The sequence below is a fragment of the Nucisporomicrobium flavum genome (assembly GCF_016464385.1).
Classification (GTDB): domain Bacteria; phylum Actinomycetota; class Actinomycetes; order Mycobacteriales; family Micromonosporaceae; genus Actinoplanes; species Actinoplanes flavus_A.
In genome coordinates this window covers 57,672-173,014 of the sequence record NZ_JADMLH010000014.1, presented here as the reverse complement: position 1 = coordinate 173,014, position 115,343 = coordinate 57,672, and the positions used below count along the sequence as shown (strand labels likewise).

The window sequence follows — 115,343 nt, the reverse complement described above, 5'->3', positions numbered from 1 at the left end:
GTGGTGCTGTTCGGCCTGTCGATGGACTACCACGTGTTCGTGGTGAGCCGGATCCGCGAGGCGGTGCTGCGCGGCGTACCGAACCGGGAGGCTGTGGCCGAGGGCATCACCGGCTCGGCGGGCGTGGTCACCAGCGCCGCCATCGTGATGGTCGCGGTCTTCTCGATCTTCGCCACGCTGTCCACGATCGACATGAAGCAGCTGGGTGTGGGGCTGGCCGCCGCGATCCTGCTGGACGCGACGCTGATCCGGGCGGTCGTGCTGCCGTCGCTGATGACGCTGCTCGGCGACGCCAACTGGTGGGCGCCGCGGCTGCTGCGGGGACGCGGACGGCACGCCGCCCACGGCCCGGCCGTCACGCCGAGCACGGAGGAACCCCGCGAGCTGGTGGAGGTCGGCTGAGCCGGAACTGACGGTGCAGGAGGGCCGGGGGTGGACGTGGCGGCGTTCACCCCCGGCCCCGTTCTGCGCCCGCCAACGGCGGAAACTCACGAAATCTTTCAGGAGCGTCGATTACACCGACGGCTTGGCAGCGACCCTACAGCAGGCGCCCGGCTCTGTGGGATGGTTCGACGACGCGATGATGTCGTGCAGCGCCACGCCCTCGGCCCGTTCCACGAGGATCGGGGACCACGCGTCACCGGTGCCGGTCCCGCGCAGCGTGCAGTCGCGGATCGCGGTGTCGCGGTAGCGCAGGACGCTGACCAGGCCGTCCACCTCGCTACGGCCCCAGCCGGCGACCCGCACCGCGTACCGGGGGCCGTGCCAGCTCACACACACGCCGGAGATGTCGATGGCGGAGCTCACGTGCTCCGAGGAGGTGACGAAGCGGTCGGTGTTGTCGCCCGGGAGCAGCCGGAAGCCCATCTCCACGCCGCGCAGGCAGGCGCCCTCGACCCGGACGTCGTGCACCGAGCTGAGGTAGAAACCCTCGATCGCGTCGGTCACCCGCAGGTCGGTGATCGTGAGGCGGTGCGGGTGGTACGTGGGTCCCTCGATCGTGGACACGTCCGCGCCGACCGCGCCCCAGTGCACCGCGACGCCCGTGTAGCCGCCCCGGATCGTCACGTCGTGCACGGTGAGGTCGCGGACCGCGCCCATGATCGCGATGCAGTTGGCGTGCTTCTCCTCCGGGCGCTCGACGTGCACGCGCCGGAGGTCGACACCGGAGATCCACTCGGGGGTCCCCGGGTAGAGGTAGTCGCCGACCGTGATCGCCGTACCGCGGTCGCCCCCGTGCTCACCCGGGTCCGCCGGCGGCGGCCGCAGGCCCAGATCACTCACGGACACGTCGGAGCCGACGATGTGCAGCACCGGGTGCCCGGTCGTACCGGTGGACCCCAGCCAGGTGCCGGGAGGCCCGCCGTTCGCGCCGGCCACCTCCGAGCCGCGTACGGTCCAGCCGCCGGGGACGCGCAAGCCGTCGGCGAGCGCGTGCGTACCGGGTGGGAGCTCCAGCTTCCCCGGCGGGACGGTGTCCAGCACCTCCTGCAGCAGCCGGCGGTTGCGGTCCGGGTCGGCGCCGAGCACCGGTCGGTGGATCATCGGCCCGGCACCAGGACACGGCAGGACAGGCCCCGGTCGCCCGGGTCGAGACCGATCAGAACCGGTCCCTCGGCGGCACCGGTGCGGCGCACGTCCAGGCCACCGGCACCGCGGCCCACGACCTCCAGGCCCACGGGTACGCCGGTCAGCAGATCGATCGCCTGCACGCCGACGCCGGCGTGCGGGCGGGACTTGTGCACCTCGGCCACCACGCGGGTGCCGGCGCGGCGGGCGGCCCGGAGCACCTTGAACCCGGCACGGGCGGGCTTGCGGCGGGTCCACCTGTTCGACGGGGAGCGTGGGAGCGGCGGGGCCGGCGTCACCGGGGACAGCTCCAGGCGGAACCGCTCGGGGCTGCCGGGCGGCAGGACGGCGAGGTCACAACCCGTGTCAGGGTGTGCAGCCGGTGCTGCGGTCGTGGGGGGCTGTGCCCGTACCGAAATCTTGTCGATCCGCACGCCCAGCGCGGAACGCGCGGAATACCGGCCCTCCGCCCACCCGGGTCGCGGGGGTTCGGCGAGCTCGACCATCAGCAGGCCGTCGCCGTCCAGCTCGGCCGCGGTCAGGTCGAACTCGAGCGTGAGCTTCGCGCCGCCGGCGCGCCGCAGGCCCTGGCGGCGGGCCAGCACGGCCGCGCCGCGCAGCCGGCCTTGCGCCCGCAGCAGCACCACCCGGGGCAGCTCGGGTGCGAGCCGCGACGGGCGCACCCGGTCGGACCACCAGCGGGTGCCGACCTCGTCCAGGTGGATCTGCACGGCGACCCGGGTGCCGGCGCCGGGGCTGCTGACCTTGAGCCCGACCGCGCCGTGGTCGCCGGTCACCCGGCCCACGATGCCCTGCCCGCGCACCACCTGGTCGACGATGCCCAGGCCCGGGTCGCGGCCGCTGGTGACCTCGATCGGCAGGCCCTCGATGACGTGCTGCGGCTCGTCGTAGTCGGTCGCGAACCACGCGCCGATCATGCGCCCGCCCCGAGGTCGCGGAAGTCCGTGCGGGTGAGCATCGGCTCCTTGCGGGTCCACATGCGCGCGACCGACGCGAACAGCGGGTCGGCGTCGGCCTCGATGTGCCGGAACGTGGCCCGCATGGTCTTGAGCAGCGTGTCGGCCGGCCAGACCTCCCACTGCGGGACGAGCGGGGTGACCACGTCGGTGCCGCTGCGGTACAGCCACAGCCACAGCCGGGCCCGCCGCACCTGCTCCTCGCTCACCAGGTCGACGCCGTCGCGGATCGCGGCGATGCTCTGCTCGAGGGTCTTCCAGTACGCGTCCTGGTCCTCCACCACCGTGGACAGCCCGCACGAGCTCCACTCCGACCAGCCCGCCTGGATGACCGGGATCCCGTACGCCGGCAGCTCGTTGCTGACGCTGCCGCGCACGGTGACGCCGAGGTCGGTGAGGCTCCACAGCGCGTTCTTGCTGAGCGTGGCGCTGGGCCGGAACGCCATGTGCTTCACGCGCTTGTACTGCGTGGCGACCGAGTCGAAGAAGCCGGTCGAGTCGTAGAGCGCCTGGCTGGGGTGGTCGAGGAAGAGCCACTGCGCGTCGGTGTTCTCCGCGGCGTACGCGGCCGTGTCGGCGAACCAGTCGGCGAGGCTGGGGAACAGCTCGCGGTTGGTGCCGAGCGCGTCCGACACCGCGTGGTTGAAGACCGTGACGACGGGCCGCGCCGGGTCGAAGCCCAGCCGGTCGACGACGTGGGTGCGCAGCCGGGCCCGCTCGGCCGGGTTGTTGAGGTCGACGGAGGCGGTGACGCCGCCACGCCACCAGCTCGGCCGGCCGAGGTTGACCTTGGCCCGCCAGGCCACCAGCTCGGCGTTCGGCCGCAGCTGCTCGTGCCGGGGCCACACCTGCGTCTCGAAGACGTCGCCGATCTGCCGGGTGAGCTCCTCGCGGAACGTGCCGGTGCCGGTGTCGGTCTCCGGGTAGAGCCCGTACGCCTTCAGGCATCCGGTCTGCTGGGTGTGGATGATCGGGACCCCGGCGCGGCGGGCCGACTCGACGGCCAGCCCCCACTGGTCGTAGTCGACGTGGCTGGTGACCAGCGCGACCACGTTGCGCCGCATCAGCTCCTCGTAGAAGTCCGAGAGCCGGGTGGCGTACGCGTGCCGCAGCCGGTAGTCCGGCCGCTCGCGGTAGCCCTCGGGCAGCCGCGGCACCTTGGCCAGCCGGCAGTACGTGGCGTCCGTGTAGGCCACGATGGTCTCGTCCGGCCGGGCCGGCGTGTCCGACTGCCGGACCCGGTCCCACACGTCGATGACCTCGGACGCGGCGAACGCCTCGGACACCTTGCGGACCACGCCGACGTCGAAGCCCTTCCACAGCGTGCGCATCCACGCGTCCTCGACGCCGGTCAGCACCACCATCCGGGCCGGGTGCAGCTTGCGGATGGCGTTGGCGAACGCCAGGTTGCGCAGGTTCACCCGGATGTCCTGGTGGAAGGCCTCCACCACGACCACCGCGTCGTCAGCGGGGTGCGGGAGGTTCTTCTCCCAGTAGACCGCCGCCGACTCCAGGAACCACTGGAGCTCCTTGCTGTTCGCGTTCAGCCACACCGTCTTGTTCCGTGCCTCTCAGATCAGGTCCCAGGACAGCGGCGTGCCCTTGGCCGCGTCCCGCTGGAAGGTGCGCCCGAGCACCAGGCCGATGGCGTCGGGGGCCAGGCCGCCGGTCGGGCGGATGGAGCGGACGTTCTCCTCGGTGACCGGGTCGCCCGCGCGCACGTCGGTCACTACGTACAGGGAGCGGCGGAAGCGCAGCCCCTCCTTCTCCGCCTCGGTGGGTCCGATGGCGGTCGTGCCCAGCGCCTGCCACGCCCGCTCGGACTCGACGACCAGCGCGGCGAGTTCCTGCGGCTCCAGCGAGAAGGCCGAGTCCACGCCGCCGTCGCCGCGGTCCAGCGTGACGTGCTTCTCGATCAGGCACGCGCCGAACGCCACGCTCGCGACCGGTACGCCGATCCCGAGCGTGTGGTCGCTGAGCCCGATCGGCACCCGGAACGCCTCGGCGAGCACCGGGATGCGCCGCAGGTTGGTGTGCTCGGGCGGGGCCGGGTACGACGCGGTGCACGAGAGCACGACGATGTCCCGGCAGCCGGCGCCGCGGGCGGCGTCCACCGCGGCGGCGATCTCCTGCACGCTCGCCATGCCGGTGGAGATGATCAGCGGCTTGCCGGTGCTCGCGCAGAGCCGGATCAGCGGCAGGTCGGTGATCTCCGAGGAGGCGATCTTGTACATCGGGGCGTCGAGCTTCTCGAGCAGCTCCACCGCCGTACGGTCGAACGGGCTGGAGAACGGGGTCAGGCCACGCTCCCGGGCGCGGTCGAAGATCGCCTCGTGCCACTCCCAGGGCGTGTGCGCGCGCTCGTACAGCTGGTAGAGGTACTCGTCCCCCCACAGCTCGTGGCCCTGGGAGATCCGGAAGCGCGGGTGCTTGACGTCCACGGTCATGGTGTCGGCCGTGTAGGTCTGGATCTTGATGGCGTGGGCGCCGGCCTCGGCGGCCGCGTCCACCAGCGCGAGGGCGCGGTCGAGGGAGCCGTTGTGGTTGCCCGACATCTCGGCCACGATGTACGGCCGCCGCCCGGCGCCGATCTCCACGTCGTCGACGATCACTGCTCAGTTCCCCTCTCGGTCCACACCACGGTCTGCGGCGTGCCGTCGATCAGCCGGTCGTAGCGGCGCGTCTCCCGGAAGCCGAAGCGCCGGTGCAGGGCCAGCACCTGCTTGTTGGCCGCCAGCGTCTCGCCGCCCAGCCGGGTCAGGCCCAGCTCGCCGAACGCGTACCGGACCGCGGCCTGCTCCAGGCGCATCCAGGTCGGCAGCAGGGCCGTGCCGAGCCCGGCGACGTCCAGGTAGAAGCTCCAGCTCGGCGGATCCGCACGCAGGTCGAAAATGACGACGCCCTTGTCGTCGAAGATCAGGATGTGCCGCCGCGGATCCGCGAGCGCCGCGTCCCACCACGTCGCGTGCTCCTCCGGCGTGATGACGTGCGTGGTCAGGCTGACCGCACGGACGTCCGGGTGATTACGCCAGGTGAGGACGGTGTCCCGATCGGCATCGACGGCAGCTCGCAGCACCGCGTCACCGTAGGGAGGCTGCTTGAGCCCGTTGTGGCGCCGAGGCGAGGGCCGGGCGAACCGCAGGTGACGGCTCGGGGTCGCGCCTCCCGATCCGGTACGCCTGCCGGAGCACCGCGTACAGCGGGTAGTTGTCCAGGCGCACCAGGCGGTGCTTGACCCCCGCTTCGCCGGGGTGGCCCGGGGGCAGGTGGCGGCGGTAGTGCGCGGCCAGCCGCTTGAAGAAGGCCCGGCGCGAGCTCGGGTGCAGGCGGCCGTCGTTGCCCGCCACGACCAGCAGGTGGTTGACCATCAAGGTGAACACCTGGTGACGCAGCCAAGGCTCGGGGTCGCGGGCGCCCACCCAGGCGAGCATGCGGTCGTACTGGTCGAAGGCCTCGAAGTGGCGCTCACTGCGGGTAGCGGTGATCGCGCCGAGCCGGCCGATGCGGTAGTGGTAGCAGACCCGGTCGAGCACCGCGATGCTCCGCGCACCGATGAGCACCGGGTTGCTGAACGGAACGTCCTCGTACCAGCCGGGCAGGAAGCGCAGGTCCAGCTCGGCCAGCAGCCCGCGGCGCACGATCCGGTTCCAGGCGGTGTGCTGCAGCTTGATCAGGCTGGGCAGCCGGGGGTCCTTGAGCGCGGCACTGCTCGCGTCGGGCTCCAGCCGGCCGTTCTCGTGCACCCGCAGGTGGTCGACGAGCAGCACGTCGGGGCGCTCGGCGCGCAACCGCTCCAGCACCGCCCGCACCGAGCCGGCCGGCAGCCAGTCGTCGCTGTCGACGAACCAGACGTACTCGCCGCTCGCCTCGGCCAGGCCGGCGTTGCGGGCCAGCCCCAGGCCGACGTTGCTGCTCAGGTGCACCACGCGCAGGTCGCCGTGGCGGGCCGCGTACGCGTCCAGCATCTCCCCGCAGCCGTCCGGCGAGGCGTCGTCGACGGCGATGACCTCGACGGCCGCGGACTCCTCAGCGGTCAGCCCGGCGCGGATCGACTCCAGGCACTGGTAGAGGTAGCCCTCGACCCCGTACACCGGGACGACCACGGACAGCAGCACGGCATTCATGCCCATCACGCTCGACGCCCAAGGTGACCAACGGGGGAACCCCGGTTGTCCGGGACACATCCGGGGCGAGGCGACCCGCAATTCCTCACCCCCGCCCTCCGGCGACCGATCTGGTGCACGTGACGACCGATCGCCTGCTGCGCGCCTCAGGAGCCTGCGCGGGTTTCGCGGCGGCCTGGTTCCTGGTGAACCTCGTGCACCCGGCCGGGCCCCGCGTACTGCTCTGGCTGCCCAGCGTCGTCGGCGGGATCATCCTGTTCACCGCGCTGGTGCGTACGGCCCGGACGACGGCCCTGCCGCTGCCCACCCGCCGGTTCTGGCGGCACATCGCCGCCGCCATGGCGTTCATCGGGGTGGGCATCTCGTCGCAGGCGGTCGACGTGCTGGCCGAGGCGCACCCGCGCGGCGACCAGACCGGCCCGGTCATGCTCGTCTCGTGCGGCCTCGGCGTGCTGATCATCATGTACGCCCTGTTCCGCCTCCCGCTGGACCGCCACTCGCCGGGAGAGCTGGTGCGCGTGGTGCTGGATGCGGCCACCGTGATGCTCGCTGCGGCCGTGTTCCTCTGGCACTTCAGCACCCAGCCCGCGCTGCGGCAGAACAACAGCACCGGCGTCTACCTGTCGCTGATGGTGACGATCATCGCCATGCTCGCCGTCTTCGCGGTGGCGAAGTTCGTGCTGTCCAGCCACACGTACATCGCCAACGCGGCGCTGCGGCTGCTGGCCGTCGCGATGTTCGTGGGGTCCGTGGCCCCGATGTTCCGGCCGACGTTCGAGGCCGTCGACGTGAGCCTGTTCCCCGACATGGTCAGCACGCCGCTCATCTACTGGATCGCCGCGGTCGCCGCGGCCCGGCAACGCAGCGCCGGGAACCGCCGGCCGCGCGGCCCGGTCGCGCCCCGGCGCAGGTCGTTCAGCCTGCTGCCGTACGCGGCGGTCGCGGGCGTCGACGGCCTGCTCATCTGGGTCACCTGGACGCACAGCTCGGACACCGGCGTGGTGGTCGGCTCGGCGGTGCTGCTGACCGCTCTGGTCGTCCTGCGCCAGGTCACCGCGTTCCGCGACAACAGCCGGCTGCTGGCCCGCCTCGACCACAGCGCCACCCACGACGGCCTGACCGGGCTGGCGAACCGGGCGCTGTTCCAGACCCGGCTGCACACCGCGCTGACCGCGCCCGGCGACCGGCCGGTGGCCGTGGCGCTGATCGACCTGGACGACTTCAAAGAGGTCAACGACACCCTCGGGCACGAGGTGGGCGACCTGCTGCTGGCCGAGGTGGCGCAGCGGCTGGCCGCCTGCGTGCGGGCCGGCGACACGGTCGCCCGGCTGGGCGGCGACGAGTTCGTCGTGGTCCTCGACGACGCGGACCCCGCCGCCGCCGACCTGGCCGCCGAGCGGATGACGCGGACGCTGCACGAGCCGGTGCACGCCGACGGCCACGAGCTGCCGATCCGGGCCAGCATCGGCATCGCGGACGGGCACAGCGGCGACGACCCGTCCGTGCTGCTGCGCCGCGCCGACGTCGCCATGTACGCCGCCAAGAAGCTGACCGGGACGGCGTACCTGCACTACAACCCGACGATGGCGACCGCGGGCGCGGACCACGCTCACCTCGGCGCCGAGCTGCGCGAGGCCATCGCCGACGACCAGCTCTTCCTGCTCTACCAGCCGATCGTGGCGCTCGACGACGGCCGGATCATGGGCGCGGAGGCGCTGGTCCGCTGGGCCCACCCGCTCCGCGGGGCGCTGGCGCCGGACACGTTCATCCCGGTCGCCGAGCGCACCGGGCTCATCGTGCCGCTGGGCCGGTGGGTCATGCGGACGGCGTTCGCGCAGCTCGCCCGGTGGATGGCCGAGCACGGCGACGCGGCCCCCGGCGTCCTCAACGTCAACGTGTCGGCGCGCGACCTGCGCGAACCCGCCTTCGCCGACGACGTGGCGGCCCTGCTCGCCGAGTACGCCCTGCCCGCCGACCGCATCGTCCTGGAGATCACCGAGACGATGGCGCTGGAGGCCGGCCAGCCCGTCCTCACCCTGCACCGGCTGCGGGCGCTGGGCGTACGCGTCTCCCTCGACGACTTCGGCACCGGCCACTCGACGCTGACCCTGCTGCACGACTGCCCGATCGACGAGATCAAGCTGGACCGCTCGTTCACCCAGTCGCAGATCGACGACCGGGTGCCGGTCTCCGCGGCGGTCATCCACCTCGCCCAGGCGCTGGGGCTGCACGCGGTGGCCGAGGGCGTGGAGACGGCCGACCAGGCGGAACAGCTGCTCGCGCTCGGCTACATCGCGGCGCAGGGCTACCACTTCGCCCGGCCCATGCCACCCGAGATGCTCAGCGAGCTGCTCGCGGCGGGCGGCTCACTCACGCCCGCCCTTTCAGGGTTGCCGGTGGCCGGTCGCGGGTAGGGAGAGGTGCGTAGGCACGCTTCCTCTGGAGGTTCGCATGGGCACCGACGACAAGATCGACAACAAGGCCGAGGAGCTCGGCGGCAAGGTCAAGGAAGGCGTCGGCAAGGCGACCGACGACGAGAAGCTCGAGGCCGAGGGCAAGACCGACCAGAGCGCCTCGAAGCTCAAGCAGGCCGGCGAGAACATCAAGGACGCCTTCAAGAGCTGATCGCGTACGGACGACAGGGCGACCGCCGTAGCGGTCGCCCTTCGCCGTTCCCCGGTCACGCCACGGGCGTCAGCTCCCGCTCGTCGCGCGGCTCGGCCGGCACCGCGGGCGGCGGCTCGTGGGCGATCGACGGCAGCCACCCCAGCCAGCACGGCAGCCACCAGTTCCGCTCGCCCAGCAGCGCCATCACCGCCGGCAGCAGCACCGCCCGGATGATCGTGGCGTCCAGCAGCACCGCGGCGGCCAGGCCCACGCCCAGCTCCTTCGTCGAGACCAGCGGCAGCGTGGCGAACAGGGAGAACACCGCCACCATCACCACGGCCGCACTGGTGATCACGCCGGCGGTGCCGCCGATGCCCCGGGCCACCGCCTCCCGCGTCGGCAGGCCACCGTCGTGACCCTCACGGATGCGGCTGAGCACGAACACGTGGTAGTCCATCGACAGCCCGAACAGGATGATGAACAGGAACAGCGGCATCCAGTTGGTGATGCCGCCGCTCGCGGTGAAGTCGAGCTGCGACTCGAAGTGGCCGTACTGGAAGACCCAGACGAGCATCCCGTACGCCGCGGCGACCGACAGCAGGTTCAGCACCACACCCGTGGCCGCCACCACGACCGAGCGGAACGAGACCAGCAGCAGCAGGAACGCCAGCCCGAGCACGAAGCCGAACACCCACGGCATCGAGGCGTTCAGCCGCTCGTTGAAGTCGACATTGCCGGCCGTGTCACCGGTCACCGCCGCCGTCGCGCCCGCCAGCTTCCCGAACGTCTGCGGCACGACGCTCTCCCGCAGCGTCGTCAACGCCGCTTCCGACGTACGGTCGTTGCCCGTGCCGGCCAGGCCCACCGACACCACCGCGACCGTCCCGGCGGGGTTGACCCGCACCTCGACCGGCTCCCGCAGCCGTCCCGTCGCCGCGGCCGCCCGCTTGAACTCGGCCAGCGTGTCCTCGAACGCCGCTCCGCGCACGGTCGGCGCCTGCACGACCACCTCGGCCGGCGAGGCCTCGGCCGGGAAGGCCGCGCTGATCCGGTTGTACGCCTGCACGATCGGCACCTTGGGCGACAGGTCCTCCAGCCCCTCACCCTTCGTCCGCAGGTCCACCATCGGCGCGGCCAGCGTGGCCAGCGCCGCGACGGCGACGACCGCCGACAGGAGGGGCTTGGCCAGGACGATCCGCAGCACGGCGTTCCACACCCGGCCGTCGGTACGCCGCCGGTAGAGCCCCGGGATCCGCACGGCGTCGACCCGGTCACCCAGCGCCGACAGCAGCGCGGGCAGGACCGTCAGCGAGCCCAGCACCGCGGTCGAGACGACGAGGATGGTGCCCACCGCGAAGCTGATGAACGTCGCGTCGTACGTGAAGAACATGCCTGCCATCGCCACGATCACCGTCAGGCCCGACACCCAGATCGAGCGTCCCGAGGTCTGCGCGGCGACGACGAGCGCCCGGTGCGGATCGGCGCCCTTGCGCCGCTCGTCGCGTTCCCGGCGGATGTAGAACAGGCAGTAGTCGACGCCCACCGCCAGGCCGACCAGCAGCATCACGTGCATCGTCGAGTCCGTCGCGGGCGCCAGCCGGCTCGCCCCCGCGAGCAAGCCGATGGCGGCGACGACGGCGGTGACGGCCAGCCCGACCGGCAGCAGCGCCGCGACGACCGCGCCGAAGGCCACCAGCAGGATGCCGAGCGTGATGGGGATGGACAGCAGCGACAGCCGCGTCAGCCCCTCGTCCAGCGCGTCGCCGATGAGCTTGTCGCCGCTCGCGTCGCCCGCCTCGGCGACGTAGAGGCCGGCGTGCCGCGCCTGCACCCCGGCGACGGCGTCCAGCACCGGCTGCACCCGGTCCTTCGCGGTCTCCGGGTCACCCTTGAGCGTGAACGGCACCAGCGTCGACGCGCCGTCCTCGGAGGTGAGCGCATCGGCGACTTCGGCCACCTCCGGCCGCGCCTTCAGCGTTCGCGCGACGTCCGCGACCGCCGCCTTCCGGTCGGCGCCTTGGATGATCACCATTTCGCCGGCCGGGCGTACGGGGAAGCCGGCCTGCTCGACGATCCGGTCCGCCCGGCCGGACTCGCCGTGCCCCATGTCGGCCTCGCCCGCCTCGCGGGTGCCGAGCTGTCCGCTCAGGACGGTGACGCCGACGACGAAGGCGATCCATCCGAGAATCGCCAGAGTGCGGTGGCGCGCACTCCAGACCGCGGCGCGGGCCGCTATTCCACTGACGTTCTCCCTGTTCCTCATGGAATTCGACGCTATGGATCAGGGCGGAGGGAAACGAACCGGCCACCATCCCGGTCGGTGGTGGGGCTAGCACCACCATCGGACCACCTGCTCCAGCGCTCTAAGCTTCCGGTTCCGGCACCCACGGCGTCCAGGGAGTCCCGATGACGATGGCACGCGAGGGAAACAGCCGGCCGGATCCGGCCGGTGTCACCACGCCCGCCGAGTTCCGGGCCGCGCTGCAGGCGCTCATGAGATCCTCCGATCTCTCCCCCACCGGCATCGCCGCGCGTACCCATCGCATCGGAAATCCGATCAGCCGCACCACGATCTACGACCTGCTCAACGGAAGGGGAACGCCACGGCGGAGCACAGTACTGGCCGTCCTGCACGGGTGCGGTCTGTCCGAGGAAGCCGTCCGACCGTGGCTGGCGGCGTACGACCGGGTGCACGTGCCCACGATCGACCGGGATCCCACGGCGGCGGAGTTGTCCCGGCCCCGGCCCGACATGCTCCCTCGATCGAGTGATCTGTTCGTCGGGCGCCTCGAGGAACTCTCGGCCATCCAGGAGGAACTGACCCGGGCCGGTCGTGGCGGTGCCCGCGTCGTCATCGCCGGACCGCCCGGCGTCGGCAAGACCTCGCTGGCCACGGCGGCCGCGAGGCACGTGGCGCCGCACTTCCCGGACGGCGTGCTGTACGCCCGGCTGAGTTCGTCGAAGGAGACAGCGGTCCCTCTGCTCCAGGAGTTTCTCGTTGCCCTGGGCGACGATCCATCGAGTCTTCCCACGGCCGCCGACGACCTGGCCGCCCGATATCAGTCCGCGTTGCGTGACCGGCGCGTTCTGGTGGTGCTCGATGACGCCGACTCGCCGGACCTCGGACCGCTCGTCCCCTCAGCCGGGCACTCGGCAGCCTTGATCACCACCTCGTCGCCGGAGGCGAGCATCTCGGCCGACCCGGCCGCGATGGTCATCGCACTGGAGGGTCTGGATGTCCTCGACGGGCTGCAACTCCTGCGGGCCGCGGCCGGCCCGGACCTCGTGGACAGCGACGAGCCGAGCGCCAGATTGCTCGTGCAGACACTCGACGGTTCCCCACTGGGACTGAGGCTGGTGGCGAGCCACGCCCGTATCCACGGCAGTTCATCGCTCACCGAGGCACTCGACGACCTCTATTCCGAGCAGGGTGAAGGCAGCGCCACCTCGCAATTGCTGCTGGAACGCGTCTACCGCGACCTGCCCGCCGCGCACAAACGGCTGTTCCGTCTGCTCGGCGCCCTACCCACCGCCACGTTCGAGACCGGGCTGGCGGCAGCGCTGGCCGGCGACGAGGCGAGCGGGGTCGAGCGGCCGCTGCGTGCCCTCGCGGAAGCCGCCTTCATCGACACCGCCGGTCCGGACCACTATCGACTCAGCGACCTCGCCGCCCGGTTCGCCGCCGCCAAGCTGCGGTCCGAGGAGACGGAGTCCGAGCAGCGCTCGGCGTTCGAGCGGGCCGTGCGCTGGCTCGCCGTCCGGACCGCCTTCCGGCCGGATATGCCGATCACCCGGGATTTCTGGACCGCCGACGACACGCTCGGGTACGCACCGTACGCCGATGCGATCGCCGCGTTCGTCCGGCACCGGGGAACCCGGCCGCCGCTGACGATCGGGGTCACCGCGCCCTGGGGCGCCGGGAAGACCTCGCTGATGCGAATGGTGCAGGAGCGGCTGGATCCGCGCGCCGACCGGGAGCGGTGGAAGCCGACCTCGCTGCGGCTCAGCGACGACGCTCGGAAGGCCTTGGCACCGCGGCGTGCCCGCGACACCGATCGGCCCGTCACCAATCGGGAGCTCCTGGAGCGCACCACCGAACCGCCGCTCGACACCGACGACGTCGATGCGCGGCGGCTGGACGTGCAACCCCCGCACGCCGAGCGGCTGCCCGATGCCGAGTGGCGGCCCACCGTCTGGTTCAACCCGTGGATGTACCAGAGCGGCGAGCAGATCTGGGCGGGGCTGGCGTACGAGATCATCACCCAGGTCACCGACCGGCTGGCCCCGGCGGATCGGGAACGGTTCTGGCTGGCCCTGAACCTGCGCCGTGTCGACAGGCAGGCGCTGCGCCGGCGCATCTACCGGCAGCTCGTCGAACGGTTCCTGCCCTGGCTGCTGTGGCTCGGGCTCGCCGTCACCCTCGCCGTGGTCGGGCTGCTCGTGGCGGTCGTCTTTCCCCCGATCGCGCAAGCCGTACGCGTCGGCGCAGCCGCCCTCATGTCCGTGGCGGGGACGACTTTCGGGGTCGCCGCCCTCGTCACCGCCATCCGGTTCCTCGGCGCGAAGGCGTCCGCCTCGTTCGCTCCCCTGCTGCGCGTTCCGAATCCCGTCAAGGCCGCCGCGGACCAGTCGGGCAAGGGCGCCAAGGGAACGTACGACGAGCTCTTCCCGGATCCGGCGTACCGGACGCGGCTGGGGTTCCTCCATCTCGTGCAGACCGATATGCGGCGGGTCCTGGACCTGATCGCCACCCAGCAGCGCCCGCTCGTGGTGTTCGTCGACGACCTGGACCGGTGCTCGCCCGGCGCGGTGGTGCAGGTCATCGAGGCGATCAACCTCTTCCTGGCCGGTGAGTTCCCCAACTGCGTCTTCGTCGTCGCGATGGAGCCGGCGGTCGTGGCGGCCCACGTGGAGGCGGTCTACAAGGACCTCGCGGCCCAGCCGCACGCGAGCCGGCCGACGGCATGGTCGACGCTCGGATGGCGATTCCTGGAGAAGATCGTGCAGCTGCCGCTCAGCCTGCCCCCGCCGGGCGGCAACCGGCAGACGACCAGCTACCTGGACTCGCTGCTGGATCAGCCGCGCGCGGGGGCCGTGGCATCCGAAGCGCCTCGGCCGGCCACCGCGGTGCCGCCGGGCCCTCCGAGCGCGCGGCGTGGCCGTTCCTCCTCCGGCGAGACGGACCCGCCGGCCGCGGCCACGACCGCGGCGCCGAACGAGGCCGGCGACAGCGACAGGGCCACCCGGGTGGGCCTGCTCGAGGCCGCGATCCGGCGGCGCTCGCCGACGACCGAGACGCTGGCCACGGTGGCGTTGCAGGCTCAGGCCGAGGTGGTACCCGGATCCGCCGGCGATCTGCTGCCGGAGACGTCGGAGGCGGCCAACCGGGTTCTGGTCGAGCTCTACAGCGACAGCGAGGCCCGTACGGCGATCCTGGCCGGCGTACCCGGGCTGGCGTCGGACAACCCGCGGGAGATCAAGCGTTTCGTCAACCTGTTCCGCTTCTACACCTTCATCGCCCAGCAGCATCAACTGCAGGGGCTGTCCGCGGTCGACGGGGCGCAGATCGCCAAGCTGTGCGTACTCGCGATCCGGTGGCCGCACCTGCTCGGGCTACTCGGCCGGCGCTCGGCGGACGGCACGGTCACCAACCTCGGCCACCTCGAACGTTCGCTGCGGTCCGCCGCCGGCACGACGGACGCCTGGCGGGAAGCGACGCGCGCGATCGGGCTCACGACCGGCGCCGAGAACTGGACGGAGCCGCTCCGGGCTTTTCTCGCTACGGAGCCCGCCATCGGATCGGTCGCCGACCGGATGCTCTAGCCCTGCTGCAGGTACGCGAGGACGGCCAGCACGCGGCGGTGTTGTTCCTCGTCCGGGGGGAGGTCAAGCTTCGTGAAGATGTTGCGGACGTGCTTCTCGACCGCGCCGTCGGTGACCACGATCTTGCGGGCGATGGCGGTGTTGGAGCGGCCCTCCGCCATCAGTGCGAGGACCTCGCGCTCGCGCGGGGTCAGGTTGCGCAGCGGGTCGTCGCGGCGCCGGCGGACCAGGAGCTGGCCGACCACCTCGGGGTCCAGCACCGTCGCGCCGCCGGCGACCCGGCGGAGCGCGTCGAGGAAGTCCGCGACCTCGGCGACGCGGTCCTTCAGCAGGTAGCCGACCGCGCCGAGGCGGTCGGCCAGGAGGTCGTCGGCGTACTCGACCTCGACGTACTGCGAGAGCACGAGGACCGGGCTGCCGGGCACCCGGCTGCGGGCCTCGACGGCGGCGCGCAGGCCCTCGTCGGTGTGGGTGGGCGGCATCCGGACGTCCACGATGGACACGTCCGGCTTGTGCTCGGCGATCGCCTCGACCAGGGCCGGTCCGTCGCCGACCGCCGCGACGACGGTGCAGCCGTTCTCCTCCACCAGCCGGACCAGGCCCTCGCGCAGCAGCACGGCGTCGTCGGCTATCACCACCCGCATGGCGACGAGCCTAGCGGGCAGGGGCGTCCCTACAGGGGCAGGGCGACCGTGAGGGTCGTACCCGTCGCCGCCGTGCTGTCGAGGTTCATCACGCCGCCCGCCGCCTGGACCCGGTCGGCGAGGCCGGCGAGGCCGTGGCCCTTGGCGAGGCTGGCGCCGCCGACGCCGTCGTCGGCCACGCTGATCATCAGCCCGGTGGGCGAGCGGCGCACGCTCACCTGCACCTCGCTGGCGTGGCTGTGCTTGGCGACGTTGGTCAGCGCCTCGGCGACGACGAAGTACGCGGTCGTCTCCACCGCCGGGTCGAGCCGGGACATCGGCTCGGTGTCCAGGTCCACCGGTACGGTCGAGCGCCCGGCCAGCGCGGTCAGCGCCGCCTGCAGGCCCCGGTCCACCAGGATCGGCGGGGCGATGCCGCGCGACAGCGCCCGCAGCTCGTCCAGCGTCTCGCGGGTCTGCGCCAGCGCCTCGGCGACCGTGGCGCGGGCCGCGTCCGGGTCGGTGGCGAACTGCTGCTCGGCGCGGCCCAGGTCCATCGCGAGCCGGACCAGCCGCTGCTGCGGGCCGTCGTGGATGTCGCGTTCGAGCCGGCGCAGCGCGGTCGCCTCGGCGGAGACGGCGGCGGCCTTCTGGGCCTGGGCGGTGTCGCGGGCGGCCTCGGCCTCGGCGACCTGTTCGCGCAGCTCGTTGACGCCGCTGAGCAGGGCGCGGGCGAAGAGCCCCTCGAGCAGCGCCGCCCCGCGGATGACTGGGTAGAGCGTGCCGAGGAAGAAGAATCCGAGGGCCATGTAGAAGACCACCCGGGTGCCCCAGGCGTCGCCCATGCCCAGCAGCTCCGGCAGGTCGGTGTTGTCGTCGCCGCGCGGGATGGACCAGTCCCACAGCGGGAACGTGATGCCGCCCAGCGCGCCGGCCCACCAGGTCACCGCGAAGGAGAAGGCGACGGTGCTGGGGATGAACCGCAGCACCCCGTGCAGCAGGTCGAGCCACGACTGGCCGTCGGCCAGCGGGGTCAGCGTCCGCCGGACGAAGGACGCGCCCTGGCCGGCCCGCTTGTAGTACGGGTGCGGCAGCCGCCGGCCGATGACCGGGGCGATCCGGGCCCGCTCCACGGTCGCGAAGCCCCGGGCCAGCATGATCGTGGCGACCAGCAGCGGGACGCCGACCCAGATCACGGCGGTGCCGATGCCCACCGCGAACCCGGTCACGAAGAGCACGACGGTGACCAGGCCCAGCGGGAAGCCGAGCAGGATGAACTGGGTGTCGAGAGCGAGCTGCCGCAGGAGCCGCAGGCCGGGCGCCTGGCGCTCCGGTACGGGCAGGATGCTGGTGGTCATGCCGTCGACGCTAGTCACCGCGGGCCCGTCCTCCGATCCCGCTGACCCGCCGACCGGCAGTAGGGTTAACCCGACCATCCGGCCGCCACGGGCCGGGCAGGTGCGCGATGCTGGGCTCGTGAGGGCTGAGCTCGTGAGGGAATGGACCGGCCTGCGCCGCGAGGTGCAGCGGCGGATCGACGGGCTCGTCGGTGCCGGGCGCGAGATCGGCGTCCAGGTCGCGGCGTACCTCGACGGGCGGCCGATCGTGAGCGCGGTGTCCGGGCTCGCCGACGAGGCGACCGGCGCCCCGGTCACCCCGGACACGCCGTTCCCGAGCTACTCGATCGGCAAGGGCCTGACCAGCACCGTGGTGCACGTGCTGGCCGAGCGCGGGGTGCTCGGCTACGACCTGCGGATCGCCGACGTGTGGCCGGAGTACGCCCGGCACGGCAAGCAGGACACCACGCTGCGGCACGTCCTGACGCACGCCGCGGGGGTGCCGCAGATGCCGCCGTACGCGACCGCCGCCGATCTGCTCGACTGGGACGAGATGTGCAGGGCCGTCGCCGGGTCCGCGCCGCTGTGGGAGCCCGGTACGCGGCACGGCCTGCACGAGTGGACGTACGGCTGGCTGATCGGCGAGGTGGTACGCCGCACCGCGCACAAGCCGATCGCCTGGGTGCTCGCCGAGGAGGTGGCCCGCCCGCTGCGCGCCGACCGTGAGCTGTTCTTCGGCGTACCCCCGGAGCAGGTGAACCGGGTCGCCCGGCTGAAGGACCGCAACTGGTCGGCGATGCTCCACACGCTGAGCGAGCACCTGGAGAACTTCGACACGGTCGCACCCCCGGGCGTACGCCCCGACGCCACGCTGGCGAACCGCCGGGACGTCCTGCGCGCCGACATCCCCGCGATCGCGACGGTGAGCGCCCGCGCGGTCGCCCGCATGTACGCGGCCCTCATGGGCGAGGTCGACGGCGTACGGCTGATCTCCGCCGAGCGGCTGAAGCTGATCACGACGACGCGGACCGACGGCCCGGACTGGGCGGTCGGCGGCGACCTGCCCAAGACCCTCGGGTACGTGGCCCAGCCCGGCTGCGACCGCATCGGCTGGAGCGGCGACGGGGGTGGCCTGTCCGGCTGCTATCCGGACGTCGGCCTCGCGGTGGCCGTGACGAAGAACTACCTGTCCGCGGGCGACGGCGACCCCCTCGAGGACATCGCGGCGACGATCCACGCAGCGGTCGCCGAGCGCTGACGGAATCAGGCCTTCCGGCGGCGGGAGGCTGCGGACCGGGGCGGCGCGGCCCGCATCCGGTCGCGGACGCGGCCCAGGATCCGGGTGATCGCGCTGATGTCGGCGCGGCTCAGCGACGACATCAGCAGGCGCTGGACCACCTCGATGTGGCCCGGCATCACGTCGGCCAGGCGGGCCCGGCCGGCCGGGGTCAGCGTCACGACGATGCTGCGCTCGTCGTCCTCGGCCGGCACCCGGGTGACCAGCCCCTCCTTCTCCAGCTGGGCGGCCTGGTAGGTGAGGCCGCTGCGGCTGTAGACCAGCCCGTCGGCCAGGTCGGTCATCCGCAGGTGCCCGGCCGGCGAGTCGGCCAGCCGGGCCAGGATGGAGAACTGCGGGCCGGTGAGCCCGCCGTCGGCCCGGAGCTGCTGCTCGACGGCGTGCTCCAGCATGCTGCCCACTTCCTTGAGCGCGAAGTAGGCGGCGAGCTGTTCGGCGTCCAGGGGCGCGGCATCCGTCACCCGCCCATTCTACGTACTTCGAATTCGAAGCTCCTCAGCGCTTGAGGGTGAAGGTGAAGTCGCCGGTGAGCTTGCCGCTCAACCGGACGGCGGAGACGAGCTTCCCCGCCCGGATCAGCCGCTCGACCTCGGCCCGGGGCAGGCCCAGGCCTTCGGCGATCAGCCGTACCGGCCGGACCGGGATCCGGGCCGCGAAGCGGACCGACACGTCGATCACCTCACGGTCCGGGTGGCCCGGTCCGGTGTCGAGCCGCCAGGCATCGTCCCAGTCGAGGGCGATGCGGTTGCGGCGCTGCACGACCGGGTCCCGAAGCAGCTCGGCGGCCAGGCCGGGGTCGTTGTGGTGCAGGCGGTCCAGCAGCCCGGGCGGCACGGACCGTACGTTCGTCCGCTCGAAGACCGTCAGCTTGGCGGTCTCCCCGCACCCGGTGCAGAGCACCAGGAGCCAGGCGTCGAGCAGCTTGTGGTTGGCGTTGACCCGGAACTTGCCGTTCGCCCGGAAGCGCTCGGACGCGCACGCGTGGCAACGGCGGATGACCAGGGGCAGGCAGGTGGGTACGACCACCCAGTTCTCGGACATGGGGGTACACCGTTTTCAGTGAGAAGTCCGCAGCAAAAGGAAGCGCGGCGCACCTGGGCGACGCGCGACGAATCAGCGCTCGGGAGGTCTCACAGGGTGTACAACGGCACGCCTTCGACTGGACGACTCGGCCGAGCAGGACGCTAACCGCGGACGGCGGCGTCGCTCCACCGATTTACCGCAGCTCGTAGACCGTCACGGGGCCCGAGGCGAGGCGGAGCTCCGCCAGCCGGGCGAGGCGGGGTGAGACCTCGGTCGCGCGGCTGTCGGCGAGGAGCCAGCGGACGCCGTACGCGTCGTGCAATGTCCGTACGTCCACCGGGTCGGCGGTGGCGAAGACCCGCTCGTTCAGCTCGAACAGCACCGGGTCCGGCGGCGGCTGGAGGACGTACTTGAGGCCGTCGACGCCGTTGGCCGCCACCGCCGCGTCGGAGTACGCCCAGCTCTCCACCAGCGTGCGGCGCCCGCCCAGCCCGGCGACCCAGAACGCGCGGGCGTCGCACGGCTTGGCGCGGTTCATCGGCGTGCAGTGCACGTTCGTGGCGACCACGTCGTCGGCGCCGGCGTGCTCGTCCAGCCACAGCGCGGCGGCCATCTCCTCCGCGGTGAGCAGGCGGGACGTCGGCGGTTGCGGCCAGTCCGGCCCGTACGCGTCCCGCCGGACCACACCGCCGGAGCTCACCGCGGCCGCTGCGAGGCTCGCACCGAGCACTGCCGCGCTGAGGGCCGCGATTGCCGGCCGGATCCGGCGGCGCAGCACCAACGACAGCACCGCCCCCGCGACCACGAACCCGAGGGCGCGCAGCACCGGCAGCTCCAGCGGCCAGGTCCAGTCGCGCCACCAGAAGGTCAGCTCCGGCGGGTGCACGTGGGGCGCCCAGATCTGCCAGGCGGCACCGGCCATCAGGCCCGCGGCCGGCACCCACCAGCGGCGAGCCTGGTCGGCGAGCAGCCAGGTGGTGAGCACGACGCCGAACGGGGCCGCGCCGAGGAAGAAGTACAGCTGGCTGGCCGACGGATGCCAGAGCAGCCACGCGGCCGCGGTGCCCGCCACGGTCATCCCGCCGAGCAGCCACGCCGCGGGATCGCGCCGCAGCCCGCGCGCCCCCAGCCCGGCGATGCCCAGCAGGCGGGGCGCCTGCATGAGCAGCCACCACCCCGCGACCCAGGCGACGAACCAGCGCGCGCCGGTGTCCAGGCCGCGGACGCCCGGGGGCAGGAAGCCGTTGGGGGCGACGCCGTCCCACTGGCCGAGGCTGTCGGCGTACGGCTCGATCCAGCGCAGCAGGCTCAGCGGCTGGACGCCGAGGGTGCCCGCTCCCCCACCGGCGAACAGCCGCATGCCGCCGAGCATCGCCGCCGCCACGAGCGCCGTGAACGCCCCGGTCCGCAGGATCCGCCGGGGAGCGGCGAGGCCCGCGACGAGGAGCCCCGCCACCAGGGGCGGGAGCGCGCTGGCCTTCGATCCCGCGCACGCCAATGCGAGCGGGGGCACGAGGAACCACGCCGGGCCCAGGCGGTGGCCGCGCACCAGGTCGGCCGCGATCGCGACGAGCAGGGCGAGCAGCGGCACCACGTACGTCTGCGACGGGCTGTTGAAGGCCAGCGCCGAACCGCCGTACGCCTCGACCGGCCCGCCGAGGGTGAGCGGAACGCCGACCGTGGCGACGGCTCCGGCGAGCGGTCCCGCCCACCACCTGCCGGTCAGCTCGCGGGTCAGCGCGGCGACAACCAGCAGCCCGGTCACCCCGATCGGCACCACCCACAGGCGCAGCAGGACGGTCGCGGGGGCGATGCCGGTGACCATGCTCGCGGAAGCCATGTCGGCGTCGGACAGGTAGTGGTAGCGCAGCGTCTCGCCGGCCAACTGCGGCACCTGGAACGGCATCGAGCGGGTCATCTCGTGCACCAGCGCCAGGTGGTACATGAGATCCGGGTAGTAGACGGTGTCCGCCGGCGGCAGCGGCACCGACGTCCAGGAAGCCCAGGCCCAGAGCAGCACCAGCAGCACACCGCCGCAGGCCATCCAGTGCCAGCGTGCCGGAAGCGGCCGCGGCTCGGCGATCCGCCAGTGCCGCCGCAGCGCGGGTACGGCGAGGAACACGCCGATCACGAGCAGCGGCCAGAATCCCAGCCCCGCCTGCGTGCCGGTGGCCGCGGCGAGTGCCCAGCCCGCCAGCTGGACCAGCAGCCCGGTCGCCGCACCCAGAGCCAGGTCCTCGGGCAGGTTGCCCCGGCTGCCGCGGATCGCCCGGTGCACGAGCATGCCGGGTACGACCACCCCGGCGGTCAGGTACGCCGCGTAGATCCCGACGTCGCCCGGGGGTGTACCGGTCCGGAGCAGCGCGAAGACGGTCGCGGCCGCCACCGCGGCCCACGGGACGATCGTCACCGCGCCGCGGCCGCCGCCGGCTCCGCGGCCGAGTCGAACTCGACGTGGAAGGTGGGCCGGTTCTGCACGGTCCGGTAGATGCGGGCGACGTACTCGCCGAGCAGGCCGAGGCAGATCAGCTGCACCGCCGACAGCAGGAGGACAGCCAGGAAGAGCGAGGTCCAGCCGGGGATGACCGTGCCGTTGGCCCACACCACGACGCCGAAGACCATCAGGCCGAGGCAGCTGACGAAGGCGAGCGCGCCGAGCCAGGTGGCGATCCGCAGCGGCGCCGCCGAGAAGTCCGCCGCGCTGTTCCAGGCCAGCGCGACCATCCTGCGCAGCGGGTACTTGGTCTCGCCCGCAACGCGCCGCTCGCGGACGTACGGCACGGCGGCCGAGGAGAAGCCGAGCGACGGTACGAGCAGCCGGTACACGGGCGTGCGTTCGGGCAGCACCTTGAGGACCTCGACCACCTCTCGGCTGAGCAGCCGGAAGTCGCCGGCCTGCGCGGGCACCTCCGCACCGACGAGCCGCCGCATCAGCCGGTAGTACGCGCCGGCGGTGTGCCGCTTGAACGCCGTGTCGGTGCTGCGGTCGGAGCGCACGCCGTACACGACGTCGACGCCGCGGTCCCGGGCGACGCGCAGCATCTCCGCGATGGCCTCCGGCGGGTCTTGCAGGTCGGCGTCGATGCTCACCACCCAGTCGCCGCGGGAGCGCTGCAGCCCGGCGGTGAGCGCGGCCTGGTGCCCGCTGTTGCGGCGCAGCTTGACGAGGCGCAGCTCCGGCCACGTACGCCCGTGCTCGAAGAGCAGCGCGGCGGTGCGGTCGGCGCTCCCGTCGTCGACGGCGACCACCTCGTACGCGATCCCCAGCCCGTCGAGCACCGGCCGGAGCCGCTCGACGAGCGCGGGGATCACCGCCTCCTCGTTGTACATCGGCACGACGACCGACAGGAGGGTACTCACGTCTCGAGGGTGGTGAGCCGGGTGAACTCGTGCGGCAGGTCGTAGCCGTCCCAGATCGCGCTGAACGTGAGCGCCGCCCCGAACGGCACGATCCGGTCGACGCCGCGCCCGCCCAGCGCACCCGCGAAGGCGCGCAGCTCGGCGGGCTCGAACCCGAAGTGGCTGAACGTCTGGTCCTGCCGGTTCATCGCCGGTACGAGGTCCGCCAGCGCGGCGACCTGGGCGAACGGGAAGGCTCCCGCCCCGATCCAGCGCCGCGGCGCCACGTCGGGGCCGGTCAGCGACACCGCGGTCACCGCGTTGCCGGGGAACGCCAGCGTGGTGGCCGCGCCGCTCGCCGCGAGCCCGTACGCGTTGACGCGCTTCTCCACTGCCATCGCCGCATCGACGCCCCAGCCGCGCTCCACGACCACCTCACCCAGCAGGGACAGGAACTCCTCCTGTACCTGGCGGGCGCCCTGCGGGTCGGCGCCGACGAGGAAGACCGTGCGCGGCGAGGAGCAGGCTGCCTGGTCGAACCAGTACGCGTCGTTGGAGAACCCGACCACCGCGCGCCGGCGGGCGTCCGGGTCGGCCGCGAGCCAGCCCGGAACGGAGAGCGCGGCCCACGACGTACGGTCGGGGAACGTCAGGTCGCGGGCGGAGGGGCGCAGCGGATGCTTGCGGATCGCCTCGACCGCGCTGTCCCCGCCCCAGATCACGCGCAGGTCGCACCATGCGCTGAGGGCGGCGGTGAGCGCGTCGTCCCGGCCGTACGTGACCATGCGCTGGGTCCGGCCGATCACCGGGTCGGCGTCGGCCAGCGTCGCGTTCAGCGTCTCCAGCACGGTTTCCGCGGCACCCGCCGACCGCGACGAGATGCGGACGACGTTGTGGTTGCCCGCCAGCGCGGACAACGCCCACGAGTACACGAAGATCGTGTCCACATTGGCCGGCGGCACGTGGAAGACGTTGCCGCGCGGGAAGACGTACGTGTCGTCGCTGCGCCGCATCCGCCCAGCGACCCGGCTCAGCTCGGCCGGCCGCAGGAAGAAGCCCAGCGAGCCCAGCTCGGGGTGGCGGCGGGCGACGGCCGGCGCGAGCAGCTTGCGGGCGAAGCGCGACAGGAAGTCCACGACCCGCGGATCGCCGACGGCCAACCGGTCCGCCGAAGGCGCGGCCAGCTCCCCCGGCTCGCCGAAACGGAACCTCATGAGACCTCCCGGTAGGTGTCGGAGCAACCGCGGGCCTCGGCGCGCGGGAGACGGCCGAGGACGGAGAAACGCTTGCCCGGCCAGTCGCCGTCGTCGACCCCGTCGAGCACGCCGAGGTCCTCGGTGAGCAGCACGTGCCCGGGGTACGAGGTCGGCAGCGTGCTCACCACCTCGATCAGCCCCGGCTCCCCCACCGGCTGCTCGGCCCACGTCTGCGGGTTGCGGATGATGACGTCGGCGAAGTCGGGGCAGTACAGCGAGCCGCCGGACGGCCCTTCGAGGAAGATGGTGCCGATCTGCTCGACCATGCCGTAGAAGTTGTGCATCCGGCTCAGCCCGGTGTCCTCGCGCAGCCGCCGGCGGAACTCGACCGGCGACACCGCCCGGTCCACCAGCTTCTTCCAGCCGCCCGAGTGGATCAGGATGCCGTTGCTCAGGTCGAGGCCGTGCTCGCTGGCGACCTCGTACAGGTGCAGCCAGACCAGGTAGGTGAAGCCGAAGATGAGGAACGGCTCGCCGCCGTGCTTCTCCAGGAACCCCTTCAGCGCGGGCAGGTCCGGGTTGCCGTCGACGTCGAGCGCCCAGGCGTGGTCGCGGCCGAACGTGGCCATGCCGAGCACCCCGGCGCCGCGGGCGCTGAACGAGCGGCGGTCCTTCAGGATGCCGCGCGAGTCGGCGAGGATCATCGGGAGCCGTCGGGCGCCCAGCACCGTCTGCAGGGTCGCGCCGAGCTGGCGGGTCTGCGTGGCGGCGGCCGCCTTGTCGAGGTAGATGCGGCTGACGTCGCCCGTGGTGCCGCTCGACGTCAGGACCTTGAAGACCTCGTCGTCGGGGACGCTCTTCAGGGTCAGCGTCTTGAAGAGGCGTACGGGCAGCCACGGCAGGTCCGCCACGGTCGCGGCCGACGTGAACCCGGAGGCCGAGAGGATGCGGTCGTACTCGGCGCAGCGTGCGCGGTGGTGCTCGGTGAGCTCGGAGAGCTCCTTGTGCAGCAACGTCTCCCGCTCCCGCTGCGCCAGCGTGAACACACTCATCGAAGCGCCTCCAGTGATCGATAGTCGACCTTGCCCGTGGGCAGGAGCGGGAGCGCGTCTATGCCGCGGACGTCGAGCCCGGAGAAGTGGGTGCCGAGGAAGGTCGCCAGCTCGCCGCGGACCGAGCGGGCCAGGTCGTGGTCGGCACCCTCCACGAACACGTGCAGTTTGTCCTCGCCGGCCACCGCGGCGACCGCGCCGTGCGGGGCCAGGGTCCGCTCGACGTCGTCGAGGTTGACCCGCACGCCGAACACCTTGCCGATGCGCTTGAGCCGGCCGGTGAGGAACAGGAACCCCTCGTCGTCCAGGTGGCCCAGGTCGCCGGTGCGCAGGACGCCGCGGAGGTCGTCGCCCCGGGCCAGGTCAGCGGCGCTCTCGGCGTACCCCATCATGACGTTCGGCCCGGAGAAGACCACCTCACCGTCCACGATGGACAGCCTCCCGCCCGGGATCGGGACGCCGGCGGAGCCGAGCTTGTCGGCGATCCGGTCGGGCGGGAGCACGCTCATCCGAGCGGTCGCCTCGGTCTGGCCGTACATGACGAAGAGCCGGCCGTCGACGGCCGCCATGCGCTGCGCGAAGTCCTCGACCAACGCCGGCCGCAGCCGCCCGCCCGCCTGGGTGAGCGTCCGCAGGCTGGGGTGCGCGGCCGGGTCGAAGCGCAGCCGGCGCAGCATCTCGTACTGGTACGGCACAGCCGCCAGCGACGTGACACCGTGGTCGCCGACGGCCGACCAGAAGTCGCGCTGGAGGATGCCGCCACGCTCGAGCACCACCGTGGCACCGCGCAGCACATGGCTGTTGAGCACCGACAACCCGTACGTGTAGAAGAGCGGCAGCGTCGTCGGCGCGACGTCGTCCGGGGTGATGCCGAGGCTGTCACCGATCGCGGCGGCGTTGGCGAACACGGCCGTACGCGAGAGCCGCACCAGCTTCGGGTTACCGGTCGACCCGCTGGTGGTGAGCAGCAGCGCCAGCTCCGGGTGCGGTTCGACGGCCGGGCTCCGGCGCACCCAGCTGTCCCCGTCGGCCCGGTACCCCTCCGGCGGCGCGGTACGCACGCCGGTGACCTGTACGGGTTCGAAGCGACCCACGAGTCCACGAAGGACGGTGTCGTCGAGGTCGGGATCCAGCAAAGCGATCGGACGGCCGGCGGCGAGCGCGCCGAGATACCGCGCGACGGCACCCAGCTCGGTCGGCGTGAGCGCGAAGACGACGCCGGGCGGCAGCTGCGCCAACGCGGCCGCGGCGGCGTCGACGTCCTCCGGGCGCAGGGTCTCGCCGGTGACCGCGTCGACGACGCGGGCGCCGGGATGGAGCAGGTTCACAGCGTGAGCCCTCCGTCGACCCCGAGCACCTGCCCGGTCACGAACCGGGACTGCTCGGAGAGCAGGAACGCCACCACGTCGGCGACCTCGTCGGCCTCGCCGAGCCGGCCGAGCGCGGTGTCCGCGATGCGCTTCGCGCGGCCCTCGTCGTCGAGGGTGTCCAGCATGTCGGTGGCGATGAAGCCGGGGGCCACCGCGTTCACCCGGATGCCGCGCGGGCCCAGCTCCTTCGCCGCGGAACGGGCCAGGCCGCTGACCGCGGCCTTCGAGGCCGCGTACACCGCCTGACCGGCGATCCCGGTGGTCCCGGTGATCGAGGAGACGAGCACCACCGCGGGGTTGCGGCCACGGCCGAGCAGCCGTACGGCGCCCTGCAACGTGTACGCGGCCCCGACCGCGTTGACGGCGAACAGCCGCTGCACAGTCGCGTCGTCGGTCATGCCGAGCACCCCGGCCGCGTGCGTGCCCGCGTTGACGACGAGAGCGTCGATGCGGCGGAAGTTCTCGAACGCCACCCGCATCAGGACGCGGCTGGTCTCCGGGTCGGCGATGTCGCCGTGCGCCGGGACCGCCCGCACGCCGTACTTGTCGGCGAGCTGCCCCGCGGCCTCCTCGATGACGTCGGCGCGGTAGCCGTGCACGACCAGGTCGTGACCCTGCTCGGCCAGCCGCTGGGCGACCGCCCGGCCGATGCCGCGGGACGCGCCGGTGACGAGCGCAACCCGATCAGGCATCGAAGTCCACTCCGTATTTACCGAGAATTCGCACGGCCTCGCCGAACGAGGACATATTGATGACGTCATCGGTGTCGATCATCACCGAGAATTCATCTTCGATGGCCGCGACGAGCGACATGTGGGCCAGCGAGTCCCATTTGTCATTGTCCTGGTAGTGCAGATCGTCCACGGGTGCGTCCGGCGCCAGGTCCAGCGACGTCCGGAAGGCTTCACGCAGTCTCTGCAGCTCGATCACGGTGTTACTCCAAGGGCTCCACGGGCGAAGGAAACCACCTTGCATCAGCGGTCGCGACGCGGCGACAAAGCGGAGTTGAACTGAGAATGAATTGCGACTGTCCTTTTTTCCGGCCTCTGGAATCGTCGCCCGGCGTGGTTATGCTTTCGCCGTTCATTGCCCGTGCCCACCCCCTCCGGAGCAATTCATGAGTGTGTTGAGTGGATCGTCGATCCTGGTCACCGGTGCCACCGGGTCGTTCGGAAAGGCCTTCCTGGGCCACGCACTGGCGAACCTGGACCCGCAGCGGATCGTCGTCTTCAGCCGCGACGAGCTGAAGCAGTACGAGCTCCGCCAGATGTTCGGCGACGACCCCCGGCTGCGCTTCTTCATCGGCGACATCCGCGACAAGGACCGGCTGGACCGGGCCATGCACGGCGTCGACCACGTCGTCCACGCGGCCGCCCTCAAGCAGGTCGACACCGCCGAGTACAACCCGTCGGAGTTCATCGCGACGAACATCAACGGCTCGCAGAACGTCGTCGACGCCGCCATCAACGCCGGCGTGCAGCGGGTCGTGGCCCTCTCCACCGACAAGGCGTCCAGCCCGATCAACCTGTACGGCGCCACCAAGCTCGTCGCCGACAAGCTGTTCATCGCGGGCAACCACTACGCGGCGACGCACCCGACCCGGTTCTCGGTCGTGCGCTACGGCAACGTGATGGGCAGCCGCGGCTCGGTCGTGCCGTTCTTCCGCAAGCTCAACGCCGAGGGCAAGAGCCTGCCGATCACCGACAAGCGGATGACCCGCTTCTGGATCACCCTCGACCAGGCGGTGAAGTTCGTCGTCGACTCGTTCGACGTGATGCAGGGCGGCGAGTTGTTCGTGCCGCGCATCCCGAGCATGCGCATCCTCGACCTGGTCGAGGCCGTCGCGCCGGACGCGCCCACGCACGAGACCGGCATCCGCCCCGGCGAGAAGCTGCACGAGGAGATGATCGCCGCCGACGACAGCCGCCGGACACTGCGCTTCCCGGACCGCTACGTGGTGCAGCCGGTCGTGGCCAGCTGGGGCTACAAGACGCCCGAGGGCGGCGAGCCGGTCGCCGACGGCTTCAACTACCGCTCGGACAACAACGACCTGTGGCTGGAGGTCGACGAGATGCGCGACCTCATCAAGGAGAAGTGATGCTGCCGTACGGACGGCAGAACGTCACCGACGCCGACGTCGAAGCGGTCACCGCGGCCCTGCGCAGCGACTGGCTGACCACCGGCCCGGGCGTCGACACCTTCGAGCAGGACCTGGCCCGGGTCGCCGGGGCGCCCTGCGCCGCCGTCAGCAACGGGACGGCGGCGCTGCACACGGCGTACGCGGCCGCCGGGATCGGGCGCGGCGACGAGGTCGTCACCACGCCGATGACCTTCTACGCCACCGCGGGCACGGCCTCGATGCTCGGCGCGACCGTGGTCTTCGCCGACGTCGAGGAGGACACGGCCAACCTGGACCCGTTCGCGGTGCAGGCGGCGGTCACCTCCCGGACCCGGGCGATCGCGGCGGTCGACTACGCCGGGCACCCCGCCGAATACGACGACCTGCGCAAGGTCGCCGACAGCGCGGACGCCGTGCTCATCGCCGACGCCGCGCACGCCATCGGGAGCACGTACCGGGGAAGGCCGGTCGGCTCGCTCGCCGACCTGACGACGTTCTCGTTCTTCCCCACCAAGAACCTGACGACCGGTGAGGGCGGCGCGGTCGCCTCCCCCGACCCTTCGCTGCTCCACCGGGCCCGGGTGTTCCGGACCGTCGGGCTGGTCCGGGACCGCGCGGTCATGCGTCACCCCGATGAGGGCGGCTGGCACCAGGAAGTCCACGAGTTCGGCCTCAACTACCGGCTGCCCGATGTGCTGTGCGCGCTGGGCAGCTCGCAGCTGCGCCGATTGGCCGCCTTCAAGACGCGCAGGCAGGAGCTGAGCGCGCGCTACGACGAGCTGCTCGCCGGCGTGCCGGGACTGCGGCTCCCGACGACTCGGGACCACGTCGACCCGATGCGGCATCTCTATCCCGTACGCGTCCTCGACGGCCGTCGGCGCGAGGTGTTCGACCGGCTGCGCGCCGGGGGCATCGGGGTACAGGTCAACTACGTGCCGGCGTACTGGCACCCGGTCTACGAGGACCTCGGATACCAGCGGGGCATGTGCCCCAACGCCGAGGCCTTCTACGCCGAGGAGCTGTCGCTGCCGCTCTTCTACGACCTCACCGACGCCGACCAGGACCGGGTGGTCGAGGCGCTGCGCACCATCCTGGAGAGCTGAGCCCGTGCACCACGCGAACCACTTCTACGGCCACGCGCACGTGATGGCCGCGTACTGCGGGCTCGACGGGGAACCGCCCCGGATCGCCGGGTACCTGCAGCACGGCTGGAACGTGGTGGACGGGCTCGGCGCGGGCACGCCGTACGTGTCGGGCCGGCCCATCTTCGTGTGGTCCGAACAGACCCGGCGGAGGGCGTGGTCGATGGGCCGCCGGTACGCGACGGTGGTCGGCGCGCCCTTCCTCTACCTGCTGCGGATGGAGGGCCCCGGCGACGGCGGCCCGCGCGAGGGCACGATCTGGTACCCGTTCCACGGCTGGGAGGGCCAGCACATCGCCGGCGACCACCAGCGGCTCATCGACGAGATCCTGGAGACCGAGGACGGCCCGGTGACGTTCTGCCTCTACTGGCACGAGTACCGCGACGAGCGGGTCCGCCGCCGGTACGAGCGCGCCGGCCGGGTGATCTGCCACGGCTACCGCGGCTTCCGCTGGCGCGACACCGACCCCGAATTCCTCCGGAGTCAGCTCACCGAGCTGCGCCGGCACCGCCGGGTCGCGTCCAACCGGCTGAGCAGCGCGGTGCTGTACGGCGCCGCCGTCGGCTGCGAGCCCGCGGTCTACGGCGACCCCATGCACCTGGCCGGCGAGGTCCGGGCGACCGCCGAACGTATCCGCCGCCAGTGGCCCGAGCTGCACGGCGTCTCTCCCGACCCCTCCTCCGCCGCCGAATCAGCCCTGGCCGAGCTGGGCAACGACGTTCTCGCCTCCCCCGCGGAGGTCCGCGCCATGTTCGGGTGGGACTCATGAGCCTGCGCCACATCGGTGGGGAGATGGCCGGCTGGTCGGACGCCGCGCCCGCCGGCGGACCCTCGTACGCCCACCTGCTCGACACCCTGCACCCGCTGGTCCCCGAGGGCGCCCGCGTCCTGGTGGCCGGCCCGCACGAGCCCGGGCTGATCACGGCGCTGCCGCCGGACGCCGAGGTGACGTGCCTGGTCCGCGGCGAGTCCGACGCCGCCGCCATGAGTACCCGCGCCCTCGCAGTCCTCTGTGGATCGCTGTCGAAGCTCACCGACGCCGATCACTACGACGTCGTCATCGCCCTCGACGGCGTGGAACGGCTCTGCTCGGTCGAAGGTCCGCAGTACGACTGGGCCGAGGCGCTGCAGGCCCTGCGCCGCGCGCTGCGACCGGGCGGCGCGTTGCTGCTGGCCGTACAGAACGAGCTGGGCGTGCACCGGCTGGTCGACCGCACCGCGGTGACCTTCGCGCACACCGACGCCGACTGGCGCCCGGTCGGCGAGTACGGCACCAAGCCCGGCAGCCCGGCCCGCCTGCGGCAGCACCTCGCCGCGGACGGCCTCAGCGTTGCCTGGCTCGGCACCGCCTGGCCGCTGCCGTCGGCACCCACCCTGATCGTGGACGAGCCGGCCCTGAGGGACGGGCCGGCGGGTGCACTCGCCGCAGCCGCCTCCGCCGCGATCGGTACGGCGTACGCGAGCCGTCCGGTGCTCAGCGACCCGCGCCGCCTCGCCGCGGCGGCGATCCGCGGCGGGATCGGACCCGAGCTCGCGCCGTCCTGGGTGGTGCTCGCGTTCCGCGGCCCGGCCGGCCGGGTCACGATGCCGGACGCGGTGCTGGGCGGCGGGCCGATGCCGGCGGTCCCGCCGGGGCGGCTCCTCGAGGAGCTGCTGATCGGCGCGTGCCTGCGCCACGACCTGCCCGCGCTGCGGCGCCTGCTGTCCGCCTGGGTCACCCGGCAGCCCGCCGCCACCGCGGACAACGTGCTGGTCGACGGCGACACCGTCACCGTGTTCGACCCGGCGCGGCCCGCCGTGGAACCCGCCGCCGCCATCCGCCGCTTCGCCGAGACGCTGCTCGCCGGCGGCTACGACCAGCCCTGGCCGGCCGCGCGCGACACCGCGGCGCTGACGGCCGTCCTGCTCGCGGCGGCAGGCCTCTCCCCGGTCATGGATCCACCGGGGCTCCCCGCCCCCGCGCCCGACTCGCTGCGGGAGCACGAGGAACGTGTACGCCGCCTGGAGGAGCAGCTGGCCGACGCGGACGAGCGGATCCGGTACGCCGAGTCCGAGCTCGTCCGGCGCGACGGCGAGCTGCGCCGGGCCCAGCTTCAGATCGACCTGTTCAGCGGCAACGTCGGATACCGCATCACCAAGCTCGGCGCGCGAGCCGCCCGCGCCGTCCGCCGGAACCTCAAGAAGCGATAGGACCGATATGCGTACCCTCGGCATCGTGCAGGCCCGGATGGGCTCCTCCCGGCTGCCCGGCAAGGTGCTCCGGCGCCTCGGCGGGCGTACCGTGCTGGACCGGGTCGTCCGCGCCGCGCACGACAGCGGGGTGCTCGACGACCTGGTGGTCGCCACCACCACCGAGACCCGCGACGACGCGGTGGTCGCCGAGTGTGAGGCCATCGGCGTCGCGGTGCACCGCGGCCCGGTCGACGACGTGCTCACCCGGTTCCTCGGGGTGCTCGACGAGCGCGCGGACGAATCCGACGCCGTGCTGCGCTTCACCGCCGACTGCCCGCTGCTCGACCCCGAGCTGATCATGCTGGCGGCCAACGTCTTCGCGGCCACCCCGGACCTGGACTACCTGAGCACGTCCATCGCCCGTACGCTGCCCCGCGGGCTCGACGTGGAGATCGTGCGTACCGAGGTGCTGAGGCAGATCGACAAGCTCGCCACCGACCACCACCGCACCCACGTCACCTCGTACGTCTACTCGCACCCGTACGACTACACGGTGCTGGGCCTGACGCTGCAGCCCGACCTGTCGCACCTGCGGCTGACCCTGGACACCGAGGACGACTGGCGGCTCATCGAGGCGGTCGTCGCGCACTTCGGGGACCGGCCGGTGCCCGTACGCACGCTCGCCGACTGGCTCACCGACCGCCCGGAGCTGGCGGGAATCAACTCGCACGTCCGACAGAAGGAACTCGCGCAGGCATGAACGTCGGGATTCGGTGTGATGCGGGGGCTCGTACCGGGGTCGGGCACCTCGTGCGGTGCGTGGCGCTGGCCGAGGAGCTGACCGGGCGTGGGATCGGCGTGCACTTCCTCAGCGACCTGGGCGGCCTCGAGTGGGCGGAACGCCAGCTCACCAGCCGCGGCCTGCCCTGGCATCCCGCACCGTACGACACCGTCGGGCTCGTCGCGGCCGCGGACCGGCTGAGGCTGGACGCCGTGGTCGTCGACTCGTACGTGCTGCCGCCCGCACACTCGGCCGCCCTGCGCGCGTCCAGCCGGGCGGTCCTGGCCATCGTGGACGGCGACCTGCGCGGCCAGGAGGCGGACGTCTACGTCGACCAGAACCTGGACGCCGAACTCCTGACGCCCGGCCTGCCCGGGGGTGCGACCCGCCTGGCGGGCCTGGAGTACGCGCTGCTGCGCCGGGCCGTACGGGACCTCCGACCACCCGCCCCGCCGGTCTCCGCCCCAGCCCACGTACCCCGGGTCGTGGCTTTCTTCGGCGGCACCGACGCCTACCGTGCGGCACCCGTCGCCGCGCGCCTGCTGATCGACACCGGTGTCCCGTTCGCGGCGACGATCGTGGCCGCGACCGACGAGCTGCGCGCCGAACTGCTCGGGCTGCGGCCGGCCGACGGGCAGCGCCTCGACATCATCGCGCCCACCGACGAGCTCCCCCGCCTGCTCTCCGCCGCCGACCTCGTGATCAGCGCGAGCGGCACGTCGACCTGGGAACTGCTCTGCCTCGGCCGCGCGGCCGCGCTCGTCTGGGTGGTCGACAACCAGATCCTCGGGTACGACCGCACGACCGCCCGCGGCCTCGCGGCAGGCCTCGGCCACCTGCCGACGCTGCGGGACTCCCCGCCCGAGGCGATCGACCGGCTGCGCGAGCTGCTCTCAAGCCCCGCCTGCCGAGCCGAGCTGGCCGCCCGGGCCTGGGCCGCGGTCGACGGCCAGGGCTGCTCCCGGGTGGCCGACGCCCTGCTCGACGCGGTCCGCGCCGTCAGACCGGGCCGGTAACTTACCCGGCATGGACCTGCGCCACCTGTCCGACGACGTCGAGAAGGTCTCCGAGCGGTACGCGAAGGTGTTCGGCATCCGCCGCGACGACACCTGGTTCCTGCTCAAGCTTCAGGAGGAGGTCGGCGAGCTGACCCAGGCGTTCCTGATGCGGGCCGGCCAAGCGCGGGACAAGGGCCGCTCACCGGCGGACCTGCACGCCGCCTTCGCCGCGGAAATCGCCGACGTGGTGTGCCACGCGCTGTTGCTCGCACGCCACTTCGAGGTGGACGTGGCAGCCGAGATCGACCGAAAATGGCTCTCCCGCCTGCGCTGAGACCTAGCGATCAGCGTCGCGCGAGGGCACGCCGGCAGTCGGAGACATGCTTGGTCACCCGTGCCGCCAAGCGCCCAGGCAGATCCGACTTGAGCGCGGCGACCGCTTCGTCCCGCGCAGACTCCCGGAAGGCGTCCGGGAGTCGCTCGGCCAGGTCCGCCACCCGGTCCAGTACCCGGTCGGCATCGAGTTCGTTGCGCTCGGCGAAGGCCCGCCAATGACGTGCGCCGATCGCACTCACCCGGTACTCAGATCCGATCTTCATGGCGAGGCGAAGCCGGGGCAGGTACATGTCGTCGTAAGGCAGGCTGCTCGCCAGGTCGTACAACGGCGCTAGCCGCACCTGCCTGCCTTCCAGCAGCAGGGAGTAGTTCTTCGCGTGGGCATCCGTGCCGGCGACGAACCAGTTGAACGCCAGCGCGTCCACGAAACGATCGACCTCGCCCTCAGCGACTACAGACGGTTCGACGACCCTACGCAGGAGGGCGATGATGTGCTCCGGTCCTGGGCCGCCGTCACTCTGGTACTTCGACGTGGGAGCCAGACCGAGCGCCTGGCACATGTCCTCCTGGTGGACGCGCAGGATGGTTCCGTCGGGACCGGGCCAGCGGTCGTACCGGTCGACGACGACAGCACGCTCCCCGTCGAAGGAAAGCACCTGCGATTGCGCCGTGCGCAGGCCGGCGACCTGAGCGGCGACCATGCAGAGATGTTCGTTCAGATCGTGGTCGTCGAGACCGGCGATCGCCGGCTTGATGATGTGCGTCGTGGGCACCGCTCCCGAGGGGTCGCCCCACGATCCGGTACGCGCGTCGCAGTACAACGCCGTCTTGGCCTGCGCCCCCGCGAGGCTGAACTGGCCGCTACCCGGGAGATGCCAGGCAGCGGGGTCACCCCGGAGGGCTCGCAGGCGCGCTGCGACCGCATCGTCGGTCAGCGGAACGACCTCTCCCTTGCGGGCGAGGAGGGCGGGCAATCGCTCGGGCCGCACGAACTGCACTGCTCCGGCGCAGTCCTCACCGACATGGGCCAGCAACGCGTAGGGGTTGGCGGCGGAGACCTGGAAGTCGCGGGCCCATCGCTCCAGCACTCGTTCGTTGTCCGGAAGGAGGCCCTGACAGAAGGCTCGCACGACCGGCCCCTCATGAACCTTGACGCTGGGCGGCATGGAGAAGGAGATCGGCATCGTTCCTGGCAGCGAGATCCACTCGTCGGTGTAGGTCAGCGTGAGGACACCCGCCGCTCCCTGTGCCAGGGTCGCGGCATGGCGGCCGGCCAGCAGGACCAACAGATGATCAGTCACGGCGGTGGTCCAGCCGACTGAGGATGACGTCCAGGTCGATGTCCGACTTCGGCGGCGGGTTGATCTCCAGGATGAGGTCGAGGGCGGCGACGAGCTTGAGGACCAGGCCGACCTCCGCGGTGGCCTTGCCCGCCTCCAGGTCCGACAGCCAGCGGCGGCTCAGGCCGGCGCGTGTGGCCACGGCGGCCTGGCTCAGGCCTGCTCGCCGGCGGACCTCGCGGAGGTGGTTGCCGAGGTCCGAGGGCCGATCGATGCGCATGGGGACCTCCCGATGGGAACGTACGTGCACATCCTAGCTCATGTGCGCGTACGTTCTCATTCGCTTCGTTGTGCACGTACGTTCTCAATGGTCTTGATGTGCGCGTACGCGCACATCCGGCGATACGGCTCAGTGATTTCCGGGGTGGGCCGAACAGAGCTGCGGACTCCCGGAAAGCCGGATCGAGGTGTTGCCGTGACCACCGTTCTCGTTGCCGATGATGATGCCGATCACCGCGAGCTCCTGACGCTCGCGCTCACGCGGTTCGGGCACCGTGTCGTCGCGACCGCGGATGCCGAGGCCGCGCGGCGGGCGCTCAGCGCCGGGGGGATCGAGGCCGCGCTGCTCGATGTGCGGATGCCCGGGGAGTCGGGGATCGACCTGTGCCGCCGGTTGCGGGCCGATCCGGTCACCGCCGGGCTGCCGATCATGCTGGTCAGCGCCGACGTCAACGGGCAGCGGGTGCTGGCCGGGATGGCGGCCGGCGCCGACGATTATCTGACGAAGCCGTACCCGCGGGCCGAGCTGTGCGCGCGGCTGGAGGCGTTGCTGCTGCGCCGCAGCCGGGGCGCCACGCTGCCTTCGACGGCCGCGAACGCCGCGATGCTGGCGGCTCGGGCGGCCGTACCCCTGCCGCCGCAGACCGAGCGCGCCCTGCCGAAAAGCGCCTGAGCGGAGTGCCTGAGCGAAAACGGTGTGCGGCCCCAGCGGGCCGGCTGCTTGAATGCGGCATGCGTCCCGACTTCCGCTCGCCGCCCAAGCTCACCCCCGGTGACCGCGTCGCGGTCGTCTCGCCCTCGTTCGCCGCGCCGGCCCTGTTCCCCGCCGTGCACGAGCAGGGCCTGCGCCGGCTGCGGGAGGAGTTCGGGTTGGAGCCGGTCGAGTTTCCGACGACCCGGCGGCACGCGACGCCGGCCGAGCGGGCCGCCGACCTGATGGACGCGTACGCCGATCCGGGCATCCGTGCCGTCTTCGCCACGATCGGCGGGGACGATCAGATCACCGTGCTGCGGCACCTGGATCCGGGGCCCTTCGCCGCCGATCCGAAGCCGTTCTTCGGCTACTCGGACAACACCAACCTGCTCAACTGGCTGTGGCACCACGGCGTCGCCGGCTACCACGGCATGTCCACGATGGTCCACCTCGGCCGGGGCGCCGGCGTCCAGCCCGTGGTCGCCGAGTCTCTGCGCGCGGCGCTGTTCACCGGGGGCGACCTCGTGGTGCGGCCGGTGGACGAGTTCAGCGACGAGGAGGTTCCCTGGACCGAGCCCGCCGCCCTCACCACCTCGGCGCCGGCGTACCCGAGTCCCGACCGGTTCTGGCACCGCGCCGACCGGGTCGTGAGCGCGCCGACGTGGGGCGGGAACCTCGAGATTCTGCATTGGACGCTCGCGGCGAACCGGTGGGTACGCCCGATCGCCGACTACGCCGGGTGCGTGCTGTTGCTGGAGACGTCGGAGGAGATGCCGTCGGACACCGAGGTGTTCCGGATGCTGCGGGACTTCGGCGAGCGCGGCCTGCTCGAGCAGTTCCCAGCCGTCGTGGTCGGCACGGCGAAGGGTACGTCGCTGGAGAACGCGCGGAGCCGGGAGCAGCGGGCGGACTACCGGGAGAAGCAGCGGACGGCCGTGCTGCGGGCCTTCGAGGCGTACCACCCGGAGGCGATGATCGTCTTCGGGGTGGACTTCGGGCACACCGATCCGCAGTGGGTGCTGCCGTACGGGGGTCGCCTGACGGTGGACGGGCCGGCCCGGACGATCACTGCTCACTACTGACCCGGCCGAGGCCGGCGCAGTCACGGAGGTCGGTGAAGTTGGTGCGGGCGAGGTCGGCGTGCCACCCGGTGAGCGCCTTCGGCTGCCCGGTGCCGGAGACGACCGTGGGCACGAACTCCGACCGCACCACCTGACGGTCCCGTACGGTCAGCCGCAGCACCCCGGCCCGCGCGCTGTACGGCTGGAACAGCCCCGAGCTGTACCAGAGGAAGTTGCCCAGCCCGTACGCGATGTAGGCCTTGCCCGACCGCCCGGCGCCCTGCAGCACGTGGGCGTGCGCGCCCACGATGATGTCCGCACCGGCCTTGACCAGCCCGTCTGCGAAGTCGCGCTGGAGCCGGTTCGGACACCGGTCGCCCTCGGTGCCCCAGTGCGGCAGCACGACGACGAGGTCGCTGTCGGCGCGGGCGGCGCGGACGGCGGCCAGCGCCCGGTCGGTGTCGAAGGCCATGGCGAGCCCCGCCTTGGTGTCCCCCGCCGCCCATTCCGCGGCGAGGTCGTCGACCTGGCTGAACGCGAAGACGGCCAGGCGCACCCCGCGGACCGTACGCCGCCACGGCTTGTACGCCTCGGCGACGTTCTTGCCGGCGCCGATGGTGCCGATCCCGCCCTTGCGCGCGGCGGTCATCGTGTCGGCGAGGCCCTGCCGGCCGTAGTCCAGGCTGTGGTTGTTGGCCAGCGACACCGCGTCGATGCCCGCTGCCTTCAGAGCCGGCACGGCCGCGTCGCGCGCCCGGAAGAGGTACCGCTTCGGTTCGGGCTTGCCGCGGCCCGTGATCGCCGTCTCGAGGTTGACGAACGTCAGGTCGCCCTCGGCCAGCTCGGTGGCGATCGGTCCGAACGCCGTGCCCGGGTTCGCGAGGAGCTTGTCCACCCGCCCCTCGAAGTGCACGTCGCCCGCGAAGGTCAGCGTCACCTCGGGCACCGCGGCGCTCGCGGTCTGCGGCGTGGTGTCGTTGCTGTCGGAGGCGCATGCGGCCGCGGTGAGCAGCAGCAGCGCGCAGATCGCCGAGGTCGGTCGCCGCCTCATCGGGCCACCCCCGCGAGGGCCCGGCCCCGCACCTGCCGGACCACCGCCATCAGGACGAGACCTCCGAGGGCGATGCCGGCCACGAGAGCGAGCGGCTCGGCCAACGCCACCGCGAGCTGCACTGTGGACCCCATGGCCGACAACCGCGCCAGCAGCGCTTTGTCCGCGAGCCCCAGGACCGGAACAAGCAACGAATACATAGGTACGGCCGCAGCACCCACCGCCATCAGGGCACGGAACCGGAGTCGCGCCGCGACCGCCAGCGCGAACGGCAGGGCTGCCAGCCCTGCCACGACCACAGCGAGGTCGGCGGGGAAACGGTCGACGCCGAGCACGCACGCCCCCACGACGGCCACCACGGCACGCGCGACGAGATCCCGCCAGGACGACGGCCGCACCGCGTGCTCGATCTGAGGGGCGAACCGGAGACCGGCGGCCAGGAAAACGAGGAACGAGACCGCGCTGGTCAGCAGCGTGGCCGCGCACAGGACCGCCACGAGCGCGGCTCCGGGCACCCGCTGGACCGCCTTCGCGATCAGCGGGAACAGCGCCAGCGCCCACAGCAGCGACAGCTCCGGCGGCGGTAGCAGCGCGACGCTCAGCAGCTCACGGGAATCGCGCATCGGCGTGCCGACGAGCCCGGGGTCGATGCGGCGCAGCAGCGCCACGGTGCAGGCGAGCCACGCGTAGTGCGCCACCAGCACCGGGACCACCCAGGTCAGCAGGAGGCGCCCCCACGGCAGGACGACGAGCCGCTCCGCCCGGCGCCCGAGCACGACGAGGAACAGCGGCGCGCCCACCACCCCGGCCGCCCCGGCCACGGCCCACCAGGCGAGCGGCACGGGGATCGTGATCGCCCACTCGATCTGCAGGTAGTGGCGGGCCACGACGTACTGGGTGAGCGCGGCGCAGACGCCGAGGCCGGCCGCCGCCGCCAGCGCCCGCGTGGTGTCCGTCGGCTGCGCCGGCTCGGTGGCCGGCCGGGCCTGCGTCACGGGGCGCCTTCGTATCGGCGGGACACCCGGGCGCCGATGCCGGTGAGGATGTCGTTCGGGTTCGTACCCGCCCAGGCGGCCCACTCCGCGGCGGTCGGCTCGCCCCCGTCGCCCGGGCCGAACATCACCGCGTACTCGCCCGCCCGGACGGGGAGGTCACCCACATCGAGCACCACCTGGTCCATGCTGACGCGGCCGGCCACCGGGCAGCGGACCCCGTGCACCAGGAACTCGGCCCGGCCGGCCGCCTGCCGCGGCACCCCGTCGGCGAACCCGAGCGGCACCAGCGCCAGCGTGGTCTCGCGATCGGTGAAGAAGTCGGGGCCGTACGAGACCCCCGTGCCCGCCGGCACCCGCTTGGTGAGCAGCACCTGGGCCCGTACGGTCATCGCCGGCCGCAGCCCGAAACTGCGTCCCGGCACGGGCTCGATGCCGTACAGGCCGATCCCGGCGCGCAGCAGGTCGTGGCGCGCCTCGGGGACCTGCAGGCCCGCGGCGGAGTTGGCCAGGTGCAGGATCGGCGGGTCGATGCCCGCGGTGAGAGCGGTCTGCCGGCCGACCTCGAACTCGTGCAACTGCGTGCGCAGATGCGCGCTCTGCGGGTCCTCCGCGCCGGCGAGGTGCGACCAGAGTCCGCGTACGCGCAGCAGTCCGGCGCTCTCGAACTTGCGCGCCCACGTGAAGAGCTGCATCCACTCCTCGACCGGCGCACCGCCCCGGGACATGCCCGTATCGATCTTGAGGTGGACGGTGGCGACCGTGCCGGTCCGGTCGGCCGCGTCGGCGAGCGCCTCGAGGGCCTCGACCCCGCCGACGGACACGTCGATCCCGGCCCGGAGCACCTCGTCGAACGTCTCGGTGGGCGGGTACAGCCACAGCAGCAACGGCTCGGTGAAGCCCTGGGCCCGCAGGGCCAGCGCCTCCGGCACCGACGCGACGCCCAGCCAGGTGGCGCCGTGGCGCAGCGCCGTACGCGCGACCTCGGCCGCCCCGTGCCCGAAGCCGTCGGCCTTGACCACCGCCATCATCCCGGCGGGGCCGGACGCGGCGGCGAGCACGCCGGCGTTGTGGGCGATGGCGTCCAGATCGACGACGGCCTCGGCCATCGCCGTCATCGCCCGGCCCTCGATCGGGACGTGGAGTTCAGCACCGGCGCATGCTCGAGGAGGTCCGTGCTCGATTGGAAGGTCATTCTCTGATCAATCCGCCACCGTCACGGACTGTGCCCGCATCGCGACGCACTTGCCGGAAAGGGCCATGATGTCCCCACGCGGGGGCAGAAGCCGGACGGCGGAGGCGACACGCGTGCTCGACTGGCGGCAGGACGACACGGTTAAGAGACCGACGGAGACGATCTCGCCCGGGGGGAGAAGCGTACGACGATGCAGACCGGATGCGAAACAACGATCCGCGCAGACGTCCACGGATTCCCGCCGCGCTGGGCGCGAGGCGGGCCGCCGCAGGGCAAGGCTCGGGAGGAGCACGCGGTGACGCGCCTGGAGCAGTACCTGCGCTCGGCCCGCAACCGGGCGTTCGTCGGCCGCGCGGCGGAGATGGCCGCGTTCCGAGCCGCGCTCGCCGGCGGTGAGGTCTTCACGGTTCTCTACCTGCACGGGGCGGGCGGCACCGGCAAGACCACGCTGCTGCGCCGCTACGCGGTCGAGGCGGAACGCGCCAACCGCCAGGTCGTCCGGGTCGACTACGAGCCCGGCGACATGGCGGCCGGCCTGCTGACCGCCGTACCGCCCACCCCGGCCGGCAGCGCCGGACCGGTCCTGCTCGTCGACGGGTTCGAACGCTGGCAGCCGCTCGAGCCGTGGCTGCGCGACGAGTTCCTGCCCGGCCTGCCGGTGGGCAGCGTCGTCGTGCTCGCCGCCCGCACCCCGCCGGCCGTCGAGTGGACCGCCGATCCCGGCTGGAACGCCGTCCTGCGGGTCCAGGAGGTCGGCGCGCTCTCCGCGGGCGAGGCCAAGGTGCTGCTCGACCGCAACGCCGTGCCCCGCCAGCGGCAGCCGCTGCTGCTCGACCTGGCCGGCGGCAACCCGCTCGCGCTGCGCCTGGGCGTCGAGGAGGTCGCGAGCGGCAAGGACGACGACAGCGTCCGGCTGGCCGTCGCGCAGGCCGTGCTCCGGCAGGTCGTCGGCGATCTGCCGTCGGCCGCGCACCGGCACGCCCTGGAGGTGTGCGCGCACGCCGAGACGACGACTGAGAAGCTGCTGCGGGCCACCGTTGCCGACGGCGACACGGTCCAGCTCTTCCGCTGGCTGTGTGAGCTGCCGTACGCCGAGTGCGGCCCGTCCGGCGTCCGTGTGGAGACGTTCGTGCGCAACGCCGTCCGCACCGAGCTGAAGTGGCGTGACCCGATCCGCCACGACGCCGTCCTCGCCCGGCTGGAGCAGGACACCGCGCTCGCCGCCCCGATGCGCGTCGAGTCGCTGCCGCGGCCGGAATTCGACCAGGCCGTCCGCGACGCGCTGCGCTCGTGGCGCCGGCCGGACCTGCTCGCCACGAATCCGCTCGTGCACAGCCGGATGGTGGCCGCGGCCGAGCCCCAGGCCGACCCCGTCGACGCCGTCCGTACGGTCCTCAAGTCCACGCTGGACGATCTCGGCGAGGATCCCCGGCAGCTGAAGTCGCACCGCGCGCTGATCGCCACGTACCTCGGTGGCGCCCCGACGCAGGAGGCCGCGGCCGAACGGCTGGCCCTGCCGTTCAGCACCTACCGGCGGCACCTCAACCGAGGGCTCGAGGTGCTGTGCAGCCTGCTCTGGCGGCGCGAGTCCCACGGTGTCGACCTCACCTGACCTGCGGGAGAACCATCGTCGGCTGCTCGTCCCACACCGGCTCGGGGGACGGTTCGACGGCCGGTCCGGCGACGGGTGCGACCGGCGCGGTTGGCTTGGCCGGCGCTGACGCCCGCTTCCGGGAGGGCAGGTCGAACAGCCAGGTGCCACCCGCCGAGCGGATCCAGCCGTTGAGCGTCAGGCACACCCCGGTGAGCAGCGCCGTGAGCGCCAGCGGCAGGAACAGCGCGAGCAGGATCTGGATCGGCGTGCCCGCCGACGAGAAGGGCCGCAACAGGGCCGCGTGCATGAGGGCCAGCAGCGGCATGTGCATCACGTAGATCGGCAGGGTGTTGCGGCCCAGGTGCGCCAGCAGGTCACCGACCCGGGTGAGCCGTTCCAGCTGGACGGCCGCGGCGATGCCGACGACCACGGCCATCGCGCTGACCACCGGCCACACCCCGAACCACTGCTTCGCCCCGAGCTGGCGCAGCGCCAGCATCACCACGAGGTAGCCGGCGCCGCCGACGAGCAGCATGCGCAGGTTCGCCGTACGGGCCCAGCGCTCGACCCAGGGCTTGAGCCGCAGGCCGGCGAGGAAGAAGAACAGGTTCTGGTAGAGCTGCCCGCGGTTGCCCGGCGCCGCCAGCAGCCCGGCCGACGCCGTGGCGGACAGCAGGAGAGCCGGCACCAGCACGGCCGCCACCGGCAGGTCACGGGTGAGCTTGGCGACGACGAAGTAGACGGCGAGCGCCACCAGGTACCACAGGTTGGTCGGCGTGATGGTCACCTGCTCGAGCACGTCCAAGGCGCTGTGCGCGGCCAGCGTCTCGAAGCTCGGCACCATCGCCAGCACCGTGGTGTGCACGATGAACCAGATCACGTACAGGTAGTAGAACTTCGCGATCCGGCTGCGGGCGGTGACCGCCCAGGAGCGCTGCACCGCGGCCGCGGCGAAGAGGCCGGAGATCGTGAAGAAGACCGGCATGCGCAACGGCAGCAGCTGGTCGCCGAAGGTCCCCCACACGCCCGGGATCGGGGCCGGCAGGTGCCAGTCGATCTGCAGGTAGTGCTTCATGATGACGTGCCACATCACCACGAGCAGGATGCAGACGCCCTTGGCCACGTCGGCCCAGCCGGCCCGCGGCTTGGCGGCGGGAACCGTCGGAGCGTCCGGAGCCGGCTTCTCCTTCACCGCGGTGATCACCTGCGTCGCGTCGTCGTCCCACGCGGGGCCGGCGGAGGAGCCGAGGCCGCCGGGCAGCCACCCGTCGGCCGCCGGGCGCTCCGGCCGGGTCACGACGGCAGCGCCGGCGCGGGCCGGCGGGCACCGGCCAGCGCGGTCTCGATCAACAGGTCCAGCAGCTCCGGGTACGGCGTGCCGGCCGCCTTCCACATCCGCGGGAACTGCGACATCGCGGTGAGGCCGGGCATCGTGTTGACCTCGTTGACGGTGAGCGACCTGCCCGGCTCGACGAAGAAGTCCACCCGGAGCAGCCCGGAGCAGCCGAGCGTGCGGAAGACCCGTACGGCCTCGGCGCTGAGCCACGCGGTCGTGTCCGCGTCGAGGTCGGCCGGGATGACGAACTCGGTGAGCCCCTCGCGGTACTTGGCGTCGTAATCGAAGAAGCCGTGGTCGTCGGCGACCCGGATTTCCAGCGGCGGGCTCGCCAGCAGGCGTCCGTCGGGCAGCTCGAGCACGCCGACGTCGATCTCCCGGCCGGGCACCCCCGCCTCCACCAGCACCTTCGTGTCGCACAGCCGGGCCGCCTCGACGGCCTCCGGCAGCGCCGCCCAGTCGTCGACCCGGGAGACGCCGATGCTGGACCCGCCGCGGGCCGGCTTGACGAACGCGGGCAGCCCCAGGGCGGCCCGGTCCGCCTCGGTCACCTCGTCGGCGTCGCAACGCAGCACCACCCCGTCGGCGACGGCGATGCCCTCGGCGGCGAGGATCTTCTTGGTGAACTCCTTGTCCATGGACGTGGCGCTGGCCAGGACGCCGCTGCCCACGTACGGGATGCCGGCCAGCTCGAGCACGCTCTGCACCGTGCCGTCCTCGCCGTACGGCCCGTGCAGGACCGGCATGACGACGTCGACGTGGCGCAGCGCCTCGAGCGCGCGGAACAGGCTCTCCACGATGGTGGGACGCCAGCCGTCCGGCTCCGGGGTCATCTCGCGGAGCGCGGCCTCGTCGACGGCGGACGTGGCACGGTCCACGCCGACGATCCACTCGCCCTCGACGGTGATGCGCACCGGCACGACCTCGTAGCGGCCGCGGTCCAGGTACTGCACGACGCTCGCCGCCGAGCGGCACGACACGTCGTGTTCGGTGCTACGCCCGCCGAAGAGAACCGCCACTCGGGTCATTGGGGGCACGTCGCATCACTCCACGCTCGAACTACTCCGGCACACTGGGCGTGGATCGTGCGGCAATCTACTGCTCACCCGGAAGGTCAGTTACTGATCAATCGGTCCAGGGCGCGCAGTTCCGCCGCGAAGACGAGGTCCGGTTCGAGGCCCATCGCGGCCAGGTGCCCCTCGATCTCCAGGCTGACGAAGCCGTGCAGACGGCTCCAGAGGGTCAGCGCGTGCAGGGACACCGCCGGGTCGGCCGTACCCGCCCAGGAGCGCAGCTGCCGGGCCAGCGCCGCCTCGGGGGCCGGTCCGGCACCCGCGGCCCGCAGCAGCGGATCCATCGCCGACCGGGCGGCCGCCGTCACCCGCTCGTCCCACGCGTCGAAGCTGGGCAGCGGCCCGGTGAACAACAGCCGGTAGCGGTGCGGCTGGGCGACACCCCAGGACCGGTACGCCGCCGCCAGATCGGCCGGCCGCAGCGGCGCGGCGGTCAGGGCCGCGGTCAGATCGGCGTACGCATCCAGCACCAGCTCGACGAGCAGGGCGTCGCGCCCGGCGAAGTAGCGGTAGAGGGCCGGCCCGGACACGCCCAGCTCCTTGGCGATCGCGTTCAGCGAGAGCGCGTGCGGGCCGCCCTCGGCGAGCTGACGCAGCGCCGCCTCCTTGACCTCTCGGCGCATCTGCTCCCGGAAACGGTCCCGGATCCCCCTCGCAGCCATCCCGTCAAGCTACAAGCAACCGCCGGTCACCCGGGGACCGCGAAGTTCTGCGTCCAGACCAGCACGCCGCGACGGTCGGCGGCGAGACCGACCCCGAGCTGCGTGTACTCGGTGCTGAGGATGTTGGCCTTGTGCCCGCGGCTGTGCATCCAGGCGGTCATGACCTGCCGGGCGTTCTCGTGCCCCCAGGCGATGTTCTCCCCGACGAGCGCGAAGACGTACCCGGTCAGCGCGACCCGGTGCCCGGCCGTGGTGCCCTCCGGCGAGTGGTGGCTGAAGTAGCCGCGCGCCGCCATGTCGGCCGAGTGGGCGCGGGCCGCCTCGGCGAGCAGGGGGTCCGTGGTCAGCCGGGGCAGGCCCGCCTTGCGCCGTTCCTCGTTGACGATGCTCGCCACCTTGCGCTCCAGATCGGCCCGGATCAGGGAGCGCATGGTGCGGGTTGCTCGAACCGGTTCTCCGCGAACCGGATGCCGGTGTACGCCTCGAACTGCGCGACCGTCCGGTGCGGACCGACGCCGTACCGGCCGGGGGCGGGGTGCAGCAGCAGGTTGCGGACGCGGCGGCGGCTCTTGAGCTCGTGGTCGTACCAGGTGCGGCCGGCCGCGGGGTCGTTGTGGTCGTCCCAGTGCCGGACCCGGCCCTGGCCTCCCCACAGGTGCCACATGACCGTACGGGCCGGCGCGGAGACGTCCCATCCCCACGTGAAGGCGCGGACCGCCGTGGTGATCTCCTCGCCGTAGAAGTAGATGTGCGGGTCGTTGGGCACCTCGGTGATGAAGGTCGCCGCGGCGAACATCAGGTGGCCGCAGACGAGCCCGGTGGGCACCGGCCCGGCCCGCTCCCGCCAGTCGGTGATCGGTTCCGCATCGAAGAACGGCATCCCGGTGGGGTCGAAGGCGTCGAACCGCATGCGCAACGGGTCTGCGGGCGCCGGCGGCCGGTCCGGGGAGTACCCGGGGCACCAGCTCGACAGCAACGGCTTGTCGCCGGGGGCCCGGGCGAGCTGGTCGAGCAGGGTCTCGTCCCAGTGCGGCGCGAACCGCTGGTGGCTGTCGGTCTGCAGGTAGTGGTCCTCCCCGCCGTACAGCCGGAGGGTTTCCGCCCGGGCCCAGCCGACGCCCCGGCTGGACCGATGGTCGGTCTCGATCACTGCCACCCTCGGGTCGTCGCGCAGCGGCCCGAGGTCGTCGCCGGCGGCGCGCTGCCAGCAGATGCCGACCCGGATCAGGTCGGGGCGACGGGCCTTCGCGAACAGGTCCAGCACGGTCGGCACCAGCTCGCTGTCCCGGTACGCCGGGATCGCCACGAAGATGGACGGCGCGGTCACCGGCGCAACCCCGGGACGGCGCCGAACCGGGTGGCGGCGGCCGGGCCGATCCGGCTGAACGAACCCGCGCTGCCGACCTGTTCCATGGCCCGGCTGAGCGAGTTCAGCGCGAGGTCGTCGAAGGGCACCCTGCCCCGGTCCGGCTCGTCGGCGGCGAGCTCGCGCAGCAGCAGCCGGCCGCGGACGCCGGGACCGGGCAGCACGGCGTCGAGCACCTTGAAGCTGGTGCCGGGCAGGAACACCACCCGCGACTCGGCGCGGCGGTCGTCCTCCGGCTCGAGCAGCCGGGTACGCCGGGCGGTCATCGACCAGATCAGCACGTCGAGCTCGCCGGGCAGGTTGAGCGGGGGTTCGGTGAGCGCGTGGGTGAACCCCCAGTCGGTGAGCACGCCGCGGTCGCGGATCCGGGCGACCTCCTCGGCCGTCAGGTCGGACACCAGCGAGGTGGCACCCCGGTGTGAGGGCAACCGGCGCAGGCCGGCGGCGACACAGCGGGCGAACGGGACCTGCGGTCCCACGTCGCCTTCGCGCAGGGCCTCGTCGAGACCATCGCCCACTGCGGACAGATAGAGGCGTACGGCCACCGCGTCCACCATCGTGTCCGGGTCGGCCTGGAACCCGGGGTACTCCGACAGCAGCCGGGACACCGAGCTCGCGGCGGCGTCGAACTCGCGGGTGAGCGTGCTGCGCAGCCACGCGCGTTCCTCGGCGAGCCCGGCCGGGGTTGGCAGGCCCTGGGCATCGGGGTCGGGATCGACCTGAAAGGACATCGGGCCATGGGGCCGCACCCGGTCGAGTGCCACCAGGACGCGCTCGGCGGTTTCGGGGGGAAGCAGCGAGGGCTCGCTGTGCTGCTGGGGGCGATGGGCCGTCGGGGCGACGCGCAACGGCAACGCGTTCTCGTCCGCCTCGATGGACGCCGGCGCGGGAGCGGCCTCGTGCCGGGAGCGCACCGGCGCCGTGGTCACGACGGCCGGTGAGACGGGAGCGACCGACTCCTCCCAGAGCGGGACCTCCGCGGTGCGGCCGGCCCCCGGTGGCGGCGGGAGGGAGACCGGCAGGTCGCTCGCCTGGGGAGCGGCGGGAGCGGCGGGAGCGGCTGCCGGCTGAAGGCTGCCGCCGGCACGCCCGCGGGAGCCGGACCCCAGCGTCTTCACCTCGGGCGCAGGCACCGTCAGGCCGGTCACCTCCTCGGCGGGCGGCGCAACAGCAGCGGGCGGCGCGACCGTGGCCAGCGCCTCGTCGAGCGCGAGGTCGGCGGCGCTGAAGCGGTACGTCAGCCCGTCGGTGAGCTCGCCGGTGGCCGGGGCGACCCGCGGCGCGACGGGCACCAGCGCGGAGGCGAGGTGCAGCGTGCAGCGGTCGCGGGTGGGCGGGTCGAGCCGGGCCGCGAGGTCCTCGGCCAGTTCCCGCAGTCGCGCGACGCGGGCAGGCTCGGCGTCGTCCACGATCAGCGCGGGGTGCCGGGGGTCGGCCACGCGGGCGCGGATGCGGTCGGCGTACCGGGGTGCGGTCGCGGCGCGCAGCCACAGTCCGGACTGGACGATCTCGACCACGGCGTCGTCGGCGTACCGGTAGACGCGCGGCCCGGCCGCCTCGCCGAGCATCAGGGGCGCGCGGTAGCTGAGAATCTGCGGCAGCGGCGCCGCGGCGTTGGCGCCGGCCCGGGGCCGATATCCGAGTTCCCGGACGAGCACCTGCCAGCCCAGTGCGCCGTCCTCGGCCACGGTGTGGATGCGCGGACGCTCCGGCTTGCCCACCGGTACGCCCGTGAAGCAGGCGATCGGCCGTTCGAGCAGGTCGGCGAGCGCCTGGCCCAGCACCTCGCCCTCGGGCAGCTGCACGGGTCCGTATTGGACGAAGCGCGCCCGGTCACGACCCTCGTCGCCGATGCCGCGCCAGAACCGGGCGACGTCGTCGAGCGGCAGCGGCGGGGTCCCGGGGCAACCGAGCACCACGGTGAAGGCCTGCGGCTGGCACGGCACGGACGACGCCAGCAGCTGCCAGTGCGCGCGTACGGCGGCCTCGTCCCGGCCGTCGCGGATCCACACACCGGCCGGCAGCGGCTCGACGGCGCCGTGGGCGCTCGTGGGCAGGAACTCGGCGGCGGCCGCGTCCCAGTCCGGCCGGGGATACCGCTTCGCCTCCCAGTGCGGCGGCCGTCCGGGCTGGTACCGCACCCAGCCGCTGCCCTCGGTCGCGTGCACGAACAACGCGCCGGAGGCGCCTCGGATCAGGTGCCCGTACGGCGCCACGACCGGCCGGCCCAGGCGGTCGGACAGCCACTGGCCGGCGAGCACCGAGGTGTCCTGGCGGGCGCCGCACACGACCAGCCGGATGCCGCCGCGGCGCCGCCGGTGCAGGGCGCCGGCGACCGACTCCCAGATGCCGACGGGCAGGTCGTCGTGCAGGTCGAGGACGACGATCTCGTTGTCCGCGTCGTGCGCCACGGCGAGGGCCAGGGACTGCGCCTCGGAGCTGATGCGCTCCCGGGCGTGCAGGACGAGCGCGTTGCCGACGGTGTGCTTGCCGATCGTGACGGTGGGCGCTGAGCTGCGCATCTCGTCAGATCATGCCGGCGCGCAGCGCGTACGCGACCGCGTGCGAGCGGTTACGCAGCTTGAGCCGGTGAGTGACGCCGTAGATGACGTTCTTCACCGTCCGCTCGGAGTAGCACAGCTCGCCGGCGATCTCGTTGGTGTCCAGCCCGTCGGCCATCAGCCGCAGCACGTCGATCTCGCGCGGGGTGAGCCCGGACGCGTTGAGCCCGTTCGGGGTGAGCACGTCGCGCTGCAGCCGCTCGATGTGCTTGAGGAGCTCGCCGACGAGGTTCGGGGGCATGACCCCGCCGCCCTTGGCCGCGGTGAGCACGCTGTGCACGAGCCGCTCGGCGGTGACGGCGACCCGGGGCAGGATCGCGACGACCCGGCACTCGACGGCGGTCAGCAGCTCGCTCTCGGTGATCTCGTTGGTGATGAGCACGACCGGCGAGCCGATCTCGGCGGCCGAGCGGCGGAGCATCGCGACCACGTCGCTGGTGAGCCGGTCGCAGGAGACCACGAGGACCTTGGCCTCGGCGCGCTCGCTGCTGCGCAGCAGCGTCAGCTCCGGCCGGGACTGAAGATAGCTGGCGATGCCGGCCTGGCTGAGCGGGTCCGAAGCCTGCAGGGCAACCCGAACCTGTTCCACTACTACCTCCGCTTTGGTCGTTATGGCGGGGCAAGTGTGGCGGAAGGCACCTTCAGAAAACCTTCATGCCGTCTCCAGGTGTCGTGAAGGTCGTGAAGAGACCACACATCGACGCAGGTCAACACCGATCTATAAGATGGATTGCCCATCGATCTCGGCGCGGTCACCGGGCCGGCGCCCGCGGGCACGCCGCAGGGCCTCGATGTATTTCGGCAGTTCCGTGACCGCCTGTTCGAGCCGCCCGGGCGCCAACTGGTCGGCGAACATCGCGTCGACCACGTCGTTCGCCAGCTCGTCGGGGAGCTCGTCGACACGCTGCGGAGGCGAGTGCTGCCAGATCCGTAGGATCCGCAGCCGCGCCCGGATCAGCGACAGGGTCCGCTCCAGACCGGCGATCGCCTGGTCCGCGCGGACCGGGTCCACGACGAGACGACCCTCGGCGGCAAGCGTCAGGAACAGCTCACCGGCGAAGGGCGCGGACGACTCTGCATCGGGCGGCACCCCGGAAGTCCATCAGCACCGGCGGCCCACCGGAAGGCATCGGGCTCCGCGATGCCCTGGCCGACCGCCTTTCTTGCCCCCGGCGCCGCCTGTTACCCGTCGGTACAGATGGGCGTCGATTGGCGTCGTTGATCGGACGCGGTTAAGAATGACGTGAGACCAGGACGACCCGCGCGGGTATCGAACCTTGCGCGTCAGGGGTAGAAATGTCTTCGCGCGTGAGGGATCGCGGCGACGCATCACGAGGCACCTAACGGGGACGTTGGTCGGCGGCGGGCGGAAGCTTGTAATTTCAACCGTCGAGGTGAGCGGGAGAGATCCCACGACGACGAGGTTGGGAAGCCATGTCGGCAGAGCACGAGGGCATCGACCTCCGGTTGCTCGGCCCGGTGCGGGCGTGGCGGGACGGCACCGAGCTGCCGCTCGGCTCGGCCCGCCGCACGGCGGTCTTCAGCGTGCTCGCGCTGCACGCCGGGCACGCGGTCTCCCGCGAGCAACTGGTCGCCGCGGTCTGGGGTGAGGACCCGCCCGCCAGCGCGACCGGCAACGTCTACACCTATGTGTCCGCCCTGCGCCAGGTCCTGGAGCCGGCCCGCGACCGCTGGGCCGCCGGGCAGATGCTCACCTCCGGCGGCGGGACGTACCGCCTGCACGTACGCCCCCAGGACGTCGACGTCTTCCGGTTCGAGGCGCTGCGGGAGGAGAGCAAGCGCAGCCGCCGGGCCGGCGACCTGCACGGCGAGCTCGCGGCCCTCGAGTCGGCCCTGCGCCTGTGGCACGGCGAGGCGCTCGCCGGCGTGCCGGGGCCCTACGCTGAGGCCCAACGCCTGCGCCTCACCGAGCTACGGCTCGCCACCGCCGAACGGCAGGCCGCGGTACTGAGCGGGCTCGGCCGCCACGACCAGGCAGTCACGGTGCTGCGCGGTCTCGTGGAGCGGTACCCGTTGCAGGAGAACCTCCAGGACATGTTGATGGCCGCGCTGCACGCGAGCGGCCGGCGCACCGAGGCCCTCGGGCTGCAGGCCCAGCGGTCCGGGGCCACCCGGGTGACCGCCGGGGGCGAGGACACGACCGGGGCCGCGCTCCAGCGCACCACCGACCGTGCCGCGCTGATCGGCCGGGACGCCGAGGTGCGGTTCCTGCGCCGGGCCGCCGCCGAGGCCGCGGCCGGGCGGGGCCGCAGCATCCGCATCGAGGGCTCCCCCGGCATGGGCAAGTCGGCGCTGCTCACTGTGGCCCTGCGCGGCGCGACCCCGGTGGGCTGTCGCACGGGCTGGGCCGTGGGAGACGAGCTCGCCCGGCGCATGCCGCTGGGCGTCCTGCTCGAGTGCGTCGAGTCGGCCATGGCCGGCGACACGGCCCGTACGGTCGTCAAGCAGCTGTTCACGATCGCCGCGGACACCCTCGACGGGGTGATCGCCGGCACGGTCGACCGGGCCGTCGCGGTGATCCGGCAGGCCGCCGAGGAGGCGCCGCTGATCCTCGTCGCCGACGACCTGCAGTGGGCCGATCCCGGAACACTGCGGGTGTGGGCCGCGCTGCACGAGTTCACCGCGGAGCTGCCGCTGCTGCTCGTCGCCGCGGCGCGCCCCGGGTTCGGCGAGCTGGACGGCATCCCGGCCGACGAGGTGCTCGACCTCGCGCCGCTGACCACCGAGGCGGCGACGGCCCTGGCCCGGGCTGTCGCCCCCGAGCCTCCGGACGGCGAGACACTGCGGCGGCTGCTCGGCGACGCCGGCGGGAACCCGTACTACCTGCGGCACCTGGCCGCGGCCGAGCCCGGCGACGACCGCGCGGCCATCCCGGCCGACCTCGTCACCGCGATCGGCACGCAACTGGCCTCGTTCACCGAGGAGACCCGGCAGCTGCTGCGCGCGATCGCCTTCCTCGACGCCGCCGACGCGGAGGACGCCACCGAGCAGCCGCAGCAGGACACGACCCGCGGCGAGCCCGCGCGCTGCACGGTGGGCGAGGTCGCCGCGGTGACCGGCCGGCCGGCCGACGAGCTGCTTCGCGCGTTGGAGCCCGCCGTCGCCGCTGGGCTGGTGGCCCGCTCCGGTGACCGGCTGACGTTCCGGCACCCCGTGGTCTGCCGCGTACTGCACGAGGGCACCCCCGCCTCGCTGCGCGTGATGCTGCACCGCTCCTTCGCCGAGCGCATCGCCGACGCCGGCGGTCCGCCCGAGCGGGTGGTGGCGCAGCTGCTCGCCGGGCCCGTACCGCTCGACGGCCCGGTGTCCCGCTGGCTCAGCGAGCACATCGAGCAGCTCGCCGGCCGGGCGCCCCGGATCGCCGTCACGGTGTTGCAGCGGGTGCGCTCGCAGCACGTGGCCGACCCCGGCGAACGGCTCGTGCTGACCGCGTGGCTGGCCCGGCTGCTGCTGCGACAGGGGGTCAACGCCGTGGCGGAGGCCAACTGGGTGGCCGCGCGGACCGCGGACCTCGACCTCGAGGGCGAGATGCGCTGGGTGGCCGCGGTCGCGCACGAGCGGCGCGGCGAGTACGACGCGGCGGCCGAGATCGCGCGCTCGGTGCTCAGCGAACGGCGCATCCCGGTCCGGTGGCTGGACCGGTTCCGTATCCTGATCACCCGGTTGCGGCCGCACCTCTCCGGGAACCCGACCGTGCCGCACATGTCGCGGGCCGCGCTGCTCGGCGACGAGGTTTCTGTTATCCGGTGACACACCGGTGGTCCCCCGAGATTGAGGCGTCCTCGTAGTGAGAAACGGAGGACACGTGGCGACATCGTCCGACGACCGGCTCCGGGTGTCGGTGCTGGGCCCCGTACGGGCCTGGCTCGGCGAACGGGAGATCGATCTGGGCCCGGCGCGGCAGCGTGCACTCTTCGCCGTCCTGGCGGCCGGCGCGGGGCGGTTGATCGGGCGGGACGAGCTGATCGAGGGCGTCTGGGGCGAGAAGCCACCCGCCACCGCCACCGGCAGTGTGTACACGTACATCTCGGGGCTGCGGCGCAGCCTTGCCCGCGGATCGTCGCGGTCCGGTCACGAGCTGCTGACCTCCGGCCCTTCGGGGTACGCGCTGAGCCTGGTCCCGGAGGACGTGGACAGCGAGCGGTTCGTGGCCCTCTGCGCCGAGGCGGCGGAGGTGCAGGCGACCGGCGACCTCGCCGCCACGGTGGCGAAGCTCGACGAGGCGCTGAGGCTGTGGCACGGCGACGCGTACGCCGGCCTCTCGGGCAACCGTCTGGAGCTGGAACGCGCCCACCTCGGTGAGCGCCGCCTGGCCGCGGTCGAGCAGCGCGCCCGGATCCGCATGGAGCTGGGGGACGACGGGCTGGTCGCCGACCTCGCCGGGCTGGTCCGCGACCACCCGCTGCACGAGCCGCTGCACGAGTTGCTGATGCGCGCGCTGCACCGCACCGGCCGTCAGGCCGAGGCGCTCGAGGCCTTCCGCAACGCGCGCCGCACGCTCATCACCGAGCTCGGCGTGGAGCCCGGCCCCGAGCTGCGCGAGCTGCACCGGCTGATCCAGGAGGGCCCCGCCGAGCCCGTCCGGCCGGTGCCGCAGGTGGTGCCCACCCAGGTCGCCCGGGCGCTGCAGGACGGCGTCGCCGGGCGCTCGCTCGTCGGGCGCAGGGCGGAGCTGAGGGAGCTGCGCGAGCTGGTCCGCGACGTCGCCGACGGGCACGGCACCGCCGTCTGGATCGAGGGCGAACCGGGCATCGGCAAGTCCGAGCTGCTCACCGCCGCCTTCGCCGAGGCCGGGGCCGCCGGGTGCCAGCTGGCCTGGGGCGTCGCCGACGAGCTGGACCAGCACGTACCGCTGCAGGTGGTGACGCGGGCGCTCGGCCTGGAGACCACCTCGTCGGATCCGCGGCTGGCGGCGCTGGCCACCGAGCTGCACGGCACCGACTCCGACGACACCGGGCCCGCGGCGGTGGCCGACCGGGTGCTCGCGTACGTCCGGGCCGCCTGCGCGCTCGCGCCGCTCGTGCTGGTGATCGACGACCTGCAGTGGGCCGACGAGTCCAGCGTGCTGTTCTGGGACCGCCTGGTCGCCGCCACCCGGCGGCTCCCGCTGCTGCTGGTGGCCGCCGCCCGGCCGGAGCCCAACGGCCGCGAGCTCGCCCAGCTGCGCCGCGGCGTCCAGGCCCGGCAGGGGCACGTCCTGCTGCTGCAGGCGCTCTCCGCGGAGGCCGTCGAGGAGCTGATCGCCGAGCTGGTCGGGGCCCCGGTCGGGCCCAACCTCGCCATGATCATCCCCCGCTCCGGCGGCAATCCCCTGTGCGCCCGGGAGCTCACCACGGCGCTGTTACGCCGCGGCGTGGTCCGCATCGAGAACGGCCGCGCCGACATCGACGACTCCGTCCGGATCGACGCGCCGCGCTCACTGCTCGCGGTCGTACGCGCGACGCTCGACTTCCTCAGCGACGACACCCAGGAAGTGCTGCGGATGGCCGCGCTGCTGGGCGCGGAGTTCGCGGTCGACGACGTGGTCGCGGTGACCGGCCGGTCACCGTTCGACCTGATGGCCAACCTCGAGGAGGCGCTGGCCGCCAACGTGGTGGTCGACGCCGGCACCGACCTCGCGTTCCGGCACCCGTTCCTGCGCCAGGCCCTGTACGAGAGCATCCCCGCCCAGGTCCGCGCGACCCTGCACCGGCACACCGCGGAGGTGCTGGACCGCGGCGGCAGCCCGGTGACCCGGGTGGCCGAGCAGCTCGCCGCCGAGACGCCGGTGGTGGACGCGTGGGTGGTCTCGTGGCTCGCCGCCCACCACGCCGAGGTGGTCAAGCGGGTGCCGCGGATCGCGCACCAGCTGCTGCGGCGGGTCCTCGCCACCGAGCTGCCCGATGCCGCGCAACGCGAGACGCTGCTGGTCGCCCTGGTCAAGCTGGACTTCCGGTACGACCGTTACCCGATGGACGAGGCCCGCGAGGCGCTCGCCATCGCGACCGACCCCGCGGACCGGGCCGAGATGCGGCAGCTGCTCGCCGCGATGACGTTCCGCCGCGGCGATGAGGACACGGCGATGTCCCTGCTCAGCAACGCGGTGCACGACCCGGCGGTGCCGGAGATCTGGCGTACCCGGCACCGCGTCCTGCTGGCCAACTTCCGTCGCGGCGGCCTCGACGACCTGGACCGGGCCGACCGTACGGCCGCCGCGGTGCACGACGAGGCGGTGGCGGCGGGGCAGCCGTACGAGGCCGCCTTCGCGCTGCAGACCACGTGGCTGACCAACTCGATCCGCCGCGACCACGAACGCGCCCTCGAGTACGTCGACCGCGCGCTCGACATCATGCGCGACCACCCCGACTTCGCGGGCATGTACTTCGACCTGCTCGACAACCGGATGTTCACGCTGCAGAACCTGGACCGGCTGGACGAGGCCGAGCGGACCCTGCGCGAGGCCGCCCTGTTCGCGATCCGGCACCGCCTGCCCGGCAGCCTCCAGGTCGCCTCGGCGGTGCAGTACTACTGGCTGGGCCGCTGGGACGACGCGCTCGCGGAGGTCAGCGCGGTCACCGACGACGCGCCCGGCATCACGTTCCTGGGCACGCGGGAGCCGGGCGCGGTCACCATGCTGCTGCACGGCGTCGCCGCGCTCATCGCCGCGCACCGCGACGACTCCGACCTCGCCGCCGGGCACCTGGACGCGGCCGACACCGGACCCGCGACCGACGCCGAACGGGAGAGCTGCGACTTCCTGCTCGTCGCCCGCGCGCTCGTGGCGGAGCAGCAGCACCGGCCCGCCGAGGCACTGGATTTGCTGGCCCCGCTGCTGGTGCCCGAGTACGCCCCGATGATGCTGCGCCACCAGTGGCTCCCCGACGCGATCCGGCTGGCGCTGGAGCTCGGCCGTACGCCCATCGCCGAGCGCGCGGCCGCCATCTGCGCGGAGGAGGCCGCCAAGGAAGTACGGCCGGCCCGCGCATTCGCCGCCGCCGAACGGTGCCGCGCGCTGGTCGCCAACGATCCCGAACCGGCCCTGGCGGCCGCCGCGCACTACCGGGCCGTGGGCAGGGTGCCGGAGCTGGCGGCGGCCCTGGAGGACGCGGCCGTGCTGCTCGCCGCCAACCGCCGCCCGCACGAGGCGGCCCGGCACGGCGCCGAGGCCGCGGAGCTCTACACGGTCCTGGGCGCCCGCTGGGACCTGCGCCGCACCCGCCGCCGCCTGGACGACTACGGGGTCCTGCTGGAACGCGACGTGGCTAGGAGAGGCTGACCTCGACCTCGCCCATGCGCTGACCGACGAGGTTGCCGGCGTTGGTGCCCGCGGCGCGGATCGCCTCGAGGATCGCCTGCTGCAGCTTGTCCCGGTCCTGCTCCTCGAAGACCCGCTGGTCGACCTTCACCGCGCTGACCCGGCCCATGCCGTTGCACAGCACGGTGATTGTGCCGTCCTCGGAGCGGCCAGTGATGAGGGCGCGCTCCAGCTCGGACCGGGCGGCCGCCATCTGGTCTCGATAGGACAGTGCGGTCTTGACGATGTCCTCGAAGTCGAACTTCGGACCGGTCACGGTTCCTCCTGCGAAGAATGGGGTCAGCCGACGGCGGTGAAAGGGGTCAGCCGACGGCGGCGAGGCCACCGGACTGGCGGGCGGCGGCCCGGCCGGGCTCGGCGCGGTTCAGCAGGCCGTTCAGGTCGGCCAGGGCCAGCGTGCGGGACGCGGCGGTCCGGGTCAGGCCCCACGAGAACAGGTGGGCCGCGCGTACGGTCCGCTCCGGCAGCCCCGCGGCGAGATCGGCCAGCGCGGCACGGACGTCGTCGGGCACCTCGTGGCCGCGGCGCACCAGGTGCCGCACGACGATCTCGGCGAGTTCGGCGGTGCTGTACGCCGGCACCGCCCACTCCTGCCCGAACACCTCGTCGATGCCGGGAACCGTGGCCCGTAGCTCCCGCAACGCCTCGGCCTCGCCGATGAGCACCGTGACCGGGTCGCCCATGCCGGCGCGCATCTGGTCGACCAGCGACTCGACGGCCTCAGCGCCCCGGCCGCTGCCGTCGTCGTTGTGCTCGACGACCAGCACCCCGCCCTCGGCGTCGCGCAGGGCCGCGCGGACCAGGCTGCGGGCCTGACCGGGCCAGTGCGGGGCCAGTTCGTGCCCGGTCGACACCCGGACCAGGTGGCCCACGGGAACCAGGTCCAGTTCGGACAGGCCCGCGGCGTACAGGCGGGCGAACTCGCTGCGGCCGCTGCCGGACGGGCCGCTGATCACCACGTTGCCGTGCTTGCCGTACGCGCGGCGGCGGTTGCGCAGCTCGCACAGCTGCAGCAGGGACGACCCGGCGGCGTCGCGGACCGAGGCCGCGCCGACCAGCTCGCACATGCGGCGCCAGGAGCGCGCCGCGTTGATCGCCGCGGCGGGATTGGTGGCGACGTCGGGCTGGGCGGACTGCTCGACCGGCAGGTCCTCCAGCAGCGCCAGCTCCGGTGCGAGGTCCTCCGCGGTGAGCCGGTTGAGCTCGGTGTCCTTCGCCGGCGGCGTGGTGGCCAGGCGGGACGCCTGATTGTTGATCATCGCCTCGAACAGCTTGCGGGCGACCCGGCCGTTACCGAACGTCGAGTTCTTCGGGATCCGGGTGAAGTACGTGGTGAGCGCGTCCACCGCGTCGTCGGTCAGCTCGTAGTAGTGCTTGCTGCACAGGTTCGAGGCGATCGTGACCAGTTCCTCGACGGAGTAGTTCGGGAACTCGATCGTGCGGGTGAAGCGGGAGGCGAGACCGGGGTTGGACTCGAGGAACCTCTCCATCAGCTCCGAGTAGCCGGCCACGATCACCACGAGCTCGTCGCGGTGGTCCTCCATCATCTTCATCAGCGCGTCGATGGCCTCCTGCCCGAAGTCCGGGCCGGAGCCGCCCGACCCCGCCGACAACGTGTACGCCTCGTCGATGAAGAGCACCCCGCCGAGCGCCTTGGTGACCAGCTCGGTCGTCTTGATCGCGGTGGAGCCGATGTACTGCCCCACGAGGTCGGCGCGGGCCGCCTCGATCATGTGCCCCTTGGAGAGGATGCCCAGCTCGGCGAGGACCGAGCCGTAGAGGCGGGCGACCGTGGTCTTACCCGTACCGGGCGGGCCGGCGAAGACCAGGTGCCGGCTCATCGGCGGCATCGGCAGGCCCATCTGCTGGCGCACCTGGGACATCTTGATGAGGTTGATGAGCGCGGTGACCTCCTGCTTGACGCCGCGCAGGCCGATCAGCGAGTTGAGCTCGCGCAGCGGCGCGCTGAGCTCCGACTCGGCCTCCGGCTCCGGCTGCTCGTCGCGCTCCTCGTGCCGGGCCACCGGCTCCGGCCCGGCCGCGGCCGGCCGGCTGCCCGTGTCGAGCGCCTCAACGGTGAGCTGGGCGTCGGCGGCGCGGCGGACGTCGTCGCCGCCGTTGTCGCGGACGGCGCACCGGCTGATCGTCACCGGCTCCGCGGTGTCGACGCCGAACCCGGCCGTGCCGCTGCCGAGCACCTCGCAGTCGGTGAAGGCGCCGCGGCCACCGCGGTCGAGGCGGACCCCGTCCTGGCGGGCGCCGCGCACCCGGACCTGCACGGCGGTCACCGAGCCGCCCGAGCCGACGAGGATGCCGTCCGCCGACGCCTGAGCGATCTCGCTGTCGCGCACCTGCACGGAGGCGTCCCCGACGCGCAGGCCCGCGCCGCGGAGCACCGCCGACCGCAGATCCAGGGTCGCGCCACCGGAGGCGGCCACGCTCGCGGCGCCCGTACCGTCGAACCGGGCTTCGCGGATCGTGGCCCGGGAGCCGCCGGACACGTCGAGCGCCGGCGCCCCGGCGGCGTCGAGCACCAGATCGGAGCCGTCCACTGTGGCTTCGTCGCGCACGATGAGCCCGTTGCCCTGGCTCACCTCGGCGCGCAGCCGGCTCATCGTCAGCTCCGCCTTGGCGGCCGCGACGGCCAGCGACTCGGTGGTGCCGCGTACGGTCAGCCCGGCGAACCGGGGAGCCGCCTCGCCCTCGGCGTTGACGCCGATCTTCGAGTCGGTGATCGTGCAGTCGGTGAAGACCGGCGCCGCCTTGGCGGAGATGTGCGCGGCGGTGTGCCCGGTGGAGGCGAACGTGCACCGCTCGAAAGCCGGCTTGGCGCCGTCGGTGATGTGCGCCGCCTGCAGCGCCGCGCCGGTGAACGTGGAGTCGGTGACCACCATGTCGACGTCGCCGCGCACGAACGCGTCGACGTTCGCGCTCATCCGTACGGTCAACCGGTTGATGCGGGCCCAGGCCCGCTGCTCGACCACCACGGCCGGCTTGCGGGCGCCCGTGATCTCGCAGTTCTCCGCGGTGAACCGGGCGTCGCCGTTCACGCAGATGCTGTTCGCGACCGTGTCCTGGATCGTGCAGCGGCGCAGGGTCAGCGAGCCGTGGTCGCAGACGACCACGCCGGAGGTGCCGATGTCACTGAGGGCGGTGTCCTCGACCGTGCTCATGCCGGGCGCCGCCACGACGATGCCCGCGCCGCCGGGGTTGCGTACCTCGCAGCCGCGCAGCGCGACCGAACCCTGCAGGCGCGCGAGCAGCGCGACCCATGACGCGCCGACGACCTTGCAGTTGTCGAGCGCGACCTCGCCGGAATAGACGTCGACCGCCGCGAGCTTCGGGTCGGCGCTGGACAGTGTGATGCCCCGCAGCTGCGCCCCCTCGCCCTGGACGGAGAGCACACTGCCCTCCTCGACGTGCACCTCGACGGGGCCGCCGGCCTCCGCGCTGATCGTGATGAGGTTGCCGACGACGAGCTTCTCCGCGTACCGCCCGGGGTGCACGGTGATCGTCGCCCCGCGTTCGGCCCGCGCCAGCGCGGCGCCGATCGTCGGGAGGGCGCCGGGAGCGCCGCCGCCCACCACCAGAACCTGCCGGCTCATCCTCGGCTCCTCTCCGCGGCCACGGGCGGGACCAGGCCGGGCAGCACGCCGAACCGGCCGGCGGCGCCGGGGCCGACCCGCCGGCGCGACTCCACGCCCGCCCAGCGCTCCATGCTGCGGCGCAGCGCGGTGACCGCCAGCTCGTCCAGCGAGACCCGGTTGGCGTCCACCCGGCCGCTGTCGTCGATCTCGTTCGTCCCGATCTCACGCATCAACACCGCGCCGCGCTGGTCGCCGGCGGGCTCACGGAGCTCCAGGATCTTGAAGTTGGTGCCGGGCAGGAACAGCACCCGGTCCTCGGCCCGCTCGTCGCCCTCGGGCTCCAGCAGGTTCGTACGCCGGGCCGTCATCGACCAGATCAGGACGTCGGTGTCGCCGTCCTGGGCGGAGCACGGCCCGGTCAGCGCGGCGACGAAGCCCCAGTCGGTGATGAGGCGGCGCTCGCGGTACAGCTCCCACTCGCGCGCCGACGGCGACGAGCGGAACACCGTCGTCCCCCGGTACGAGGGCAGCCGCGACAGGCCGGAGGCCACGCACCGGGCGAACGGCACGTGCGGGCCGTTGCCGCCGGACCGCAGCCCCGCGTCCACGCCCGCACCCCGCGGGGACAGGTAGAACCGCACCGCGACGGAGTCGGCGAGCACGTCGTCGGCGGTCAGCGAGCCGCCGCCCTGCATGCCGGGGTGCTCGGACATGAGCCGCGACACCGAGCTCGCCATGGTGTCGAACTCGCGGCTGAGCGTACGGCGCAACCAGCCGCGCTCCTCGTCCAGCGGCCGCCGGGGCAGCAGGGCGGACGCCTCGGAGGCCGGTACGACCTGCAGCCGGGCGCCGCCGTCGGCCGCGGCGGGCGGCACCGGGGCGGCTGGTGCCGGAGCGACGGGTACGGGCGAGGGCGGTACCGGCGGCTCGTCCGGGGCCAGGGTGTGCAGCTTGCTGGTGCCGAGGTCCGCCGGGTCCGGCAGGTCGACCTGTGCCACCTCGAGCGCGGGCGACGGCGCAACCGGCGCAGGCGGCGCGACGGGTGGCGCGACCGGCGCGGGTGGCGCGACCGGCGCGGGTGGCGCGACCGGCGCAGGCGGGGTGACGGGCCGCGCGACCGGTGCCGGGGCCTCGACGGCGGCGGGCTGCGCCGGCCGGACGGGCTGCTCGACCGGTTCCAGCCGAGCCGGCAGCGGCACCGAGACCTGCTGCTGCGGCACTGCGACCGGCTCCGAGACCACGGGCACACCCATCGTCGGCGCGATCCGCACCGGCTCTGCGACGGGCGCCGGCGGCGCGATCTGCACCGGCTCGGCGATCGGCGCCGACACCAGCTCGGCGACCGGCTGCGACGGCGGCGCGCTCTCGTGCACGGTGGCCGTGATGACCTGCGCGGGAACGTCGGTCTCCTCGCCGAGGACCGCGCGCGCCTGCCCGGCCGGGCGTACGCCGGGCACCAGCACGGACGCGGGGAACAGCACGCTCGCGCCGGCCGCGTTGCTCTCCAGCCTGGCCGCGAGGTCCTCGGCGAGCTCGCGCATGCGGGCGGCCCGCTCGTCCACGGTGTCGTCGAAGATCAGCGTGCTGCCCTCGGGGTCGAGCGCCGCCGCGCGGACCCGCTCGGCGTTCGGCGGTTCCTCGGGCGAGCGGATCCAGAGGCCGGCCTGGACCACCTCGACCACGGCGTCGGGGGCGTACCAGTAGACCCGCTTGGCGATCTCCTCGGTCCACTTCAGCGGCGGCCGGTGGCTCACCACGAGCGGGCGGCGGGCCTTGGAGTTGGGGTGCGCCCGCGGCGCGTACCCGAGCTCCAGCGCGAACGGCGCCCAGCCCAGCACGCCGTCGGGGCGTACGGTGCGGATCTCGTACTTCTGCGGCGCGCCCACCGGCACCCCGGTGTAGCAGATGATGTTGGTGCCGAGCTGGTCCGCCAGGGTCTGGCCGAACGACTCGCCCTCGGGCAGGCGGACGTCGCCGTACTGCACGAAGCGGGTACGGGCCCGGCTGTCGTCGTCGAGCTCGCGCCAGAACCGGACCACGTCGTCGAGGGAGAGCGGCGCGGTGCCGGGGCAGCCCAGCAGCACCGTCATGGTCTCCGGCTGGCACGGCACGTCGGCCACCAGGCGGGCCCGGTGCTCGGCGACGATCTCCGGGTCGCGGACGTCGTGGATCCACACGCCGCCGGGCAACGGCTCGATCTCGCCGGTCGAGCTGGACGCCTTGCGGTCCACCACCGCCCGGTCCCAGGCCGGGGTGGGGTACCGCTTCGCGTCCCAGGTCGGGGGCTTGCCGGGGCGGAACCGGACCCAGCCGCTGCCCGGGGCGGAGTGCACGAACAGCGCGCCGGCCGAGCCGCGGACGAGCTCACCGTCGGGCGCGATGACCGTACGGTTCAACCGCTCGGACAGCCACTGCCCGGCCATCGCGGCGGCGTTGCGGTGCTGGCCGCAGGCCACGAGCCGGATGCCGCGCCGCCGCCGGGGCAGCACGCCGGCCATGGATTCCCAGGAGCTGATCGGCATGCCGGCGCCCAGGTCGAGCACCACCACGTCGTTCTCGGCGTCCTCCACGACGCTCAAGGCGAGCGACTGCGCCTCGGAGCTGATCGCGTCCTCGGCGTGCAGCACGAGGGCGTTGCCCACGGTGTGCTGGACGACCCCGCCGGGGCCGCCCTTGCCGCCGCGGAGCAGGCTGCGGATGCCGGTTGCCATGACGATCTACCTCCCTGCGCCGCCGGCGACGGCGGCTCGGCTCAGCAACGGTCCCTGCGGCAGCGCCGCCAGCAGGCTCCGGGGGAACGGGACGAGGCCGACCTTGTCCAGCTTCAGCGCCGAGGCGGTCTGCTGGTCCGCGAGGGGGTACGCGACCCCCTCGTCGGAGATGAGCGACGCCTCGGCGCGGAACTGCGACGTCTGCGGCACGGGCGCCACGACCATGCCGGTGGCCGGGCGGACGTACACATAGGGCTTGCCCTGGTCGGTCACCGCCGACTGGCCCCGGCTGGTCAGGACCGGCATGCTCGCGACGACGTCCTTCGCGACGGGCTGCTGGCGCAGGCAGAGCACCCGGTCGCCGGCGTCCTGCCAGCGCAGGGCGGCGAGGTCGGGCAGCCGGTCGGTCAGCGACCGGTCCGCCGACCGCGGGGCGTCGACGATGGCCGCCGCGTCCACGTCGACGGGCCGGCCGCCGCGGTCGGCGTCGGCGAGGAGGAATTCCGTACGGCTCAACGGCGCCAGCCCGTCGCGGCGCAGCACGAACAACTGCTCGTCGCCCACGGCGGGGCGCTGCCGGAACAGGGTGCCGACCGGGTAGCGCTTCCCGCCGACCTTGGGCCCGTTCGACCCGGCTCCCTCGATCTTCGCGGGGCCGAGGGCCGGGCCGTCGAGCAACCAGTCGAGCCACATCTGCGGCGCGCGGGTGGGCCGTACGTTCGCCGCGCCCAGCGCCACGAGCACGGCGTCGTCCTGCACGAGGAACTTGCGGCCCAGAGCGATCAGATAGGTCTTGCCACCGCCGCGAACCACGCTGAACCGGTCGGCAGGCAACGGCTCGGAGGGCGCACGCGGGTCCAGGTTGACCCCGAGGCCGTCGACCGGGTCCTCGACCACCGAGCCGGGCAGGCAGGTGAGCCAGGGCCCGGACACCAGGTCCTTCGCCGTCGGTACGGTCTGCGGCGCGTTCGCGATGCCGATGGCCGGCCCGCGCGGGATGTCCTTCAGCGAGTTCTGCGAGATCAGCTTGACCTTGGCCGACGCGCCCTGCACCAGCATCGCCGAGGTGAGGTTCGGGGTGGGGCGCAGCATGCCGTCGAGGTAGACGTACCGGTTGCCGCTCTCCTTCTCCACGAGGATCGCGCCGGCCTGCCGGAACGCCTTGCTGCCGCCCGGGACGATCCAGCCGTAGACGGCGAAGCCGCCGGCCACCAGCACCACGACGAGGATGCCGAGCAGAACACCGGTCAGCGCCCGGCGGCCCGGGATCTCCGCGCTGGTCGGGTCACCCTCGACGAGCGCGGAGCTGAGCCGGCCCATCATGAAGGTGTGTGCGTGGACGTGGTCGCGCTGGGTCTGCATGCCGGCCTACCCGAACAGCCCGCGGGCCCAGGCGTACGTGCCCATGACCTGTGCGAGCACCGGCAGGACCGCCACGCCCGTCGCCACGTCGAGGAACGTGGCCGAGTACTCCCAGAACGGCAGCAGCCGGCGCGGCCACGGTCGCAACGCGGCCAGCACGAGCGGCACGATCGCCGCCAGCAGGCCGCCCAGCAGCGCGTACCGCCAGCCCGGCGTCCACAGATCGGAGAACTTCATGATGACCATGAGGTAGCCGACGGTACCGGCGACGACGAGCGCGATCCGTTGCCACAGACCGAAGAAGGTACGGGCGCGCAACAGGATTGCACTGGATACCACCAGCACCATCGTCCAGCCCGACCACCCCGGCACCTGCATGGTGAAGAAGAACATGACGGGCAGCACGAACGCCGACGAGCACATCGCCACGGTCAGGTACGTGTCCGCGTGGTCGGCCCGTTCCCGCACCTGGTCGGAGGGGACCGGCTCGATGTCGTACGACATGTCCTCGCCGGTCTTGGGCAGTTGCGGGCCCCGCAGCCGGGACAGCTTCACCGCCACCCGCGGCGCCAGCACGATGACCGCGAAGATGAGGGCGATCGCGGTGGCGGCGGTGCGCTGCGTCGTCATCGCCGAGCCGGTGCGCAGCAGCAGCACCCCGATCACCACGAGCCCGGTCACCCCGACCACCAGCAGCGAGGCGAAGGGCAGGCCCGGGATCACCGTACGCTGCAGGAGCAGCAGCAGCGCGACCACGACGACGCAGGCCACCGAGCCGGCGAGCACGGCGGGACCGGTCCAGGCGATGCCCTCGGGATCCCCGTCGACCGCGCTGGAGGCGGCCAGCGCCGCGAACCCGCTCGCCGCCGAGCTGAACAGCAGCGCGAACGCCCCGTCCGTCAGCTTGCGGCCGGCCACGAGCGCGGAGGTGAAGAAGATCGCGGCGAGCACCCCGGCGGCGACGACCTGCGGGAGCACCGGGCCGCGGTCGACGAGCACGGCCGAGATGGCACCCATGGCCACGACCGAGAGCAGCAGGAACAGCACCCGGCGGTACTCGGGCTGCCACCGGTCGTCGCGCCGGTTCACCACCGTGGCGACGCCCTCGGCCAGGTCGTCGAAGTCGAGCTCCGGCAGCGGGTCCTCGGCCTGGCGCAGGTACAGCTCCTCGCCTTCCAGCCAGTCGAGGCTCTCCGGCGTACCGGTCAGCTCGAACGGCGGCTGCCCCAGCCGCTGCAGCACCCAGGCGCCTTCCGGGGTGTCCGCGTCGGGCCGGCGGCCCGCGGTGGTGTGGTGCAGCAGGACGGGCAGCAGCGTGGCCACCGTGGTGGTCGACGGCACCGCCAGGTCGACCTTGCGCTCCGGTCCGATGACGGTGATCCGGCAGAGCTCGCCGGTCGTGGCCGTGGTCACCCGCGGCTCCCTTCGCTGACGAGGCCCGTCTGCATCAGCTTCACGCCGCGACGGGTGACGAGCTGGGCGCGTCCCGCCGGCAGCCGGCGCGGAGGCGCCTCGCCGAGGAATCTGCCCTCTTCCTTCGGGTACGAGAACAGGGTCGCCGGGTTGCCCAGCTCCCAGATACGGCGCACGACCGGGTCCATCATGGCCCGCATCGCGCTGGACGTGCTGCGCGCGACGATCACGTGCAGTCCGATGGAGACACCCTGGGCGAGCAGCGGGAGCAGCGGTTCCAGGCTCGAGCCGACCCCGACGCCCTTGGTCATCAGGTCGTAGTCGTCGACGACGACGAACAGCTCGGGCCCCTCCCACCAGTCGCGCCGGCGCATCCGTTCGGACGAGATCTCCGCGCCGGGCACCCGCCGGTTCATCGAGACGGAGGCCTGGCCGGCGAGCTCGTACAGCGCGTCGCCGGTGATACCCGATCCCACCTGGTACGCCGCCGGAATGGCGGTGTCGAGGTCGCGCCGCGAGTCACCGAGCACGACCTTCGCCTGCTCCGGCGTGTAATGCCGCTGGATGGCGCGCAGCACCAGCCGCAGCATGTTCGTCTTGCCGGTCTCGCTGTCACCGAACACGAGCATGTGCGGCGTGACCATGAAGTCGTGCCAGACCGGCTCGAGCCGCTGCTCGTCCTGGCCGATGCACACCTTGAAGTCCGGCTGCGGGTCCGGGAGCTGGTCGGCCGGCAGGCGGGTCGGCAGCATCCGTACGGCCGGAGCCGGCGCGCCGGTCCAGAACGTGCCGATCTCCTCGACGACCGACTTGGTGGCCTCGGCCAGGTCGCCGGTCTCCGAGCTGCCGTCGGTGCGCGGCAGCGCGCCGAGGAAGTGCAGCCCGTCGCCGGTGAGCCCGCGGCCCGCCTGGTTCGGCACCGTCGCGGCCTTGCGGGAGCCGACGTCGGACTCCATCGGGTCGCCGAGCCGCAGCTCCAGCTTGGTACCCATGAGGTCGCGGAGCCAGGTCCGCATCTCCGACCAGCGGGTGGCGGTGACGACGACGTGGACCCCGAACGACAGGCCGCGCGAGGCGATCTCCTGGAACTTCGTGTCCAGATCCATGAAGTCCTGCTTCATCGTGTACCAGCCGTCGACGACGAGGAACACGTGGCCGAACGGGTCGTCGATCTCCCCGCGGGCCCGCGCCGCCAGGTACGACGTCATGGAGTCCAGCCCGCGCCCGGCGAACTCGGCCTCTCGGCGCTCCATCACCTGGAGCACCTCCTCGAGCGTGCGTACCACCCGGTCGCGTTCCATGCGCGTCGCGATCGAGCCGACGTGCGGCAGGCCGGCGATCGAGGCCAGGCCGCCACCGCCGAAGTCCAGCCCGTAGAACTGCACCTCCCGCGGGGTGTTCGTCAGCGCGAGCGACAGCACCAGGCTGCGCAGCAGGGTCGACTTGCCGCTCTGCGGGGCACCGGCGATGCCGACGTGTCCGTCCGCGCCACCGAGGTCCACTGTGAGCAGCTCGCGCAGCTGCTCCTGCGGCCGGTCGACGATGCCGACGGGCACCCGCAGGCGGCCCTGGGCGGACGGGTCCGCGACGGTCATGCCGCGTACCGGGTCGGGGACCACGCTGGGCAGCAGCGAGTCGAGGCTCGGCGCGGACGACAGCGGCGGCAGCCACACCTGCCGGGCCGGCGGTCCGGATCCGGCGAGCCGGTTGAGCAGCACCTCGACGAGGCTGGGACCGGACGGCGTCTCGGCCGCGGCCTCCTCCTCCGCCGGCGACTCGGCGGGGCGCGCCCGGCCCGGGTCGTGGCGGACCGCGACCTGCCGGGTGGTGAAGGGGACGATCTCCTCGGCCACAGCCGGCTCGTCGCCCGCCTCGGCGCCGCCGATCAGACCCTTACCCGCGTACGGGCCGGACACGTACGCCGACTTGAACCGTACGAGGTTCGTGGTGTCGACCTTGAGGTAGCCGTTGCCGGGCTCGGGTGGCAGCTCGTACGCCTTGCCCACGCCGATGACCGCCCGCGACTCCATCGAGGAGAACGTCCGCAGCGCCAGCCGGTACGACAGGTGCCCCTCGACCCGGTTGATCCGCCCCTCGTCCAGGCGCTGGGAGGCGAGCAGCAGGTGCACGCCGAGGCTGCGGCCCAGCCGTCCGATCGAGACGAACAGGTCCATGAACTCGCCCTTGCTGGACAGCAGCTCGCTGAACTCGTCGACGATGATGAGCAGCACCGGGAACGGCACCAGCTGCGCGCCGTTCGCCCGGGCCTTCTCGTAGTCGAACAGCGAGGCGTACCCGCTGGCCCGCAGCATTTCCTGGCGCCGGGTCATCTCACCGTTGAGCGCGTCCTGCATGCGGTCGACCAGCGGCAGCTCGTCGGCGAGGTTCGTGATGACCGCCGAGGTGTGCGGCAGTTTCTCCATGCCGATGAAGGTCGCGCCGCCCTTGAAGTCGACGAGGACCAGGTTGAGGATCTCGGAGCTGTGGGTGGCGGCGAGCGCGCAGACCAGCGTCCGCAGCAGCTCGCTCTTGCCGGAGCCGGTCGCGCCGATGAGCAGGCCGTGCGGGCCCATGCCGCCCTGCGCGGACTCCTTCAGGTCGAGCTCGATGACCTCGCCGTCCTCGGTCACGCCGATCGGCACCTGCAGCCGGTTGCGCTGCGGCAGCCGGGACCGCCACAGCTGCTGGACGTCGAACGTGTTGGCGTCGCGGATGCCCAGCAGCGTGGTCAGGTCGAAGCTGGTCTCGAGCGGCTCCTCGACCACGTCGAGCGTGCCGCTGGTGCGCTTCGGCGCGATGAGCCGGGCCAGCGACTCGGCAGGCACCACGCCGAGGGCGTCGCGGACGGCGGAACCCACCGTCTCGCCGGCCGGGAACTCGACGACGTCGTCCTTCATGGTCAGTCGCAGCACCTTGGGGCCGCCGGGCATGGCGCCGGTGAGGTCCAGCAGCACGACGTTGCGCAGCCCCGCGCCGAGCAGCCGCGAGCTGTCCGGCAGGTCGGCCAGGTGCGCGACGATCACCACGAACGGCTCGGTGGACGACGGCCGGGTGGACCGGTCGTGGTCACCCCGGTCGGTCACCTCCGGCCCGAGCAGGTCCATCAGCTCGTCGTGGGCGCCGGCGAAGAGGCGTACGGGTCCCGCGGCGTCGAACGCGGTCGGATGGGCGTTGTGCGGCAGCCACTTGATCCAGTCCCAGTTGCCGCGGTGCACCTCCGGGGCGAGGACGGCCACCCGCAGGTCGTCCGGGGCGTGGAAGGTGACCAGCTGCGCCACCATCGCCCGGACCAGGTCCACCGCCGCGTCGGCGTCGCCCTCGAGCTCGATCGAGGTGAAGCTGCGCAGGCCCACGGAGACCGGGATGCCCGACACCGTCCGGTACGCCTCGGAGAACCGGCGCAGCGAGATCGAGGCCAGCGGCTCCAGGTCCTCGATGGGCTTGGTCTGCGGCGGCAGGAACCGCAGCATCGCGCCCTGCCGGCCGAGTCCGATGCGGACCCGGCCGAAGTCGTCGTGGCTGGGCCGCCGCTCCCACAGCCGGGAGCTCATCGCGACCGACCACAGCCACTCCGGCTGCGGGTTGTTCCAGAGCACGAACTGGCGCTGCTGGTCGGCGGCCGCCCGGGCCTGCTTGCGCAGCTGGGCGATGTACCGCAGGAAGTCCCGGCGTTCGCCGCGCATCTTGCGCTTGCGGTCGGAGGCTGCCTTGCCGATCTGCATGACGCCCATGAGCAGCATGCCGACGGCCATCGCGCCGCCCATCACGTACATGATCGGGGCCCGGCTGTAGAGGCCGAACATCGCCATCATGGCGCCCATGCCGAGGCCCATCGGCACGATCATCGCGAAGGAGCGGAAGTCGAGCGGCGCCTCCTCCGCCATCAGCGGCGGCTCCTGGAGCTCGATCTCGCCGTCGGGCGCCTCGGGGCCGGCCGCGCGCGGCGGTCGCTTGACGGTGACCGTACTCATCCGAGCATCCCGCTGTCCGCGCCGCCGCCACCCCAGACGGACTCGTCCTGGCGCAGCAGCTTCACCGAGTAGCGGTCGTTGCGGTAGCGCTCGGCGATCCGGTCCTCGTCCTCGTCATTGCGCTCGTCGGACGCGCCCAGCGACGGGTGCCGGGCCGCCTGCCGCTCCTCGGCCTCCTCCCGCTCCCGGGCCTCCGCCTCCTCCTTCTCGCGCTTGCGCTGTTGCTCCTGCTCCTTCAGGTACGCCTCGGTCTCGGCGAGCGTCAGGTCCGGCCCGCCGCACTGCATCGGGAACTCGTTCTCCTCGAACATCGGCGCGGTCGCGGAGCGGTTGCGCCGCCACACCGGCAGTCCCGACGTCGCGCCGGGCTCGTGGTCACGCATCGGTCAGCCTTTCCTCACGCTCGGGCCCGTCGCCGTGCAGCCACCAGGACTGGCCCGTGTCGTCCCACGCGGACCGGTCGCCGTTGCCGTCGTCGGCCCGCAGCACGGGCACCCGGTCGTCGGCCGGGGCGCCGGGTTCCACCGGCTCGCCGCGCTGCTCACCGGCCCACGCCGGCTCCTCCTCGGCCAGCAGCTCCGCGGCTTCCGGGCGTTTCGCCTGCTCCCGCTCCTCCGGTTCGGGCACACCGGTCAGCACCGGCGGGATCCCCACCCCGGGCACCGTCACGCCCTCGTGCCAGCCGGTCGCCGGGTCCACCGGTGGTGGCGGCACGACGCCCAGGCCGGCACCGCCGGGAGCGGCGCCCTGAGGCGCACCGGGTTCGTCGCCGGCAGCGCCGGTCTCCCACTCCTGCGGATCGCCGTCGACGAGCCCGGCGGAGTCGGGACGTTCCGCTTCCTTCTCCCGCGGTCCGGCGCCGCCGGCCCCACCGGGAAAACCAGGCATCATCGGTACGCCCGGAGCGAGCGTCCCGGGGTCAGCCGGGCCCTCCACCGGGGCGGGCGTCCCGTCCGCCGGGCTCTCGACCGGCGCGGGCGGTCCTCCGGCGAGGCCCATGCCGCCGGGGGCGCTGCCTCCGGGCGCGTCGGGCACGCCGCTCGGATCGCCGGGCTGCCATTCCGCCGGATCCCCGTCGACGAGCCCGGAGGCGTCCGGCCGCTCCGGCAACCCGCTACCACCGTTTGCGGGCCCACCGCCCGGCATCCCCGGCATCGGCGGGATCCCACCGAGACCCGCACCGCCGGGAACCGCACCGCTCGGCGCGTCCGGTACGCCGCCGACCTCGCCGGGCTGCCACTCCGTCGGATCGCCGTCGACCAGGCCGGAGGCGTCCGGGCGTTCCGGCAGGCCACCACCGGCACCACCGCCCGCGGGACCACCACCGGGCATCCCCGGCATCGGCGGAATCCCGCCCAGCCCCGCACCACCCGGCACCGCACCGCTCGGCGCGTCGGGGATGTCGACGCCCGTACCTGGAGACTCCCAGTCCGACGGCTGGCCGTCCACCAGGCCGGAGGCATCCGGGCGCTCCGGGATGCCACCACCGGCACCGCCACCCGCGGGACCACCACCGGGCATCCCCGGCATCGGCGGAATCCCGCCCAGCCCCGCACCACCCGGCACCGCACCGCTCGGCGCGTCCGGGATGTCCACACCCGAGCCCGGCGACTCCCAGTCCGACGGCTCGCCACCGACCAGGCCGGAGGCATCCGGGCGCTCCGGGATGCCACCACCGGCACCGCCACCCGCGGGACCACCACCGGGCATCCCCGGCATCGGCGGAATACCACCCAGCCCCGCACCACCCGGGTTCGCGCCGCCCGGTGCGTCCGGCACGTCGACCGCGCCCGTACCCGGGGTCCAGTCGTTCTCGTCACCGCCGAGCAGGCCGGAGGCGTCCGGCCGCTCGGGGATCCCCCCGCCGGAACCGCCGCCCATGCCGCCACCGGCCGGGCCGCCACCGGGCATGAACGGCATGCCGCCGCCCGTACCCGGGGCGTTGACGCCGGGGCCGAACGCGTCGGACGCGCCCGGGGCGCTCGGGATCGTCGGCGGGTCCACGTCGCCGATCCCGCCGGCGCCGGGTCCGCCCCCGCCGACGCCGCCGGCACCGGGCAGGTCGTCCAGGCCGGGCGCCTTCGGCACCGAGGGCGGGTTGACGTCGCCGAGGCCCGCCCCGGGGCGGTCACGGTCACTGACGCCCGAGGCGCCCGGACCCTGCGGCACCACCGGCGGTATGAAGCCGGGGCCGGTACCCGTGCCGGTGCCCGTACCGGGCGGGCCGTCCACCTGCGGGACGTCGAAGTTGCCGTTCCCGGAACCCGGGCCGTCCAGCCCGGGCGGACCCTCCACTTCGGGCGCGGTGAGGTTCTCGGGCCCGTCGCCCAGCGCCGACATGTCCGGCGGACCGTCCACCGAGGGCGGTTTCACGTCCTGCGGGCCGCCGTTCGGGTTCTCCAGACCGGGCGGTCCGTCCACCCCCGGCGGGGTCAGGTTGTTCCCCGGCGGGGTCAGGTTGTTCCCCGGCGGGGTCAGGTTGTTCCCCGGCGGCGTGAGGTTGTTGCCCGGCGGCGTGAGGTTGTTCCCCGGCGGGGTGAGGTTGTTCCCCGGCGGCGTCAGGTTGTTGCCCGGCGGCGTGGGCAGCGGCGGAGGCTTCAGCGTGGTGAGGTTCGGCGGCGTGATCGAGGTGAGGTTGAACGGGTTCGACGGTATCGGGGCCGCCGTGATCTTGGGATCGCCGGTACCGGTCGGCGGCGTCACCGCGCTGTACGTCATCTGGTACTGCGTGGCGAGCTGGTCGACGACCTGGGCCATCTGCTCGGTCATCGGCTTGGCGAACCGGGTCTTGCTGATGGCGACCCCGTTGCTGCCCGTCGGTGCGCCGTCGGCCGACGCGATCTGCGCCCACGCCACGTCGATGTGATTGATCGCGTCCTGCGCCCAGGCGAGGTACCGGGCGCTGTTCCACAGCTGGTTGGGCACCGACTGGGTGCCGTTGGTGCCGTCCGCGCCGGCGATGTGCTCGGCCTGGTTACCGAGGAACTCGGCGAACCAGTCCATCTTCGCGAGGAAGGCGTCGGCCGCCGGCCCCTGCCACGCCTTGTCCTTGCCCGCGATGGCGTGCGAGTGGTCCCGCAGCATGTTCTCGAGCCAGCTCAGCGTCTGGTACGCCAGCTGGAACGCCCCCGACGCGTCGGCCAGCGACTGGGGATCCACGAGCGACTTGGCCAGCGCCCGGGCGTCGTCGTTGCCCAGCGCGGCGCCCCCGTACACCGACGCCTTGATCTTGCGCCAGCCGGGCGGGTCCTCGTGCACCCACTTCTTGTAGTCCTCGAGGTCGGAGACGTCGATCTGCTCCTGCATGAAGGTGGCAGACGGGTCGACGTCCCTCTGCCAGTTCTCCTTCTTCGGATCCTCGGGCATGGCGGGAGTTCTCCTCCAGGTAGGACTACGTGCGCGGGGCGGGGGCGGCGCCCGCCGTCAGGTGTTGAACTGGGGGTCGGGGGTGCCCTGGGGAAGGTCCGTGGAGCTTCCGGTGCCGTTGTTCTTCAGCTTCGCGATCTCGGCCCAGGCGGTCTCCATGGCCTCGGTCAGCTGGTCACCGGTCATCTTGTTGAGCTCTTCGCCGGTCTCGTATTCCTTGATCATGGCGGTGAGGTTCTTGCGCAGGTTGTAGATGGCCTGGTGCACCGTCATGAGCAGTTCCATCGTGTCGCCGCGCAGGCCGTCGTCGTTGCCGCCGGTCCCCTGGATCTTGCGGCGCAGCAGCTCGGCCTTCGCGAAACCGCCGGGCTTGAGGTTGACCTTCTCGATCTCTGCCCGGGCCTTCCAGGCGAGCCCCCCGGTGCCGTCCGGCTCGATCGCCTCGAGCTGCTTGACGAAGTGCTGCAGCGCCTGGGTGTTCACGGCGACGCCGTTGCCCTGCTTCTGCGAGTCGCTCCATTCGTGCACGACGGGCGGCGCGAAACCGGAATCGCCGTTGACGCCGTAGTTGTTGTTCTCGCCGGGCTTGTGCTCGTACTCGACGCTGTCCTTGTTCGCGGATTTCTTCTGGTAGTCCGCGACGATCTTCTTCCAGTGCTCGGTCTCGATGACCTCGTTCTTGTAGTAGTTGTAGGCGTCCTTCTCCTCCTGCGTGTACCCCTCGAAGTTGAACCGGTTCGGGTAGTTCGGATTGCTGGGCTGGTTCCGCTGGATGTCGGCCTGGACCCGGTCCACCAGGTTCTGGATCCAGTTCTCCGGCTTGTGGTGGTCCTGGTTCCACTTGTCGAGGATTCCGACGGCCTCGATCGACTCGTCGGTGGGGGTGTTGAAATCGATTGCCATGGCGCACGGCCTTTCTCGGGCGCTTCACCGGGAGGGGACAGACGCCGACGGCCCGGGTCATGACTCCGGGCCGGCGGGACTGCCGGCCACCGCGCCGATCGGACACGGCAGCCGGCGGCGGGATCAGCCGCCGCGGACGTCGTTCCAGATGGCCGCGTGCCGCTGCTCGGTGGTGCCGTAGTTGTCCGAGATCTGCTCCAGCGTGACCCGGGCCTGGTCGAGGTAGACCGTCATCTCGTTGGCGGCCTGGTTCCACGCGGCCTTCGACACGTGGTACTGGGCCTGCGCGTCACCGGTCCAGTCCTGCAGCGACTTCTCGACGTAGCGCTCCATGTCGCCGAGCGCGGTCTTGATGTCGGTGTTGATCTTGTTCATGTCGTAGAGCGTGGCGTCAGCCGTGTTGAAGTCGAAACGGTAGTTGGACACCGTGTTCCTTTCTGAGCGGGCGGTGGGGCGACGGCCGGGGTCAGATGCCGGGCAGGGCCGATGCGAACGAGTGGGCCGCATTCGCGGCCTTGTCCTCCGCGTCGCGGTAGCCCTTCGTGGTCACGCCCATGACTTCGAGCATGGTGAGCAGCTCGTTGATGACCTTCTGGAACGAGCGCTCCCAGCTGTCCATCGCGTTGTTGAAGCCCTTGGACGCGTCACCGGTCCAGGTGGCCTGCAGGGCAGCCATCTGGGAGTTGATGGTCTGCAGAGTGTTCGTGAACTGGGTCGCTCGGTCCGAGAACTCCTGACCGGCCGCCTGCATGCCCTGCTCGGATGTCTGCACCACTGGATTGGCCACAGCGACACTCCTTTCGTCGTACTCGTCTGGGGGACGACGCCGGACGCATCGCGCGGTCCGGCGTTCGCAGAAAAGAGTGTTGATGGATGTCGACGTGTCAGGGCAAGGCGGAACGCCGCGGATGTCCGAACGTCGTCCCCGATCTGCCTTCTTCGACCCACCCGCACCGGGGACCGGCGGAAAGCTCGGGAAGAACGCCTGCACTTTCGTCCCCCACTCCCGCCGATCCCTTGGTACGCGCCCGGACACCGCCCTCTACTGGGATCGGCCGAGGGGAAGGGAGACCGGGCTGATGGACTTCAACCAGCGCATCGAGCACCTGTTCCAGGAGTACGAGCGGCAGCGCTCGAGCCTGACGACGATGCAGCAGAAGATGCGGGAGATCTCGGTCTCCGCCACATCGCCCCGGCGCGAGGTCACCGTGACGGTCGGGCAGAACGGCACGCTCACCGACGTCACGTTCCCGACCGGCGCGTACAAGCGGCTCGCCCCGGCCGAGCTCACCGCCGTCATCCTGCAGACGTACGCGGAGGCCAAGGAACAGGTCGTGCAGCAGACCGCCGAGCTGCTGGCACCCGTACTCCCGGAGGGCATGGACGCGCAGCAGCTGGCCCGGGGCACCGCCGGCGCCGACATGTTCCTGCCGGCCGAACCGCGGATGGCCACGAGCGTGCGGGAGTTCCTCAACCTGGGCCGAGCCGAACGATGAGCGGCGAACCCCGGGGCCAGATGTGGGTCGATCCCGAGGGCGTCGTCCAGCTCGGCGACTCGTACGCCGAGCACGGCGCCCTGTACGAGGGCTACGTCACCCAGCTCGAGCAGCTGCGCAACCGGTACGGCAAGAGCTGGGGCGACGACGACATGGGGCAGGCGTTCTCGCAGAAGTTCCTGGAGGGCCTCGACGCCCTCGACGGGATCATCGGCAGCGTCAAGGGCACCCTCACGTACACCTCCGAGGGGCTGCGCCAGAGCGGCCACCTGTACCGCAAGACCGACGAGGAAGCCGCCGAGATGGGCCACTACCTCGCCGGCAACTTCGACGACCTGCCGCAGGGCGTCTTCAACCGCCGCGAGGCCATCCAGGAGGGCGAGACGCCGCGGCTCGCGCGCCTGAACGCGAGGGTGGTGAGCAATCGGGCGCCCAGTACCGAGCTGGAGGCGGACCAGCCCGTCTTCCGGACCGCCGGCGAGGGCCGCTTCGTGCCGCCCGAGGGCCGGCTCAGCCGCCTCGAGGCGAAGCAGGTCTACAAGTCCGTACGCCCCGGCGAGGAAGAGGAACCCGTCGCGTACGAGGCGGCCCGGGTCGAGCGCGCGCCGATGGCCCGCCTGCGCGGCCGGCTCCTGCCCGCGGAAGAGGCCATGCCCGCCATGCCGGCCATGCCGGCCATCTCCGCGTACTACCAGCAGGCCGGCTGGCAGAACGCCCGCATCGACGGCGTGCCGCTGGCCGAGGGCTTTCAGCTGCGGGGCCTCACGACGTTCCCGGACGGCACGACCCGCATCGACGCCAACCTCTACCAGTCGATCACCCCGATCACGCCGGGGCACACGATCACCGACGCCGACGGGCAGCCGATCACGTCACCGGAGGGCCCGCTGTACGTCGTGAAGGACAACCCGTCGGTCGACCCCACCGCGCCCGGTTACGAGCCGTTCTTCGTCAGCTTCGCTCCGGACGGTACGGCCGTACCGATCGTCACGGACCTCTGAGCGGGACCACCCGAACCTTCCATGCCCGATTTCCACATCCCCAACGACCCCGAATGGCAGTGGGCGTACGACCTCATCCTGTTCGGGGTCGGTGAGGAGTACCCGGAAGCCGACCCCACCGCGCTGCGTGCCATGGGCGACGAGCTGTACCAGTTCGCGGGCACCCTCATCAACGGCATGTACCAGACCGCCAACCTGGGCAACCAGCTCGGCGGCAGCCTCACCGGCCCGGCCGCGGACGCCTTCGCCCAGTTCCAGACGACGATCACGCGGCACGTGCCCACCGGTGGCAACCTGGCGAACCAGCTCGGCGGCAGCTCCTACGAGTACGCCCTGAACTCGGAGAACGGCCAGTACAACATCATCATCGCGGCCTTCACCCAGGTCGTGCAGATCGCCATCGCGATGGCCACCCCCGGCGGCCAGCTCGTCGTGCCGGCCCTGATCAAGATCGGCCAGGAGTTCGTCCGGGCGATCATCAACGCGTTGCGCAGCAAGCTCATGCAGATCCTCGCCCGGATCAGCATCGAGGGCGTCCAGGAAGGGTTCGAGGAGGTCTGGCAGGGGCTCGCGGCCCAGCTGTGGCAGATCGGCGAGGGCAACAAAAAGGGCATCGACACGATGGACCTGCTCAAGTCCTTCCTCGCCGCCCTGATCACCGCGGCCGGCGCCGCCGCGACGTCCATCGTCGGCGGCCACTTCGTCCCCTGGGTGAACAAGCACATGTTCAGCCGGGAAACGCTGTCCGGCCTCGGCGAGACCGTCTTCGAGGGCCTCGGCAACATGGCCGTTGGCGGCGGCGGGGACTTCTGGAACCCCGGCACCCTGACGTCCAACTACGTCCACTCGTACCTGGAGCACGGGGCCCACAACCTCGGCAACCACATGGCGGGCCCGCCGCCGCAGCTCGACCAGAACCTCCCCCCGTCGGGCGCGAACCTCAAGCCGCCGCCGGGCGCCCAGCCGCCGGCCGGGGAGAACCCGCCGCCCTACTCCCCCAAACCGGGAGGGGAACAGACGCCGCAGCCATCCGCCGTGGACGGCGGGAATCCACCCTGGACGGGCGACGGCGAGAACCCGCCGCCGTACTCGCCACAGGTGGGCGACACGCAGAACCAGCCACCGGCCACCGGCGAGAACCCACCCCCCTACTCCCCGGCGCCGGTCGGCAAGGGCGAGAACTCGCCGCCGGCCGTGCAGGGTGACAACCCGCCGCCGTACTCGCCGCCTGCGCAGAAGCAGGTGGGTCCGGACGTGAAGGCCCCGGGTCCGGCACCGGGCCAGAACTCGCCCGGCGTCCAGCTCGGTGCCAACCCGTCACCGGGCGACGTGCAGACGCCCAACGGCCAGACCGCTCCCCACGCCCAGCCCGCGCCACAGAACCAGCCCGCGCCACAGAACCAGCCTGCGCCTCAAGGCCAGCCTGCGTCTCAAGGCCAGCCTGCGCCTCAAGGCCAGCCCGCACCTCAGGGGCAGCCCGCGCCTCAGGGGGAGCAGCAGCCCGGTCCACTTCCCGGTGACCAGGCGCGCGACGGGGTTGTGCCGCCGGCCGGCTCGGCAAACCAGTCGCCCACCGCTGTCCCGGGCGGGCTGCCGGGCTTCGAGTCGACACCCGCCCCGCTGCCGAACACGGACCCCGGCTCGGTCAACCCCCAGACCGACACTGGCATCGTCTCCCCGGAACCCGCGACCCAGCCGGGCACCCCCGAGCAGCCGGGCCAGCAGCAGCCCCTGCAGCAGCAGCCGAACACCGCGCCACCGGTCGTGCAGCCCTCGCCGGGTGCTGAGTCCCCTGGTGCTCCGGTTGCGCAGCCCGGGCCGAACAGCCCGTCGGCGACCGGACCGTCCCCATCGACCAGTCCGGACGCCCAGCTCCCGCAGAACCCGAGCCAGCAGACCGACCCAGCCCCGCAAACCGGCCCAGCACCTCAAACCGGCCCGGCCCCGCAGACCGGCCCGGCCCCGCAGACCGGCCCAGCCCCGCAAACCGGCCCGGCCCCGCAAACCGGCCCAGCCCCGCAAACCGGTCCGGCGCTCCAAACCGGCCCAGCACCCCAGAGCGGCACAACACCCCAGACCGGCCCGGCCCCGCAGACCGGCCCGGCACCCCAAACCGGGCCGCAGCAGTCCACGCCCGAGACCGTCGTACCGCAGGCACCTGGGCCGCAGGCACCTGGGCCGCAGGCACCCGGGCCGCAGCCGATCGTCGTCGATCCGGTCGCGCCGCCGGTGCAGAGCGAGACCCCACCCACCCAGGCCGACACCCCACCCGTCCAGGCAGACACCACCCCCCACCAGGCCGACACCACGCCCACCCAGACCGACACGGCCCCGCAGCAGAACGACACCGCGCCGGAGCAGGCGCAGGACCCCGGCCCGGTTCCGGCCGTCGCCCCTCCGGTGAGCAGCACGAACACCGTCCCGCCGGTCACCGAGCTGACCCGGCAGCCGGACGGTACGTGGGTGGCCGACGGCCGGCCCGTGGCGGTACGTCCGCTGCCCGGCGACCGCCCCGGCATCGTCCTGGTCTCCGACAGCGACTGGGCCAAGCTCGAGAACCGGCCGCTGCTCCCGCCGGGCGCCTCCACAGCGGTCGTGGTGCACGGCGCCGGGCCCGTTGTCCACGCGCCCGTGCGCAACCCCGACGGTACGACCGGGATGGTCGCGCTCACTCCGGAACAGCTCGCGCACGTCGTCGACAGCCCGGGTACGCCCATCGCCCTGGTGTCCTGCAACACCGGATCGCTCGGGAACGGCTTCGCCCAGCAGCTCGCCGAGGCGAACCGGAGCGACGTTCTCGCGCCGACCTCCGACGTCGTGGTGGGCGCCGACTCCGACCCGGGGCAGGTGCTCACGGACGGGGCCGAGCCGTGGATGCTGTTCGAACCGGACAGCGACGAGGCGTGGGACGTCGTCAACGATGTCCACGACTTCGACGGCATCACGTCGCAGGCCCCGCCCGCCGCGACCACCGGCACCGAGCAGACCGGTGTCACCGCCTCGGGCCGCCGTAACCTTCGCCGTTCCACGGTCGAGCAGTCGCTACCGCCGATGACCGCCCGGCAGCGCGCGATGCGCGGCGCCGGGCAGAACGATGCGGACACCCCGCCGACGTGGGTCAACCCGCCGCGTACCGGCCCGAACGGCGAGGCGCTGTGGGACGGCACGCGGGCCCGCCTGCACTTCCAGACGGGCGTACGCCAGGACGTCATGAACGATGCCTACGTCGGCGACGACCGCCGGGGCAATCCTCGCTACGAGTGCGCGAGCTGTCACGACGACTTCGCGGCCGGCGACATCGACATCGACCACATCGACGGCATCCTGTCGTACGTCAACGCGAACACGGATCCGATCCAGTGGACCGTCGACCTGGGCAACGGCTGGTCCCGTACCGCCGAGGCCATCACCCTGCAGGACGCGCGCGACGCGGCGAACGACGCCCCGAACCTGCGGACGATGTGCGGCTCCTGCAACCGGAGCCGGGGAAGCACCAGCCAGAGCCGCTACATGGACTCCAGCGGCGCCCGCTGGGTCGGTCCGCCGACCCGGGCCCAGGCCCCGGCCGCGCAGTCCACGTCGTACGGCGGCGTCACCATGGGCGTCGACCTCCCGGACACGGCGCCCTCCACAACCCCGGACCCGGACCCGAATCCGCAGACGGCACCACAAACTGAGCCGGGAACGCAGACGGGGACCGAGACCCGATCTCCGCAACCGGCAGCGGTCCTGGAACGTCGCGACGACGGCACCTGGCTCGCCGACGGCCAGCCGCTGCTCATCCGCCCCCTCACCGGCGATCGTCAGGGCATCGCCCTGCTCTCCGACGACCAGTGGAATCAGGTCCAGGACCGCACCCTCGTCCCACCCGGCACCGGCGGCGCCGTCGTCGTCCACGGCGACGGCACGGTCATCCACGCGCCGGTGCTCAGCGACCAGGGCACGGTCACGCTCACCCCCGACCAGCTCGCGCAGATCCTGCAGGACGTCGTCCCCACCGACGCACCCCTCGCCCTGGTCTCCTGCCAGAGCGCCTCCATCCCGGACGGCTTCGCCCAGCAGCTGGCTCAGGCCCGCGACGGCGACGTCCTCGCCCCGCAGACCGACGTCATCGTCGGCTCCGACCAGGCTCCCGGCGACGTCCTGACCGTCGGCGCGGAGCCGTGGCTGCTGTTCGAGTCGGAGAGCGACCAGCCCTGGGACGTCCTCAACGACGTTCAGGACTTCGACGGCATCACCGCCCAGGCCCCCACCGACACCACCGACGGCGTGACCGTCTCCGGCAGGCACGGGCGAAGCCTGCGCCGCTCGACCCTTGACCAGTCCGAACCGCCGATGACAGCGCGCCAGCGGGCGCTGCGGGGAAGCACCCAGAGCGCCGACACCCCGCCCACGTGGATCACCCCGCCGCGGGTCGGCCCCGACGGCGAGGCGCTGTGGGACGGCACCCGTACCCGGCTGCACTTCCAGACCGGCGTACGCCAGGACACCATGAGCGACGCCTACGTCGGCCGTGACCGGAGGACGGGCGACCCGCTCTACGAGTGCTCGAGCTGCAACGACTACTACCCTGCCGACGAGATCGACATCGATCACATCGACGGCATCCTGTCGTACGTCAACGCCAACACCGACCCCGTGCAGTGGACCGTCGACCTCGGCAACGGCTGGCGGCGTACCGCGGAGGCCATCACGCTGGCCGACGCCCGGGACGCCGCCAACGCCGCTCGCAACCTGCGGACGATGTGCGGGCCCTGCAACCGCAGCCGGGGAAGCACCAGCCAGAGCCGCTACATGGACAGCAGCGGCGCGCGTTGGGTCGGCCAGCCGTACCGCGTCCGGACCGGCCTCACCATGGGGGTGGACCGTGGTCCCGTCATGGTTCCGAGCGGCTCCGCACCGTTCCAGCAGGCTCAGCGCGACTTCCGCTTCGCCCCGGTGGAGACCACCCGGCAGATCGGCACCCTGCGCCCGCGCAACGACACCAACCAGGACGCGCCGGCGTACCTCGCGACGGTGCCGGTCACGACCGACACCGACCTCGGCACCCTGATCAACCGGTACGCCGCCGGCTTCGCAGGCACCTCCGCCGAGGGACGCTTCGGCCTCGTGATCGGTGTCAACGGCTGGTCCGGGAACGTCACGCCGCATCAGATCCAAGCCAAGGTCGACTCCGTCCTGGCCGCGAACGACCCCGGCTTCCCCGTGGTCGTCGTCGGCTTCACCTGGAACAACCCGGCGATCCCCGCCGGTGGCCGGCCCGAACAGGACACCATCCCGTACGGGGCCATCCGCGAATCGCTCATCCGGCACCCGCAGACCGAGCAGCTGCTGGAACAGTTGCAGCAGCAGGGCGGCAACAACTCGACCTTCGTGCACACCGGCGACGCCGACGTCCAGTCGCTGGCGGGCCTGTTCGACCGCGCCGACGACACGGTCACGCGTAACCCCGACGCGCACCTGATCAGCGGCGGATACCAGCTCGCGGCGCCTTCGAGCCCGGTCGTGCGCAGCGCCAACGCCCGCGACCTCGCCGTACGCGAAGCCATGGCCGGCGTGGACTCCCGCGCGGTCTACCTGCCGGAGCCGAACACCTTCATCCGCGTCGACGGCTCCCGGCTGGAGAACGACATCACGTTCGGCGTACGGTCGCCGAACTCGAACACGCTGACGTACACCTCGAAAGAGGGCCGGGGTCTGGTCGACTCGCTCAACCAGAACCGCCGCTACCTCGCGCCCGATCAGGCCCGGCTGGCGACCTTCGACCAGCGACTCGCCGTCGAGACCCATGGCGATCGGCTGCTGCAGAACCACGACCCGGCCCGGCCGGACAGCATCCCGCAGAGCCACGCCGACAAGGGCACCTGGACCGACCAGATCAAACACCTGGTCGCGACGTACCCGGGTGACTATCAGGGCACCGATCAGAGGTTCATCACCGCGGCCGCCGACGTCGCGTTCCAGAGCACCCACCCCGTCACCCCGGCGCGGCAGGAGGAGATCAAGCAGATCTTCACCGCCCACCCCAACCGCGAGGCCGCCCGTACGCTGCGCCAGCTCGCCGCCCGGACGCACCAGGCGCTGACGGCGAACCCGCTTCCGGTCCAGCTCGCCGGGAGCACCACCACCACCCCGCCGCCGGCACGCGTGCTGGAACGCCGCGACGACGGTACGTGGCTCGCCGACGGTCACCCCCTGCTCATCCGTCCGCTCCACGGTGACCGCCAAGGCATCGCCCTGCTGTCGGACGACCAGTGGAACCAGGTGCGGGACCGTACGCTCGTTCCCCCGGGTGCGGGCGGCGCGGTCGTGGTCCACGGTGACGGCACCCTCGTGCACGCCCCGGTGCTGGGCGGGCAGGGCACGGTGACGCTCACCCCGGATCAGCTCGCCCAGATCCTGCAGGACGTCGTACCCACCGACGCGCCCCTCGCCCTGGTCTCTTGCCAGAGCGCGTCTCTGCCGGACGGCTTCGCGCAGCAGCTCGCCGAGGCACGTGACGGCGACGTCCTCGCTCCGCCCACCGATGTGGTCGTCGGCTCCGACGAGTCGCCGGGCCAGATCCTCACGGTCGGCGCCGAGCCGTGGCTGTTGTTCGAGCCCGAGACCTTGGGCGACGAGCCGTGGGACGTCATCAACGACGTCGCCGAGTTCGACGGCATCACCGCCCAGGAGCCGACCGGCGACACCACCGGCGGCGTCACCGTCTCCGGCAGGCACGGCCGCGCCCTGCGCCGCTCCACCCTGGACCAGTCCGAACCGCCGATGACCGCGCGCCAGCGGGCCCTGCGAGGTAACACCCAGAGCGCCGACACCCCGCCCACCTGGATCACGCCACCGCGGGTGGGACCGAACGGCGAGGCGCTGTGGGACGGCACCCGTACCCGGCTGCACTTCCAGACCGGCGTACGCGAACAGACGATGCGCGACGCCTACGTCGGCCGGGACCGCCGCAGCGGCGACCCGCTCTACGAATGCTCCAGCTGCACCAACGCCTTCGCGGCGGGCGACATCGACATCGACCACATCGACGGCATCCTGTCCTACGTCCACGCCAACACCGAGACCGAGAACTGGACCGTCGACCTGGGCAACGGCTGGCGCCGCGACGCCGAAGCCATCACCCTCGCCGAGGCCCGCGCCGCCGCCAACGCCGCCCGCAACCTCCGGGCCATGTGCGGGTCCTGCAACCGCAGCCGCGGAAGCACCAGCCAGAGCCGCTACATGGACTCCAGCGGCGCCCGTTGGACCAGCCAGCCGTACCGCGTTCAGACGCCGGCGCCTCAGTCCAGCTATGGCCTCACCATGGGCGTCGACACCCCGGCTCCGCAGCCCGCCCAGGTCCTGGAACGCCGCGACGACGGTACGTGGCTCGCCGACGGCCAACCGCTCCTCATCCGTCCGCTCCTCGGCGACCGTCAGGGCATCGCACTTCTGTCGGACGAGCAGTGGAACCAGGTCCAGGACCGCACCCTCGTCCCGCCGGGAGCAGGCGGCGCGGTCGTCGTCCACGGTGACGGCACCCTCGTGCACGCCCCGCTCCTCGACGGCCAAGGCACGGTCACCCTCACCCCGGACCAGCTCGCCCAGATCCTGCAGGACGTCGTACCCACCAACGCACCCCTCGCCCTCGTCTCCTGCCAGAGCGCCTCGCTGCCGGACGGCTTCGCCCAGCAGCTCGCCGAGGCCCGCGACGGCGACGTCCTCGCTCCGCAGACCGACGTGATCGTCGGCTCCGACGACGCCCCCGGCGACGTCCTCACCGTCGGCGCGGAACCGTGGCTCCTCTTCGAGTCGGAGAGCGACCAGCCCTGGGACGTCCTCAACGACGTCCAGGCCTTCGACGGCATCTCGTCCCAGGAGCCCGCCGGGGACACCGGTGTGACGGTCTCCGGCCGCCACGGCCGCAGCCTGCGCCGCTCCACGCTCGACCAGTCCGAACCGCCGATGACCGCGCGCCAGCGGGCCCTGCGAGGAAGCACGCAGAGCGCCGACACCCCACCCACCTGGGTCAGCCCGCCGCGGGTCGGGCCCAACCGTGAGGCCCTGTGGGACGGCACCCGTACCCGCCTGCACTTCCAGAGCGGCGTACGCCAGGACACCATGCGTGACGCGTACGTGGGCCGGGACCGCCGTACGGGCGACCCGCTCTACGAATGCTCCAGCTGCACCAACGCCTTCCCGGCCGGCAACATCGACATCGACCACATCGACGGCATCCTGTCGTACGTCAACGCCAACACCGACCCCGTGCAGTGGACCGTCGACCTGGGCAACGGCTGGTTCCGCACGGCGGAGGCCATCACCCTGTCGGAGGCGCAGGACGCCGCCAACGCCGCCCGCAATCTGCGCACCATGTGCGACTCGTGCAACCGCAGCCGTGGCCGCTTCAGCCAGAGCCGTTACATGGACAGCAGCGGCGCGCGCTGGGTCGGCCAGCCGTACCGCGCTCAGAGCGGCCTCACCATGGGCGTCGACACCCCGACACCCCAACCGGCCCGGGTCCTGGAACGCCGCGACGACGGTACGTGGCTCGCCGACGGCCAGCCCCTGCTCATCCGCCCCCTCACCGGCGATCGTCAGGGCATCGCACTTCTGTCGGACGAGCAGTGGAATCGGGTCCAGGACCGCACCCTCGTCCCGCCGGGAGCGGGTGGCGCCGTCGTGGTCCACGGGGACGGCACCGTCGTCCACGCTCCCGTCCTCGGTGATCGGGGCAGCGTCACCCTGACCCCGGACCAGCTCGCCCAGATCCTGCAGGACGTCGTACCCACCGACGCACCCCTCGCCCTGGTCTCCTGTCAGAGCGCCTCGCTGCCCGACGGCTTCGCCCAGCAACTGGCCCAGGCCCGTGACGGCGACGTCCTGGCCCCGCAGACGGATGTGGTGGTCGGCTCCGATGACAAGCCCGGCGACGTCCTGACCGTCGGCGCCGAGCCGTGGCTGCTCTACGAACCCGACAGCGATGAGGCCTGGGACGTCCTCAACGATGTGCAGGACTTCGACGGGATCACCTCGCAGGCTCCCGGCGACACCACCAATGGCGTCACGGTCTCCGGCCGTCACGGGCGAAGCCTGCGCCGCTCCACGCTCGACCAGTCCGAACCGCCGATGACCGCGCGCCAGCGGGCCCTGCGGGGAAGCACGCAGAGCGCCGACACCCCGCCCACCTGGATCACGCCGCCGCGGGTCGGGCCGGACGGCGAGGCGCTGTGGGACGGCACCCGCGCCCGGCTGCACTTCCAGACCGGCGTACGTCAGGAGGTCATGAACGACGCGTACGTGGGCCGCAGCCGCCGCACCGGCGACCCGGTCTACGAGTGCGCGAGCTGCACCAACGCCTTCCCCGCGGGCGACATCGACATCGACCACATCGACGGCATCCTGTCGTACGTCAACGCCAACACCGACCCCGTGCAATGGACCGTCGACCTCGGCAACGGCTGGTACCGCACCGCCGAAGCGATCCGCCTGGAGGACGCCCGCGACGCCGCGAACGACGCCCCGAACCTGCGCGCCATGTGCGGGTCCTGCAACCGCAGCCGCGGAAGCAGAAGCCAGAGCCGCTACATGGACTCCAGCGGCGCGCGCTGGGTCGGCCAGCCGTACCGCGATCAGAGCGGCCTCACCATGGGCGTCGACACCCCGACACCCCAACCGGCCCGGGTCCTGGAACGCCGCGACGACGGTACGTGGCTCGCCGACGGCCGGCCCCTGCTCATCCGCCCCCTCACCGGCGACCGCCGGGGCGTCGCGCTGCTGTCGGACGAGCAGTGGAACCAGGTCCAGGACCGCACCCTCGTCCCACCCGGCACCGGCGGCGCCGTCGTCGTCCATGGGGACGGCACGCGGGTGCACGCCCCACTGCTGGACGGCCAAGGCACGGTCACCCTCAGCCCTGACCAGCTCGCGCAGATTCTGCAGGACGTCGTCCCCACCGGCGCACCCCTCGCCCTCGTCTCCTGTCAGAGCGCGTCGCTGCCCGACGGCTTCGCCCAGAACCTCGCGCAGGCCCGCCGGGGCGACGTGCTCGCGCCCCAGACCGACGTGATCGTCGGCTCCGACAGCGCGCCCGGCGACGTCCTGACCGTCGGCGCGGACCCCTGGCTGCTCTTCGAGCCGGAGAGCGACGAGGCGTGGGACGTCGTCAACGACGTCGCCGCATTCGACGGGATCACCGCCCAGGCGCCCGCGGACGACACCGGCGTCACGGTCTCCGGCCGGCGGCCGCTGCGGCGTTCCACCATGGAGCAGTCGCTGCCGCCGATGACCGCCCGCCAGCGGGCCCTGCGGGGCGACACCCAGGGCAGCGCCACCACCCCGCCCGCCGGGGTCGCGCCGCCGCGTACGGGACCGAACGGCGAGACGCTGTGGGACGGCACCCGCGCCCGCCTGCACTTCCAGACCGGCGTACGGCAGAGCGTGATGGACGACGCGTACGTCGGCCGCGACCGCCGCTCAGGCGACCCGCTGTACGAGTGCTCCAGCTGCCGCGACGCGTTCTTCAGCGACGAGGTGGACATCGACCACATCGACGGCATCCTGTCCTACGTCAACGCGAACGCGGACGCCGTCCGGTGGAACGTCCACATCGGGAACGGCTGGTACCGCACCGCCGAGGCGATCACCCTTGCTGACGCCCGCGCGGCCGCCAACGACGCCCCCAACCTGCGCACCATGTGCGGGTCCTGCAACCGCAGCCGCGGAAGCAGAAGCCAGTCGCGCTACATGGACTCCAGCGGGGCGAGCTGGGTCAGCCAGCCGTTCCGCCCGGGCCTGACGATGGGCGTCGACATCCCGGGCACCACCAGGATCACCGAGACGCCGCAGTACTGGGAGCGCGCGGAGCAGTTCGAACGCGACCTCGGCCGGTTCCTGTACAACGACGAGCGGACGCAGCGCGCCATGACGCAGGCCCTGGAGCGCTTGCGGTCGGTGCTGGAGGCGTACGCCGGCGACGACCGGCCGGAGGGCGTACGCCGGTCCTTCGTCAAGGACGACCCGTCCTCGGCCGGTCAGGTCGGCAGCCACCTCGCCCTGGCCGACATCCGGCAGCTCCTGACCGACGGCAACCTGCGGGTCAAGAGCACCGCCTTCTGGAACGCCGCCTTCTACAACACGGCCACCACCGAGCCGACGCTCAGCAAGGTGCTCAGCGACATCCTGTCCGCCCCGGACTCGCGGCGCGCCGCGGAGCTGGGCCTCGACACCGAGGTGGTCGACCGCCTCCGGAAGTACCCTGACGCCGTCAAGGACCCGTTCAACGTCAAGGCGGTCATCGAGACGTCGGAGGATCCGGAGGCCCACCGCGACGAGGAGCGCCGCAGTCACGCCGCCCGGCGGCCGCGGGTCGCCGGCAACAACGCCAAGAAGAACGTCGGGGAGCGCGGCAAGCTCACCCGCTCGGAGCTGGCCCGCAACGAGACGCCGCTCGACAAGTACGAGGACGCGTACCACCGCAACCGCGGCGCCAAGCCGTTCCTCACCGAGTCCGGACCTGTCAACGTCCCGCAGGACAGCTGGCTGAAGGATGGCCGGCCGGGCCCCGACCTGCCGCTCGCGTCGGCGACCGGCCGGGCCCGGTGGCGCCTGCAGTCGACGCCGGGCAACAGCTGGTTCGACGAGAAGCACCGCGACGCCGGCATGCCGCTGATCGCCGGCACGTCGGGGACCGCGGGCCGGCTGATGCTCGCGTACGAGGCGCTCAACCTCAAGGACACGGTCTCCCGCGAGGACTTCATCCTCGCGATGGTCGCGTGGGGCGTGACCACCAACGGCCATTCCGTGTACGAGGTCCTGCGCGGCGTCGAGTACATGGACGTGGGCCCGCGCGTGTCCCGGCACACCAGCGCCGCCGAGATGTACCGATCGCTGGACCAGCTCGGGGTGCCGCTGGAGACCCTGCGGTCGATCGCGCAGGACGGGCTGCTGCCGCACGAGGGCGCGTACCTGGAGCTGCTCCGGGAGGGTCGTAGCCCGGTACCGGGCCGGACGGCCGCGGACGTCCGCACGGACCTGCTGAACGTCGCCTCCGGCACGGGACCCGTCGCCGGCTCGACGCGCGAGTGGCTGGATTCCGTCGCCACCGACCCGCAGGTGCTGGCCCGCAACCTGACCGCCGCGCTGGACCCGTTCCACGACGGGGTCGAGACGGTACGCCCGCTGAACCGGCGGCAGGATCCGGCGGCCTGCATCACGTCGCTGCGCGACTTCGCGCGTATCCAGCATCCGGACGGCCTGAGCACCGGCCGCGCCCGGGACGACTCGACCGTCGGCGTGGACACCGTGCTGCCGGGGATCGCCGACCGGCAGTGGCAGCCGACCAGCACGTGGGAGCACATCGAGTCCGCCCTGCGCAACAGCCCTCCCGGCTCCACCGCGTACGTCCTCATCGGACGCCCGGGCGACGTCGGGCACGCCGTGGTCGCGCACCACGACGAGCGGGGCGTGCGGTACGCCGATCTCAACCGCGACATGGGCGACCGGGTCCTCCCCACGCCCTCGCAGCTGCCGGCGCCGGTGGACGCCCGGGTGCTCATCGTCGGCCCGGACGGCCGGGTCCTGGACGGGGCCGTGGCACCGTCGGCGCCGACGACCGCGCAGGCGCTGGTGGACGCGCCCGGCACCGACGAGCAGGGCGTCCGCTTCGGCGCGATCGGCATCGAGGTGGAGGGCCGCCGCCACCAGCTCACTGGCACCGTCGGGCTGGGATACAACGACGTCCTGGTCAAGCACCGCAGCGGGCTGGTGCAGGTCAAGGTCGACGAGTACCACGCCCGCGACCGCGACGGGAAGCTGACCCGGGACAAGGTCATGCTCGGCGAGGTCGTGGGGGTGCCGGGCAAGGTCCTGGACCGCGAGCACCGGCCCGACCGTCACGAGGTCACCCGACTCGTCGCCGACGCCAACCGCAAGCTCGAGGGGCTGCGCGAGGGCAAGGAGAAGTCGCTCGCGGAGCTGTTCCCCGAATCGGAGGGCTGGATCGTCCAGCCGGTCGCCGAGGACGTGGGCGTCAAGGGCCGCGTCCTCAACCCCAAGAGCAACCCGTACGCCCAGTTCACGGTGGGCGTACCGCTGGCCCGCACGGCCAGGTTCCTGCGGTACGTGGCCGACAACTCGTCGCGCCGCGCCATGGACGGGTCGTTGCGCAGCCGCCGCGGACTCCTCGAGGACGGCCTGCAGGTCGCCGAGGACATCGGCCGGCAGTACCGCGACTGGGCCGGCGACGCGGCCGACACCCGGGACGCGGACGAGATCGCCGGCCTGCTCGCCGTGATGTACCCGCACGTCGCGGCGCTGATGTTCAGCCGGCTGACCAGGCACCTGGGCGGCCCCACGCGGCTGATGAAGAGCTACCTGGCGGTGGCCTCGCGCGTCGCGCCGAACGGCCTGTACGCGACGCTGTCGCCGAAGGCCAGGGAGTTCCTGGAGGAGCACGCCGACGACATCCACGCCGCGGTGGAGAAGCAGTTCGTCGCGGCGGTGGCCGACAGGCCCGAGGTCATGCGGGCGTTGCGGGACAACGACTTGATCGACGAGGAGGGCGTCACCGACCTGCTGTCCGAGCGGATGGGCGACGGTACGGACGCACAGATCGCCGACTACCTGGACAACGCCCTGTACGAGCGCGGCAAGTACGGCATCCCGTACCTGACCCAGAGCGAGTTCCTCAGCACCCGGTTCGCCGAGCTCGACAGCAACGACGGCCACCTCGCCGACCGGCCGCTCGTGCAGCTGGAGGTCCGGGCGCTGCGGGCACACCAGGACCTGGACGGCATGACGCGTACGGTCGAGGACCTCGCCGCGCTGCTGGCGGACCTGGACCAGGAGCTCGGGCCGGTGGACGTACCCCGGACCACCGCGCAGCTCGCCGCCGAGGCCGCCACGATCGCCCCGGTGATCGAGAGCCTCGACCGGGCCACGGCGAGCATCGAGCAGGCCCAGGACCGGATCGGGCGCCTCGCCGCGGCGGCAGAGAGCATCGCCGACCGGGGCGAGACCGGCCGGCACTATATGGCCGAGCAGGCCGGCTCCGGGCAGCGCGGGCAGCGCGCTCTCGACGATCTGATGCGCCGCGAGCAACTGGCCGACCGGGTCATCGACCGCATCCTGGCCCGCACCGACCGGCTGGCGCAGGATCCCGCGTACGCCGGCACCGTCGCGCAGCTGCGGGACCTCGCCGGCCGGTACGCGGCCGCGCTGACCACCGCCCGGGGCAGCTACGACACGGCCGCGGCACAGACCCGGACGGCCACCGCGGACCTGAACCGGCTCACCACGGCGATGGCCGACGTGGCCACGGACGCCGGGCTGGCCGCCATGACGTTGCGCGAGCTGCAGGACCTGCGCGGCAGCCTCGCATCCTCCACCGAGGCGGCGCACCGGCTGGCGGACCAGGCCGCCGCGCACGAGAACGCGCTCGGGCCGGACCCCGCCGCGGCCGACGCCGTCATGGCGCTGCACCAGGTGCGGACCGCCGCGGGGAAGATCCGGGACATCGCCAACCGGGTACGCCGGCAGACCGAGAGCCTCGCCGACAGCGCGGGCCGCGACTCCCGGCAGGACCTCGCGAAGCTCACCGACGAGGTGCTCGGCCAGGTGGAACGGCTCGACGAGCAGTACCACCGGACCGCCGTGGAGATGGGCTCGGCGCTCGCGTCCTACGAGGACACGATCCCGGCCCGCAACCGGGCCGACGACCTGCTGGAGAAGGCGGCCGAGCTCGCCGACGAGCTGTTCGGCGTGGCCGGCTCGCTCGGCATCGACGTGGAGGAGGAGTTCGACTCCGCGCAGGACGACGACCTGCCGTCGTGGCAGCAGCCCCGCGACGAGGTCGACGACCTGATCGCGCAGTGGACGACGATCGGCGGCACGGAGATGGCCGCCGAATCGGAGCCGGGGCCGGACACCGACCGGCTGTACGACCTCGACGAGGTCGACGTCGTGGTCATGCGCAAGCCCCCGGACGCGTCCGGCAACCCGGGCCCGGTCATCGGGGTGGGCTTCCCGACGCGTACGGGCGACCCGCAGCGCTTCGACGCCATGCGGGCCCTCGACGACGCGCCACCCGGCACCTACGTCCAGGAGCCGGCCGCCGGCACGTCCGACGGCCCGCGGGAGCTCCCGGTGCCGTGGGGCGGGCAGCAGGGCCTCGGCGACCGGCACATGTTCTACGTGCAGGCGCACGCCACGCCCGGCACCTTCGCGATCCGGCTCAAGGGCACCGGCGGCAACCCGCCGCGCGTGGTCCACGTCGGCGGCGCGCAGCTGGAGCATCTGGTGCACCAGACCCGCGCGCTGGAGCAGAGCCGGTCCGGTGCGCGGTCGCCGCTCATGTTCCTGTCCTGCTCCGCGGGCCGGCTGCGCGAGGACGGCGGCGCGATCTTCGACTTCCTGCGCAGCGCGGCGGACCACGGGCATGCCGGGGAGGCGTACGGCGCCACCCGGACCCTGCACGCCGGCACGCCGATCCGGGTGGCCGACGGCGGCAGCCTCGTACGGTTCGACAACCCGAACGCGGGGCCGTCGAAGGCACCCGTCGAGGTGGCGGCCGGCCTGCTCATCCCCGACCCGAACGACCCGGGGCTGACCGAGCTCGCCGAGGCGTACCCGGCCCGCGACGACCGGTACGCCGTCTTCAGCCACGCGGACGCGTACCGGCTGCGGCCCGGCGACGATGAGGTCTCCCCGCGGGAACTGGCCGAGCGGATCCGGCGTGACCCCAAGTGGGACGACCGGCCGGTCGTGCTGCTGGCCTGCGACTCGGGCGCGGACCGCCGCAACGGTTTCGCCGCCCGGCTGGCGGAGGAGCTGCGCGGCATCCCGGTCTACGCGCCGAGCGCCACGGCGTGGGCCACGGCGAGCGGCCAGGCTGTGGTCACCACGGACGAGCAGGACGAGAACGGCCTGCGTATCCCGGGCCACGTGCAGACCGGCACGCGGTTCCTGCGGTTCCTCGCGCCGGTCGCCGAGCCGGGACAACCCGCGGGCCCGGCGGTCGTCACCGAGCTGCCGTACCTGCTGGGCACGGACGCCGATCTCGGTGACGTCAATGTGGACGGCTTCGCCGACGCCATCCGGGACGATGCCGAGGACGCGCGCCGCGACGCCGACGATCTGGCGGGGGCGCTGCAGCCGGCGGCCGACGAGATCGCCCCGCTGCTCACCGACCTGCCGCGCGCCGAGCAGCTCGTGCAGGAGGCGCAGGAGCTCGCCACCCGTACGCGAAACCTCGCCGACGAGGTCGAGCAGGGGCACAGCGCCCTCGGCGCCCGTACGGCCGACATCTGGGCGCAGGCCCGCACCGCCGAGCGCGCGGCGGACCGGGCCGACGAGCGCTTCCCGGGCAGCGACGAGGCGCTCGACCTGCGACGGCGGGCGGCGCTCTCCCGGGCCGAGGTCCGCGTGGCCGACGGTCCGGTGCGGGCCTCCCTCGCCCAGGCCGCCGGTCTGCTGCCGACCATCGACGCCGCCCGCCGCCGAGCCGACCGGGCCGCCGCTCTGGCCGGTGAGGCCCTCGCGCTGCTGGACCGGCTGCACACCTACCACGACGGCTTCACGTCGCTCGTCGGCAGCAGCCGCGCCGCCGCCGACCAGGCCGAAGCCGCCGCGCGCGACGCCGACACCCTGCGGACCGCGCCGCCCGCCTCGGACCCGGACCGGCTGCGGATGGCGCAGGCCTACACCGCGGCCCGCAACGCCCACATCAGCACGGCCAAGGACCGGTTCCTCGGCGCCGACCTCGACGAGGAGTTCCGCGACGGGATCGGCGATCTCGCCGATCGGGCCGCCGAGTTGCGGACCGCCCTGGACGAGGCCGTCGCCCACCTGGAGTCCGCGCGGCGTCGCGAAGCCGCGGCGACCGAAGCGCACGCGCAGGCGCTGGAGCACCTCGACGAGGCGCACGAGCGGTTGCGCGCACCGGAGGAGAGCCTCGGCGAGACGCTGGACGCCGCGGCCGACCTGGGGGTCGAGGACTCGCCGCCGGCCAGCCCTGCCTCGGACTCCGACCTCGAACCGCCGGCGGACCTGCTCGTCGAGACGCTGGACACCGCGATGTCCGCCGAGCCGCAGGCACCGGTACGGCCGTACACCTCGAAGTTCACGGAGGAGTTCGAGCCGATCGGGGTGGCGCTCACCACCGACGGCGACGTCGCCCTGCCGTCGCCCGAGGCGATCCGGGCCGCGCTGCCGGCGTACCTGAAACAGAGCCGGACCCTCGGCATCGCCGAGCAGCTGCACCCGACCGAGGGAGCTCCGCTGGCCGCGATGCTGCGGCGCATCGCCCCCGGGATCGCCGGCCTCGGCACGCTGAGCGAAGACATCCGTCAGGACGTCGACCAGTTCCTGAGCGGTGACCTCGACGAGATGGAGTTCGGCCGCCCCTACCAGGTCACGGTCGACGGCAAGCCGGCCGAGGTTCTGGTCACGGCGGTGCTCGGCTGGGACGGCATGACGGTCACGCGGCAGCAGTCGGATGATCCGGTGTCCGCGGCCACGAGGACGCAGGCCACCACCCGGCACTCGACGCGGCACGCGCGTACCGACCACGTCGAGCCGAAGGCGACCGTCTCGGCGGTCCCCGGGATGATCGCGGGGCTCGGCGCCAACCTGCCCACCCAGCCGGCGACCGTACGGTCCACCGCGCAGGAGACCCGGTACACGACCACGACGACGGTCGAGCTGGCCGAGCAGGCGGACGTGCGCGTACCGATCTTCTTCCGGGCGACGCTGCGCATGGCCGACGGCTCGCCGCCGAACTCCGACGGCGAGGACACGGTCCGCGCGGACGGCACGGTCGCGCTGCGCGTACCCATGGGGCTCAAGCCGGCGCCGGAGCAGCCCGAGGTCACCGCGGACACGCCGCCGCTGGACACCGCGCCGCCCAAACGGTTCGCCGTGGAGAGCGTCGTGGCCGAGCCGGCCGGGGAGCCGTACTTCGCGCAGGTCGAGAAGATGCTTGCCGAGCAAGGGCTCGGCGACATCATCCGGATCGGCGCGCCCGGCCGCGAGGTGCTGCAGGAGTTCCTCAGCGCCGGCACGATCGGCGACAACCTCGGTCGGATGGTCGTGCACGACCCCGCCGACGACAACAAGGGCTGGGTCTCCTCCCCGCCGCTGCTGCGCTCGCCCGCACGCGGCTGGCGCCGGCTGTTCCCCGGCCGCGACCGGCAGCTCCAGATGCGCCTCGTGGCCCGTCAGGTCCAGGTCGTGGAGACGGTCGACAGCGCGACGCACATCGACACGTCCGCCTTCGCCGGTGAGACCGCCGACCGCACCTCCGCCGACCGGCCGGTCACCGTGTGGGGCCTGGCCGGCGGCGGCTCGGACATCCCGCCGCTGACCCTGCTCGTCGCGCCGAAGCTGTCCGGCTCCCGGACCGGGGCGACCGTCCAGGAGGTCAAGCAGGAGACCAGCACCCGGCAGACGCTCACCGCCACCGGGCCCGCGGTCCGCTACCAGACCGTGTACGACGTGCAGGTGCGCCCGCTCGGGCAGAAGCCGCGGACGCTGACGGGCACCGTACGCACGCTGCAGTGGACCACCAAGGACCGCGTCAAGGACACGGCGCTCGACCCGAACCGTGACAACGCCGGCTGGCGCGGGCGGCGGGGCGCGCAGCGTACCCACTTCGCCCCCGCGCACATCGAGAACGGGGACGGGTTCGGCGGCGCGTACATCGACGACGTGAGCGGCGGCGACCGCATCTACGAGGCGCTGGTGACCGCGCTGCGCTCGGTGCCCGGGTTCCACTCGTTCACGCTGGAGTCCGACGCGTTCCTGCGCACGTTCGGCGACCCCGACCTCGCCAAGGGCCTCACGGAGACCGTGCAGGCGATCCTGTCGCGCGACTCCGAGGCCCGCTCGAACCTGTCCAACCGCCAGCTGCGCTACCTGCTCGACCGCATTGTCGGGCCAGGGCTGGAGATCCCGCTCGTCAAGCGGGACAAGCTGTTCACGTACACCTCGGTGGTGACGCTCGGCGGCCGGCTGTCCGAGCTGTCCGACGGCGACCTCACCGACCGCGGCGCGCTGCAGACCGACCACAAGCGGAAGAACAAGACCACGACAACCGCGGGTCGCGAGCGTACGCGCACCACGGAGCTGAGCCTCGAGGCGCGCGTCCTGGGCCGGGTCGGTCAGGCGATGTCCACGCTGCTCGGCGGTCCGCGGGCCGCGTACACCCGCAGCCGGGGCCACGAGATCGGGCTGAGCCAGGGCCACGTGGCGGACTCCCGGCACGGTCCCGCGCTGGACGCCGACGGCGAGTTCGCGGGCCAGGACATGCGCGAGTTCGCCGCGACCGTGCAGGCGTCGGTGTCGATCCGGTCGAGCGTGCGCACCAGTGAGAACGCCCGGCACCTCACCCCGGGCCGCCCCGGCCGGCACCTGCCGAAGGAGATCGGCCGGCTCGACCACCGCCCGAAGGCGTTCCCGCTCAGCGTGCGGATGCTGATCCCCGAGCACCGGGTGACCACCACGCCGCCGCCCGCGCTGCCCAGCACCGCCCCGGTCGGCCGCGAGTGGCTCGCCGATCCCGGCCCCGTCAGCGAGCTGAAGGGCGGCTACCCGCTCCGGCTCGACGGCGTACGGGTCGAGGCGGTCCGCGGCGTGGAGCACCTGCAGGACGCGGTCAAGGAGACGGCGGTCGAGGCCGCCGGCGACGACGTCTTCGCGTTCCCGGACGGGCGGAACTCGACGGTCATCGCCAACACCGTGTCGCCCGAGATGCTCATGGGCAACCCGGAGGTCTTCAGCCGCCCCATCACGCTCAGCAACCTCGGGCACGACCGCCGGGCCTCGCTGGCCGGCGCCGACGTGCGCATCTCACTGCGGCCCACGCAGCCGCGGGAGCTGTCGCCGGCGGAGCTCGAACGGGTCAAGCACGGGCTCTCCGGTGGTTCGACGGTCAGCGGTAAGCGCGGCCGGTCGTACGAGGTCGCCGCGGCGGTGACCGGAGTGCCCGTGGTGTCCGGCCCCGGAACCGTGGCGGACGGTGTGACGGCGAACCCGGTCGGCGTCATCGTGGGCTCGTACACGCCGTGGCAACGCTCCTGGGGCAGCATCAAGGAACTCGCGGTGTCCGGCGTGACCAAGCTCCGTCTCGGCGGGCGCCCCAGCGGGCACATTCCCGTACTGGTGGACGTCGAGGCGCAGGTCGTGGCCGAGGCGACGCACCGCAGCCACCTCGATCCACTGAAGGTCCTGCCGGGTTCGCCGCGCGGTTCGGCCGGGCAGCGGTTCACGATGCCCGGCGCCTGGCTGATGTGGATGACGCCCGCCCAGCTCGCCGACCTGCGCCGGCACGACGACGAGGTCCGCCGGCAGCGCGACAGCGACCGGTTGCAGGAGCGGCACCGCGAAGAAGCCGCACACCAGCAGGCCGGCTTCAGCGCCGAACGCGACGCGCTCCGTACCAACCACGATGGACGGACGGCGAGCCTCGACCGCCGGCAGCGCGCGGAGTTGCAGGATGCTCGCGATTTCGCCGACCGGGTCCGCCGGGACACCCGTGAGGGCGAGCGCGAACTGCGGCGCACCCAGGCGGAGGTGTTGCGGGCGCTGCGCGAGGAGATCCGGCGCTCCGGCGCGGCCCCGGACGACTGGAGCGGTGTCCGGCGGATCGCGGCGCTGCGCCTGGACCATGCCCGGGAGCTGCGGGAATTCCGCGCCGGCGCGGCCCGCCGCGAGCGGGCCGTGACGGAGGCCGTGACCGGCCGTCCGGATCGGCAGCGTGACGAACGCCATGAGGAACAGACCCGGCAGCGCGCCGAGGCCGACCAGCTCCGGGTACGCCAGGAGGAGCGGCACGCCGCCCGGATCCACCGGCAGCAGCGCGAGACCGACCTGGTCCGCGAGGCGCAACGCGAGCGCGCCCGGCAGCTCGCGGGCCCGGAGCCCGAACCGGCCGCACCGCCGCAGGGCGACATCCCGGCGGCCGTGTCCCCGGGCCGGTCCGCATCGATCGGCCTCGGCGGCGTGTTCACCCCGCTGGACCTGTCCGACGTCGTCTCCGACCTGCGCCAGGAGATCGCCCGGGAGGTCGGGCGCACCGAGGGGCCCGCACGCGGCCGGGAGGTCGCGTACGCCCTCCTGCCCGTCTCGCCCCTGGACGAGCCGCACGACAACGTCCGGATGCTGCAGACGTTCCTCGGCAAGGCCGACCACCACCTGGGCAGCGCGCTCAACGGCGGGCGCAGCCTGCCCATCCGCCTCGAGGGGCGGGTTCGGGGGCACACGTACCACGTCACGCTGAGCGCCGAATTCCTGCAGCAGCCGCGCTTCGCCGGCATCGAGCACACGACCGAGCTGTCGGTCAGTGACAGCGCCACCATCCGCAACGCGGACACCCGTACGCGGGGCCGTACGCTCGCTTCCTTCTCGGTGATGGCCCGCGCTCAAGGTGCGTGGACGGAGAGCGACCCCGAGCCGGGTCAGGGACCGGCGAGCGGCTTCCTCGGCGGCGGGTACGCGGGCACCGCCAACCTCGGCGTCCGGTCCGACAAGGACACCGAGCACACGGCTCCCTCGTTCGAGCAGACCCTGACCACCAAGGGGCCCGTCGCCCGGTACAACGGGGAGCTGCGCCTGACGGTCACGGTCACCGGCGACGCCCTGCCCGAGGCCGGCGCCGTCGTGACCACGCAGCGTCCCGTCGAGGTGCACACGCTGCCCGGCGACACCCGGCCGCGTCCGGTGGACGACCGGCCGCTGGGCCACGCCGAGCCGTCGACGCCCGTACCCGCACAGCAGCTGACCGACGACGCCCGCGCGCGGTGGCGCACCGCCGAGGGCGAGCACGAGACGCTGCCGGAGCGGGGCAAGTTCGCCGTCGAGCATGTGCTGTTCGACGTCTCGGAGCTGCACACGGCCTCCGCGGACGCCGTGACCGACTCGGGCGCCCCCGTGGACGAAGCCACCCGGACCGCACTGCGCGACGCCATCACGGTCAGCACGGTCAAGGCGGCGCTGGCGGGCGGCATGACGGGCGGCCGGTTCGTCGTGCCGCTCGGCAAGGCGGGACGCGACCTGATCGTGGACGCCCGGCTGCGGCCCCGGCCCCGGTTCGCGCACGCCGACGCCCGCATCGAACTGGCCGGCGAGCAGGCCACCGAGCACGGCCGCAAGCGCGAGCGCACCACCGGCAACACCTTCGCGGTCAAGGTGAACGGGCCGGTCGCGGGCGGCGGGGTCAACCACCCGTCCGGCGCCACCCAGGTCGGCGAGCGCGCCGACTTCGCGGCCGTCAACGCGTCGACTTTCTACGAGCAGCCGCTCTACACCTCCGATCCGGACCGCGCGCTCAAGCTGGAGAACAAGCTCCCGGGCGACGGCACCACCGCGCTGCCCGAGACCCCGGCCGGCGACGACCCGCTCACCCGCAGCCTCGCGTACGACGTGGAGTTCCGCGTCATCGCCCGCTCGACGGACAGCGCGGCGAAGCACCGGGCCGGCCGGGAGGTACGCGTCCACGACGCCGCCACCGTCCGGATGCCCGACGCGGAGGCCAAGGCGCGTACCGGAACCGACCTTCCCCCGGCGCTGCGCACGGCCGCGCTGGACGTCGCCCGGCGCGGCGAGGAGTGGTCGGCCGCAGTGGACCGCCGCGACACCCTGCTGCACCGTCCCGAGCCGGACCCGGCGCAGGTCGAGGCGGCACACCAGGCCGTGGCAGAGGCGGAGAAGGCCTGGTGGGCGGCGCACCGCGAGCACGAGACGCAGCTCGACGCCGCACGCTCTGACACCGTCCGGTCCCACGCCCGCGCCGTGCCCGACATCGACTCGGAGCCGCTGCCGGAACCCGGCGTCTCGGTGTCGCGGGCCCCCGGCCACGCGGAGGTGTCGCGGGCCCCCGGCCACCCGGACCTCGACCGGCTCAACCGGATCGCGTTCACCCGCCTCGTCGACGCCAACAACGTGATGATCGGCGTGACCTTCTCCCAGAACCCCGAGGTACGCCGGGAGATCCGCCGCTGGGCGCAGTCGCGGACCCTCGCCGATCACACCCACTACGGCGTGTACCGAGGCGCGATCCAGCCGGATCAGCTCCCGGTGCACCGGCCGGCGCCGTACGCGCGCACGAACGGCAGGCGCCCGTTCTTCGTGCACTTCGACGACTCCCCGGAAGGCGTGCACGGCGCGGCCGGGCGCTGGAGCGGACGCCCCACGTTCGTCGACGGCGTGGAGGTGGCCCAGCTCCTGCAGGAGATGGACCTGATGGACCTGCGCAACGCCGACAGCCGGGACAGCATCGTCGTGCTCGCCCCGGAGACCGGCAGGTACGACGAGGGTCTGGCCGGCCGGATGCTGGCCGAGGCGGTGTCGGCGTACGGCTACCAGGGCAACGCGTACGCACCGACCACCCCGATGTGGACGACGTCGGGCGGCCCGATCCTGGAGCACGACGGCCGGTTCCGGGAGATCGTCCCCGGCTCGCTGCCGGCCTCCGCCCTGCACGAGACCGAGCCGCCGGTGGTGGACTCGGTGAACCCCGACGACGTCGACGTCATCGAGCTGAAGGACGCCCGCGGTACGGCGTTCGGCGTCGCGTTCCCGCTCGACGTGGACGACCGCCGGGACATCCTCGACCACCAGGACGCCCTGCGCGCCGGCACGTACGAGTCGTACCCCGGCCGTACCGGCGACGGCGTGCCGACGGTCAGCCCGGTGCCGTGGCGGGGCGTACCGCTGACCGTGCTGGCGTCGAACGGCGGCGACGGCCACGCCACGATCATGATCCGCGGGCGTGGCCCGGTCCGGGTCACCGGCAAGACGCTCGCCGCGGTGGTCGCGGCGCGCGCGGCCAAGGCGGGCGTCACCTACTCCGTCACCGAGCCGGTCGTGCTGTGGTCCCGTGCCCCGCAACGGCTGGGCAAGGCGTTCGGCCAGGAGCTGCGCCGGCGCGCCGGGCACCGCGGGCCGATCTACGGTCCGGAGACCGGCTACGTCCTCGGCTCCCGGGTCGCGCTCGCCGACGGCGGTTCGCTGGTCGAGGTGGGTCCCGGGGCGTCGCCGTCCGGGCCGGCTCCCGCCACCGCCTCCACCAGCCAGCCTCCCCCGCCGCAGCAGCCGCAGCCCGCGCCCGTCCCGGCGGACTCCGAGCCCGGCGTCGAGGAGGTGAACGGCGTCAAGGTGGTCCGGCTGCGTGACGCCGGTGGCCGTACCGTCGGCATCGGCTTCTGGAACCGCCCGGGTGACGTGCAGCGGTTCCGCGACCGGGTGCGCGAGCTCAGCGCCGGCCTGCCGGCCACGTACATGCGCTTCGCCGACGAGCGCGGCCAGGTGCAGGGCAGCCCGCATCCGGCGCCCTGGCTCGGCCGGATGCGCGCCGGGCGGCAGCCGTTCTTCGTGCTGGGCGAGGGCAACTCCGATGGCCTCACGGTCCGCGCGGACGGCCGGCCGGGCGAGCTCAAGGGCGGCCGGGTGCTGGCCCGCGTCGCCCTTGCCGCCGGGGTCTTCGACCAGCACCCGAACGGCCGCGGCGCCCCCGTGCTGTTCCTCAGCTCCGAGGCGGGCGCCGTCCAGGGACCCGGCGGGTTCGCGCACGACTTCATGAGCCGTCTGCAGCAGCAGGAGAACTACACCGGCGAGGGGTACGCGGCCACGGACCAGATCCTGCAGTCCGGTGCCCACCAGCTGGGCGTGGCCCGGTGGGGCGGCATCGTCACGGTTTCCCCGCACGTGGCCCCGGCGCCGGCCGCCGTACCGGAGTTCGTGCCCGGCGCCGCGGTGGACCCGGACGCCGACCTGCCGCCGGAGTCGCCGGACCTCAGCCCGGCCGCCTCGCCCGTGGCGGGCCCGGCCGACCCGATCGACGACCCGGACGACCTCGACCCGCTGCCCGGCCCGGCCGTGCCGCCACCCGCACCGGCCGGGGTCTGGCTCAACCTCGCCGACGTGGAGTTCGACAGCCTGCGCAACCACCGCAACGAGATCGTCGGCGTCGGGTTCCCCACCGGCGCGACCCGCGACGAGCGCCGGGCCGAGCGGGACCGGATGGCGGACACCACCGTCGTGCTCGAGAAGTCGAACCTGCGCAAGTACGACGTCCTCGAGCCCGCCGGCAACGGCCGGTTCCGGCTGCTGCGGACCCGGTCCACCCCGTGGGCCCGGGAGGGCAGCCTGCGCGGGCGCGAGATGGTCTACGTGCACTCCGAACCGGACCAGGGCCGCTTCGCGGTGCGCCTGAAGTCCGGGCGGCTGCAGCACCTCACCGCCGCCGAGTACGCCTACCTGATCGCGCAGACCCCGGCGATGCGCCAGGCCCGCGACGGCACGAACGCGTCGATGTTCCTGATCGGGGCGGGCACCGGCGCCACCCCGGCGCTGGGCGAGCAGGTCCTGGCGACGCTGCGCGCGTGGGGCCACCGCGGGAAGGGGTACGCCCCGAACGGCGTGCTGCGCATCCCTCGCAGCGCCGACCAGCCGATCGCCGTCGTGGGCGACCGCACCACGGAAGGCGCCCTGGTCACCCTGGATCCGGTGGCCTCGGCGGCCCCACCGGCTCCGCCCACCGGCCAGCCGGGCGGCAGCACCCAGCCCGGCCCGGCTCAGCCCGGCACCACCCAGACCGGCACCACCCAGACCAGCACCACCCAGCCCGGCAGCGGCACGCAGCCCGGCACGGGCACCCAGCCCGGGCCGGCGAGCGGCGACCCGGTGCCGCCGGTCGTCCCGGCCGGGCCGATGGCGCTGGCCGACGTGGACCACGTCGATTTCCGCAACGCCGCCGGCGACGTCATCGGCATCGGCTTCTACCGGTCCGAGGACGAGCGCAAGCGCATGCAGCGCTTCGCCCGCATCGCCGACGGCAGCGGCGAGAAGCTGCGCTGGTACGACCGGATCAGCCGCGGCCCGTTCAACCAGGTGGTGAAGACGCCGTTCGGCGGCAAGGACCGGCTCGGCGACGGCCGCCGGTTCATCTTCGTCGACGCTCCCGGCAACGCCCGCGAGTTCACGGTCCGCAACCGGGTCACCGGCCGCACCGAGCGGCTCAGCGGCGCCGAGCTCGGGGACCTGATCCTGCAGAGCGAGGCGCTGCGCCGGCCCCGCTCCGGCAAGACCACGCCATTGCTGCTGCTCAGCGACTCGGCGGGACGCCGGCTGCGGACGGGCGGCGCCGGCTGGGACCTCATGCAGCGGCTGCGTCGCGGCGGGCACCAGGGTGAGGCGTACGGCGCCACGGAGGAGCTGCGCAAGCAACCGGACTCCCCGCAGAAGATCGGCGTCTACAAGGGACCGGACAAGGACGGCCGGATCGTCCGGATCGACCCGCCCCGCACCGACGGGCAGCAGCCGATCACGACACCCGCCGCGGTGGCCGCGCCGCCCGTGGCACCACCGACCGCGCCGCCCACCGCCCCGCCTGCGGCGCCCGGAGGACCGACCCCGCCGGGCGGGAACCCGCCGCCGGTCCAGCCGCCGGTCCAGCCGCCGCCGCCCGACGCGGGCATCGACCCGGCAACCGCGCTCCAGGACCCGTCCCGGGCCCCGCTGCGCCCGCTCAACAGCTCCGACCGGGTCCTGCTCACCCCGTTCCGCGACCGCAGCGGCAACGTGCTCGGTCTCGGCCTCGGGATGACCGACGCGCACACCCGGCAGATGGAAGCCGAGACCGCGGTCACCACGGCGGACAAGTACAAGTCCCGTGGCCGGAACGGCAGCCAGGCCCTGGACACGCCGTGGGCCAACGACAACCGCCGTCCGCTCTCCGTGCACGGCAAGACCGACGGCCGCGGCAACATGCTGGTGGAGGTCCAGGGCAAGGGCGCGATCCGCGTACCGCTCAAGGACGTCGCGGGCATCGTCGCGCGCAGCGGCCTGGTCCCCCAGGGCCAGACGCGCACGGTGTTCCTCGTGCCGTCGCGGATCGGCAACCACGCCGACGACTTCGCCGACGAGCTGCGCAACCAGCTCGGCCGGGGCGTCACCGTCGTGGCTTCCACCGGCCGCAACCGCATCACCGGCCCGCGCCTGACGGTGGAGGGCGGCAAGCTCAAGACGATCGGCCCGCCGGTCGCGCCGCCGCCCGCACCGCCACCGCAGCCGGGACCCTCGCAGTCCGGCCACAAGTACGAGCTGAAGGACGTGACGTACTTCTTCAGCCACAACAAGCGGAGCCAGGAGACCGGCATCGCCTTCCCGATGAGCCGGGGCGACTACCCGTCGATGCAGGACTTCCCCAAGTTCATCGACGAGGACAGCTTCGAGCACTACGAGTCGTTCCACGGCGAGAAGCGCACGAGCGGCTACACCGTGACGGCCATGCCGAAGCACGGCCGTCGCGCGTACTGGGAGGGTGAGCTGGTGCTGGTCGACTGTCACGCCAGCCCGCACTCGTTCGGCATCAAGCTCAAGAACGGCCGGACCGCCTCGGTCAACGGCACGGAGATGGCGTACCTGGTGTGGCAGTCCGGCGTGCTGCACCGCTCGCGGTCCGGCATGCGCTCCACCATCTTCTTCCTGTCCTGCTCGGCGGCGCGCAAGGCCAGACCCGGGTACGCGATCTACGACTTCATGCAGGCGGTCTGGTCGTGGGGCTTCCAGGGCAACGGGTACGGCGCCGAGCAGACGCTCTGGGTGCAGTACCCGCACAGCATCGCGCACACGTTCGGTTTCTCGGAGAAGCCGATCGGCGTGAGTTACCGAGGCATCATGCGCGAGTTCCGGGCGACCCGGCCCTCGGGCGGCACCGCGGGACCGTCCACTCCCCCGGTTGCCCCGGCGCCGCAGCCATCCGCCTCGACGACCGCGCCGACATCGTCCGTGCCGCCGGGCGTGAACGTGGTCTACGCGTCGCCGAACACCTCGACGACCTCGCTGCCCGGCACCGGCCAGCCCGCGTACCAGTACGTCACGCCGGGCACCGCGTACGGCGGCTACACCACGTACACGGTGACGCCGGGACAGCCTTGGGCCGGGCCCACCTACACGACGTACCAGCCCACGAGTTACGCGACCTACTACGTGCCGGGTGGCACCACGCCCGCGCCGCAGTTCACGTACGTTCCCTACACCGGTGGCTTCGGGCCGCCGGGCACCCGCGCCCTGATCCAGGACGCCGGGGAGCACCTGTCGGTGTCCCGCAGGTGGGGTCTGGCGCCGGTGCCCGAGGAGACGGCGGAGGAACTGGCCGAGGAGATGGCGGAATGAGCGACGAGACCTTCGAGAACTACTTCGTCATCACCGACCCCGCGTGGGAGCCGGAACCCGGTACGGACGGCGACCTGCCGCCGATCGAGGCGGTCGTCGGGGTGTGGCCGGTGGCCCCGGACGGCTCGGTCGGGCTGTTCCGCCCGAACCCGGACTACTTCCCCACCGACGTCGACTCGCCGACGGACCCGCTCGACGCGCTCATCCGCCTCACGGCGGCCGGCGAGGCGGATGCCGAACAGCTGCAGCTGATCCTGCGGCAGAGCCTGTTCGACATCGCCATGAACGGCGACGGCCGGCCGATCCTGCAGCCCTCGCCGGACGACGTGCTGTGCGTGCTGCTCGCCAGCAGCGGCAGCCACCGGCGCGACCTGAATCTGCCGCTGTGGCGGCGCTGCGACCTGGAGGCCCTGGTCACCCTCCTGGCCGACGACGTCGACGTGCTGGTCAACCCGGGCGGCCCGGCCATGACCCGGCTGTCCGGCGACTTCGTCCGCGCCGCGTTCATGGCGAGCGACGACGAGCTCAACGCGGCGTTCGACCGGGCACGCAACCAAGAGAAGGTCGCCCTGGTGCCGTGGGAGGCGAGCTGAGGTAAGAACGGGTCCCGGAGCGCCGACGTTGGGGCACGACCGCCCGCGGACCGGCGGGACGGCCCGGGCACCGTGGTCGAATGGCTGCCGGACATCGCACGCCGACGACCACGCGAGGACGGCATGACGGAGGACGCCGAAGCCGCCCGGCTGCACCGGGAGTTGCTGCTGCTGGCGGGGCGGGTACCCGACGACGTGCTGGCGCGGGCCCGGCTCACCCTGGCCGAGGGCGACCTGCGGACCGTCGGGGCGGTGGTCACCGAGCTGTCGGCGGGACGGGACCGGTCCCCGTACGCCTTCGTCGCCGAGCTTCCCGCCCCCGGCCGCCACCCGGCCCTCGTCCTGGACCTGACCACCGGCCCGGACGTCCGCGACCCCGCCGACCGTGCCGCCGCCCGGGCGCTGGTCCGGGTCCCGGAGGCGGTGGCCCTCTGGCGGGCCTGGCGGGTCCTTCCCGGCCTCGATCCGGACGTCGTCCCGCCGACCCGCGTGTACGTCCTCGAGGCGTCCACGATCGCGTCCCTGCCGACCGTCACAGCGGTGGTGATGCGCGCCCTGCTCCGCGCCGGTGTGCCGGATCCGCAGGTCGAGGCGTACCCCTCCGGCATCGAGCCGCCCGGGTATCAGCGGGACGCCCGGGCCGCTTCAGCTCTGCTGTGGACGGCCGGCGAGGCGCGGCCCGTACGCATCGCCGAGGCGCTGACCCGTGACCCGATCGCCGAGGACGAGCGGGACAAGGTGGCGGCGTACCTGGAGAACGGCACGATCGTCCTGACGACGACGCGGCGGGGCATCGACCTCGTGGAGCCGGGGCGGGGTGCCGTCGTGCCCCTGGGTCACCGCACCGACGGCCGCTGGGTGTGGACCGAGGCGACCGCCTACTACCTGCGCGTGCACGGGTTCGCGCCGGACGCCGGCCTGCTCGCCGGCATCCGGTCCGCCGGGTACGCACCCGCGCCGGCCGGGCCCGTCGGCACGCACCGGGCGCTGGCCGCGCTGCTCGGACAGGGGGAATGACCTGACATGGCGGACGAGGAGAACGTCATCCTGCTCACCGACCCGGAGTGGCGGGGCGCCGACGACGTGGACGCGCCACCGTTCGAGGCCGTGGTCGGGTTGTGGCCGGTGGAGCCGGACGGGTCGGTGGGCCCGTTCCGGAGCAACCCGGACTACCGGCCGGTGAGCGAGGAGTCGCCGTCGGACCCGGTGGACGCGCTGCTGCAGCTGACCCTGCGCGGGGATGCCGAGGTGGAGCACCTGCAGCTCGTGCTGCGGGGCTGCCTCGTGGACCAGGCCCTGAACGGCGACGGCCGCCCGCTGCTCAGCAGGGCCGACGACGACGTGCTGTGCGCGATCGTCGCGACCGGAGCACCGCACCGCGCCCGCATCGCGTCGCCGGACTGGCGGCAGGTGGGCCTGGCCGAGCTGGTGGCCGCCCTGCCGGACGGGGTGGACCTGCTGGTCAACCCCGGCGGACCGGCCGGCGTACGGCTGACCGGCGACTTCGTCCGCGCCACCGCGGCCATGGACCTGGGAGGACGGCCGAGTGCAGCCTGAGCTTCGCGACCGGGACTTCTTCCTGCTGATGGACCCCGACTGGCGGCCGGGGCCCGGCGACGACGTCCCGCCGCTCGAGGCGGTGATCGGCGCGTGGCCGCTGGACGCGGACGGCGTCCCCGGCCCCTTCCGCGGCAACCCCCGCTACGCACCGCGCGACGGTCAGGCGGCCGCCGATCCGCTGGACGCGGTGTTGCGGCTCACCATGGGCGGCCGGATGGAGGCCGGTCAGCTGCAGCTCATGATGCGCGACGCGCAGCTGGAGGTGGCGCTGAACGGTGACGGGCGGCCGCTGGTCGTGAGGTCGCCGGACGACGTGCGCTGCGTGGTGGTGGCGACCGGTCCGCAGCAGAGGCGCCGGGTCAGCGCGCCGGAGTGGCGCCGGATGGACCTCACCGGCGTGGTCTCGCTGCTGCCCGACGAGGTGGACGTCCTGATCAATCCCGGCGGGCCGGTGCCGTTCCGGCTGACCGGTGACTTCCTCCGCGAGACGATGGTCATGAGCGACGAGGACGTGGCTGCCGCGTACGACGCGTTCCGCGGGCAGGATCCGGGCCGCGGGGTCGAGGTGCTGCCCTGGGCCGTCGGCGAGGGCCGGTGACATGACGATCTTCGTCTCGGTGGCGGCGTACCGCGACCCGGAGCTCGTGCCGACCGTGCTGGACTGCCTGGCGAAGGCGAGGCACCCCGACGAGCTGCGCATCGTCGTGAACTGGCAGCACCTCGGCGACGAGGACGTCTCGGCGATCCGGGACGACCCGCGGGTCGAGATCCTCGACGTCGACGCCCGGCAGAGCCGGGGTGCCTGCTGGGCACGGGCCGAGGTACTGCACCACTACCGGCAGGCCGACTGGTTCCTGCAGGTGGACAGCCACACCCGCTTCGCGCCGGACTGGGACGTCCGGTGCATCGCCGCCGCGCGGGCCACCGGCGCCGCGAAGCCGGTGATCACCGGGTATCCGCCGATGTACGAGCCGGACACCGAGTTCACCGGGGCCGGTGTGCCGACACGGATCATCATGCAGGACTGGACCGAGGACGGCGTACCGACGTTCAATCAGACCGTCGTGCCGGACTGGCAGGCCCGGGACCGCCCCTTCCGCGCGCGCTTCCTCGCCGCCGGGTTCCTCTTCGCGCCGGGATCGTTCCCGCTCGAGGTGCCGTACGACCCGACCATCTACTTCCACGGCGAGGAGATCACCCTCTCCGTACGCGCGTTCACCTGGGGCTACGACCTCTTCCATCCGATCGAGGTGCTGGCCTGGCACTTCTACATCCGCCAGGACCGGCCGCGGCACTGGGACGACCACGGCGACTCGGAGACCGGACGGAACTGGTTCGCCCGGGAGCGGGCGAGCCGGCGGCGGGTGGCGAACATGCTGCGGTACCCGTCGAAGGGCCGGCTCGGCATGGGTCCGATCCGGACGGTCGCCGAGTACAGCGAGTACGCGGGTGTGGACTTCATCAACCGCACAGCTACGGCGGATGCCCTGGAGGGTGCCGAGCCGGTGGCGCCGCGGGAAAGCGCACAAGCACACCAGCCGGCGCTTGTCCATTTGTGACCGTTAACAACGTGTCGTATTGCGTCCTGAACGAACGCGTTCACCTCGCCGAGCCGTCCTGACAGGGCTCTGACCTGCGGATCTTCACGCCCGCGCACGCGCGGCCACGCATCGTCGCGTTCGTTTCTGATTGGTAATGACCGTGACCTTGACAGGAAAAGTTCGATAGTGCGTGAATGTGTTTCCGGATGGTAAACGGTCGATGCCACCCCCGTCGATGTCTCCCTCCGCCGGTTTCGCAGTCACCACTAAGGAGCACATGCCATGAGCGCCATGCCCGGCCGCTGGAGGCCGGCAGTCATAACCCTGGGGGCAGCGCTGCTGCTCGTCAGCGCCTGCGCCAAGTCGGAGGACAGCGACACCCCCGCGGCCGGCGGGTCCAACGCCTCGGCCGGTGCCCAGGTCGTCCAGTCGGCCGACCCCGCCGCCAAGACCTGCACGCTCGACCAGTTCGGCGGCAAGAAGATCGACCTGAAGACCGCGAAGATCGGCTTCTCCCAGTCGGAGAAGGAGGCCAACCCGTTCCGCATCGCGGAGACCAAGTCCATCAAGGACGAGGCCGCGAAGCTGGGCATCCCGAGCGGCAACCTGCAGGCCACGAACGCGAACTCGCAGTTCAACAAGCAGATCAGCGACGTCGAGCAGATGATCGACTCGGGCGTCCAGCTGCTGATCATCGCGCCGCTGAACTCCGACGGCTGGGACTCGGTCTTCGCGAAGGCGTCGGCCAAGAAGGTCCCGATCATCACGATCGACCGCAAGATCAACGCCACCTCCTGCAAGGACTACCTGACGTTCATCGGGTCGGACTTCGAGGAGCAGGGCAAGCGCGCGGCCGACAAGATGGCCGCCGCCCTGGGCAACAAGGGCTCGGTGGCGATCCTGCTGGGCGCACCGGGCAACAACGTCACCACGCTGCGGACCAAGGGCTTCAAGGACCAGATCGCCAAGGTGGCCCCGGAGATCAAGATCGTCTTCGAGCAGACCGGGCAGTTCTCCCGCGAGGAGGGCCAGAAGGTCTCCGAGCAGCTGCTGCAGTCCAACTCGGACATCAACGGCATCTACGCCGAGAACGACGAGATGGCGCTGGGCGCCGAGGTGGCCCTCAAGAGCGCCGGCAAGAACAAGGGCGACGTCAAGATCGTCACGATCGACGGCACCAAGGGCGCGGTCCAGGGCATCGTGGACGGCTGGATCTACTCGGTCATCGAGTCGAACCCGCGGTTCGGCCCGCTCGCCTTCGAGACGGCCACCAAGTTCTTCAACGGTGAGCCGATCCCCGAGGACATCATCATCAGCGACCGCGAGTACGACCAGAGCAACGCCAAGAGCGACTTGAACAGCGCGTACTGACGCGGACGAGCACAGCCACGGCGGCGTCGGATCCCCCTCCGACGCCGCCGTGCGTCGTTTCCCCCCACGCTCCTGCCCCCGAAGGAGAACGAACGTGACCGAACATCGACCCGGATCGTGGCGACGCCTCCTCGCCCTGACCACCGCCGCGCTGACCGCCTCGTCCGGCACGGCCCTCGCCACTCAGTCCCCCGCGTCGGCCGCCCCGAAGCCCCCGCCGCTGAGCACGCCGTGGACCGGCCAGGTGTCCACGACGAACCCGCTCCCGGAGTACCCGCGGCCGCAGCTGACCCGCCCCGACTGGCAGAGCCTCAACGGCACCTGGCAGTTCGCCGGCGCCGCGAACATCAACACGCCGCCGGTCGGCACCAACCTCGGCGAGGAGGTGCTCGTCCCGTACCCGATCGAGAGCGCTCTCTCCGGGATCATGCGGCACGAGGACTACATGTACTACCGGCGGACGTTCACCGTCCCCGCCGCGTGGGCCGGCCGCAACGTGCAGCTCAACTTCGGCGCGGTCGACTGGCAGTCCAAGGTCTGGGTGAACGGCACGCTGCTCGGCGCCCACGAGGGCGGCTACGACAAGTTCTCGTACGACGTCACGAGCGCGCTGCGCGCCGGCGCCAACGAGATCATCGTCGGCGTCTGGGATCCCACCAACAACCAGGACATCCCGGTCGGCAAGCAGCGCACCAACCGCGGCGGCATCTGGTACACCCCGTCGTCCGGCATCTGGCAGACCGTCTGGCTCGAGCCGACCACGGCGCAGCGGATCACCCGGCTGGACACGACGCCCAACGTCGCGGCCGGCGCGCTGGACCTCGTCGTGCAGGGCACCCAGGCCGGCGCGAGCGTGACCGCGCAGGTGCTCAACGGCAGCACCGTGGTGGGCACGGCGAGCGGCACCGTGGGCAGCAGCTTCCGGATCCCCGTACCCAACGCCCGGCTCTGGTCGCCCGACGACCCGTTCCTCTACACGCTCAGGGTGACCATGGCCGGCGGTGACGCCGTCGGCGGCTACTTCGGCATGCGCTCGCTCGGCAAGGCGATGCTCGGCGGCGTGCTGCGCCCGACGCTCAACGGCAAGTTCGTCTTCCAGCTCGGCACGCTCGACCAGGGCTACTGGCCGGACGGCATCTCCACCGCGCCCACGGATGCGGCGCTGGCGTTCGACCTGGAACAGCAGAAGGCGCTCGGCTTCACCATGGTCCGCAAGCACATCAAGGTCGAGAGCGACCGCTGGTTCTACCACGCCGACCGCCTCGGGCTGATGGTCTGGCAGGACATGCCCGCGCTGGCCAGCGGCCGGGAGCCGTCGACCGTCGGGCGGCAGCGGTTCGAGAAGGAACTCAAGGAGATGATCGACGAGCACAAGGGCATCACGTCGATCGTGCAGTGGGTGCCGTTCAACGAGGGCTGGGGCGAGTACGACGCCGGCCGCATCGCCGACCTGGTCAAGGGCTGGGACCCCACCCGCCTGGTGAACCACAACTCCGGCTCGAACTGCTGCGACTCCGACCCGGACCCGGGCAACGGCGACGTGATCGACGACCACATGTACGTCGGCCCCGGCATCACCCGCGCCCCGAGCGCCACCCGCATCGCGGTCAACGGCGAGTACGGCGGCCTCGGCCTGCGCGTCTCCGGTCACGAGTGGCCGACCAGCGGCAAGTTCGCGTACGAGTGGCTCCCCGACTCGACCGCGTTGACGAACCGCTACCTCCAGATCACCAGCAAGCTCGTCGACCTGATTAACGGCAACGGCCTCTCCGGTTCCGTCTACACCGAACCGACGGACGTGGAGGAGGAGCTCAACGGCTTCTTCACGTACGACCGGCAGATCCGCAAGATGGACTTCGCCCGGGTACGCGACGTGAACCTGCGGGTCCTCGGGGCGGCCAACGGCACCACGCTCTCCACGAACAAGCTCGCCTCACTGCGCGTCACCACACCCGGCTACACGAACCGCTACCTGCGCCACCGTGACGGCGCTGCCCGTACCGACGTCATCTCCACCTCCAGCGCCACCACGGACCGCCAGGACGCCACGTTCTCCGTACGCCCCGGCCTCTCCAACACCGCCTGCTACTCCTTCGAGTCGCGCAACTTCCCCGGCCGCTACCTGCGCCACCGCGCGTACCGCGTCTACACCGAAGCCAACACCGGCGGCACCTTCAACGCGGACGCCACCTTCTGCGCCCGCCCCGGCCTCTCCGGCGGCGGCACCTCCCTGGAAGCCTCCAACCTGCCCGGCTACTTCATGCGCCACCGCAACGAAGAAGTCTGGATGGATCAGAACACGGGCGGCACCTTCAACGACGACGCCACCTGGGCAATCTCCACCCCCCTCTGGCGCAGCGGCGCCGACCTCCCCACAGGCCAGAACCGCTCCTTCAAGGTCACCACCCCGGGCTTCGACACCCGCTACCTGCGCCACCGCGACAACCTCGCCCGCACCGACGTCATCACCACGACCAGCCCAGCCACCGACCGCGCCGACGCCACCTTCACAGTCCGCGCAGGCTTCGCCGACACCAGCTGCTACTCCTTCGAATCGGTCAACTTCCCAGGCCAATACCTCCGCCACGCCGGTTACCGCCTCCAAAAGTCCTCGAACGACAACACCACCACCTTCCAACAAGACGCCACCTTCTGCGCCCAACCACCCCTGAACGGCGGCACAGCCAACGTGTCCCTGGAGTCCTTCAACTATCCGGGCTACTACTGGCGCCACTACGCAGAAGCCGTCTACATCGCCACCACCCCCGGCGGCAACCCCTGGGACAACCCATCCAGCTACACCGCCGACGCCACCTGGTCCAACACAAATCCGCTGGGCTAGACACCTGTAGCCGGGCCCGCGCGGTCTCGGTCGAGCGCCCACAACGGCTTCGGGGGGGGGGGGGGGGCCCCCCCCGGGTGAAACCCGAACCCCCCGCGGGGGGGCGACCCCCCCCCCCCCCCCCCCCCCCCCCCCCACCCACCCCCCCCCCCCCCCCCCCCCCCCGGCCCCCCCGCCACTGGCTTGTCGAGCGGCCGCCGGGCTTGCCGGCGGGTTCACATCGAACGCTGCCGTCCCCGCAGCGGTTCACCGCCCACTGTGGACGGCGTTACCGCGCGCGTCTTCAATCAGGTGACACGGGCTCTGCGGCGGGCGGTCGCGAACGACCGGAGTGGACGGCCGCCGCGGTCGCACGGGAGCCACGAACCGTCACCGATAGTTCCGGGGACGCGACATATCTCTTTTCGATGAACGTTGCGCAGGCGGCCGCTCGTTCTGATATGACGATGAGTAGAGTGGCGCGCGACCTCGCTGGGTGCGTACTGGCAGTCAGCGAGGTCGCACGCTGAATGCCCACACATCACTTCAACGATGAAGGATGCATGGCTCGAGGTAGTCCGCCGACCGCCACACGCGACCGCGTGCGCCTCGGTGCGCCCTGCAAGCCCGGCTTCATCGAATACCCTGTGAGCTCCGCGTCCCACGATCACGGCCGGGTAACCCCTGAGCGTGAATCGAGCCGGGAGCACCGAGTCGGGCGTGTCGTACCAGGACGCGCACGGCACACTCTAGGCTCCGCCAGAGGCGGGGCTCCGGCCCATCGCCATCCGCGGAAGCAGTTCCGCCCGGGACCGATCGCGCCCGGGAACAAGCTCCGTCGGTCACATCCGGCACCGCCCGGCGTGTTCTCCGAACACGAACGCAGAAGGGTGATCCGACTGGGATAAGCACGACCCCTCTCCTCTTCCGCAGCCGCGCTCAAGGCACGGCATCGCAGAGACATCGCCATCACCGACGTGGCGATGGCGCATGGAAGGGAGAGAAATCCGTGGAAAACGATATGCAGGAAGAGCCGCGTGAGGGCCGGCAGGGGAAGTTCGCCGATCCGGTTCTCGCAGGGTGTCCGATCGTTGATGCATTGACGCCGGACTGTTCGATCCTGAGCGCTTCGCACGGATGGTGCCCCGCCCAACCGGTCGCATGATCGGCCAGGCGAGGCAGTAACCGGAAGAGGTTCTGTTGCCTTGGCACACTGACTGTTGCAGCAGTCAGCGAGGCGATGGAACCTCTTTCGCATTCGCCACCCGATTCTGGTGCACGAACCCGGCAACCGTATCGAGAACGGAAGAGTTGATCACGCACGGGGTACGGGTGACTAGACCCCCCTCACGAGATAGTTATCTGAACGTTACCAAGCACGTGCACGCGAACGTGCGTACGTCCTTGCATCCGCACCTTATCGCCAAATGAGACGAGCGTTGCGAATCAACCGTCGTTCTCGCGAGTTGTCCGGTTGCTGACTGACATTCAGCTGCGGATGGGCAGATCGGCCCTCCGGGCGCCCAGCGTCGGGCGGTCAGCACGACCAGCCATAGACCGCCGGTGATCGCCGGGCGGGGCGCGAGATCCGAACCTCCCCCGAGGAGGAAATGAGCCGGAGCGCAAGTACGCGGTCGTGTTGAAGACGACCTGGTTGACCCCCGCTCGTGCGATGCCGCAGTATCGATTGGTTCTGGTCGTATTCTCGACGCCCGGATCACACCGAGCCGCCCGAGCCCGCTCGAGATCAATCATGAACAGCGCCGGTCGTCCGGATTGCGAGGCACGAGTGACAGCCCTGATACCGAAGAAGGTTCTCGAGGCATCGGGTTACGTGTCCGCAATACGGAATGCCATTTGGGTGGCCGGAATTCTGGCGGTCGTCGGCGCGACGGCCATTTATCTCGCCGCCGCCGTCCCCCATGCCGGGTACGCCGCAGCCGTGATGCTGACGGCGGTGCTGGCCGTCCCCGCGACCATGATCATCCATCGGCGGCACGTCGTCTCGTCCGTGCCACCCCTGGGATACCGGATCCGCGCCACGACGTACACCTACACGTTCGATGCCGCCGACGCCGGCCGCCAGCGGCAGGACATCGAAACGACGATCGAGGCGGTCCGCGGGAACGTCGGCCTGTTCGAGGCCAAGTACCGCTACAGCGGCGACGGAGAGGTCCGGCTGTCCCTGGTCGAGCCCACCCAGATCCTGCTGACCCACCCCGACATGACGTACGAGGGCTGGACGTACTACTACGTCAAACTGATCAGGCCGCTGCAGCCGGGCGAGACCGCCCGCATCACGGTGCGCCAGGAGGTGGAGGACCCCCACCGCCGGATGGATTTCCAGGTGACGAAGACCGTCCGCCGTCCGATGAAGGAGTTGACGTTGATCGTCAATTTCCCGGCCGCCGGCCCCAGCCAGAAGAACATCTGGGCCGTGGAACGCCCGAACGCCATGACCGATTCGAGCTCGGCGCGCCTGCTGGAGATCCAGTACGACTCGAGTGAACATCAGGCGAAGCTGCACGTGGAGAAGCCGAAGCCCGGGCGTACGTACGCCATAGAATGGACCTGGCCGGAATACCGTACGACCAAGAGTCCGTGACGGGCTCGTCTGGAACGGAACCCGATGTACAACGACTGAAATCCGACGACTCGCCATTCCCGATCGCCGGCGCACCGTTCACCGCACCGGGGCCGGCATGATCCGGCTCCGCCGAGCCGCCCGCAGCGCCCGTCCAGCCGCAACAACGGCCCGTCCAGCCGCAACAACGTCGAAAGCCCAGGTCGATGACCTGGGCTTTCGTTCTGAGCCGCCTGACGGAATCGAACCGTCGACCTACGCATTACGAGTGCGTCGCTCTAGCCGACTGAGCTAAGGCGGCAACGGTACAGAAGTGTACGGCATGCCCCGCGATCGTCCGCGATGGGTGCGCCCGGGCGCGCCGAACCGGACAGGCGATGTCATACCGCCGGACTACTCTGCCATGCGTGACCGATCAAGAGCCTCCCCGGCACCCACGGCCGCGCGCTGCCGAGGCCGAGCCCTCCGTCGCCCGGCGGCCGGTGAGCATGGATCCGTCCGAGCTGGGCTTCAAGCCCCGCCGCCCGGTCGGCTGGCTCGCGCCGTTGTTGCTGCTCAACACCGGCC

General features: G+C 72.5%; 71 protein-coding genes and 1 tRNA gene (2 of these 72 cut by a window edge). 29 read left to right on the top strand and 43 right to left on the bottom strand.

What is annotated here, in order from left to right; translation table 11 throughout:
• Positions 1-402, top strand: partial view of an MMPL family transporter gene (locus tag IT780_RS29185; RefSeq protein ID WP_199515006.1) — the final stretch only. Its footprint begins 1,836 nt before the window's first position; the window shows 402 of its 2,238 coding nt (coding positions 1,837-2,238); its start codon lies off the left edge, out of view; its stop codon occupies positions 400-402.
• Between the two features lie 111 nt (positions 403-513).
• Here IT780_RS29185 and IT780_RS29180 read toward each other — a convergent pair whose 3' ends face one another.
• Genes IT780_RS29180 through IT780_RS29155 form a run of 6 tightly spaced genes read right to left on the bottom strand, consistent with a single transcriptional unit; the run spans position 514 to position 6,670 of the window.
• Positions 514-1,545 (bottom strand): right-handed parallel beta-helix repeat-containing protein, encoded by a 1,032-nt coding sequence (locus IT780_RS29180; protein ID WP_199515005.1) that lies wholly within the window; start codon positions 1,543-1,545, stop codon positions 514-516.
• Positions 1,542-2,507: a hypothetical protein gene (locus tag IT780_RS29175; RefSeq protein WP_199515004.1), complete on the bottom strand. Its 966-nt coding sequence runs from the start codon at positions 2,505-2,507 to the stop codon at positions 1,542-1,544. The genes IT780_RS29180 and IT780_RS29175 overlap by 4 nt, the downstream gene beginning before the upstream one ends.
• Entirely contained in the window at positions 2,504-4,099 is a 1,596-nt protein-coding gene (locus IT780_RS29170) for a hypothetical protein (RefSeq protein WP_199515003.1), read from the bottom strand. Before IT780_RS29170 ends, IT780_RS29175 begins: the two co-directional genes overlap by 4 nt.
• A gap of 18 nt (positions 4,100-4,117) precedes the next feature.
• The gene (gene pseI, locus IT780_RS29165) at positions 4,118-5,158 is read right to left on the bottom strand and encodes a pseudaminic acid synthase (protein ID WP_199515002.1); all 1,041 of its coding nucleotides are present in this window, start codon (positions 5,156-5,158) and stop codon (positions 4,118-4,120) included.
• Complete coding sequence (locus IT780_RS29160; RefSeq protein WP_199515001.1) at positions 5,155-5,622, bottom strand: GNAT family N-acetyltransferase; 468 nt, start codon at positions 5,620-5,622, stop codon at positions 5,155-5,157. Before IT780_RS29160 ends, pseI begins: the two co-directional genes overlap by 4 nt.
• Positions 5,623-5,626: 4 nt before the next feature.
• Positions 5,627-6,670, bottom strand: coding sequence for a glycosyltransferase family 2 protein (locus IT780_RS29155; RefSeq protein ID WP_233413682.1), 1,044 nt, complete (start codon positions 6,668-6,670; stop codon positions 5,627-5,629).
• A gap of 119 nt (positions 6,671-6,789) precedes the next feature.
• On the opposite strand from IT780_RS29155, the gene IT780_RS29150 reads away from it, so the two are divergent.
• Positions 6,790-9,084 carry a putative bifunctional diguanylate cyclase/phosphodiesterase gene (locus IT780_RS29150; RefSeq protein WP_199514999.1) on the top strand — a complete coding sequence of 765 codons (2,295 nt, stop codon included), beginning with the start codon at positions 6,790-6,792 and terminating at the stop codon, positions 9,082-9,084.
• A 37-nt stretch (positions 9,085-9,121) separates the two neighbouring features.
• Entirely contained in the window at positions 9,122-9,295 is a 174-nt protein-coding gene (locus IT780_RS29145; protein WP_199514998.1) for a CsbD family protein, read from the top strand.
• A 55-nt stretch (positions 9,296-9,350) separates the two neighbouring features.
• Here the strand turns inward: IT780_RS29145 and IT780_RS29140 are convergent, their stop codons facing one another.
• Positions 9,351-11,540, bottom strand: coding sequence for an MMPL family transporter (locus tag IT780_RS29140; RefSeq protein WP_199514997.1), 2,190 nt, complete (start codon positions 11,538-11,540; stop codon positions 9,351-9,353).
• A 143-nt stretch (positions 11,541-11,683) separates the two neighbouring features.
• Between IT780_RS29140 and IT780_RS29135 the strand changes: the two genes are divergently transcribed.
• Positions 11,684-15,100, top strand: a complete 3,417-nt coding sequence (locus IT780_RS29135; RefSeq protein ID WP_199514996.1) for a P-loop NTPase fold protein — start codon at positions 11,684-11,686, stop codon at positions 15,098-15,100.
• On the opposite strand, the gene IT780_RS29130 is transcribed toward IT780_RS29135, so the two are convergent.
• The gene (locus tag IT780_RS29130) at positions 15,097-15,744 is read right to left on the bottom strand and encodes a response regulator (RefSeq protein WP_199514995.1); all 648 of its coding nucleotides are present in this window, start codon (positions 15,742-15,744) and stop codon (positions 15,097-15,099) included. The two genes, IT780_RS29135 and IT780_RS29130, sit on opposite strands and share 4 nt — an antisense overlap.
• A 29-nt stretch (positions 15,745-15,773) precedes the next feature.
• The gene (locus tag IT780_RS29125; RefSeq protein ID WP_199514994.1) at positions 15,774-17,081 is read right to left on the bottom strand and encodes a sensor histidine kinase; all 1,308 of its coding nucleotides are present in this window, start codon (positions 17,079-17,081) and stop codon (positions 15,774-15,776) included.
• 118 nt (positions 17,082-17,199) lie between these two features.
• On the opposite strand from IT780_RS29125, the gene IT780_RS29120 reads away from it, so the two are divergent.
• Positions 17,200-18,318, top strand: a complete 1,119-nt coding sequence (locus IT780_RS29120) for a serine hydrolase domain-containing protein (protein WP_307831441.1) — start codon at positions 17,200-17,202, stop codon at positions 18,316-18,318.
• A 5-nt stretch (positions 18,319-18,323) separates the two neighbouring features.
• On the opposite strand, the gene IT780_RS29115 is transcribed toward IT780_RS29120, so the two are convergent.
• The 9 genes from IT780_RS29115 to IT780_RS29075 all read right to left on the bottom strand — a co-directional run bounded on the left by IT780_RS29115 (position 18,324) and on the right by IT780_RS29075 (position 27,264).
• Entirely contained in the window at positions 18,324-18,818 is a 495-nt protein-coding gene (locus IT780_RS29115; RefSeq protein ID WP_307831439.1) for a MarR family winged helix-turn-helix transcriptional regulator, read from the bottom strand.
• Between the two features lie 34 nt (positions 18,819-18,852).
• Positions 18,853-19,398, bottom strand: a complete 546-nt coding sequence (locus IT780_RS29110; RefSeq protein ID WP_199514993.1) for a DUF1062 domain-containing protein — start codon at positions 19,396-19,398, stop codon at positions 18,853-18,855.
• Positions 19,399-19,573: 175 nt separating this feature from the next.
• Positions 19,574-21,790: a hypothetical protein gene (locus IT780_RS29105; protein WP_199514992.1), complete on the bottom strand. Its 2,217-nt coding sequence runs from the start codon at positions 21,788-21,790 to the stop codon at positions 19,574-19,576.
• Complete coding sequence (locus IT780_RS29100) at positions 21,787-22,740, bottom strand: glycosyltransferase family 2 protein (protein WP_199514991.1); 954 nt, start codon at positions 22,738-22,740, stop codon at positions 21,787-21,789. The genes IT780_RS29105 and IT780_RS29100 overlap by 4 nt, the downstream gene beginning before the upstream one ends.
• Positions 22,737-23,933: an acyl-CoA reductase gene (locus IT780_RS29095; protein ID WP_199514990.1), complete on the bottom strand. Its 1,197-nt coding sequence runs from the start codon at positions 23,931-23,933 to the stop codon at positions 22,737-22,739. Before IT780_RS29095 ends, IT780_RS29100 begins: the two co-directional genes overlap by 4 nt.
• Entirely contained in the window at positions 23,930-24,967 is a 1,038-nt protein-coding gene (locus IT780_RS29090) for a LuxE/PaaK family acyltransferase (protein ID WP_199514989.1), read from the bottom strand. The genes IT780_RS29095 and IT780_RS29090 overlap by 4 nt, the downstream gene beginning before the upstream one ends.
• Entirely contained in the window at positions 24,964-26,295 is a 1,332-nt protein-coding gene (locus tag IT780_RS29085) for an AMP-binding protein (RefSeq protein ID WP_199514988.1), read from the bottom strand. Before IT780_RS29085 ends, IT780_RS29090 begins: the two co-directional genes overlap by 4 nt.
• Complete coding sequence (locus IT780_RS29080; RefSeq protein ID WP_199514987.1) at positions 26,292-27,029, bottom strand: SDR family NAD(P)-dependent oxidoreductase; 738 nt, start codon at positions 27,027-27,029, stop codon at positions 26,292-26,294. Before IT780_RS29080 ends, IT780_RS29085 begins: the two co-directional genes overlap by 4 nt.
• Positions 27,022-27,264, bottom strand: a complete 243-nt coding sequence (locus tag IT780_RS29075; RefSeq protein ID WP_199515053.1) for an acyl carrier protein — start codon at positions 27,262-27,264, stop codon at positions 27,022-27,024. Before IT780_RS29075 ends, IT780_RS29080 begins: the two co-directional genes overlap by 8 nt.
• A 196-nt stretch (positions 27,265-27,460) precedes the next feature.
• On the opposite strand from IT780_RS29075, the gene pseB reads away from it, so the two are divergent.
• From pseB to IT780_RS29040, 7 genes are read left to right on the top strand one after another with little or no spacing between them, the layout of a single operon-like run.
• Positions 27,461-28,435, top strand: a complete 975-nt coding sequence (pseB, locus tag IT780_RS29070) for a UDP-N-acetylglucosamine 4,6-dehydratase (inverting) (protein ID WP_199515052.1) — start codon at positions 27,461-27,463, stop codon at positions 28,433-28,435.
• Positions 28,435-29,559 carry a DegT/DnrJ/EryC1/StrS family aminotransferase gene (locus IT780_RS29065; RefSeq protein ID WP_199514986.1) on the top strand — a complete coding sequence of 375 codons (1,125 nt, stop codon included), beginning with the start codon at positions 28,435-28,437 and terminating at the stop codon, positions 29,557-29,559. Before pseB ends, IT780_RS29065 begins: the two co-directional genes overlap by 1 nt.
• Positions 29,560-29,563: 4 nt before the next feature.
• Positions 29,564-30,367, top strand: coding sequence for a hypothetical protein (locus tag IT780_RS29060; protein WP_199514985.1), 804 nt, complete (start codon positions 29,564-29,566; stop codon positions 30,365-30,367).
• A complete protein-coding gene (locus IT780_RS29055) occupies positions 30,364-31,788 on the top strand; it encodes a class I SAM-dependent methyltransferase (protein WP_199514984.1) in 1,425 nt (474 codons plus the stop codon). Before IT780_RS29060 ends, IT780_RS29055 begins: the two co-directional genes overlap by 4 nt.
• 7 nt (positions 31,789-31,795) lie before the next feature.
• The gene (locus IT780_RS29050) at positions 31,796-32,530 is read left to right on the top strand and encodes a cytidylyltransferase domain-containing protein (protein WP_199514983.1); all 735 of its coding nucleotides are present in this window, start codon (positions 31,796-31,798) and stop codon (positions 32,528-32,530) included.
• Complete coding sequence (locus IT780_RS29045) at positions 32,527-33,567, top strand: PseG/SpsG family protein (protein WP_199514982.1); 1,041 nt, start codon at positions 32,527-32,529, stop codon at positions 33,565-33,567. The genes IT780_RS29050 and IT780_RS29045 overlap by 4 nt, the downstream gene beginning before the upstream one ends.
• Before the next feature lie 10 nt (positions 33,568-33,577).
• A complete protein-coding gene (locus tag IT780_RS29040) occupies positions 33,578-33,883 on the top strand; it encodes a nucleoside triphosphate pyrophosphohydrolase family protein (RefSeq protein ID WP_199514981.1) in 306 nt (101 codons plus the stop codon).
• A gap of 10 nt (positions 33,884-33,893) precedes the next feature.
• On the opposite strand, the gene IT780_RS29035 is transcribed toward IT780_RS29040, so the two are convergent.
• Together IT780_RS29035 and IT780_RS29030 are read right to left on the bottom strand one after the other, a co-directional pair.
• Complete coding sequence (locus IT780_RS29035; RefSeq protein WP_199514980.1) at positions 33,894-35,186, bottom strand: type II toxin-antitoxin system HipA family toxin; 1,293 nt, start codon at positions 35,184-35,186, stop codon at positions 33,894-33,896.
• Positions 35,179-35,445 (bottom strand): helix-turn-helix domain-containing protein, encoded by a 267-nt coding sequence (locus IT780_RS29030; protein WP_199514979.1) that lies wholly within the window; start codon positions 35,443-35,445, stop codon positions 35,179-35,181. The genes IT780_RS29035 and IT780_RS29030 overlap by 8 nt, the downstream gene beginning before the upstream one ends.
• 195 nt (positions 35,446-35,640) lie before the next feature.
• Between IT780_RS29030 and IT780_RS29025 the strand changes: the two genes are divergently transcribed.
• Together IT780_RS29025 and IT780_RS29020 are read left to right on the top strand one after the other, a co-directional pair.
• Positions 35,641-36,117 carry a response regulator transcription factor gene (locus tag IT780_RS29025; RefSeq protein WP_199514978.1) on the top strand — a complete coding sequence of 159 codons (477 nt, stop codon included), beginning with the start codon at positions 35,641-35,643 and terminating at the stop codon, positions 36,115-36,117.
• A gap of 59 nt (positions 36,118-36,176) precedes the next feature.
• Positions 36,177-37,220, top strand: a complete 1,044-nt coding sequence (locus IT780_RS29020) for a S66 peptidase family protein (RefSeq protein ID WP_199514977.1) — start codon at positions 36,177-36,179, stop codon at positions 37,218-37,220.
• Here IT780_RS29020 and IT780_RS29015 read toward each other — a convergent pair.
• Genes IT780_RS29015 through alr form a run of 3 tightly spaced genes read right to left on the bottom strand, consistent with a single transcriptional unit; the run spans position 37,204 to position 40,360 of the window.
• Positions 37,204-38,250 carry a CapA family protein gene (locus IT780_RS29015; protein ID WP_199514976.1) on the bottom strand — a complete coding sequence of 349 codons (1,047 nt, stop codon included), beginning with the start codon at positions 38,248-38,250 and terminating at the stop codon, positions 37,204-37,206. The genes IT780_RS29020 and IT780_RS29015 overlap by 17 nt on opposite strands.
• Positions 38,247-39,245, bottom strand: coding sequence for a hypothetical protein (locus tag IT780_RS29010; protein ID WP_199514975.1), 999 nt, complete (start codon positions 39,243-39,245; stop codon positions 38,247-38,249). Before IT780_RS29010 ends, IT780_RS29015 begins: the two co-directional genes overlap by 4 nt.
• Positions 39,242-40,360: an alanine racemase gene (gene alr, locus IT780_RS29005; RefSeq protein WP_199514974.1), complete on the bottom strand. Its 1,119-nt coding sequence runs from the start codon at positions 40,358-40,360 to the stop codon at positions 39,242-39,244. The genes IT780_RS29010 and alr overlap by 4 nt, the downstream gene beginning before the upstream one ends.
• A 372-nt stretch (positions 40,361-40,732) precedes the next feature.
• Here alr and IT780_RS29000 point away from each other — a divergent pair, with 372 nt between their 5' ends.
• Entirely contained in the window at positions 40,733-42,049 is a 1,317-nt protein-coding gene (locus tag IT780_RS29000; protein WP_199514973.1) for a P-loop NTPase family protein, read from the top strand.
• Here IT780_RS29000 and IT780_RS28995 read toward each other — a convergent pair.
• The 8 genes from IT780_RS28995 to IT780_RS28960 form a co-directional block, all read right to left on the bottom strand.
• The gene (locus tag IT780_RS28995; protein WP_199514972.1) at positions 42,042-43,328 is read right to left on the bottom strand and encodes an acyltransferase family protein; all 1,287 of its coding nucleotides are present in this window, start codon (positions 43,326-43,328) and stop codon (positions 42,042-42,044) included. The genes IT780_RS29000 and IT780_RS28995 overlap by 8 nt on opposite strands.
• Positions 43,325-44,395 carry a D-alanine--D-alanine ligase family protein gene (locus IT780_RS28990; protein WP_199514971.1) on the bottom strand — a complete coding sequence of 357 codons (1,071 nt, stop codon included), beginning with the start codon at positions 44,393-44,395 and terminating at the stop codon, positions 43,325-43,327. The genes IT780_RS28995 and IT780_RS28990 overlap by 4 nt, the downstream gene beginning before the upstream one ends.
• Positions 44,396-44,481: 86 nt before the next feature.
• Positions 44,482-45,102 (bottom strand): TetR/AcrR family transcriptional regulator, encoded by a 621-nt coding sequence (locus tag IT780_RS28985; RefSeq protein ID WP_199514970.1) that lies wholly within the window; start codon positions 45,100-45,102, stop codon positions 44,482-44,484.
• A gap of 26 nt (positions 45,103-45,128) precedes the next feature.
• On the bottom strand, positions 45,129-45,533 hold the full coding sequence (locus IT780_RS28980) for a CAP domain-containing protein (RefSeq protein ID WP_199514969.1): 405 nt from the start codon (positions 45,531-45,533) through the stop codon (positions 45,129-45,131).
• Entirely contained in the window at positions 45,521-46,429 is a 909-nt protein-coding gene (locus tag IT780_RS28975) for a GlcNAc-transferase family protein (RefSeq protein ID WP_199514968.1), read from the bottom strand. The genes IT780_RS28980 and IT780_RS28975 overlap by 13 nt, the downstream gene beginning before the upstream one ends.
• On the bottom strand, positions 46,426-48,990 hold the full coding sequence (locus tag IT780_RS28970) for a hypothetical protein (RefSeq protein ID WP_199514967.1): 2,565 nt from the start codon (positions 48,988-48,990) through the stop codon (positions 46,426-46,428). The genes IT780_RS28975 and IT780_RS28970 overlap by 4 nt, the downstream gene beginning before the upstream one ends.
• A gap of 4 nt (positions 48,991-48,994) precedes the next feature.
• Positions 48,995-49,618: a helix-turn-helix transcriptional regulator gene (locus IT780_RS28965; RefSeq protein ID WP_199514966.1), complete on the bottom strand. Its 624-nt coding sequence runs from the start codon at positions 49,616-49,618 to the stop codon at positions 48,995-48,997.
• Positions 49,619-49,747: 129 nt separating this feature from the next.
• On the bottom strand, positions 49,748-50,119 hold the full coding sequence (locus IT780_RS28960; RefSeq protein ID WP_199514965.1) for a hypothetical protein: 372 nt from the start codon (positions 50,117-50,119) through the stop codon (positions 49,748-49,750).
• Positions 50,120-50,463: 344 nt separating this feature from the next.
• On the opposite strand from IT780_RS28960, the gene IT780_RS28955 reads away from it, so the two are divergent.
• Both IT780_RS28955 and IT780_RS28950 read left to right on the top strand, forming a co-directional pair.
• Positions 50,464-52,800 (top strand): ATP-binding protein, encoded by a 2,337-nt coding sequence (locus tag IT780_RS28955; RefSeq protein ID WP_199514964.1) that lies wholly within the window; start codon positions 50,464-50,466, stop codon positions 52,798-52,800.
• A 55-nt stretch (positions 52,801-52,855) separates the two neighbouring features.
• Positions 52,856-56,305, top strand: a complete 3,450-nt coding sequence (locus IT780_RS28950; RefSeq protein ID WP_199514963.1) for an ATP-binding protein — start codon at positions 52,856-52,858, stop codon at positions 56,303-56,305.
• Here the strand turns inward: IT780_RS28950 and IT780_RS28945 are convergent.
• The 11 genes from IT780_RS28945 to IT780_RS28895 all read right to left on the bottom strand — a co-directional run bounded on the left by IT780_RS28945 (position 56,292) and on the right by IT780_RS28895 (position 74,444).
• A complete protein-coding gene (locus IT780_RS28945) occupies positions 56,292-56,600 on the bottom strand; it encodes a YbaB/EbfC family nucleoid-associated protein (protein ID WP_307831436.1) in 309 nt (102 codons plus the stop codon). The two genes, IT780_RS28950 and IT780_RS28945, sit on opposite strands and share 14 nt — an antisense overlap.
• A gap of 46 nt (positions 56,601-56,646) precedes the next feature.
• On the bottom strand, positions 56,647-59,949 hold the full coding sequence (locus IT780_RS28940) for a right-handed parallel beta-helix repeat-containing protein (RefSeq protein WP_199514962.1): 3,303 nt from the start codon (positions 59,947-59,949) through the stop codon (positions 56,647-56,649).
• Entirely contained in the window at positions 59,946-62,642 is a 2,697-nt protein-coding gene (locus IT780_RS28935) for a hypothetical protein (protein WP_199514961.1), read from the bottom strand. Before IT780_RS28935 ends, IT780_RS28940 begins: the two co-directional genes overlap by 4 nt.
• Before the next feature lie 6 nt (positions 62,643-62,648).
• Positions 62,649-64,004: a type VII secretion protein EccB gene (eccB, locus tag IT780_RS28930; protein WP_199514960.1), complete on the bottom strand. Its 1,356-nt coding sequence runs from the start codon at positions 64,002-64,004 to the stop codon at positions 62,649-62,651.
• Positions 64,005-64,010: 6 nt separating this feature from the next.
• Positions 64,011-65,417 carry a type VII secretion integral membrane protein EccD gene (gene eccD, locus IT780_RS28925; RefSeq protein ID WP_199514959.1) on the bottom strand — a complete coding sequence of 469 codons (1,407 nt, stop codon included), beginning with the start codon at positions 65,415-65,417 and terminating at the stop codon, positions 64,011-64,013.
• Complete coding sequence (gene eccCa / locus IT780_RS28920; RefSeq protein ID WP_199514958.1) at positions 65,414-69,388, bottom strand: type VII secretion protein EccCa; 3,975 nt, start codon at positions 69,386-69,388, stop codon at positions 65,414-65,416. The genes eccD and eccCa overlap by 4 nt, the downstream gene beginning before the upstream one ends.
• Positions 69,385-69,771 carry a hypothetical protein gene (locus IT780_RS28915; protein ID WP_199514957.1) on the bottom strand — a complete coding sequence of 129 codons (387 nt, stop codon included), beginning with the start codon at positions 69,769-69,771 and terminating at the stop codon, positions 69,385-69,387. Before IT780_RS28915 ends, eccCa begins: the two co-directional genes overlap by 4 nt.
• Positions 69,764-72,754 (bottom strand): hypothetical protein, encoded by a 2,991-nt coding sequence (locus IT780_RS28910; RefSeq protein WP_199514956.1) that lies wholly within the window; start codon positions 72,752-72,754, stop codon positions 69,764-69,766. The genes IT780_RS28915 and IT780_RS28910 overlap by 8 nt, the downstream gene beginning before the upstream one ends.
• A gap of 57 nt (positions 72,755-72,811) precedes the next feature.
• A complete protein-coding gene (locus tag IT780_RS28905) occupies positions 72,812-73,657 on the bottom strand; it encodes a hypothetical protein (protein ID WP_199514955.1) in 846 nt (281 codons plus the stop codon).
• Between the two features lie 123 nt (positions 73,658-73,780).
• Entirely contained in the window at positions 73,781-74,083 is a 303-nt protein-coding gene (locus IT780_RS28900; protein WP_199514954.1) for a WXG100 family type VII secretion target, read from the bottom strand.
• Positions 74,084-74,123: 40 nt separating this feature from the next.
• Positions 74,124-74,444, bottom strand: a complete 321-nt coding sequence (locus tag IT780_RS28895) for a WXG100 family type VII secretion target (RefSeq protein WP_199514953.1) — start codon at positions 74,442-74,444, stop codon at positions 74,124-74,126.
• A gap of 292 nt (positions 74,445-74,736) precedes the next feature.
• Here IT780_RS28895 and IT780_RS28890 point away from each other — a divergent pair, with 292 nt between their 5' ends.
• From IT780_RS28890 to IT780_RS28840, 11 genes are all read left to right on the top strand, one after another.
• Complete coding sequence (locus tag IT780_RS28890; RefSeq protein WP_199514952.1) at positions 74,737-75,153, top strand: YbaB/EbfC family nucleoid-associated protein; 417 nt, start codon at positions 74,737-74,739, stop codon at positions 75,151-75,153.
• A complete protein-coding gene (locus tag IT780_RS28885) occupies positions 75,150-76,154 on the top strand; it encodes a WXG100 family type VII secretion target (RefSeq protein WP_199514951.1) in 1,005 nt (334 codons plus the stop codon). The genes IT780_RS28890 and IT780_RS28885 overlap by 4 nt, the downstream gene beginning before the upstream one ends.
• 21 nt (positions 76,155-76,175) lie before the next feature.
• The gene (locus IT780_RS28880; RefSeq protein ID WP_199514950.1) at positions 76,176-104,306 is read left to right on the top strand and encodes a DUF8616 domain-containing protein; all 28,131 of its coding nucleotides are present in this window, start codon (positions 76,176-76,178) and stop codon (positions 104,304-104,306) included.
• Positions 104,303-104,899 (top strand): type VII secretion system-associated protein, encoded by a 597-nt coding sequence (locus tag IT780_RS28875; RefSeq protein ID WP_199514949.1) that lies wholly within the window; start codon positions 104,303-104,305, stop codon positions 104,897-104,899. Before IT780_RS28880 ends, IT780_RS28875 begins: the two co-directional genes overlap by 4 nt.
• Before the next feature lie 123 nt (positions 104,900-105,022).
• Complete coding sequence (locus tag IT780_RS28870) at positions 105,023-105,916, top strand: hypothetical protein (RefSeq protein WP_199514948.1); 894 nt, start codon at positions 105,023-105,025, stop codon at positions 105,914-105,916.
• Positions 105,917-105,922: 6 nt separating this feature from the next.
• Positions 105,923-106,456, top strand: a complete 534-nt coding sequence (locus IT780_RS28865; RefSeq protein ID WP_199514947.1) for a type VII secretion system-associated protein — start codon at positions 105,923-105,925, stop codon at positions 106,454-106,456.
• Positions 106,446-107,057 carry a type VII secretion system-associated protein gene (locus IT780_RS28860; RefSeq protein WP_307831435.1) on the top strand — a complete coding sequence of 204 codons (612 nt, stop codon included), beginning with the start codon at positions 106,446-106,448 and terminating at the stop codon, positions 107,055-107,057. Before IT780_RS28865 ends, IT780_RS28860 begins: the two co-directional genes overlap by 11 nt.
• Before the next feature lies 1 nt (position 107,058).
• Positions 107,059-108,018 (top strand): GlcNAc-transferase family protein, encoded by a 960-nt coding sequence (locus IT780_RS28855; protein WP_199514946.1) that lies wholly within the window; start codon positions 107,059-107,061, stop codon positions 108,016-108,018.
• Positions 108,019-108,282: 264 nt separating this feature from the next.
• The gene (locus IT780_RS28850; protein ID WP_199514945.1) at positions 108,283-109,371 is read left to right on the top strand and encodes an ABC transporter substrate-binding protein; all 1,089 of its coding nucleotides are present in this window, start codon (positions 108,283-108,285) and stop codon (positions 109,369-109,371) included.
• Between the two features lie 94 nt (positions 109,372-109,465).
• Complete coding sequence (locus IT780_RS28845) at positions 109,466-112,213, top strand: AbfB domain-containing protein (protein WP_199514944.1); 2,748 nt, start codon at positions 109,466-109,468, stop codon at positions 112,211-112,213.
• A 1,840-nt stretch (positions 112,214-114,053) separates the two neighbouring features.
• The gene (locus IT780_RS28840; RefSeq protein ID WP_199514943.1) at positions 114,054-114,797 is read left to right on the top strand and encodes a hypothetical protein; all 744 of its coding nucleotides are present in this window, start codon (positions 114,054-114,056) and stop codon (positions 114,795-114,797) included.
• A 206-nt stretch (positions 114,798-115,003) separates the two neighbouring features.
• Here IT780_RS28840 and IT780_RS28835 read toward each other — a convergent pair.
• Positions 115,004-115,077: transfer RNA gene (locus IT780_RS28835), tRNA-Thr, on the bottom strand.
• A gap of 187 nt (positions 115,078-115,264) precedes the next feature.
• Here IT780_RS28835 and IT780_RS28830 point away from each other — a divergent pair.
• On the top strand, positions 115,265-115,343 hold the 5' end (the start) of the coding sequence (locus tag IT780_RS28830) for a metallophosphoesterase family protein (protein WP_233413693.1). The gene runs 1,631 nt beyond the window's last position; the window shows 79 of its 1,710 coding nt (coding positions 1-79); its start codon is at positions 115,265-115,267; the stop codon falls past the right edge of the window.

Bases quoted from the DNA above. Each gene is read 5' to 3' on its own strand.
- IT780_RS29180 (WP_199515005.1), bottom strand. From the start codon at position 1,545: ATGATCCACCGACCGGTGCTCGGCGCCGACCCGGACCGCAACCGCCGG.
- IT780_RS29175 (WP_199515004.1), bottom strand. From the start codon at position 2,507: ATGATCGGCGCGTGGTTCGCGACCGACTACGACGAGCCGCAGCACGTC.
- IT780_RS29155 (WP_233413682.1), bottom strand. From the start codon at position 6,670: ATGAATGCCGTGCTGCTGTCCGTGGTCGTCCCGGTGTACGGGGTCGAG.
- IT780_RS29145 (WP_199514998.1), top strand. From the start codon at position 9,122: ATGGGCACCGACGACAAGATCGACAACAAGGCCGAGGAGCTCGGCGGC.
- IT780_RS29140 (WP_199514997.1), bottom strand. From the start codon at position 11,540: ATGAGGAACAGGGAGAACGTCAGTGGAATAGCGGCCCGCGCCGCGGTC.
- IT780_RS29135 (WP_199514996.1), top strand. From the start codon at position 11,684: ATGACGATGGCACGCGAGGGAAACAGCCGGCCGGATCCGGCCGGTGTC.
- IT780_RS29130 (WP_199514995.1), bottom strand. From the start codon at position 15,744: ATGCGGGTGGTGATAGCCGACGACGCCGTGCTGCTGCGCGAGGGCCTG.
- IT780_RS29125 (WP_199514994.1), bottom strand. From the start codon at position 17,081: ATGACCACCAGCATCCTGCCCGTACCGGAGCGCCAGGCGCCCGGCCTG.
- IT780_RS29110 (WP_199514993.1), bottom strand. From the start codon at position 19,398: ATGTCCGAGAACTGGGTGGTCGTACCCACCTGCCTGCCCCTGGTCATC.
- IT780_RS29095 (WP_199514990.1), bottom strand. From the start codon at position 23,933: ATGAGGTTCCGTTTCGGCGAGCCGGGGGAGCTGGCCGCGCCTTCGGCG.
- IT780_RS29090 (WP_199514989.1), bottom strand. From the start codon at position 24,967: ATGAGTGTGTTCACGCTGGCGCAGCGGGAGCGGGAGACGTTGCTGCAC.
- IT780_RS29080 (WP_199514987.1), bottom strand. From the start codon at position 27,029: ATGCCTGATCGGGTTGCGCTCGTCACCGGCGCGTCCCGCGGCATCGGC.
- IT780_RS29065 (WP_199514986.1), top strand. From the start codon at position 28,435: ATGCTGCCGTACGGACGGCAGAACGTCACCGACGCCGACGTCGAAGCG.
- IT780_RS29055 (WP_199514984.1), top strand. From the start codon at position 30,364: ATGAGCCTGCGCCACATCGGTGGGGAGATGGCCGGCTGGTCGGACGCC.
- IT780_RS29050 (WP_199514983.1), top strand. From the start codon at position 31,796: ATGCGTACCCTCGGCATCGTGCAGGCCCGGATGGGCTCCTCCCGGCTG.
- IT780_RS29045 (WP_199514982.1), top strand. From the start codon at position 32,527: ATGAACGTCGGGATTCGGTGTGATGCGGGGGCTCGTACCGGGGTCGGG.
- IT780_RS29040 (WP_199514981.1), top strand. From the start codon at position 33,578: ATGGACCTGCGCCACCTGTCCGACGACGTCGAGAAGGTCTCCGAGCGG.
- IT780_RS29030 (WP_199514979.1), bottom strand. From the start codon at position 35,445: ATGCGCATCGATCGGCCCTCGGACCTCGGCAACCACCTCCGCGAGGTC.
- IT780_RS29020 (WP_199514977.1), top strand. From the start codon at position 36,177: ATGCGTCCCGACTTCCGCTCGCCGCCCAAGCTCACCCCCGGTGACCGC.
- IT780_RS29015 (WP_199514976.1), bottom strand. From the start codon at position 38,250: ATGAGGCGGCGACCGACCTCGGCGATCTGCGCGCTGCTGCTGCTCACC.
- alr (WP_199514974.1), bottom strand. From the start codon at position 40,360: ATGACGGCGATGGCCGAGGCCGTCGTCGATCTGGACGCCATCGCCCAC.
- IT780_RS28990 (WP_199514971.1), bottom strand. From the start codon at position 44,395: ATGACCCGAGTGGCGGTTCTCTTCGGCGGGCGTAGCACCGAACACGAC.
- IT780_RS28985 (WP_199514970.1), bottom strand. From the start codon at position 45,102: ATGGCTGCGAGGGGGATCCGGGACCGTTTCCGGGAGCAGATGCGCCGA.
- IT780_RS28980 (WP_199514969.1), bottom strand. From the start codon at position 45,533: ATGCGCTCCCTGATCCGGGCCGATCTGGAGCGCAAGGTGGCGAGCATC.
- IT780_RS28970 (WP_199514967.1), bottom strand. From the start codon at position 48,990: ATGCGCAGCTCAGCGCCCACCGTCACGATCGGCAAGCACACCGTCGGC.
- IT780_RS28955 (WP_199514964.1), top strand. From the start codon at position 50,464: ATGTCGGCAGAGCACGAGGGCATCGACCTCCGGTTGCTCGGCCCGGTG.
- IT780_RS28940 (WP_199514962.1), bottom strand. From the start codon at position 59,949: ATGAGCCGGCAGGTTCTGGTGGTGGGCGGCGGCGCTCCCGGCGCCCTC.
- IT780_RS28935 (WP_199514961.1), bottom strand. From the start codon at position 62,642: ATGGCAACCGGCATCCGCAGCCTGCTCCGCGGCGGCAAGGGCGGCCCC.
- eccB (WP_199514960.1), bottom strand. From the start codon at position 64,004: ATGCAGACCCAGCGCGACCACGTCCACGCACACACCTTCATGATGGGC.
- eccCa (WP_199514958.1), bottom strand. From the start codon at position 69,388: ATGAGTACGGTCACCGTCAAGCGACCGCCGCGCGCGGCCGGCCCCGAG.
- IT780_RS28915 (WP_199514957.1), bottom strand. From the start codon at position 69,771: ATGCGTGACCACGAGCCCGGCGCGACGTCGGGACTGCCGGTGTGGCGG.
- IT780_RS28910 (WP_199514956.1), bottom strand. From the start codon at position 72,754: ATGCCCGAGGATCCGAAGAAGGAGAACTGGCAGAGGGACGTCGACCCG.
- IT780_RS28905 (WP_199514955.1), bottom strand. From the start codon at position 73,657: ATGGCAATCGATTTCAACACCCCCACCGACGAGTCGATCGAGGCCGTC.
- IT780_RS28890 (WP_199514952.1), top strand. From the start codon at position 74,737: ATGGACTTCAACCAGCGCATCGAGCACCTGTTCCAGGAGTACGAGCGG.
- IT780_RS28885 (WP_199514951.1), top strand. From the start codon at position 75,150: ATGAGCGGCGAACCCCGGGGCCAGATGTGGGTCGATCCCGAGGGCGTC.
- IT780_RS28880 (WP_199514950.1), top strand. From the start codon at position 76,176: ATGCCCGATTTCCACATCCCCAACGACCCCGAATGGCAGTGGGCGTAC.
- IT780_RS28875 (WP_199514949.1), top strand. From the start codon at position 104,303: ATGAGCGACGAGACCTTCGAGAACTACTTCGTCATCACCGACCCCGCG.
- IT780_RS28870 (WP_199514948.1), top strand. From the start codon at position 105,023: ATGACGGAGGACGCCGAAGCCGCCCGGCTGCACCGGGAGTTGCTGCTG.
- IT780_RS28865 (WP_199514947.1), top strand. From the start codon at position 105,923: ATGGCGGACGAGGAGAACGTCATCCTGCTCACCGACCCGGAGTGGCGG.
- IT780_RS28855 (WP_199514946.1), top strand. From the start codon at position 107,059: ATGACGATCTTCGTCTCGGTGGCGGCGTACCGCGACCCGGAGCTCGTG.
- IT780_RS28850 (WP_199514945.1), top strand. From the start codon at position 108,283: ATGAGCGCCATGCCCGGCCGCTGGAGGCCGGCAGTCATAACCCTGGGG.